The sequence below is a fragment of the Kitasatospora sp. NPDC058162 genome, assembly GCF_042884005.1.
Taxonomy (GTDB): Bacteria; Actinomycetota; Actinomycetes; order Streptomycetales; family Streptomycetaceae; genus Kitasatospora.
This window is the reverse complement of the sequence record NZ_JBHVUS010000026.1, coordinates 1-115,343: the sequence shown is the minus strand read 5'-3', so window position 1 is coordinate 115,343 and position 115,343 is coordinate 1. Positions and strand designations below refer to the sequence as shown.

Annotated in this window: 93 protein-coding genes; 25 read left to right on the top strand and 68 right to left on the bottom strand. The window is 73.5% G+C overall.

The genetic code is table 11. The features are described from left to right. Window positions 1-203: 203 nt before the first annotated feature. Both ACFVXG_RS33400 and ACFVXG_RS33395 read right to left on the bottom strand, forming a co-directional pair. Entirely contained in the window at window positions 204-1,508 is a 1,305-nt protein-coding gene (locus tag ACFVXG_RS33400; RefSeq protein WP_350507834.1) for a HAMP domain-containing sensor histidine kinase, read from the bottom strand. 158 nt (window positions 1,509-1,666) lie between these two features. Then, window positions 1,667-2,320 (bottom strand): response regulator transcription factor, encoded by a 654-nt coding sequence (locus ACFVXG_RS33395; RefSeq protein ID WP_063349384.1) that lies wholly within the window; start codon window positions 2,318-2,320, stop codon window positions 1,667-1,669. A 446-nt stretch (window positions 2,321-2,766) separates the two neighbouring features. On the opposite strand from ACFVXG_RS33395, the gene ACFVXG_RS33390 reads away from it, so the two are divergent. Further along, complete coding sequence (locus ACFVXG_RS33390; protein ID WP_030285471.1) at window positions 2,767-2,952, top strand: hypothetical protein; 186 nt, start codon at window positions 2,767-2,769, stop codon at window positions 2,950-2,952. A 139-nt stretch (window positions 2,953-3,091) separates the two neighbouring features. Here ACFVXG_RS33390 and ACFVXG_RS33385 read toward each other — a convergent pair whose 3' ends face one another. Together ACFVXG_RS33385 and ACFVXG_RS33380 are read right to left on the bottom strand one after the other, a co-directional pair. Further along, complete coding sequence (locus ACFVXG_RS33385; RefSeq protein WP_387932940.1) at window positions 3,092-3,910, bottom strand: inositol monophosphatase family protein; 819 nt, start codon at window positions 3,908-3,910, stop codon at window positions 3,092-3,094. Window positions 3,911-3,933: 23 nt separating this feature from the next. Continuing rightward, window positions 3,934-5,076: a ferrochelatase gene (locus ACFVXG_RS33380; protein WP_387932938.1), complete on the bottom strand. Its 1,143-nt coding sequence runs from the start codon at window positions 5,074-5,076 to the stop codon at window positions 3,934-3,936. Between the two features lie 131 nt (window positions 5,077-5,207). Here ACFVXG_RS33380 and ACFVXG_RS33375 point away from each other — a divergent pair, with 131 nt between their 5' ends. Then, window positions 5,208-6,476: an MFS transporter gene (locus ACFVXG_RS33375; protein ID WP_387932936.1), complete on the top strand. Its 1,269-nt coding sequence runs from the start codon at window positions 5,208-5,210 to the stop codon at window positions 6,474-6,476. 122 nt (window positions 6,477-6,598) lie between these two features. Continuing rightward, window positions 6,599-7,921 carry a D-arabinono-1,4-lactone oxidase gene (locus ACFVXG_RS33370; RefSeq protein WP_387932934.1) on the top strand — a complete coding sequence of 441 codons (1,323 nt, stop codon included), beginning with the start codon at window positions 6,599-6,601 and terminating at the stop codon, window positions 7,919-7,921. Window positions 7,922-7,931: 10 nt separating this feature from the next. Here ACFVXG_RS33370 and ACFVXG_RS33365 read toward each other — a convergent pair whose 3' ends face one another. Next, window positions 7,932-8,783, bottom strand: a complete 852-nt coding sequence (locus ACFVXG_RS33365) for a hypothetical protein (protein WP_387932932.1) — start codon at window positions 8,781-8,783, stop codon at window positions 7,932-7,934. Window positions 8,784-9,300: 517 nt separating this feature from the next. Here ACFVXG_RS33365 and sepH point away from each other — a divergent pair. After that, on the top strand, window positions 9,301-10,380 hold the full coding sequence (gene sepH / locus ACFVXG_RS33360) for a septation protein SepH (RefSeq protein ID WP_350507828.1): 1,080 nt from the start codon (window positions 9,301-9,303) through the stop codon (window positions 10,378-10,380). Between the two features lie 62 nt (window positions 10,381-10,442). On the opposite strand, the gene ACFVXG_RS33355 is transcribed toward sepH, so the two are convergent. Beyond that, window positions 10,443-11,318, bottom strand: a complete 876-nt coding sequence (locus ACFVXG_RS33355) for a sulfurtransferase (protein WP_387932930.1) — start codon at window positions 11,316-11,318, stop codon at window positions 10,443-10,445. A 177-nt stretch (window positions 11,319-11,495) separates the two neighbouring features. Here ACFVXG_RS33355 and ACFVXG_RS33350 point away from each other — a divergent pair, with 177 nt between their 5' ends. Beyond that, window positions 11,496-12,239: a VOC family protein gene (locus ACFVXG_RS33350; RefSeq protein WP_387932955.1), complete on the top strand. Its 744-nt coding sequence runs from the start codon at window positions 11,496-11,498 to the stop codon at window positions 12,237-12,239. A 20-nt stretch (window positions 12,240-12,259) separates the two neighbouring features. On the opposite strand, the gene ACFVXG_RS33345 is transcribed toward ACFVXG_RS33350, so the two are convergent. The 4 genes from ACFVXG_RS33345 to ACFVXG_RS33330 form a co-directional block, all read right to left on the bottom strand. Continuing rightward, the gene (locus tag ACFVXG_RS33345; RefSeq protein ID WP_387932928.1) at window positions 12,260-12,916 is read right to left on the bottom strand and encodes a thymidine kinase; all 657 of its coding nucleotides are present in this window, start codon (window positions 12,914-12,916) and stop codon (window positions 12,260-12,262) included. A 61-nt stretch (window positions 12,917-12,977) separates the two neighbouring features. Beyond that, the gene (locus ACFVXG_RS33340; protein WP_387932926.1) at window positions 12,978-14,165 is read right to left on the bottom strand and encodes an alkaline phosphatase family protein; all 1,188 of its coding nucleotides are present in this window, start codon (window positions 14,163-14,165) and stop codon (window positions 12,978-12,980) included. Between the two features lie 123 nt (window positions 14,166-14,288). Further along, entirely contained in the window at window positions 14,289-14,888 is a 600-nt protein-coding gene (locus tag ACFVXG_RS33335) for a DUF5998 family protein (protein WP_350507824.1), read from the bottom strand. Between the two features lie 92 nt (window positions 14,889-14,980). Next, window positions 14,981-17,827 carry a GNAT family N-acetyltransferase gene (locus ACFVXG_RS33330; RefSeq protein ID WP_387932924.1) on the bottom strand — a complete coding sequence of 949 codons (2,847 nt, stop codon included), beginning with the start codon at window positions 17,825-17,827 and terminating at the stop codon, window positions 14,981-14,983. Between the two features lie 226 nt (window positions 17,828-18,053). On the opposite strand from ACFVXG_RS33330, the gene ACFVXG_RS33325 reads away from it, so the two are divergent. Continuing rightward, complete coding sequence (locus tag ACFVXG_RS33325) at window positions 18,054-18,335, top strand: HPr family phosphocarrier protein (protein ID WP_350507822.1); 282 nt, start codon at window positions 18,054-18,056, stop codon at window positions 18,333-18,335. 52 nt (window positions 18,336-18,387) lie between these two features. Here ACFVXG_RS33325 and ACFVXG_RS33320 read toward each other — a convergent pair whose 3' ends face one another. The 3 genes from ACFVXG_RS33320 to ACFVXG_RS33310 form a co-directional block, all read right to left on the bottom strand. Continuing rightward, complete coding sequence (locus tag ACFVXG_RS33320) at window positions 18,388-19,581, bottom strand: RtcB family protein (protein ID WP_387932921.1); 1,194 nt, start codon at window positions 19,579-19,581, stop codon at window positions 18,388-18,390. A gap of 325 nt (window positions 19,582-19,906) precedes the next feature. Beyond that, complete coding sequence (locus ACFVXG_RS33315; RefSeq protein WP_387932919.1) at window positions 19,907-21,295, bottom strand: M16 family metallopeptidase; 1,389 nt, start codon at window positions 21,293-21,295, stop codon at window positions 19,907-19,909. After that, window positions 21,292-22,638, bottom strand: a complete 1,347-nt coding sequence (locus tag ACFVXG_RS33310) for a M16 family metallopeptidase (RefSeq protein WP_387932917.1) — start codon at window positions 22,636-22,638, stop codon at window positions 21,292-21,294. Before ACFVXG_RS33310 ends, ACFVXG_RS33315 begins: the two co-directional genes overlap by 4 nt. Window positions 22,639-22,954: 316 nt before the next feature. Between ACFVXG_RS33310 and ACFVXG_RS33305 the strand changes: the two genes are divergently transcribed. Beyond that, window positions 22,955-25,405 carry a DNA topoisomerase (ATP-hydrolyzing) subunit A gene (locus ACFVXG_RS33305; RefSeq protein ID WP_387932915.1) on the top strand — a complete coding sequence of 817 codons (2,451 nt, stop codon included), beginning with the start codon at window positions 22,955-22,957 and terminating at the stop codon, window positions 25,403-25,405. Between the two features lie 159 nt (window positions 25,406-25,564). Continuing rightward, entirely contained in the window at window positions 25,565-26,467 is a 903-nt protein-coding gene (locus ACFVXG_RS33300) for a sucrase ferredoxin (protein WP_387932913.1), read from the top strand. Window positions 26,468-26,557: 90 nt separating this feature from the next. Here ACFVXG_RS33300 and ACFVXG_RS33295 read toward each other — a convergent pair whose 3' ends face one another. From ACFVXG_RS33295 to ACFVXG_RS33285, 3 genes are read right to left on the bottom strand one after another with little or no spacing between them, the layout of a single operon-like run. After that, window positions 26,558-27,628, bottom strand: coding sequence for an ABC transporter substrate-binding protein (locus ACFVXG_RS33295; protein ID WP_387932911.1), 1,071 nt, complete (start codon window positions 27,626-27,628; stop codon window positions 26,558-26,560). Between the two features lie 38 nt (window positions 27,629-27,666). Next, window positions 27,667-28,548, bottom strand: a complete 882-nt coding sequence (locus ACFVXG_RS33290; protein WP_387932909.1) for an ABC transporter permease — start codon at window positions 28,546-28,548, stop codon at window positions 27,667-27,669. Continuing rightward, on the bottom strand, window positions 28,538-29,362 hold the full coding sequence (locus tag ACFVXG_RS33285; RefSeq protein ID WP_387932907.1) for an ABC transporter ATP-binding protein: 825 nt from the start codon (window positions 29,360-29,362) through the stop codon (window positions 28,538-28,540). Before ACFVXG_RS33285 ends, ACFVXG_RS33290 begins: the two co-directional genes overlap by 11 nt. A gap of 283 nt (window positions 29,363-29,645) precedes the next feature. Here ACFVXG_RS33285 and ACFVXG_RS33280 point away from each other — a divergent pair, with 283 nt between their 5' ends. Beyond that, the gene (locus ACFVXG_RS33280; protein WP_387932905.1) at window positions 29,646-31,238 is read left to right on the top strand and encodes an ATP-binding protein; all 1,593 of its coding nucleotides are present in this window, start codon (window positions 29,646-29,648) and stop codon (window positions 31,236-31,238) included. After that, the gene (locus tag ACFVXG_RS33275) at window positions 31,238-31,924 is read left to right on the top strand and encodes a response regulator (RefSeq protein ID WP_350507811.1); all 687 of its coding nucleotides are present in this window, start codon (window positions 31,238-31,240) and stop codon (window positions 31,922-31,924) included. The genes ACFVXG_RS33280 and ACFVXG_RS33275 overlap by 1 nt, the downstream gene beginning before the upstream one ends. A gap of 64 nt (window positions 31,925-31,988) precedes the next feature. Here ACFVXG_RS33275 and ACFVXG_RS33270 read toward each other — a convergent pair whose 3' ends face one another. The 6 genes from ACFVXG_RS33270 to ACFVXG_RS33245 form a co-directional block, all read right to left on the bottom strand. After that, the gene (locus tag ACFVXG_RS33270; protein WP_387932953.1) at window positions 31,989-33,683 is read right to left on the bottom strand and encodes a cation acetate symporter; all 1,695 of its coding nucleotides are present in this window, start codon (window positions 33,681-33,683) and stop codon (window positions 31,989-31,991) included. A 5-nt stretch (window positions 33,684-33,688) separates the two neighbouring features. Further along, on the bottom strand, window positions 33,689-34,318 hold the full coding sequence (locus ACFVXG_RS33265) for a DUF485 domain-containing protein (protein ID WP_387932902.1): 630 nt from the start codon (window positions 34,316-34,318) through the stop codon (window positions 33,689-33,691). A gap of 127 nt (window positions 34,319-34,445) precedes the next feature. Then, window positions 34,446-35,159: a response regulator gene (locus ACFVXG_RS33260; protein WP_387932901.1), complete on the bottom strand. Its 714-nt coding sequence runs from the start codon at window positions 35,157-35,159 to the stop codon at window positions 34,446-34,448. Continuing rightward, window positions 35,156-36,316, bottom strand: coding sequence for a sensor histidine kinase (locus ACFVXG_RS33255; RefSeq protein ID WP_387932899.1), 1,161 nt, complete (start codon window positions 36,314-36,316; stop codon window positions 35,156-35,158). The genes ACFVXG_RS33260 and ACFVXG_RS33255 overlap by 4 nt, the downstream gene beginning before the upstream one ends. A 30-nt stretch (window positions 36,317-36,346) precedes the next feature. Continuing rightward, window positions 36,347-36,832 carry a DUF1453 domain-containing protein gene (locus tag ACFVXG_RS33250; RefSeq protein WP_387932897.1) on the bottom strand — a complete coding sequence of 162 codons (486 nt, stop codon included), beginning with the start codon at window positions 36,830-36,832 and terminating at the stop codon, window positions 36,347-36,349. A 155-nt stretch (window positions 36,833-36,987) separates the two neighbouring features. Then, complete coding sequence (locus ACFVXG_RS33245; RefSeq protein WP_387932895.1) at window positions 36,988-39,099, bottom strand: type IIA DNA topoisomerase subunit B; 2,112 nt, start codon at window positions 39,097-39,099, stop codon at window positions 36,988-36,990. A 538-nt stretch (window positions 39,100-39,637) separates the two neighbouring features. On the opposite strand from ACFVXG_RS33245, the gene ACFVXG_RS33240 reads away from it, so the two are divergent. Then, complete coding sequence (locus tag ACFVXG_RS33240; RefSeq protein WP_375889296.1) at window positions 39,638-39,871, top strand: hypothetical protein; 234 nt, start codon at window positions 39,638-39,640, stop codon at window positions 39,869-39,871. Between the two features lie 270 nt (window positions 39,872-40,141). On the opposite strand, the gene ACFVXG_RS33235 is transcribed toward ACFVXG_RS33240, so the two are convergent. From ACFVXG_RS33235 to ACFVXG_RS33200, 8 genes are all read right to left on the bottom strand, one after another. Continuing rightward, a complete protein-coding gene (locus ACFVXG_RS33235) occupies window positions 40,142-41,044 on the bottom strand; it encodes a S1 family peptidase (protein ID WP_387932894.1) in 903 nt (300 codons plus the stop codon). Between the two features lie 221 nt (window positions 41,045-41,265). Beyond that, complete coding sequence (locus ACFVXG_RS33230) at window positions 41,266-42,909, bottom strand: RNA polymerase sigma factor (protein WP_387932892.1); 1,644 nt, start codon at window positions 42,907-42,909, stop codon at window positions 41,266-41,268. Window positions 42,910-43,511: 602 nt separating this feature from the next. After that, a complete protein-coding gene (locus tag ACFVXG_RS33225) occupies window positions 43,512-44,444 on the bottom strand; it encodes a FadR/GntR family transcriptional regulator (protein ID WP_387932890.1) in 933 nt (310 codons plus the stop codon). Window positions 44,445-44,607: 163 nt separating this feature from the next. Next, entirely contained in the window at window positions 44,608-45,513 is a 906-nt protein-coding gene (locus ACFVXG_RS33220) for a hypothetical protein (RefSeq protein WP_387932888.1), read from the bottom strand. Window positions 45,514-45,516: 3 nt separating this feature from the next. Next, entirely contained in the window at window positions 45,517-46,995 is a 1,479-nt protein-coding gene (locus tag ACFVXG_RS33215) for an ATP-binding cassette domain-containing protein (protein WP_387932887.1), read from the bottom strand. Between the two features lie 267 nt (window positions 46,996-47,262). Continuing rightward, window positions 47,263-47,550: a hypothetical protein gene (locus tag ACFVXG_RS33210; protein ID WP_387932886.1), complete on the bottom strand. Its 288-nt coding sequence runs from the start codon at window positions 47,548-47,550 to the stop codon at window positions 47,263-47,265. Window positions 47,551-47,661: 111 nt separating this feature from the next. After that, window positions 47,662-48,420, bottom strand: coding sequence for an NUDIX domain-containing protein (locus ACFVXG_RS33205; protein WP_350507799.1), 759 nt, complete (start codon window positions 48,418-48,420; stop codon window positions 47,662-47,664). A 199-nt stretch (window positions 48,421-48,619) separates the two neighbouring features. Then, a complete protein-coding gene (locus tag ACFVXG_RS33200) occupies window positions 48,620-50,743 on the bottom strand; it encodes a glycogen debranching N-terminal domain-containing protein (protein ID WP_387932951.1) in 2,124 nt (707 codons plus the stop codon). A gap of 717 nt (window positions 50,744-51,460) precedes the next feature. Here ACFVXG_RS33200 and ACFVXG_RS33195 point away from each other — a divergent pair. Then, complete coding sequence (locus ACFVXG_RS33195) at window positions 51,461-52,774, top strand: alpha/beta fold hydrolase (RefSeq protein WP_387932885.1); 1,314 nt, start codon at window positions 51,461-51,463, stop codon at window positions 52,772-52,774. A gap of 31 nt (window positions 52,775-52,805) precedes the next feature. Here ACFVXG_RS33195 and ACFVXG_RS33190 read toward each other — a convergent pair whose 3' ends face one another. Continuing rightward, window positions 52,806-54,329, bottom strand: coding sequence for a DUF4192 domain-containing protein (locus ACFVXG_RS33190; RefSeq protein WP_387932883.1), 1,524 nt, complete (start codon window positions 54,327-54,329; stop codon window positions 52,806-52,808). Window positions 54,330-54,558: 229 nt separating this feature from the next. Between ACFVXG_RS33190 and ACFVXG_RS33185 the strand changes: the two genes are divergently transcribed. Next, complete coding sequence (locus ACFVXG_RS33185) at window positions 54,559-56,754, top strand: RecQ family ATP-dependent DNA helicase (RefSeq protein WP_387932881.1); 2,196 nt, start codon at window positions 54,559-54,561, stop codon at window positions 56,752-56,754. A gap of 429 nt (window positions 56,755-57,183) precedes the next feature. Then, a complete protein-coding gene (locus ACFVXG_RS33180; RefSeq protein ID WP_387932949.1) occupies window positions 57,184-57,840 on the top strand; it encodes a hypothetical protein in 657 nt (218 codons plus the stop codon). A gap of 169 nt (window positions 57,841-58,009) precedes the next feature. Here the strand turns inward: ACFVXG_RS33180 and ACFVXG_RS33175 are convergent, their stop codons facing one another. The 3 genes from ACFVXG_RS33175 to ACFVXG_RS33165 all read right to left on the bottom strand — a co-directional run bounded on the left by ACFVXG_RS33175 (window position 58,010) and on the right by ACFVXG_RS33165 (window position 60,463). Then, window positions 58,010-58,687 carry a hypothetical protein gene (locus ACFVXG_RS33175; protein ID WP_387932879.1) on the bottom strand — a complete coding sequence of 226 codons (678 nt, stop codon included), beginning with the start codon at window positions 58,685-58,687 and terminating at the stop codon, window positions 58,010-58,012. Window positions 58,688-58,787: 100 nt separating this feature from the next. After that, complete coding sequence (locus ACFVXG_RS33170; RefSeq protein WP_387932878.1) at window positions 58,788-59,486, bottom strand: ribonuclease HII; 699 nt, start codon at window positions 59,484-59,486, stop codon at window positions 58,788-58,790. A gap of 200 nt (window positions 59,487-59,686) precedes the next feature. Further along, window positions 59,687-60,463, bottom strand: a complete 777-nt coding sequence (locus ACFVXG_RS33165; protein ID WP_387932876.1) for a TetR-like C-terminal domain-containing protein — start codon at window positions 60,461-60,463, stop codon at window positions 59,687-59,689. 256 nt (window positions 60,464-60,719) lie between these two features. Here ACFVXG_RS33165 and ACFVXG_RS33160 point away from each other — a divergent pair, with 256 nt between their 5' ends. Beyond that, window positions 60,720-62,270 carry an MFS transporter gene (locus ACFVXG_RS33160; RefSeq protein ID WP_387932875.1) on the top strand — a complete coding sequence of 517 codons (1,551 nt, stop codon included), beginning with the start codon at window positions 60,720-60,722 and terminating at the stop codon, window positions 62,268-62,270. 113 nt (window positions 62,271-62,383) lie between these two features. Here the strand turns inward: ACFVXG_RS33160 and ACFVXG_RS33155 are convergent, their stop codons facing one another. The 15 genes from ACFVXG_RS33155 to nrdR form a co-directional block, all read right to left on the bottom strand. Beyond that, window positions 62,384-64,096, bottom strand: a complete 1,713-nt coding sequence (locus ACFVXG_RS33155) for a DUF4153 domain-containing protein (protein WP_387932873.1) — start codon at window positions 64,094-64,096, stop codon at window positions 62,384-62,386. A 210-nt stretch (window positions 64,097-64,306) separates the two neighbouring features. Further along, complete coding sequence (locus tag ACFVXG_RS33150) at window positions 64,307-65,251, bottom strand: carbohydrate ABC transporter permease (RefSeq protein WP_350507790.1); 945 nt, start codon at window positions 65,249-65,251, stop codon at window positions 64,307-64,309. Beyond that, on the bottom strand, window positions 65,248-66,270 hold the full coding sequence (locus ACFVXG_RS33145; RefSeq protein WP_387932871.1) for a carbohydrate ABC transporter permease: 1,023 nt from the start codon (window positions 66,268-66,270) through the stop codon (window positions 65,248-65,250). The genes ACFVXG_RS33150 and ACFVXG_RS33145 overlap by 4 nt, the downstream gene beginning before the upstream one ends. A 158-nt stretch (window positions 66,271-66,428) precedes the next feature. Next, window positions 66,429-67,811, bottom strand: a complete 1,383-nt coding sequence (locus tag ACFVXG_RS33140; protein ID WP_387932869.1) for an ABC transporter substrate-binding protein — start codon at window positions 67,809-67,811, stop codon at window positions 66,429-66,431. Window positions 67,812-68,113: 302 nt separating this feature from the next. Beyond that, window positions 68,114-69,328 carry a cytochrome P450 gene (locus ACFVXG_RS33135; protein WP_387932867.1) on the bottom strand — a complete coding sequence of 405 codons (1,215 nt, stop codon included), beginning with the start codon at window positions 69,326-69,328 and terminating at the stop codon, window positions 68,114-68,116. Window positions 69,329-69,483: 155 nt separating this feature from the next. Next, complete coding sequence (locus ACFVXG_RS33130) at window positions 69,484-70,722, bottom strand: cytochrome P450 (protein WP_387932865.1); 1,239 nt, start codon at window positions 70,720-70,722, stop codon at window positions 69,484-69,486. Continuing rightward, complete coding sequence (locus ACFVXG_RS33125; protein ID WP_387932863.1) at window positions 70,719-71,501, bottom strand: ATP/GTP-binding protein; 783 nt, start codon at window positions 71,499-71,501, stop codon at window positions 70,719-70,721. Before ACFVXG_RS33125 ends, ACFVXG_RS33130 begins: the two co-directional genes overlap by 4 nt. Beyond that, complete coding sequence (locus ACFVXG_RS33120; RefSeq protein ID WP_387932861.1) at window positions 71,482-71,850, bottom strand: DUF742 domain-containing protein; 369 nt, start codon at window positions 71,848-71,850, stop codon at window positions 71,482-71,484. The genes ACFVXG_RS33125 and ACFVXG_RS33120 overlap by 20 nt, the downstream gene beginning before the upstream one ends. Beyond that, entirely contained in the window at window positions 71,847-72,293 is a 447-nt protein-coding gene (locus ACFVXG_RS33115; RefSeq protein WP_350507783.1) for a roadblock/LC7 domain-containing protein, read from the bottom strand. Before ACFVXG_RS33115 ends, ACFVXG_RS33120 begins: the two co-directional genes overlap by 4 nt. Beyond that, window positions 72,293-74,056, bottom strand: a complete 1,764-nt coding sequence (locus ACFVXG_RS33110) for a sensor histidine kinase (protein WP_387932860.1) — start codon at window positions 74,054-74,056, stop codon at window positions 72,293-72,295. The genes ACFVXG_RS33115 and ACFVXG_RS33110 overlap by 1 nt, the downstream gene beginning before the upstream one ends. A gap of 261 nt (window positions 74,057-74,317) precedes the next feature. Then, window positions 74,318-74,881, bottom strand: coding sequence for a Clp protease N-terminal domain-containing protein (locus ACFVXG_RS33105; protein WP_387932858.1), 564 nt, complete (start codon window positions 74,879-74,881; stop codon window positions 74,318-74,320). A 1-nt stretch (window position 74,882) separates the two neighbouring features. Next, window positions 74,883-75,119, bottom strand: coding sequence for an RNA polymerase subunit sigma-70 (locus ACFVXG_RS33100; protein ID WP_387932856.1), 237 nt, complete (start codon window positions 75,117-75,119; stop codon window positions 74,883-74,885). A 74-nt stretch (window positions 75,120-75,193) separates the two neighbouring features. Then, entirely contained in the window at window positions 75,194-75,955 is a 762-nt protein-coding gene (locus ACFVXG_RS33095) for an SDR family oxidoreductase (RefSeq protein WP_387932854.1), read from the bottom strand. Between the two features lie 180 nt (window positions 75,956-76,135). Next, on the bottom strand, window positions 76,136-79,009 hold the full coding sequence (locus ACFVXG_RS33090) for a vitamin B12-dependent ribonucleotide reductase (protein WP_387932853.1): 2,874 nt from the start codon (window positions 79,007-79,009) through the stop codon (window positions 76,136-76,138). 237 nt (window positions 79,010-79,246) lie between these two features. Then, a complete protein-coding gene (gene nrdR, locus ACFVXG_RS33085) occupies window positions 79,247-79,744 on the bottom strand; it encodes a transcriptional regulator NrdR (RefSeq protein WP_387932851.1) in 498 nt (165 codons plus the stop codon). A gap of 529 nt (window positions 79,745-80,273) precedes the next feature. Here nrdR and lexA point away from each other — a divergent pair. Beyond that, complete coding sequence (gene lexA, locus ACFVXG_RS33080) at window positions 80,274-80,969, top strand: transcriptional repressor LexA (protein WP_350507843.1); 696 nt, start codon at window positions 80,274-80,276, stop codon at window positions 80,967-80,969. A gap of 102 nt (window positions 80,970-81,071) precedes the next feature. Here lexA and ACFVXG_RS33075 read toward each other — a convergent pair whose 3' ends face one another. Genes ACFVXG_RS33075 through ACFVXG_RS33055 form a run of 5 tightly spaced genes read right to left on the bottom strand, consistent with a single transcriptional unit; the run spans window position 81,072 to window position 88,859 of the window. Further along, entirely contained in the window at window positions 81,072-83,186 is a 2,115-nt protein-coding gene (locus ACFVXG_RS33075; RefSeq protein WP_387932849.1) for an ATP-dependent DNA helicase, read from the bottom strand. Between the two features lie 12 nt (window positions 83,187-83,198). Continuing rightward, window positions 83,199-85,034: an IucA/IucC family protein gene (locus tag ACFVXG_RS33070; protein ID WP_387932847.1), complete on the bottom strand. Its 1,836-nt coding sequence runs from the start codon at window positions 85,032-85,034 to the stop codon at window positions 83,199-83,201. Then, a complete protein-coding gene (locus ACFVXG_RS33065; protein ID WP_387932845.1) occupies window positions 85,012-86,436 on the bottom strand; it encodes a lysine N(6)-hydroxylase/L-ornithine N(5)-oxygenase family protein in 1,425 nt (474 codons plus the stop codon). Before ACFVXG_RS33065 ends, ACFVXG_RS33070 begins: the two co-directional genes overlap by 23 nt. 9 nt (window positions 86,437-86,445) lie before the next feature. Continuing rightward, the gene (locus tag ACFVXG_RS33060; protein ID WP_387932843.1) at window positions 86,446-87,033 is read right to left on the bottom strand and encodes a GNAT family N-acetyltransferase; all 588 of its coding nucleotides are present in this window, start codon (window positions 87,031-87,033) and stop codon (window positions 86,446-86,448) included. Beyond that, complete coding sequence (locus ACFVXG_RS33055; RefSeq protein ID WP_387932841.1) at window positions 87,030-88,859, bottom strand: IucA/IucC family protein; 1,830 nt, start codon at window positions 88,857-88,859, stop codon at window positions 87,030-87,032. The genes ACFVXG_RS33060 and ACFVXG_RS33055 overlap by 4 nt, the downstream gene beginning before the upstream one ends. Before the next feature lie 360 nt (window positions 88,860-89,219). On the opposite strand from ACFVXG_RS33055, the gene ACFVXG_RS33050 reads away from it, so the two are divergent. Beyond that, complete coding sequence (locus ACFVXG_RS33050; protein WP_387932840.1) at window positions 89,220-90,392, top strand: trypsin-like serine peptidase; 1,173 nt, start codon at window positions 89,220-89,222, stop codon at window positions 90,390-90,392. A gap of 28 nt (window positions 90,393-90,420) precedes the next feature. Beyond that, window positions 90,421-91,590, top strand: coding sequence for a trypsin-like serine peptidase (locus ACFVXG_RS33045; RefSeq protein ID WP_387932838.1), 1,170 nt, complete (start codon window positions 90,421-90,423; stop codon window positions 91,588-91,590). Window positions 91,591-91,631: 41 nt separating this feature from the next. Here the strand turns inward: ACFVXG_RS33045 and hflX are convergent, their stop codons facing one another. The 5 genes from hflX to miaA all read right to left on the bottom strand — a co-directional run bounded on the left by hflX (window position 91,632) and on the right by miaA (window position 98,298). Then, on the bottom strand, window positions 91,632-93,134 hold the full coding sequence (gene hflX / locus ACFVXG_RS33040) for a GTPase HflX (protein WP_387932836.1): 1,503 nt from the start codon (window positions 93,132-93,134) through the stop codon (window positions 91,632-91,634). After that, window positions 93,131-95,473 (bottom strand): RelA/SpoT family protein, encoded by a 2,343-nt coding sequence (locus tag ACFVXG_RS33035; protein ID WP_387932834.1) that lies wholly within the window; start codon window positions 95,471-95,473, stop codon window positions 93,131-93,133. The genes hflX and ACFVXG_RS33035 overlap by 4 nt, the downstream gene beginning before the upstream one ends. Window positions 95,474-95,661: 188 nt before the next feature. Then, window positions 95,662-96,573: a diaminopimelate epimerase gene (gene dapF / locus ACFVXG_RS33030; RefSeq protein WP_387932832.1), complete on the bottom strand. Its 912-nt coding sequence runs from the start codon at window positions 96,571-96,573 to the stop codon at window positions 95,662-95,664. Between the two features lie 47 nt (window positions 96,574-96,620). Continuing rightward, window positions 96,621-97,133, bottom strand: coding sequence for a hypothetical protein (locus tag ACFVXG_RS33025; RefSeq protein ID WP_387932830.1), 513 nt, complete (start codon window positions 97,131-97,133; stop codon window positions 96,621-96,623). Between the two features lie 229 nt (window positions 97,134-97,362). Beyond that, window positions 97,363-98,298 (bottom strand): tRNA (adenosine(37)-N6)-dimethylallyltransferase MiaA, encoded by a 936-nt coding sequence (gene miaA / locus ACFVXG_RS33020; RefSeq protein ID WP_387932829.1) that lies wholly within the window; start codon window positions 98,296-98,298, stop codon window positions 97,363-97,365. A 177-nt stretch (window positions 98,299-98,475) separates the two neighbouring features. Between miaA and ACFVXG_RS33015 the strand changes: the two genes are divergently transcribed. Beyond that, entirely contained in the window at window positions 98,476-98,721 is a 246-nt protein-coding gene (locus tag ACFVXG_RS33015) for an antitoxin (protein WP_387932827.1), read from the top strand. A gap of 6 nt (window positions 98,722-98,727) precedes the next feature. On the opposite strand, the gene ACFVXG_RS33010 is transcribed toward ACFVXG_RS33015, so the two are convergent. After that, a complete protein-coding gene (locus tag ACFVXG_RS33010) occupies window positions 98,728-99,426 on the bottom strand; it encodes a class III extradiol dioxygenase subunit B-like domain-containing protein (RefSeq protein ID WP_387932825.1) in 699 nt (232 codons plus the stop codon). Between the two features lie 115 nt (window positions 99,427-99,541). Then, entirely contained in the window at window positions 99,542-101,044 is a 1,503-nt protein-coding gene (gene miaB / locus ACFVXG_RS33005) for a tRNA (N6-isopentenyl adenosine(37)-C2)-methylthiotransferase MiaB (RefSeq protein WP_387932824.1), read from the bottom strand. A gap of 129 nt (window positions 101,045-101,173) precedes the next feature. On the opposite strand from miaB, the gene ACFVXG_RS33000 reads away from it, so the two are divergent. Beyond that, window positions 101,174-102,193, top strand: a complete 1,020-nt coding sequence (locus ACFVXG_RS33000; RefSeq protein ID WP_387932823.1) for a TAXI family TRAP transporter solute-binding subunit — start codon at window positions 101,174-101,176, stop codon at window positions 102,191-102,193. Between the two features lie 3 nt (window positions 102,194-102,196). Here ACFVXG_RS33000 and ACFVXG_RS32995 read toward each other — a convergent pair whose 3' ends face one another. Further along, window positions 102,197-103,627, bottom strand: a complete 1,431-nt coding sequence (locus ACFVXG_RS32995) for a sensor histidine kinase (protein ID WP_387932821.1) — start codon at window positions 103,625-103,627, stop codon at window positions 102,197-102,199. A gap of 6 nt (window positions 103,628-103,633) precedes the next feature. After that, complete coding sequence (locus tag ACFVXG_RS32990) at window positions 103,634-104,392, bottom strand: response regulator transcription factor (protein WP_387932819.1); 759 nt, start codon at window positions 104,390-104,392, stop codon at window positions 103,634-103,636. Between the two features lie 402 nt (window positions 104,393-104,794). On the opposite strand from ACFVXG_RS32990, the gene ACFVXG_RS32985 reads away from it, so the two are divergent. The 5 genes from ACFVXG_RS32985 (at window position 104,795) to ACFVXG_RS32965 (ending at window position 110,020) form a co-directional block, all read left to right on the top strand. Further along, window positions 104,795-105,568 carry an amino acid ABC transporter ATP-binding protein gene (locus tag ACFVXG_RS32985; RefSeq protein ID WP_387932817.1) on the top strand — a complete coding sequence of 258 codons (774 nt, stop codon included), beginning with the start codon at window positions 104,795-104,797 and terminating at the stop codon, window positions 105,566-105,568. Window positions 105,569-105,718: 150 nt separating this feature from the next. Further along, window positions 105,719-106,627, top strand: coding sequence for a glutamate ABC transporter substrate-binding protein (locus ACFVXG_RS32980; RefSeq protein ID WP_387932816.1), 909 nt, complete (start codon window positions 105,719-105,721; stop codon window positions 106,625-106,627). 47 nt (window positions 106,628-106,674) lie between these two features. After that, complete coding sequence (locus tag ACFVXG_RS32975; RefSeq protein ID WP_350507760.1) at window positions 106,675-107,325, top strand: amino acid ABC transporter permease; 651 nt, start codon at window positions 106,675-106,677, stop codon at window positions 107,323-107,325. After that, window positions 107,322-108,170 (top strand): amino acid ABC transporter permease, encoded by an 849-nt coding sequence (locus tag ACFVXG_RS32970; RefSeq protein WP_387932814.1) that lies wholly within the window; start codon window positions 107,322-107,324, stop codon window positions 108,168-108,170. Before ACFVXG_RS32975 ends, ACFVXG_RS32970 begins: the two co-directional genes overlap by 4 nt. Window positions 108,171-108,292: 122 nt before the next feature. Further along, window positions 108,293-110,020 carry an FAD-dependent monooxygenase gene (locus ACFVXG_RS32965; RefSeq protein ID WP_387932812.1) on the top strand — a complete coding sequence of 576 codons (1,728 nt, stop codon included), beginning with the start codon at window positions 108,293-108,295 and terminating at the stop codon, window positions 110,018-110,020. 10 nt (window positions 110,021-110,030) lie between these two features. Here the strand turns inward: ACFVXG_RS32965 and rny are convergent, their stop codons facing one another. From rny to ACFVXG_RS32940, 5 genes are all read right to left on the bottom strand, one after another. Further along, window positions 110,031-111,428 carry a ribonuclease Y gene (gene rny / locus ACFVXG_RS32960; RefSeq protein ID WP_387932811.1) on the bottom strand — a complete coding sequence of 466 codons (1,398 nt, stop codon included), beginning with the start codon at window positions 111,426-111,428 and terminating at the stop codon, window positions 110,031-110,033. 65 nt (window positions 111,429-111,493) lie between these two features. Continuing rightward, complete coding sequence (gene recX / locus ACFVXG_RS32955) at window positions 111,494-112,321, bottom strand: recombination regulator RecX (RefSeq protein ID WP_387932809.1); 828 nt, start codon at window positions 112,319-112,321, stop codon at window positions 111,494-111,496. Between the two features lie 7 nt (window positions 112,322-112,328). Continuing rightward, window positions 112,329-113,447, bottom strand: coding sequence for a recombinase RecA (gene recA, locus ACFVXG_RS32950; RefSeq protein WP_387932807.1), 1,119 nt, complete (start codon window positions 113,445-113,447; stop codon window positions 112,329-112,331). A 272-nt stretch (window positions 113,448-113,719) separates the two neighbouring features. Then, complete coding sequence (locus ACFVXG_RS32945; RefSeq protein ID WP_387932805.1) at window positions 113,720-114,925, bottom strand: AI-2E family transporter; 1,206 nt, start codon at window positions 114,923-114,925, stop codon at window positions 113,720-113,722. 36 nt (window positions 114,926-114,961) lie between these two features. Continuing rightward, window positions 114,962-115,156, bottom strand: a complete 195-nt coding sequence (locus tag ACFVXG_RS32940) for a DUF3046 domain-containing protein (protein WP_350507756.1) — start codon at window positions 115,154-115,156, stop codon at window positions 114,962-114,964. Between the last annotated feature and the right edge of the window lie 187 nt (window positions 115,157-115,343).

The following is a 115,343-nucleotide window of genomic DNA, read 5'->3' as shown; positions in this document are numbered from 1 at the left end:
CGGTTGCGTAGGTTACGACACCGTAAGTTGCTCGGGGCGGAAAAGACAAGCCGCCCCCGCCAGGCCTTATGTCGTCTTGACGGGCCTGGCGGGGGCGGCTGGAAACGGTCGCCCACGGAACGTGGCAGCACCGGGGGCCGGCACGGCGGGAACGGCGTCGCGCCGTGGGGCGCGGTGGCGGCGAGGAGGGGCCTGGAGGGTCGCTAGGGCGAGGGAATCCGCACCCGCATGGTGAGGCCGCCCCCGGCGCGCGGGGTGGCCTCGATGGTGCCGCCGTGGGCGCGCACCACCGAGCGGACGATGGACAGGCCCAGACCGACCCCCTTGTCGCTGCGGGTGCGGTCGGCGCCCTTGATCCGGCGGAACGGCTCGAAGATGTGCTCCAGCTCGTACCCGGGCACCACCGGGCCGGTGTTGGAGACCACCAGCTCGCCGCCGCCCGGCACGGTCGCGGTGGCCAGCTCGACCCAGCCGCCGGGGGTGTTGTAGCGGACGGCGTTCTGCAGCAGGTTGAGCGCCAGCCGCTCCAGCAGCACGCCGTTGCCCGCGACCACCGCCGGGTCGAGCTTGGACCGCAGCTCGACCTCCCGCTTGTCGGCCTCGCCCCGGGTCTGCTCCAGCGCCCGGGTGGCCACCTCGGACAGCTCCACGGCGCGGCGGTCGGTCAGCTCGTTCTCGCTGCGGGCCAGCAGCAGCAGGCCCTCCACCAGCTGCTCGCTGCGCTCGTTGGTGGCCAGCAGGGTCTTGCCGAGCTGCTGGAGGTCGGGCGAGGCGGCCGGGTCGGAGAGCTGGACCTCCAGCAGGGTGCGGTTGATCGCCAGCGGGGTGCGCAGCTCGTGCGAGGCGTTGGCGACGAAGCGGCGCTGGGAGTCGAAGGAGCGGTCCAGCCGGTCCAGCATGTCGTCGAAGGTGTCGGCGAGCTCCTTGAGCTCGTCGTCCGGGCCGTCCAGCTCGATCCGGCGGTGCAGGTCGGAGGAGGCGACGTCACGGGCGGTGCGGGTGATCCGGCCGAGCGGGCGCAGCACCCGGCCGGCCATCGCGTAGCCGGCCGCGAAGGCGATCACGGCGAGGCAGACGAGCACCGTGAGCAGCTTGCGCAGCAGGGTGTTGAGCGCCTGGCCGGCCTGGAAGGAGCGCTGGTCGTTCAGCCACTGGTCGAGCGCGGACTGGGTGGTGATGACCTGGCCGTCCGCCGTCCGCACGGGGATGCCGTTGAGCACCAGGTGGGGCTGGCCGACCTGCTGGAGCGCCTGCTGGACGAAGAAGTACATCACCAGCAGCAGCACCACGCCGGCCATCAGGAACACCCCGCCGTACAGCAGGGTGAGCCGCATCCGGATGGTCGGGCGGAACGGCAGCCAGGCGAGCAGGCCGTCGCCGGGGACGTAGGTCTCGGGCTGGCCCGGGCGGGTCGGGCGCGGCGGGTGCACGGGCTTGGGCGGTACGGCTCGCGGGCCGCCGGCGGGCGCGCCGGAGGGCCCGCCGGCCGGGGGCGGCGGGGTGGTCATGATCGTCCTCTCGGGCGTCCGCCGGGGGCGGGCGCTGGGTACGGCGGGGGGATCCTCGGGGGCGGGGCCCCGGGGACGGAGTCCGGAGGTCGGTGCTCCGGGGGGACGGACTCCGGGGGGTCAGGTTCCGGGGTTCGGGTTCCGGGGTCGGATTCCGGTCAGATCCGGTAGCCGGAACCGGGCACGGTGACGATCACCGGCGGGTCGCCGAGCTTGCGGCGCAGCGTCATCACGGTGACCCGCACGACGTTGGTGAACGGGTCGGTGTGCTCGTCCCAGGCCTTCTCCAGGAGCTGCTCGGCGGAGACGACCGCGCCGCCCGCCCGCATCAGCACCTCCAGGACGGCGAACTCCTTGGGGGCGAGCTGGACGGTGCGCCCCTCGCGGATCACCTCGCGCCGGCCGGGGTCGAGCGAGATGCCGGCCCGCTCCAGCACCGGGGGCAGCGGGACGGTCGCGCGGCGACCCAACGCCCGCACCCGGGCGACGAGTTCGCTGAAGGCGAACGGCTTCGGAAGGTAGTCGTCGGCGCCGATCTCCAGGCCCTCGACCCGGTCGCTGATGTCGCCGGAGGCGGTCAGCATGATCACCCTGGTGGCCAGGCCCTGCTCGACCACCTTGCGGCAGACGTCGTCGCCGTGGACCAGCGGGAGGTCGCGGTCCAGGACCACCACGTCGTAGTCGTTGACCGCGATGCGCTGGAGCGCGGCCTCCCCGTCGTACACCACGTCGACGGCCATCGCCTCGCGGCGCAGGCCGGTCGCGACAGCCTCGGCGAGCAGCTGCTCGTCCTCGACGACGAGAACCCGCACGGTCGTTGTCCCTTCTCCAGGCCGGCCCCGGAAAGCGGACGCACGGCTCCGACGGTGCCTCCATCCTGCCTGGTCCTGCGGTAAAGCAGCGATAAGCTGCCCCTCGGGCAGGAAGCCCGGACCTCGTGACGGTGACCGTTCGTACCGGGAACGCTCCGCTTGGACTGTGACACGGGCAACTTTCTTCCGCCGGGAGGTTTCCCGGCCCCCGGGGCGGGGAGGACAGCTGCACACCCGCGATCTGGCTGATGGCCGATCGCACCCACCCGCCGTGCGTTCATCCGCGCCGGCCCTGGGGCTGGGACGTCACCGGGAGCGGCCGAAGGGCCGTCTCCGCGCCCGACCGGAGATCCACCACCTGTCGGACCGGGCGCATTCACCGGCTGGACCCTCCTCGGGGCGGAGAACGTACGACCGTGCACGTCCGACACAGTAAGGGGGCCCGTATGGACGCCTTCAAGGCCGGAATCCTGCAGCGCATAGCCAACGCCGAGCAGGACCTGCACCGCGCGATCGAGGCCGGGGACGAGTTCCTCGCCGAGGTGGAGCAGTCCGAGCTGGACGACCTCCGTCGTCTCGCCGCCGAGCACGGTGTGGACACCGTGCTGGACCGCCACCGCACCGCCGCCTGACCCGACACGCCGGTCCTCCGGCACCAGCGGCCCTGCGGGGGCCGTGCGAAACCCCAAGCCCTGGCATCCCCCGTGTGCCAGGGCTCTTCGCATGTCCGGAGGGTTCTCGCCGGGGGCCCTCCGGATTCGCGGGGCCGGGTCAGTCCGCCCAGGCGCGCAGCTCGGCCAGCCGCTCCTGCAGCGGCTGGTACACGCCCGGGGCGGCGGCCACCGTCAGCTCGCCGTCCGGGCCGTGCCCGGGGCGGCCGCCGACCAGGGCGCCGGCCTCGGTGGCGATCAGGCAGCCGGCCGCCCGGTCCCAGGGGGCGAGGCCGCGCTCGTAGTAGCCGTCCAGCCGCCCGGCGGCCACGTCGCACAGGTCGACCGCGGCCGCCCCGCCCCGGCGGACGTCCCGCACCTCGGGCATCAGGGCCAGCAGCACCTCGGCCTGGCGCACCCGCACCGGCTGGACGTAGTTGAACCCGGTGGCGATCAGCGCCTGGCCCCAGGGCGGGGCCGGGCGGGCCGAGATCGGCCGGCCGTCGAGGTGGGCGCCGCGGCCCAGCACGGCGTGGAACAGCTCGCCGCGGGCCGGTGCGTACACCACCCCGACGGCGGCCCGGCCGTCCACCTCGGCGGCCACGCTGACCGCCCAGGAGGGCAGGCCGTACAGGTAGTTGACCGTGCCGTCGAGCGGGTCGACGACCCAGCGCACCCCGCTGGTGCCGGGCCGCTCGGTGCCCTCCTCACCGAGGTAGCCGTCCTGGGGGCGGCGGTCGGCGATCAGCTCCACGACGAGCTTCTCCGAGGCGAGGTCCATCTCGGTGACCACGTCGACCGGACTGCTCTTGGTGCCGGCCACGCCGAGGTCGGCGGGGCGGCCGTCGCGCAGCAGGGCGCCGGCCTGCCGGGCCGCGTCCAGGGCGACGTCGAGCAGGTCGTCGAGGAGCCGGTCGTCGGGCTGGGCGGGGGTGGGCACGGGGTTCTCCTCCGGAAGGGGGTTCAGCGCTCGGCGGCGGCCGGGCGCGGGGTGCGCGGGTTGGGGCAGCAGGCCACCGCGCAGAGGTCGTGGCTGGGGCCGAGGGCGCCGAGGGCGCAGCGGGTCACGGGCTCGCCGCGCTCGGTGGCGGCCCGCTCCAGGACGAGCTCGCGCACGGCGGCGGTGAACCGCGGGTCGGCGCCGACGGTGGCCGCGCGGGAGACCGGCAGGCCCAGTTCGGCGGCCTTGGCCACGGCCTCGGTGTCGAGGTCGTACTTGACCTCCATGTGGTCGGACACGAAGCCGATCGGGACCATCACCACGGCCGGCGCGCCGTCGGCGTGCTGGGCCTCCAGGTGGTCGCAGATGTCCGGTTCCAGCCACGGGGTGTGCGGGGCGCCGCTGCGGCTCTGGAACACCAGCCGCCACGGCCGGTCGGCCACGCCGGTGCGCTCGGCGACGGCCGCGGCGATCAGCCGGGCCACGTCCAGGTGCTGGGCGACGTAGGCGCCGCCGGGGGTGCCGCGGGCCGGGTCCTCCGGGGCGCCGGAGGTCTCGGCCATCGCGTCCGGGATGGAGTGGGTGGTGAAGGCCAGCCGGGCACCGGGGCGGGCGGCCTCGGGCAGCTCGGCCAGCGCGGCCAGGGTCGCGTCGATCATCGGCTCGACGAAGCCGGGGTGGTTGTAGAAGTGCCGCAGCTTGTCGACGGTGAGCGCCGGACGCCCCTCCTCGGCCAGCGTGGCCAGCGCGTCGGCCAGGTTCTCCCGGTACTGGCGGCAGCCCGAGTAGCCGGCGTAGGCGCTGGTGGCGAGCACGGCGATCCGGCGGTGGCCGGCGTCGGCCATCTCGCGCAGGGTGTCCACCAGGTACGGGGCCCAGTTGCGGTTGCCCCAGTGGACCGGCAGGTCCAGCCCGTGCTCGGCGAAGTCCTTGCGCAGGGCGGTGAGCAGCTCGCGGTTCTGCCCGTTGATCGGACTGACCCCGCCGAACATGAAGTAGTGCTTGCCCACCTCCTTGAGCCGCTCCCGGGGGATGCCGCGGCCCCGGGTGACGTTCTCCAGGAACGGGACGACGTCCTCGGGGGCCTCGGGCCCGCCGAAGGACAGGAGCAGCAGGGCGTCGTACGGGGCGGCGCCGGAGGGGGAGGGTTTGCGCGCGTCGGACATGGCACCGATCCTGCCACTGAGGGGCCGGACACCGGCGCCGGGGCTGCGCGGGCGTCCGGGAAATACCGTTTGCCAACCTACGTAAGCTGTCTGAGCCCGCGTCGTTCCTTACTCCCCTGCCCGGAGCTCCCGTGCTGTCCAGCTACCGCCGAATATTCGCCGCGCCCGGCACCGTGGCCTTCTCCTCCACCGGGTTCGTCTCCCGACTGCCGATCTCGATGACCGGCATCGGCATCGTGACCATGCTGTCCCAGCTGCGCGGCTCGTACGGCGTGGCCGGCCTGGTCTCGGCGGCCCTGGCGGTCTCCGCTGCCGTCCTGGGCCCCCAGGTCTCCCGACTGGTGGACCGGCACGGCCAGGCGAGGATCATCGTCCCGGCCATGGCCCTCACCATCGGCTCGGTCGTCGGCCTGCTGCTCTGCGCCCGGCTGGACGCCCCGGACTGGACGCTGTTCCTCTTCGCCGCCGGCATGGGCGTCATGCCGAGCACCGGCGCCATGGTCCGCGCCCGCTGGGCGCACCTCTACCGCGAGGACGCCGACCGGCTGCACACCGCCTACTCCTTCGAGGCGGTGGTCGACGAGGTCTGCTTCATCGTCGGCCCGATCCTCTCCATCGGCCTGGCCACCTCGGTCTTCCCGGAGGCCGGCGTGCTGCTCGCCGGGATCTTCCTGACCGTCGGCGTGCTGCTGTTCGCCGGCCAGCGCTCCACCGAGCCCCCGGTCCACGAGGCCGCCGGGCACCAGGGCGGCTCGGTGATCCGCAACCGCGGCCTCCAGGTGCTGATCCTCACCTTCGTCGCCACCGGCGCGATCTTCGGCTCGGTCGAGGTGGTCACCGTCGCCTACTCCGAGGCCCAGGGGCACAAGTCGGTCTCCAGCGTGATCCTCGCCCTGTGGGCGCTCGGCTCCTGCCTGGCCGGGGTGGTGTTCGGCGCCGTCAAGCTCACCGGCTCCATGGCGAAACGATTCTTCCTCGGCGTGCTGTTCATGGCGCTCAGCATGGTGCCGATCCTGCTGGTCGCCCACGCCGTGCACGGCATCGGCGGGCTCGTCGCGGTCGGCGCCGCACTGCTCGTCGCCGGCATCGCCATCTCCCCCACCCTGATCACCGCGATGGCCCTGGTCGAGCGGCTCGTCCCGGCCGCCCAGCTCACCGAGGGCATGACCTGGACCACCACCGGCCTCGCCCTCGGGGTCGCGGTCGGCTCCTCCGCCGCGGGCTGGGTGATCGACGCCTCCGGCGCCGCCGCCGGCTACTGGGTCCCGCTGACCGCCGGCGTGCTCGGAGCACTCGCCGCCCTCGCCGGGCTCGGCCGACTGCGCGCCGGACTCGCCGCCGGAAACCCTGCCGACCAGGCCGGCGGAACGTCCGGCCGACCCGTAGACGTCGAACGGTGAACTGACTAATCTCGCCCTACCCGCGGCCCTACCCGTGGGTAGGGCCTGCCCCCGGGATCCTCCGGGCCAGGCCGCCCCGGACCGCGCCGACCCGTTCGGCCACGGAGCAGGAGGCAGCGCAGATGCCCCAGGCCAGCACCGCGACCCGCACCCGGTGGACCAACTGGGCCGGCAACCAGAGCGCCGACCCGGCCCGGACCGCCACCCCGGGCACCGCGGAGGAACTGGCCAGGGAGCTCGCGCGCGCCGCCGAACAGGGCCGCAGCGTCAAGGCCGTCGGCTCCGGCCACTCCTTCACCGCGATCGCCTCGCCCGGCGACGGCCTGCTGGTCCGGCCCCACGCGCTCACCGCCGTCCGCGGGATCGACCGCGAGGCCGGCACCGTCACCGTCGAATCCGGCCTCCCGCTCAGCCGCCTCAACCGGCTCCTCGCCGGCGAGGGCCTCTCCCTCACCAACATGGGCGACATCGAGGTCCAGACCGTCGCCGGCGCCACCAGCACCGGGACCCACGGCACCGGCCGCGACTCCGGCTCGCTCGCCGCCCAGATCCGCGCCCTGGAGATCGTGCTCGCCGACGGCAGCGTCCGGCACTGCTCCCCCACCGAGAACCCCCGGCTCTTCCAGGGCGCCCGGCTCGGCCTCGGCGCCCTCGGCGTGATCACCGCCCTCACCTTCGGCGTCGAACCGGCCTTCCTGCTCACCGCCCACGAGCAGCCGATGGCCTTCGACGAGGTGCTGGAACGCCTCGACGACCTCACCGCCGTCAACGAGCACTTCGAGTTCTACTGGTTCCCGCACACCGACCGCTGCGCCACCAAGCGCAACAACCGCAGCCAGGGGCCGGCCGCCCCGCTGCCCCGGTTCAAGGGGTGGCTGGAGGACGACTTCCTCTCCAACACCGTCTGGGAGGGCGCCTGCCGGGTCGGCCGCCGCTTCCCCGGCTCCATCCCCTCGATCGCCTCGATCGCCAGCCGCGCCTGGTCCGACCGCAGCTACACCGACACCGCGTACAAGGTGTTCACCAGCCCGCGCAAGGTCCGCTTCCTGGAGATGGAGTACGCCGTCCCGCGGGCCGCCGTCGCCGAGGTGCTGCGCGAGCTGAAGGCCCTGGTCGAACGCTCCGACTGGAAGGTCAGCTTCCCGGTCGAGGTGCGCTTCGCCCCCGCCGACGACCTCTGGCTCTCCACCGCCTCCGGCCGGGACAGCGCCTACATCGCCGTCCACCTCTACCGGGGCACCCGCGACCAGGGCTACTTCACCGGCGTGGAACAGCTGATGACCGCCCATCAGGGCCGCCCGCACTGGGGCAAGCTGCACACCCGCGACGCCGAGTACCTGGCCGGCGTCTACCCGCACTTCGGGGACTTCACGGCGCTGCGCGACGAGGTCGACCCCCAGCGCCTGTTCGGCAACGACTACCTGCGGCGGGTGCTGGGGGCCTGACCGGGGGGCCTCAGGGAGTACTGGTGGCGGGCGGGGGCGGCGCCACCGTCCCGTTCGCCGGGGCGTTGCTCGGCACCGGCGGCTGCGGCGTGGCCTCACCGGTGGGCCGGCCCGAACCGCCCGCCGACGGCGAGGCGCCGGCCGACGGGCTCGCACTCGGACCCGCCGAGGGCGAGGCGCTCCCGCTCGCACCGCCGCTCGGGGTGGCGGTCGGCTCCCGGCTCGGCGGCGTCGTCGCCGGGGCCGAGGCCCCGCCGGACGGCGTGTCCTGCGAGCCGCGCCCGGTGGACGGGCGCTGCGAGGGGACGTCCGGCGGCGCCGGGTCCTTGCGCGTCACCGTGCCGCCGAAGGACGTCCCGCTACCGGACTCGCCCCGCACCGTCGCCGAGAGCGGCTGCTGAGTGGCCACTTCGAACGCCACGATCGGCGTCATCGCCAGGACGAAGACCAGCCCGGAGACCGCCGCGTAGCCCTTCCAGCCCAGCCGCCGGCGCGCCCGCACCACCTGCGGCTCGTTCCACTCCGAGGTGATCGCCGGCGGCCCGGCCGGCTCCCCCGCCGGGCCCTCCCGCTCCGCCGGCACCTGGCGCAGCCCGTTCACCGTCTGGTTCGGCCCGCGGTCCACCGCGTCGCGCAGCTGCTCACCGGTCCGCCGGAACACGTGCTGGAACACCGCGCCGCCGGTGGTGGCCCCGATGCTGACCACCGCCGCGCCCATGATCGTTCCGTACACGCCGAGTTCGGAGGCGAGCAGCGCGCCCACCACCGCGGCCAACGCGCTCGCCGCGACCTGAGCCATGCTCAGATCGATCCGCTTGCGCTCCTCCTTGCCGCCCTCCTCGGCGGGACTCCGCTCCGGCATCAACATCCCTCGGTCCGTACGACTCCGACTCGAACAAGTCTCTCCATCTTGCCCAAAGAAGGACACAAGGGACGAAAATGCGGTTCTCCGCGCCCGGATTGTGTGAAGATGATCACCGTTCATCCGGCGACGGTCCGCCGCCAGGGGCGCGCGCTCTTGAGATTCCCGTGAATCGCGGGAGACTTGAGCGGCGAGCCGCCCCTCCGGATGCCACGAATGGAGTACTGTTCGTAAAGCCCGAGCCTTGGGTCGACTTGTCGACTGTGCCTTCACCGGCAGCTTGACGAAGAGCCACTGAACGGGCACGCACGGCGACGCCGGTCCCGGATCGTCGCGAACACTCCGCGTGCGAGGACGGCCGGGACACCCAGGCGCGACGTCGACGGATGACGTGGCAAAAAGGCAACCGTGCCACAGCGGCGCAGCCGGGCGTAAGCCCGACACGCCGGGGAACTCAGCAAGGTTGTGGCCAGTCGCGAGTGGGCAGGCCACACTCAGTACGGGAGCAGCGACGCAGGTGACGTCGGCAGGCACCACCCGGGAGGTAACCGTGCCCGAACTGCGGGTTGTGGCCGTCAGCAACGACGGCACACGGCTGGTGCTCAAGGCTGCCGACAGCACGGAGTACACCCTCCCCATCGACGAGCGGCTACGCGCCGCCATCCGCGGCGACCGGCCGCGCCTCGGCCAGATCGAGATCGAGGTCGAGAGCCACCTCCGCCCCCGGGACATCCAGGCCCGGATACGAGCCGGAGCCTCCGCCGAGGAGGTCGCCCAGGCCGCCGGCATCTCCGTCGACCGCGTCCGCCGCTTCGAAGGGCCGGTCCTCGCCGAACGCGCCTTCATGGCCGAGCGCGCCCGCAAGACCGCCATCCGCCGCAACGGCGAGTCCCCCGGACCGCAGCTCGGCGAGGCCGTCGCCGAACGGCTCGCCCTGCGCGGCGCCGAGAAGGACACCGAACGCTGGGACTCCTGGCGGCGCGACGACGGCACGTGGGAGGTCATCCTCTACTACCGTGCCGACGGCGAGGGCCGCAGCGCGTCCTGGACGTACGACCCGCCCCGGCGCCTGGTCCAGCCCAACGACGACGAGGCCCGCGCGCTGATCGGCGAGAGCGTCGAGCGCGAGGAGGACTCGGTCTTCCCGTTCATCCCGCGGATCGCCCGGCTCCCCCAGGACCGGCCGCCCCGCCCGATGATCGACCGGCCTTCCGCCGACCGCATCATGTCGGCCCGCGAGGTCCGCGAGTCGCGCGAGGCCACCGCCGAGTCCCGGGACTCGCTGACCAGCCTGCTCGACGTGGTCCCGGCCTTCCGCGGCGACCTCGCCGTCGGCGGCCCCGCCCCGATCGAACCGGTGCCCGCCGAGGTCGCCGAGGAGAACGAGGAGCCGGCCGCGGCCGCCGCACCGGCGGTCGGCGCGGGCTCTGCCTACGCCGACATCCTGATGCCGCGCGCCGTCGCCCCGCACCGCGAACGCCTGGTCGGCACCACCGACCGGCAGGCCGAGGCGGACGGCGTCCGGCCCGGCCGCCGGGCCACCGTGCCCAGCTGGGACGAGATCGTCTTCGGCAGCCGGCGTAAGAAGCAGGAGTAGTACCGACGCCGGAGGGGCGGGAGGCCTGGCCTCCCGCCCCTCCGGCGTGTCCGGGCCGGGACTCAGCCCGGCTGGTCGGTCACCGCCACCGGGCGGCCCGCGTCGCTCGACCACTCGCTCCACGAACCCGGGTACAGCACGGCGTCCAGACCGGCCGCCTCCATCGCCAGGATCTGGTGCGCCGCCGTCACCCCCGAACCGCAGTACACCGCGGCCTTCCGCTCCCCCACGCCGAACGCCCGGAAGCGGTCCAGCAGTTCGGCCGCCGGGCGGAACCGCCCGTCCGGGCCCACGTTCTCCGAGGTCGGCGCCGACACCGCGCCCGGGATGTGCCCGGCCCGCGGGTCCACCGGCTCGGTCTCACCCCGGTAGCGCTCGCCGGAACGGGCGTCCAGCAGCAGGCCGCTGCGCGCCCAGGCCGCCGCGCCGTCCGCGTCCACCGTCGGCAACTGCCCCGGGACGGGCTTGAAGTCGCCCTCCGCCGGCTCCGGCAGCTCGGCCGTCACCGGCAGCCCGGCCGACCGCCAGGCCGCGAAGCCGCCGTCCAGTACCCGGACGTCGCGGTGCCCGGCCCAGCGCAGCAGCCACCAGGCCCGGGCCGCCGCCATCGACGCCGCGCCGTCGTACACCACGACCGGGCGCCCGGAGCTCACCCCGAACCCGCGCATCGCCGCACCGAACTCCTCCGGATCCGGCAGCGGGTGGCGCCCGCCCCGGCCCGGGGCGCCGGGCGGGGCCGCGAGGTCCCGGTCCAGCTCGACGAAGTGCGCACCGGGCAGGTGTCCGGCCCGGTACTCCTCGGCCGCGGTCGGGCCGCCCGGCGCGGCACCGACCAGCTGGTAGCGCACGTCCAGCAGCACCGGCGGCCGCGCGGAGGCGAGCGCCTCCCGCAGCTCGGCCGCGGAGATCAGCGGGGAACCGTCGTTGAAGGTGGTCATGCCGGCCATTGTCGCGCAGCGCGCGCCCCGGGTGCCCGAACCACCGCTCTTTGTGCGCTCTTTGCCGGACTTTCCGCGCGGGTCGAGGGTTGGGCGCGCGCCAGAGTGGAAGCATCACCCTCGCGCGCCCGGATTTCCGTGCGCCAACCACCCGTGAGGAGGCCCGCATTGCCCGCGGTGGAACTCCGACTGGCCCAGGGCACGCCCTGCTGGGTCAGCCTGCTGACCGACGACCTGACCGGCGCCCAGGCCTTCTACGGCGAGCTGCTCGGCTGGACGTACTCCCCCGGGCCGGGCCAACTCGGCGCCTACGTCCGGGCCGAGCTCGACGGCGCCCCCGTCGCCGGCCTCGGCGTCTCCACCGCCACCGGCTTCCCGGTGCAGTGGACCACCTACTTCGCCGTGGACGACGCCGACCGCACCGCCCAACTGGTGCGCGAGTGCGGCGGCACCGTCGCGGTCGGGCCGCTGCAGGCCGAGGCCGCCGGGCGGATGGCCATCGCCTCCGACGTCTCCGGCGCCGTCTTCGGCCTCTGGCAGGGCGAGGAGCACATCGGCCGGGAGGCCGGGACGGAACCCGGCGGCCCCGCCTGGGCCGAACTGCTCACCCCCGACGCCGACGGCGCCGCCGTCTTCTACGGCGCGGTGCTCGACCGTCCGGTCCGGCCCGCCGTCGGCGAGACCGCGCTGCTGGTGCACGGGCGCCCGGTCGCCGGCATCCGCCACCACGCCGACCTGCGCGGCCACCCGCCGCGCTGGCGCACCCACTTCGCCGTCCGGGACGCCGCGCTGACCGCCCGTCACACCGTCGAACTCGGCGGCCGCGTCCTGGTCGAACCGCACGACACCGCCCGCGGCCGGGCCGCCCGGCTGGCCGACCCGCAGGGCGGGCACTTCTCGGTACTCGAAACCGCGGGCTGACGCGCCCAGGCCGGAATGCCTTACGCCTGCTGCTCCTCGAAGGGCAGCACGTCCGGGGAGAGCACCGAGGCGCGCGCGGTCGCGGCGGTCATCCGGCGGCGGTGGTGGCGGCGGCACAGCACCTCGTAGCCGATCTCGTCCTCGCTCACCGAGATGTCGCCGATCACCACCTGGGCGCCCTCGACGACCATCACCCCGCCGACCGTACGGGCGTTGTGGGTCGCCCGCGCACCGCACCAGCACAGCGCCTCGACCTGGAGCACCTCCACCCGGTCGGCCAGCTCGATCAGCCGCTGCGAACCGGGGAACAGCCGGGTGCGGAAGTCGGTGGTGATGCCGAAGGTGTAGACGTCGATGTCCAGTTCGTCGACCACCCGGGCCAGCTGGTCCACCTGCTCGGCGGCGAAGAACTGGGCCTCGTCGCAGATCAGGTAGTCCACCCGGCCGCCCGCCGAGAGCCGCTGCACCACGTGCGCGAGGAAGTCGAAGTCGTCCGTCACCTCGACCGCGTCGGCGCGCAGGCCCAGCCGGCTGGAGATGGTGGCGGCGCCGGCCCGGTCGTTGCGGGTCAGGATGACGCCCTGCCGGCCGCGCGCGGCGTGGTTGTGGTCCATCTGCAGCGCCAGCGTCGACTTGCCGCAGTCCATCGTGCCCGAGAAGAACACCAGTTCAGCCATGGGTGGAGCAAGGGCCTTTCACATCAAGGGGGTTCGGGCGCAGGGAAGTCAAGGCTCCGACTCAGCCCCGGACTTCGAGGAGCGGCACGAACTGCTCGACCGGGGTCATCGAGCCGTGCAGACCGATCATCGCGGACTCGCCGGGCTCGTTGCGGGAGGCGATGATGGCGATGTCGTCGCGCGCCGCGGCGACCACGTCGCCGATCCGCCGGTACACCCGCTCGTCGACGGTCGGGCCGAACCAGCCCGCCGCGATCGCCTCGTCCCGGGTGGCCACCCACATCCGGTCGCCAAGCACCTCGCTCCAGACCGTGTGCACGTCGGCCGCTGCACCCGGCACCGCGTACACGTGCCGGGCCCGGCCCTCGCCGCCGAGCAGGGCGACGCCTGCGCCGAGCTCCCAGTCCTCGTCGAAGTCGATCCGGTCCTCGGGGGCGATGTCGATCATGCCGTGGTCCGCCGTCACGTACATCGCCGAACGCGGCGGCAGCTGCTCGGCCAGCCGACGGGCCAGCCGGTCCACCGCGTCCAGCGTCATCCGCCACTCGTCGGAGTCCACCCCGAAGCGGTGGCCGGCGCCGTCCAGCTCGCTGACGTAGGTGTACACCAGCGCCCGGTCGTGCTCGGCCAGCCAGGAGGCGGCCAGGTCCATCCGCTCCTCGCCGGTGGTGCGGCCCAGGAAGGTGCCGCCGGACAGCGCCACCCTGGTCAGCGGGGTCTGGGCGAACAGCGGGGAGGACACCTGGGCGGTCGCCACCCCGGCCCGGTGGGTCTGCTCGAACACCGTCGGGTACGGCTGCCAGACGTGCGGGTCGGTGTGCGGCTGCCAGCGCAGCTGGTTCATCAGGTAGTCGGTGCCCGGCACCGCCACCGTGTACCCGGCCAGGCCGTGCAGGCCCGGCGGCGTACCCGTGCCGACCGAGGCCAGCGAGGTCGCGGTGGTCGACGGGAAGCCCGCGGTCAGCGGACGGCCGGAGCCGCCCATCGAGCTCCCGGCCAGCGAGGACAGGAACGGCGCGTACTCGGGGTGGCGCAGCAGCAGCTCCCAGCCGAGGCCGTCCACCAGGAACACCACCGCCCGGTCGGCCGGGGCGATCGGCAGCGTCGCGGTGAACCCCGGGACGCCCAGCCCCGCCGCCACCGAGGGCAGCAGGTCGCAGAGCGAGCCGCTGCCGTACGGGGGCGCGGGAGCGGCGGCCGGGTCGAGGATCTCGAAGGCGTCGTAGCCGTCGGAGGGTGCGAAGGACATGGAACCGGATTCGTAGCGGGCGGGACCGCGGGCAGGAGCGCGATCGGGAACGGCGGGGGCTCGGACGGGACCGCGGTCGGGAACGACGGCGCTCAGCCGGGAGCGACGGGCTCGGCCGGGGCCTCAGACCCGGGGAGCGTTGTCGATCGTCGCGTCGGACAGCGCCCGGGCGAACACCAGCGCCTGGGCCACCGTCTCCGGGCCGTCGCCGGCCTCGCTCACCCGCAGCGAGAGGTCGTCGGCCGTCGCCGAGCCGGTGTAGCCGTGGTCGGCCTCGCAGTTCGGGTCCGAGCAGCCGGCCGGCTCCAGGTCCAGGCGCTGCACCGCGCCCCAGCCGATGGTCAGCACGACCTCGCGCGGCAGCGTCCCCGGCGTGTACGTCTCCGGGTTCGCCACCATCCGGCTCAGCACGACCGAGCCGATCCGGTCCAGCCGGACGCTCTCCGTCGAGGTCGTGGCGAACGGCACCGCGGGGCTGCCCGCGTCGCCGGACTGCTCGTCGGTGTGGCTCACCACGAAGCGGGTCGGGGTCAGCACCAGCACCGTCACGTGCCGGCGCACCTCGTTGGAGTCGAAGGTCGTCTCCTGGTGCACCAAGTAGGAGCTGATCGGCTCCGGGCCCACCGCGGCCTCCACCGCCTCGGACACCAGGGCCGGGTAGTAGCCGCTGCGCTCGATCGCCGAGCGCAGGTCCTGAGTGGTGGTGGTACCGGTCTTCGCCATAACTCCATCCTGGCATGGTCCGCCGACGAAGCGGGCGGCGCGGCGCCGAGCTTCGGACATCAGCGCCCACGGGCAGGCGCAACCAAGGAAGGTTACAGCGTGCTCATCGCGCGCGGGCCCAGATCGCTGCGGACGGGCAGCGGTGCGACCCGCACCCGCGCCCCCAGGATCGCCAGTCCGTGCGGGGCGACGACCACCGGTTCGAGGTCCACCGAGGCGATCTCCGGTACGTCGTCCACCAACTGCGACACCCGCAGCAGCAGCTCCTCCAGCGCGGCGGTGTCCACCGCCTCGGCACCGCGCCAGCCGAACAGCAGCGGCGCCGCCCGCACCTCGCGGATCAGCCCGGCGACGTCCTGGTCGGTGGCCGGGACGAGGCGGTGGGCCACGTCGCCCAGCAGTTCGGCGGGGGCGCCGGCCAGGCCGAAGGAGAGGATCGCGCCGACGGCCGGGTCGACCGTGGCGCCGATCACGGTGTCCACGCCGCGCGGGGCCAGCCGCTGCACCACCAGCTGGGCCTCGGCCGCGCCGCCGAGCAGGGCGTCCAGCTCGCGGTGGGCGCGGCGCAGGCCCGCCTCGCCGGTCAGGTCCAGCCGGACGCTGCCCAGGTCGGGGCGGTGGCGCAGGTGCGGGGCGGTCGCCTTCAGGGCCACCGGGTAGCCGAGCTGCCCGGCGGCCCGGACGGCCTCCTGCTCGTCCGGGGCTGGCAGCGTGGGCGAGACGTCGATGCCGTAGCGGGCCAGCAGCAGCCGGGCCTCGGCGTCGGACAGGGTGATCCGGGCGCCACCGGGCTGGGTGCGCGCGGCTACCGCGGCACGGGTGCTCAGCGCCGTGTCCACCAGGGCGCGGGCGCCGGGCTCGTCGATCCGGTCCAGGTCGGGGACGCGCGCCGTCTCCTCCGCCTCGGCGGTGCGGCGGCGCCACTGGGCGTAGTGCACGGCGTGCGCGAGGGCGCGCACGGCCCGCTCGGGCGCCGCGTAGGCCGGGATGCCGCCGGGGCGCAGCCGGGTCGGCAGGTCGGTCAGGGCCAGGTGGGCCAGCACCAGGGGCTTGCCCAACTCCCGCGCCCGCTCGCCCGCTTCGAGCAGGGCGGTGGCGATCTCCGGGTCGTCCGAGCCCATCTCGGGATCGTCCGGGCCGGTCAGCCGGCCGCCCATGAAGGCGTGCGCGGAGGTGCCGATCGGGGGGATCGCGACGGCGATCACCGCGTCCACGGCCGGATCGCTGAGCGCGACGTCCAGCGCGATCCGGAAGTTCTCGCCGGTCGCGGCCGTGGTGAGGTCGACCGGCGTGCGCGGCCGCAGCCCGGCGCTCAGGCAGGTGTCGTAGGTGAGCAGGCCCAACGAGTCGGAGTTGCCGACCACGGCGACCCGGTCGCCGGGCGGCAGCGGCTGCTGGGCGAGCAGCTCACCGGTGTCGAACAGTTCGGTGATGGTCGCCACCCTGGTGACCCCGGCCTGTTCGAACAGCGCGTCCACGGTGGCGTCGTGCAGGCCGGTGGCGGTGGCCGGGACGGCGTGGCCGGGCGGCAGGCTGCCGGTGTGGCGGGCCCCCTTGACCACGACCACCGGCTTGGCGGTGGCCAGCCGGCGCGCGATCCGGGTGAACTTGCGGGGGTTGCCGAAGGACTCCAGGTAGAGCAGCACCACCTCGGTGGCGTCGTCCTCGGCCCAGTACTGGAGGAAGTCGTTGCCGGAGACGTCCGAGCGGTTGCCGACCGAGGCGAAGGAGGAGACCCCGAGGCCCCGCCGGTGGGCGGACTCCAGCAGGGCCACGCCGATCGCCCCGGACTGGCAGAAGATCCCGAAGCCGCCGCGATCGGGCAGGTGCGGGGCGAGCGAGGCGTTCAGCGGGCGGTCGGGGTCGGTGTTGATCAGGCCGAAGGCGTTCGGGCCGACCACCCGCATGCCCGCCGCGCGGGCCTGGCGCACCAGGGCGCGCTGACGGTCCCGGCCCTCCGGGCCGGTCTCCGCGTAACCGGCGGTGACCACCACCAGGCCCTGCACGCCGTGGGCGCCGCACTCGGCGACGGCCGCCGGGACGACGCTCTCGGGGACGGCGATCACCGCGAGGTCCACCGGCCCGGGAATGTCCAGAATCGAACGGTGCACCGGGACGCCGTCCAGTTCGGTGCCGGGCGGAGCACTGCGGTTCACCGCGTAGACGGTGCGCGGGGCGCCCTTGGACTCGTACCGGCTCGCGAACTCGGTGTCGAAGCTGCCGAGCAGGTCGCGCAACAGGGCCCGGCCGACGGTCTGCGGATTGCGGGAGACCCCGATCACGGCCACCGAGCGCGGGGTCAGCAGCCGCTGCACCGAGCGGGCCTCGGCACGGTGCTCGCGGGCGCGCATCACGGCGAGCGAGCGGTCGGTCTGTTCGAGGTCGAACTCCAGGTGCACCACGCCGTCGGCGAAGCTGCGGTGCTGGGTGTAGCCGGCGTCGGTGAAGACCTTCACCATCTTGCGGTTCTCCGGCAGCACCTCGGCCTGGAAGCGGCGGATACCCCGCTCCTGGGCCACCGCCGCGATGTGCTCCAGCAGCGCGGAGGCCACGCCGCGGCCCTGGTGGGCGTCCTGGACCAGGAAGGCGACCTCGGCGTCCGTGCCGTCGTCGGAGGGGCGGCCCTCGGCGTCGATCCGGTCGTAGCGGACGGTCGCGATGAAGTGGTCGCGGACCACCACGGCGAGGCCGACCCGGTTCACGAAGTCGTGGTGGGTGAAGCGGCGGACGTCCTTGTCGGAGAGCCGCGGGTAGGGGGCGAAGAAGCGGAAGTACTTGGACTGGTCCGAGACCTGTTCGTAGAACTCCACCAGGCGCCCGGCGTCGCCCGGGGTGATCGGCCGGATCCGGGCCGTGCCGCCGTCGCGCAGCAGGACGTCGGCTTCCCAGTGCTGCGGATAGTCGGGTTGCTCGGGGTTCGCCACCGCGGGGTCTTCCACATTCGTCAGGTTATCCGGCGGCGAGCCGAATGGCGCCGGGTGCGTGCCCACGGCAGGGTGGACAGGGCCGCTGGCCGGGCCTTATGCCCCGAAAAGAAACAATCACAAGTCCCGAACGCGACGCCTCGCAGGGGTTGTCTGCGTGCAACACTGGTCTAGACAACACGGTCGTTTCCCCCGCTCCCCGAGCACGGCCGTGACCAGCTTCACCGGAAAGGCACGTCTCATGGCCGAGCGCCGCGTCACCATCGGTTGGGCCGAGGGCCTGCACGCCCGTCCCGCCTCCGTCTTCGTCCGGGCCGTCACGGCCACCGGCGTGCCGATCACCATCGCCAAGCCGGGCGGCAACCCCGTCAACGCCGCCTCCATGCTCGGCCTCCTCGCCCTGGGCGCCCAGGGCGGCGACGAGGTCATCCTGGCCTCCGACGCCCCCGGCGCCGACGAGGCCCTCGACCGCCTCGCCAAGCTCGTCGCCGAAGGCCTCGACGAGCTCCCGGCCGCGGCCTGAGCCGCGACGTGACCGAGGCCCCCGGGATCACCCCGGGGGCCTCTTCCGTTCATCAGCCCTTGACGCAGATCACCTGCTTGAGGTGCGCGACCACCTCGACCAAGTCCTTCTGCTGTTCGATGACCTTGTCGATGGACTTGTAGGCGCCCGGGATCTCGTCCACCACGCCGCTGTCCTTGCGGCACTCCACGCCCTTGGTCTGCTCGGCCAAGTCCCGCGTGGTGAACCGCTTCTTCGCGGCGGTGCGGCTCATCTTGCGGCCGGCGCCGTGCGAGGCGGAGTTGAACGACGCCTTGTTGCCCAGGCCGCGGACGATGTACGAACCGGTGCCCATCGAGCCCGGGATGATCCCGTAGTCGCCGGAGCCGGCCCGGATCGCGCCCTTACGGGTCACCAGCAGGTCGACGCCGTCGTACCGCTCCTCCGACACGTAGTTGTGGTGGCAGCTGATCACCTCGTCGAAGGTGACCTTCGCCTTCGTGAACTCACCCCGGACGACGTCCTGGAAGAGCGCCATCATCATCGCGCGGTTGTGCTTCGCGTACTCCTGCGCCCAGAAGAGGTCCTGACGGTAGTCGGCCATCTCCGGGGTCTTCGCGAGGAAGACCGCCAGATCCCGGTCGACCAGGCCCTGGTTGTGCGACAGCGAGCGGGCGACGCCCATGTGGTGCTCCGCCAGCTCCTTGCCGATGTTGCGGGAGCCGGAGTGCAGCATCAGCCAGACCGCATCAGTCGTATCGACACACAGTTCTATGAAGTGATTTCCTCCGCCGAGCGTCGCCATCTGCTGCATCGCCCGCTCGCGGCGCCACTTGACGTCCTCCGCGATGTCGTCGAAGCGGTGCCAGAAGTCGTCCCAGCCCTCCGTGCGGAAGCCGCGCAGCTTGGCCGGGTCGACCGGGTCGGTGTGCAGGCCGCGGCCGACCGGGATGGCCTGCTCGATCTTGGAGCGCAGGTCGGAGAGGTCGTCCGGAAGGTCCTTGGCGGTGAGGGAGGTCTTCACCGCGCTCATCCCGCAGCCGATGTCGACGCCGACCGCCGCCGGGCAGACCGCGTCCTTCATCGCGATGACGGAGCCGACCGTCGCACCCTTGCCCAGGTGGACGTCCGGCATCACGGCGAGGCCGTGCAGCCACGGCAGGGAGCTGATGTTGCGCAGCTGCTGGAGGGCCGCGCCCTCGACCGTCGCCGGGTCGGTCCACATCCGGATCGGGACGCGGATGCCGGGTACTTCGGTGTACGACATGGGTGAACGACCTCCAGAGGTCGGGTAGTTCGGGGAAGGAGCTGCCGCGCGAAAGAGAATCCCGGTGCGGCTCGGGGAAGTTCGGGGGGCGACCGCGCTCAGGCAGCCGTGGCGAGGCATGGGAGATACGGCCTCGGGGAGCGTCGTCGTATGGCTTGCTCGACCCGCATGGTGACCGCCTCCCTTCGCTGCTCGCAGTTCGCACGTGTTGTGCGTCGGGGAACATCTATCCACGGAACGGGCCGGGCCCGCAACGGATTTACGAACGCGTCCGGCCCGGCGGAGCGAAGGTGCTCCACCGGGCCGGAGGGGATGCCGGAAGGCGTCAGCTGACGACGGTGACCTCGCCGATCCCCAGCGCCCGCACGTCCGCCTCGATCGCGGCGGCGTCGCCGACCAGCACGGTGACCAGGCGCTCCGGCGGGAAGGCCGCGACCACGGCCTCGGTGGCCGCCGCGGTGGAGAGTTCGGCCAGCTGCCGGTAGACCTCGGCCTGGTAGTCGTCGGCGAGGTACTGCTCGACCTGGTCGGCCAGGGTGCCGGCGACCGAGCCCGCGGTCTCGTACTTCAGCGGCGCGACGCCGACCAGGAACTGCACGGCCTCGTCGCGCTCGGCGTCGGTGAGGCCCTCGGCGGCGAGGGTGCGCAGGATGGTCCAGGTGTCGGCGAGCGCGGGGGCGGTGGAGGCGGTGTCCACCGAGCCGCTGATGGCGATCAGCGAGCGCCCGCTGCCGTCGGCGGCGGAGCGCAGCGGCTGGGCGAAGGCGCGGACGCCGTAGGTGTAGCCCTTCTCCTCGCGCAGGACGCGGTCGAGGCGGGAGGTGAGGGTGCCGCCGAGGCAGTAGGTGCCGAGGATCTGGGCGGCCCAGACCGGGTCGTGGCGGTCGGGGCCGATCCGGCCGATCAGCAGCTGGGTCTGGACGGAGCCGGGGCGGTCGACGATGAGGACGCGGCCGCGGTCGTCGCCGGTGACGGGGGCGTGGGCGGAGGGCTCGGCGGTGGTGCCGGTCCAGGTGCCGAGGGTGCTCTCCAGCAGGGCGGGCAGGTCGACGCCGGTGAGGTCGCCGACCACCACGACGGTGGTGGTGGCGGGGCGCACGTGGGCGTCGTAGAAGGCCTTGACGGCGGCGCGGTCGATCGACTTGACGGTGTCGGCGGTGCCGCTGCGGGGCCGGGAGAGGCGGTCCGCGGCCTCGAAGAGCTCGGCGTAGAGGGCCTTGGCGGCGCGCCGGGCGGGGTTGGCCTGCTCGTGGACGATCTCGTCGAGGCGGTTGGCGACCAGGCGCTCGATCTCCTCCGCCGGGAGGGCGGGGGCGCGCAGGGCGTCGGAGAGCAGGGTGAGGCCGCGCTGGAGCCGGGAGGCGGGGACTTCGAGGGCGACCCGGATGCAGGGGTGGTCGGCGTGGGCGTCGAGGGTGGCCCCGGCGCGCTCCAGCTCGCCGGCGAACTCCTCGGCGGTGAGGGTGTCGGTGCCCTCGTTGAGGGCGCGGGCGAGGATGGCGGCGACGCCGTCGAGGCCCTCGGGCTCGGCCGCGAGCGGGGCGTCGAGGAGGACCTCGACGGCGACCAGCTGCTGGCCGGGCCGGTGGCAGTGCAGCACGGTGATGCCGTTGCCGAGGGCGGCCCGCTCGGGGGCGGGGAAGGCCCAGGGGCTGGGGGTGCCGGGCTGGGGCTGGGGGTGGAAGGTCATCGCGGGGACGTAGTCGGTGCTCATACGGCGGCACCCTCCTCTTCGGAAGCGGCGTCGGAAGCGTCGTCGGCGGCGGTCGCGGTCGGCTCGTACACGAGGACGGCCCGGTTGTCGGGGTGGAGCCGGGCCTTGGCGACGGCCTGGACCTCCTCGGCGGTGACGTCGAGGACCTTGGGGAGGGCGTCGTTCAGCAGCTTGGGGTCGCCGAACAGGACGGCGTAGCGGCAGAGTTCGTCGGCGCGGCCGGCGACAGTGGTGAGCCGGTCGAGCCACTCGCGCTCGATCTGGGCCTGGGCGCGCTCGAGTTCCTCGGGGGTGGGGCCCTCGGCGGCGAAGCGGGCGAGCTCCTCGTCGACGGCGGCGTCGATCTGCGCGATGGTGGCGTCGCCGGAGGTCTTGACGTCGAGCCAGCCGAGGCTGGGGGCGCCGGCGAGGCGCAGCAGGCCGAAGCCGGCGGCGACGGCGGTGCGGTCGCGGCGGACGAGCCGGTTGTAGAGCCGGCTGGACTCGCCGCTGCCGAGGATGGTGAGCGCGAGGTCGGCGGCGTCGGCCTCCCGGGTGCCGTCGTGCGGCAGGCGGTAGGCGGCCATCAGGGCGCGGGAGGGGACGTCCTCGGCGAGTTCCTGGCGCAGCTCGCGGCCGATGGTGTCGGGGAGTTCGCCGGAGCGCGGGGGCTGCTTGCCGTCGTGCGCGGGGATGGAGCCGAAGTACTTCTCGACCCAGGCGATGGTCTGCTCGGGGTCGATGTCGCCGACCACGGAGAGCACCGCGTTGTTGGGCGCGTAGTAGGTGCGGAAGAACGTCCGGGCGTCCTCGAGGGTGGCGGCGTCGAGGTCGGCCATGGAGCCGATCGGGGTGTGGTGGTACGGGTGCCCGTCGGGGTACGAGAGCGCGGTGAGCTTCTCGAAGGCGGTGCCGTACGGGACGTTGTCGTAGCGCTGGCGGCGTTCGTTCTTGACGACGGCGCGCTGGTTCTCCATGGACGCGTCGTCGAGGGCGGCGAGCAGCGAGCCCATGCGGTCGGCCTCCAGCCAGAGGGCGAGCTCCAGCTGGTGGGCGGGCATGGTCTCGTAGTAGTTGGTGCGCTCGAAGCTGGTGGTGCCGTTGAGCGAGCCGCCGGCGCCCTGGACGAGCTCGAAGTGGCCGTTGTTGGAGACGTTGGCGGAGCCCTGGAACATCAGGTGCTCGAAGAGGTGGGCGAGGCCGGTGCGGCCCTTGACCTCGTGGCGGGAGCCCACGTCGTACCAGAGGCAGACCGCGGCGACCGGGGTGAGGCGGTCCTCGGAGAGGACGACACGCAGGCCGTTGGCCAGGCGGTGCTCGGTGATGGCGATGCCTCGGCTGGAGGCGGGGGCCGGGTTGGCCATGCGCTCGGGTCCTTCCCGTCGTCGATGTCGGGGTTCGTGTGGCGTCCCCCATTGTGGTGCAACGCGTGGGGGGCGTGTTTGTGTCCGCGCGGAAGCGGCGTTCGCCAGGGGCGGAAGAGGGCCGCTGACCGGGAGTGTCGGCGCGAGGGTCCACAATGGGGGCGCCGTGCCCTGTCGGTCGCGCCCGGTTGACGGGTCGCGGCGGCAGGACGGTGAATCAGGGAGCCGGGGCGGCGAAGCCCGTCCGGTGACCGACCCGGCCGGCCCACGACCGACCGACGACACAGCCAGCGACACGTAAGGGAGCCCCGCCGCGATGGCCCGCCGCAGTTCGCAGACCCCGCCGCCCGGAGACTTCGAGGAGCGGATCCTCGACGTCGACGTCGTGGACGAGATGCAGGGCTCCTTCCTGGAGTACGCCTACTCGGTGATCTACTCGCGTGCGCTGCCCGACGCGCGGGACGGTCTGAAGCCGGTGCACCGCCGGATCCTGTACCAGGCCAACGAGATGGGCCTGCGTCCGGACCGCGCGCACGTGAAGTGCGCGCGCGTGGTGGGCGAGGTGATGGGCCGGCTGCACCCGCACGGCGACCAGTCGATCTACGACTCGGTGGTGCGCATGGCGCAGCCGTTCTCGATGCGGCTGCCGCTGATCGACGGGCACGGCAACTTCGGTTCGCTGGGCAACGACGACCCGCCGGCCGCGATGCGGTACACCGAGTCGCGGCTGACGGCCGCCTCGATGGCGATGGTGGAGTCGATCCACGAGGACACCGTCGACTTCGGGCCGAACTACGACGGCAGCGAGCAGGAGCCGATGGCGCTGCCGGCCGCGTTCCCGAACCTGCTGGTGAACGGCGCGACGGGCATCGCGGTGGGCATGGCGACGAACATGCCACCGCACAACCTGTCCGAGGTGGTGGCCGCGGCCCGGCACCTGATCAAGCACCCGACCGCGGACCTGGACACGCTGATGCGGTTCGTGCCCGGTCCGGACCTGCCGACGGGCGGGCGGATCGTGGGCCTGTCGGGCATCCGGGACGCGTACGAGTCGGGCCGCGGCACCTTCAAGATCCGGGCCACCACGACGATCGAGAACGTCACGGCGCGCCGCAAGGGCATCGTGGTGACCGAGCTGCCGTACAACGTCGGCCCGGAGAAGGTCATCTCGAAGATCAAGGACCTGGTCAACGCGAAGAAGCTGCAGGGCATCGCGGACGTCAAGGACCTGACCGACCGCGAGCACGGGCTGCGGCTGGTGATCGAGGTGAAGAACGGCTTCGTGCCGGAGGCGCTGCTGGAGCAGCTCTACAAGTTGACGCCGTTGGAGGAGACCTTCGGCATCAACAACGTGGCGCTGGTGGACGGGCAGCCGCTGACGCTGGGCCTCAAGGAGCTGCTGGAGGTCTACGTCGACCACCGGTTCACCGTGGTGCGCCGGCGCAGCGACTTCCGCCGCCGCAAGCGGGAGGAGCGGCTGCACCTGGTCGAGGGCCTGCTGGTGGCCCTGGTCGACATCGACGAGGTCATCGCGATCATCCGGTCGAGTGACAACGCCCAGCAGGCGAAGGAGCGCCTGATGGAGCGCTTCTCGCTGTCGGAGACGCAGACCGGCTACATCCTGGACACCCCGCTGCGCCGGCTGACCAGGTTCGACCGGGTGGAGCTGGAGCAGGAGAAGGCGAAGCTGACCGCGGAGATCGCGGAGCTGACCGAGATCCTGGACTCGGACAGCAGGCTGCGCAGTGTGGTGTCCTCCGAACTGGGCGCGGTGTCCAAGCAGTTCGGGACGGAGCGGCGCACGGTGCTGCTGGAGGCGGGGGCGGCTCCGTCGGCGGCGCTGGCGGTGCCGCTGGAGGTGGCGGACGACCCGTGCCGGGTGCTGCTGTCCTCGACCGGGCTGCTGGCGCGGACGGCGGACGGCGAGCCGTTCGAGCTGTCGGAGAAGCGGGCGAAGCACGACGTGATCGTGTCGGCGGTGCCGGCCACGGCGCGGGCGGACGTGGGTGTGGTGACGTCCGCGGGCCGGGTGCTGCGGCTGCCGGTGATCGACCTGCCGGCGCTGCCGCCGATGCCCTCGCCGACGCTGGCGGGCGGGGCCGCGGTGGAGGAGTTCCTGCGGCTGGAGGCCGGGGAGCGGGTGCTGGCGCTGACCACGCTGGACGAGTCCTCGCCGGGGCTGGCGCTGGGCACGGTGCAGGGTGTGGTGAAGCGGGTGGTGCCGGAGTGGCCGGCGAACAAGGACGAGTTCGAGGTGATCGCCCTCAAGGACGGCGACGCGCTGGTGGGCGCGGTCGAACTGCGCACCGGCGAGGAGGACTTGGTCTTCATCACCTCGGACGCCCAGCTGCTGCGCTACCCGGCGGGTCAGGTCCGGCCGCAGGGCCGTCCGGCGGGCGGCATGGCGGGCGTCAAGCTGTCGGACGGCGCCCGGGTGCTGTCGTTCACGGCGGTGGACCCGGCCGTGGACGCGGTGGTGGTCTCGGTGGCGGGTGCCTCGGGCACGCTGTCCGGTGACGAGCAGTCGTCGTGGAAGGTCACCCCGTTCGAGCAGTACCCGCGCAAGGGCCGGGCGACCGGCGGTGTCCGCTGCCAGCGCTTCCTGCGCGGCGAGGACGGCCTGGCGTTCGCCTGGGCGGGTGCCGCCCCGGCCCGGGCCGCCGGTGCCAAGGGCGCGCCGGTCGACCTGCCGGAGCGCGATCCCCGCCGGGACGGCTCGGGCACGCCGGTGACGGCGCCGATCGAGGTGGTGGCCGGTCCGGCGTGAGCTCGGACCGGTCCTGAGGCCGGGTAACGGGGGGCGGGGTGCCTACGGGTGCCCCGCCCCCCGGCGTGTCCGGGACCGGCGCGCCCTGGGCCCCTGCCCCGGCGAGGCACCCTTCCGGACCCCTGGGCGGGCCGGACCGCTGAGGGTAGCCTTGCCCGGGTGAGCACTTGTGCGACCCTCTCGCGTGAACTTTCGGAGCCGCTGACCGCCACGGCGGCGGTGGCGACCACCTGGCTGCTGCTGGAACAGAGCGGCCCGTGGGGTGCGAAAGCACTGGGTGAGAGCCACCTGGACCAAGCAGTCGGGCGCGCGCTGGAGGCCGCCGCGGCGGGCACCGGCGTACGGGTGGCCCTGATCCGGCGGCCGGGCCGGCACGCGGACTGCCTGCCGACGGCGCGACACGAGGTGGTCGTGGCGCACACGGTGCCGGGCCGCGGCTGGGTCCGCCGGGCGCAGGTGACGGACCCGGCGGAGCTGCTGGAGCTGGACTTCGCCGCGCTGGGCGCCGGTGACCACGGGGGTTTCGGGGCGGAGCACGTCGGCGGCCCGCTGGCGCTGGTGTGCACCAACGGCCGCCGGGACCGCTGCTGCGCACTGCTGGGCCGTCCGCTGGCCGCGGAGCTGGCGGCGGCCGGGCACAGCGAGGTGTGGGAGGTCACCCACCTGGGCGGGCACCGCTTCGCCCCCACGATGCTGGTGCTGCCGTACGGCTACGCGTACGGGCGACTGACGCCGGAGAGCGCCAAGGAGGTGCTGGCGGCGACGGCGGCCGGGCACATGGTGCCGGAGTGGTCCCGCGGCTGCTCGGGCTGGGAGCGGCCGGGCCAGGCGGCCGAGCACGCGGTGCGGCTGGCGATCGGCGAGACCGCGGTGGACGCGCTGACCCTGGCGCAGCGGCCGGACGGCCCGGGCCGCTGGCTGGTGGCGGTGATCCACCGGGACGGGCGGGCCTGGGAGGTGGACGTGATCGAGTCGGTGAGCGAGCCGGCCCGTCCGGAGAGCTGCGGCAAGGCGGCGGGGACGCCGTCCCGGATGGACGTGCTCTCCGTACGGGGGATCTGAACGGTACGGGAATCCGAGCGGTACGGGGATCCGAACACCGCGGCGGCCCCGCGCCCGTGGGGGTGAGCGCGGGACCGCGGCGGCGGAGCGTCAGCCGGCGGCCTGGCCGACGAACTCCGTGGTGTAGGTCTTGGACAGGTCGATCGTCCCCTCCTTGCCCTTGACGTCGGGGTGGAAGGCGGCGAGCACCGCGAGCACCGTCCCGGGCCCGTCGGCGGGCATCACCCCGTCGGTGGTGAACATCGGCAGGGTGGACTTGATCGCCGCCGCGTACTGCTCGGCGCCGCCCTGCGCGTAGTCGGCGGGCATCTTCGCGGCGATCTCCTCGGGGCTGTGGGTGGACATCCACTTGAGGGTCTTGACGAAGGCGTTGGTGAGCTTCTGGGTGGTGTCCTTGTTCTTCTCGACCCACTCGGTGTTCATGTACAGCGAGGACGACGGGTAGAGCCCGCCGAGCGCCTGGCGCGAGCCCTCGGGGGTGCGCATGTCGTAGAGGATCTTGCCGAGGCCCTTGTCGAGGACGGTGGCGACGGTCGGGTCGGTGGTCATCCCGGCGTCGATGCTGCCCTGCTGGAGGGCGGCGATGAAGGTCTGGCCGGCGCCGACCGCGATCGGGCTGAACTCGCTGACGGAGGCGCCGTTCTTGACCGCGAGGTACTTGGTGAGGAAGTCGGTGGAGGAGCCGATGCTGGTGACGCCGAGCTTCCTGCCCTTGAAGTCGGCGCCGGACTTGATGGCGTCGGCCTGCTTGGTGGAGACCAGTTCGACCTCGCCGGGGGCCTGGGCGAACTGGACCACGGACTCGACGTGCTTGCCCTTGGCCTGGAGGTCGATGGTGTGGTCGTAGAAGCCGACGGCGCCCTGGACGTCGCCGGCCAGCAGCGCGGTGGTGGCGTTGACGCCGGCCGGCTCGGTGAGCAGTTCGACGTTGACGCCGGCCTCGGCGAAGTAGCCGAGCCGCTGGGTGAGCATCGCGGGCAGGTAGATGACCTTGTCCAGGCCGCCGACCATGATCTTGACCTTGGGGCCGTCGACCTGCTGCCCGGCCGGCGCGGCGCCGTGGGTCGAGGTGGCGGCGTCGTTGGCGCAGGCGGCGAGCGGGAGGAGCAGGGCGGCGGCGAGGACGACCGTAAGGACTCTGCTCGTCGGGTTCGGGCGCATCGTGGGGGAACCTCTCGGTACGTACGGGCGGGGGGAGTTCAGCGGCCGTCGCCCGCGTCGGCGGGCTTCCAGCGGAAGAGTCTCTTCTCGGCGAAGGTCAGCAGCCCCTCGGTGAGCAGCGCGACGACGGCGAGGATGGTCATGGCGGCGTACACCCCGGCCGCGTTGAAGGTGCCCTGGGCGGCGGCGACCAGCAGGCCGAGGCCCTTGGTGGCGCCGATGTACTCGCCGACGATCGCGCCGATCAGCGCGAAGCCGAAGCTGACGTGCAGGCTGGTGAAGATCCAGGTGGTGGCGGCGGGGATGACCACCTGAAGGGTGACCCTGCGGTTGTCGGCGCCCAGGATGCGGGCGTTGGCGACCAGGTTGCGGTCCACCTCGCGGGCGCCCTGGAAGGCGTTGAAGAACACCGGGAAGAACACCAGCACCACCGCGGAGGCGACCTTGGAGGCCGGGCCGAGGCCGAACCAGATCAGGAAGATCGGGGCGAGCACGATCCGCGGGATCGCGTTGAGCACCTTGATGTACGGCCCGAACACATCGGCCAGGAAGCGGATCCGGCCGAGCGCGATGCCCAGCAGCACACCGCCGACCACGCCGATCACCCAGCCGGTGAGGGCCTCGTACAGGGTGTAGCCGATCTGCTCGCCGAGCGAGCCCTGGGCGGTGCCGTGGGTGGTCCACTGCCAGATCTGGTCCCAGATCCTCGACGGCTGCGAGAAGTTGAACGGGTCGATGACCTCGGTGCGGGCGCACACCTCCCAGAGGCCGAGGAAGGCGACCAGCACCCCGATCCGGGCCGCGTAGACGGTCAACTTCCGGTTGCGGGACGCCCGTTCGCGGGCCTCGGTCCTGCTGGTGACGGCCGGGGGCTTCCCGGCGGCGGTCGAAGCGGTCTCGGACGCGGTCTCAAGCGGCACGACCCGCTCCTCTCTCCCGGGTGATGCGCACCTCTTCGCCGAGCGAGGCCCAGATCTCGCGGTACAGCTCGACGAACCTCGGTTCCAGCCGGACGGCCTCCACGGTGCGCGGTCGTGGCAGGTCGACGGTGAAGACCTCCTTGACGGTGGCCGGCCCGGCCGTCATCACGACGACCCGGTCGGCGAGCGCGATGGCCTCGTCCAGGTCGTGGGTGACGAACACGACCGAGGCTGCGTTTCTGGAAGAACCCGTCCCCGCCCACAGCTCCAGCAGCTGGTCGGACATCAGGGCGCGGGTCTGCACGTCCAGCGCCGAGAACGGCTCGTCCATCAGCAGGATGGTCGGGTCGTTGACGAAGGTCTGGGCGAGTGCGACGCGCTTGCGCATGCCGCCGGACAGCTGGTGCGGGTAGCGGTCCTCGAAGGCGGCCAGGCCGACCCGGGCCAGCCAGTCCCGGGCCCGCTCCCTGGCCTCGGCGGCGGGCACGCCGCGGAAGCGCGGCCCGGCCATCACGTTGGACAGCACGGTCCGCCAGGGGAAGACGGCGTCCTGCTGGAAGACGAACCCGACCTTGGGGTCGATCCCGCGCACGGGCTCGCCGTACACCCGGACCTCGCCCTCGGTGGGCTCCTCCAGACCGCTGACCAGGGTCAGCGTGGTGGACTTGCCGCAGCCGGTGGGGCCGACGACGGCGACGAACTCGCCCTGGGCGACGGTCAGATCGAGATCGCGGACGGCGGTGTGCAGCGCACCGGAGGGGGTGCGGAAGCGTTTCGTCGCGCCGGTCAGCTCGATCGCCGGGGTATCGGTCATTCATTCCTCCCGGGTCAGTGCTTGCCCCGGAAAGGTAGGAGCGGTCCGGGCCCCGGCGGGAGCCTTCTCCGCGTAGTGCGACTTCTCCGCATTGAGGGGTGTTCTGCTCCTTTTGCTTCCGCTACAACTGCGGGGACGCGGGCTGACAGAAACACATCGGAAACATAGGGTGTGCCGACCCCACCCCTACCGGACCCCGCCCCCACCGGACCCCACCCCCACCGGACCCCATCCCTGCCGACCCCCACCTGCCGGACCCCGCCCCCGCCGAGAGGAGGCCCGGATGAAGCTCCCCCACTGGCCCCGCCGGGTCTTCGCCCAGCTCCTGCTGAGCCAGACCGTCGTCACCGTCGGCGTCACCGCCGTGACCGCCGGGCTGTTCCTGGCCCCGGTCAGCAACGAACTGGACCACGACGCGATGCAGCGCGCGCTGTCCATCGCCCAGGCCACCGCCACCGACGAGACCATCGCCCGGGCCGCCGACGCCCGGGACGTCGTCACCGCGCAGCGCAACGCCGAGCAGATCCGGCTCGCCACCGGCGCCAGCTTCGTCGTGGTCACCGACCTGGACGGCATCCGCCTCTCGCACACCGACCCGGGCCGGATCGGCCACCGGGTCAGCACCGACCCCGAGCCCGCGCTCAGCGGCCGCAGCGTCACCGCGATCCAGCAGGGCACCCTGGGCCGCACCGCCCGCGGCAAGGTGCCGCTGCGGATGGCGGACGGCCGGATCGTCGGCGAGGTGTCGGTCGGGATCAGCGACGACTCGATCCGCCGCCGCCTGCTGAAGATGCTCACCGGCATCCTGCTGTGCGCCGCGGCCGGTCTGGCCGCGGGCACCCTCGCCACCCTGGTGCTGGCCCGCCGGCTCAAGCGCCGCACCCACAACATCGCGCTGGCCGACATCTCCGCGCTGCTGGTCGAGCGGGAGGCCATGCTGCACGGCATCCGCGAGGGCATGGTGGCGCTGGACGAGCGGGGCAGGATCCGGCTGGCCAACGACGAGGCCGTGCGGCTGCTCGGCCTGCCCGAGGACTGCACCGGCCGCCCGATCACCGCGGTGCTGCCGCCGGGCCGGCTGGCCGACGTGCTGACCGGGCGGATCACCGGCGCCGACCTGCCGGCCGTCCGGGACGACCGGGTGCTGGTGGTCAACCGGACGGCCACCTCCGAAGGCGCCGTGGTGACGCTGCGCGACCGCACCGAGCTGGAGTCGCTGGTCCGCGAACTGGACACCACCCGCAGCCTGACCGAGGCGCTGCGCGCCCAGGACCACGAGCACGCCAACCGGATGCACACCCTGCTCGGCCTGCTCGAACTGGGCCGCCACGAGCAGGCGGTGGCCTTCATCTCGGAGCAGTCCGGTTCGCACGCCGTGGTCGCCGCCCGGATCGCCGAGCAGGTGCAGGACCCGCACGTGGCGGCGCTGCTGGCGGGCAAGACGGCGGTGGCCGGCGAGCGCGGGGTGCGGCTGGTGCTGGCCCCGGCGGCGCACCTGCCGGACGCGGTGGTGGACGCCCGGGCGCTGGTCACGGTGCTCGGCAACCTGATCGACAACGCGGTGGACGCCCTGGTGCCGGGCGGGGGCGGGCGGCTGGAGGTGACGCTGGCGGCGGCCGGTTCCACCCTGCTGCTCCAGGTCGCGGACAGCGGCCCGGGCGTCCCGGAGGACCTGCGCGAGCAGGTCTTCGAGGAGGGGTGGACCAGCAAGGACGCGCCCGCGCACCGTCCGCGCGGGCTGGGCCTGGCGATGGTGCGGCGGCTGGTCGAACGGACCGGCGGCCGGATCGTGCTCGACACCGGCCCGCTCGGCGGCGCCCGCTTCACCGTCGAGCTGCCCGAGGCCCTGCTCACCACTCAGCTCGTGGAGGCGTGATGATCGACGTACTCGTGGTGGACGACGACTTCCGGGTCGCGGACGTGCACGCCGCGTACGTGGCCAAGGTGCCGGGCTTCCGGGTCACCGGCACCGCCCACTCGGCCGGGGAGGCCCTGGCCGCGCTGGAACGCCGCCCGGTGGACCTCCTGCTGCTGGACCACCACCTGCCGGACGAGACCGGCCTGGCCCTGGTCCGCCGGCTACGGGAGCGCCAGGTGACCTGCGACGTGATGATGGTGACCGCCGCCCGGGACGTCTCCACCGTGCACGCCGCGATGCAGCACGGCGCCCTGCAGTACCTGGTCAAGCCGTTCACCTTCGGCGGGCTCCGGGACAAGCTGGTCTGCTACGCCCAGCTGCGCCACGCGCTGGCCGCACCGGCCCGGGAGGCCGGCCAGGACGAGGTGGACCGGCTGTTCGCCACCCTGCGCAGCGCCGCCGCACCCGCCGGGACGCTGCCGAAGGGCCACTCCGCGCCCACCACCGACCTGGTCCTGGGCGTGCTGCGCCGGGCGGGCCGGCCGCTGTCCGCCCAGGAGGTCGCCGACGCCACCGGGCTCAGCCGCTCGACGGCCCAGCGCTACCTCAAGCAGCTGGAACGCGACAGCCGGCTGCGGCTGACCCTGCGCTACGGCGACACCGGCCGCCCCGAGCACCGCTACGGGCTGGCCGCCCGGGCCTGACCGCCCGCGGACAGGCCCGGGCCGCGGACAGGCCCGGGCCGCGGACAGGCCCGGGCCCCGGCGGCTAGGCCGCGCCCGCACCCGTGAGGGCGCGCACCTCCAGCTCGGCGAAGCGGTCCGCGTCGGCCGGCTCGGGAGAGGTGAGCGTCCCGATCCAGCCGGCCAGGAAGCCGAGCGGGATGGAGACGATCCCGGGGTTCTCCAGCGGGAACCAGTGGAAGTCGACGCCGGGGAACAGCGCCACCTTGGTGCCGGAGACCACCGGCGAGAAGAACACCAGCACGATCGCCGGGACCAGCCCGCCGTACACCGACCAGACCGCGCCCCGGGCGGTGAACCGCGACCAGAACAGGCTGTACAGCAGCACCGGCAGGTTGGACGAGGCCGCCACCGCGAAGGCCAGGCCGACCAGGAAGGCGACGTTCAGCTGCTGGGCGTACAGGCTGATCACGATCGCCGCCGCGCCGATCCCGGCGGCGGCGAACCGGGCCACCACCACCTCCTGCTGCTCGCTCGGCTTCTCGACGGTCTCCTCCTCCGCGTAGCCGCGGTGGGTCCCCGCCGCGGCGACGCGGCGCGGACGGCCCCGCCAGGCACCGGCCCAGATGTCGTGGGCGAAGGCGGCGGAGGAGGCCAGGGTCAGCCCGGCGACCACGGCGAGGATGGTGGCGAAGGCGATCGCCGAGATCAGCGCGAACAGCACCACCCCGCCGGTGCTGCCGTTGCCGCCGCCGAGCACCAGGGCGAGCAGCGGGACGGCGGTGTTCCCGGCCGAGTTGGCGTGCCGCACCTCGGCGGAGCCGACCAGCGCGGTGGCGCCCAGGCCGAGCGCGATGGCCATCAGGTAGAAGCCGCCGACCAGGCCGATCGCCCACATCGTGGAGCGGCGGGCGGCCCGCGCGGTGGGCACCGTGTAGAAGCGGGACAGGATGTGCGGCAGGCCGGCGGTGCCGAGCACCAGGGCCAGGCCGAGGCTGAAGAAGTCCAGCCGACTGGTGAAGGTGGCACCGTACTTGAGCCCGGGTTCGAGGTAGCGCTGTCCGGCGCCGCTGTGCCGGGCGGCCTGGCGCATCAGCTCGAACAGGTCGCCGTGGAAGCGGACCAGCAGCAGCACGGTGAGCAGCACCGAACCGGCGATCAGCAGCACCGCCTTGACGATCTGGATCCAGGTGGTGGCCCGCATCCCGCCGATCGTGACGTAGACGATCATCAGGGCGCCGACCGCGATGATGGTCCAGGTCCGGGCCTGGGCGCTGTTGGTGCCGAGCAGCAGGGCGACCAGCGAGCCGGCGCCGACCATCTGGGCGACCAGGTAGAGCAGGGTGACCACGACGCTGGCGCCGCCGGCCGCCGCCCGGACCTTGCGGCGGCGCAGCCGCAGCGCGAGCACGTCGGCGAGGGTGTACCGCCCGGCGTTGCGGACGAGTTCGGCGACCAGCATCAGCACGACGAGCCAGGCGACCAGGAAGCCGATGCTGTAGAGCACGCCGTCGTAGCCGTACAGGGCGATCAGCCCGGCGACGCCGAGGAAGGAGGCGGCGGAGAGGTAGTCGCCGGAGAGGGCGAAGCCGTTCTGCAGCGGGGTGAAGTCGCGCCCGCCGGTGTAGAACTCCTCGGCGGCGCTGCCCTGGCGGCCGACCCAGAGGGTGATCCCCAGGGTGACCAGGACGATCACGGCGAACAGCACGATCGCCAGGCCGTGGTGCTGGCCGGTGGGGGCGACGGGGGGCGGGGTGGCGGTGGTCAGCACGCCGGTCACGGCCGTCACCGCAGCTGGTCCTGGGTGTCCCAGCGCAGGCCCAGGGCGGCGCGGTCGCGCTTGGTCCGGGCGTTGCGGGCATAGAGCCAGGTGAGCAGGAAGGTGGAGGCGAACTGCAGCAGGCCGAGCACCCAGGCCACGTTGAGCGGGCCGGCCACCGGGCTGCGCATCACGCCGGGCGCGGCGGCCTCGGCGGCGACGTACATCAGGTACCAGCCGAGGAAGGCGCCGCTGACCGGGAAGACGAAGGAGCGGTAGCTGCGGCGGATGTCCTGGAAGGCCGCGCTGGCCTGGACGCTCCGGTAGACCTCGGTGCTGTCGGTGGTGCTCACCGGCGGGGCCGGCTCCCGCGGCGCGACGATCGGGGCGGGCGGCGCCGCGGCGGCCGGTACCCGCGGCGGCACCGCGGGCGGCCCGACCGGAGCGGCCGGCCGTGCGGCGGGGGCGAGCGGCGCGGCCGCCGGCTCGGGAGCGGCGGCCGACCGGGCGGCGGCCGGACGGGTGGGCACCGGCTGGGCCGGTACGGCCGTTCGGCGGGGGGCGGCAGCAGGCTCGGACGCTGCGGCGGTGGCCGGAGCGGCCCACCAGTCGAATCGCTGTCCCTGGCCGGGACTGCTGGTCTGCTGCTGTGGCACTGCTGCTCCTGGGCCGGGGCGGGCGTTCTGACCCGAACCATCATGGAGGCCGCCGGACACCGTCCCTGACCATCGCAGATACGTTCACTCAATGAGGTGATCGATCATCTGACGGACGCTCATCCGACTACTGCTGCGTACCGGTGATTCCGTGCCGAAAGGCGTACGCGACCGCCTGCGCGCGGTCCCGCACCGCGGTCTTGGCGAACAGGTTGTTGATGTGCGTCTTCACGGTGGCCTGGCTGACGAACAGCCGTTGGGCGATCTCCGCGTTGGAGAGCCCCTCGGCGATCAGCGCGAGCACCTCGGCCTCCCGCACCGTCAACCCGTCCGGCAGCTCCCCGCCCCTGGCGGCCGGCCGCTCGGGGCTCGACGCGCTCGGTGCGCTCGGCGCCGCGGACTTCGCCGGACCCTCCGAAAGCCTTTCCAGCAAGCGGAGTTGGACCTGTGGGGAGAGCCCGGCCGCACCCGCGCGGACGTCCGCGATGGCCTTGGCGATCTCCTCGCCGCCGGCGTCCTTGGTGAGGTAGCCGCGCGCTCCGGCCTGCAGCGCCGGGAACAGCGATTCGTCGTCGGCGTAGGTGGTGAGCACCACGACCTCGGTCCCCGGGTGCGCGGCCCGGATCCGCCGGGTGGCCTCGACGCCGTCCACCCGCGGCATCCGCAGATCCATCAGCACCACGTCCGGGTGGTGGCGCTCCACCAGGGTGACGGCCTCCTCCCCGTCCGCCGCCGCGCCGACCACCTCGATGCCGGGCAGCAGCCCCAGCAGCATCACGATGCCCTCGCGCACCACCGTCTGGTCGTCCGCCACCAGCACCCTGGTGACCGTTTCGTTCATGCCGGCACCCGCAGCAACACCCGCCACCCTCCGTCCTCCGGGCCCGCCAGCAGGGTGCCGCCGAGCAGTTCCGCGCGTTCGCGCATCCCCAGCAGACCGTACCCGCTGCCGCTGTCGGCCAGTTCACCGGAGGACTCCCCTCTCGGCGCCCTGGTGTTGCGCACCTCCAGCTCCACCGCGTCGTCCAGGTACCGCAGTTCGACCGAGCAGCGGGCACCCGGCGCGTGCTTGCGGACGTTGGTCACCGCCTCCTGAGCCGTGCGCCGCACCGCCAACCCTGCCTCGGCGGCCAGCGGCCGGGGCGTGCCGGTCACGGTGAGCCGGGCCCGCTCCCGCCCGGCCAGTTCCACCAGGAACTCCCCGACCGGCGTGAACTCCCCGCGCAGCGCGGACAGCGCCTGCCGGGTCTCGACCAGCCCGTCCTGCGCCATCCGCCGCGCGGCGACGACCCGTTCGCGGACCTGCGCGCGGTCCGTCCCGGCGTCCAGCATCAGCCGGGCCGCCTCCAGGTGGACCAGCTGCGCGGACAGGCTGTGAGCCAGCACGTCGTGGATCTCCCGGGCGATCCTGGCCCGTTCGGCCAGCGCCGCGTTCTCCGCCTCGGCGGCCCGGACGGCACGCTCCTGGACCAGCAGCCGACGGGCGGTGCCGCGCGCCTCGATGTCCATCCGCAGCAGGACGCCGACCAGCACGGACCCTCCGATGGTGGCGGCGACGCTGAGCCAACTCGCCGGGGAGGCCGCCGTGTACGAGCCCAGCGCGGCCGCCGCGGCGAGCAGCGCGGGCGCGGGCGGCAGCCGGATCAGCGCGGTGACGGCCAGCCCGATCCAGAGGAAGTCGGCCAGCGTGTAGGCCAGTCCCCAGTTGGCCAGCCAGCCGGCGCCGATCAGGGCCGCGGTCAGCAGGTAGGAGGCCGCCGGGTGCTGTTCCCGGCTGACCCGCAGGTACACCGCGCAGAGCCCGAAGGCCGCGGCCAGCCCCGCGACCGCGGCCGCTGCCGCCCAGCCCGCGTACTTGCCGCCGGAGAAGGTCCCCCAGCCGATGACGACCAGCAGGACGGCCCGGCCGAACACGGTGAGGACCCGCCGCGGTCGGCTCTCGGCCTCGCGCTCCAGCCCCTCCCGGGACTGCCAGCGGGTCCAGTACCACCCGGGCAAAACTGCCTCCTCGGTGCTCACGGCGGCGGATCAGTGCAGTACGGCGGTCGCCCGCGCGGGCTCCAGCGTCCGGGCCCTCCAGTTGACCACGAGCGAGCGGACCAGCAGCAGGACCGCCATGCCGAGCATCAGCGAGCTGCCCGCCTGGTGGACGCCCAGGGCCGAGCCGGCCGCGTACAGGCCGATCCGGACGGCGAGCATGCCGCCCCAGGCGGCCAGGGTGGCCTTGGTGCCCTTGACCATGACGTTGCCGTCGGCGGCCCGCCAGATCCGGACGGTCCAGCCCCAGACCGTCCCCATCGCGAGGGTGGTGACCAGCCCGGCGGCGAGCAGGGTGGCCGACAGCGCGGTGTGCTGGTGGTCGATGATCTGCGGGTCGCGCAGCGCGAGCACGCCCAGGATCAGCGGGAGCAGCCAGAAGCGGCGTTCGGTGTCCAGGCGCTGGACGCGCATCTGGCGTCCGACCACCAGGACCACCACCGCGACGATCACGAGGAGGTTGGCGAGGGATCCCATCGGATTCTCCGTCTCGAGGAGAGGCTTGTTGCTGACCTCTCCGACGCTACGGATCCCGCGCTCCCCGCTGATCGGAGCCGGGGTGGACCCCGGGTGGAACCGGCGGCGCGGGGGCCCTCCACCCGTGGGTGGAGGGCCCCCGTCGTCCGGCCGGGTCAGGCGTCGATGCGGGAGCGGTCCAGGGTGGCCGCCGAGTCCACGATGAACTCCTTGCGCGGGGCGACGTCGTTGCCCATCAGCAGGTCGAAGATCCGCTCGGCCTGCTCGAGGTCGCCCAGGTTGATCCGGCGCAGGGTGCGGTGGCGCGGGTCCATGGTGGTCTCGGCCAGCTGGTCGGCGTCCATCTCGCCCAGGCCCTTGTACCGCTGCACCGGCTCCTTCCAGCGCTGCCCCTTGCGCTGGAACTCCAGCAGGGTGGAGCGCAGCTCGGCGTCGGAGTAGGTGTAGTGGTACTTCTCCTGGCCGCGCTTGGGGTTGGTGAGCTCGATCCGGTGCAGCGGCGGGACGGCGGCGAAGACCCGGCCCTGCTCGACCATCGGCCGCATGTACCGGTGGAAGAGGGTCAGCAGCAGGGTGCGGATGTGCGAGCCGTCGACGTCGGCGTCGGCCATGAAGATCACCCGGCCGTAGCGGGCCTGGTCGATGTCGAAGGTGCGGCCCGAGCCGGCCCCTATCACCTGGATGATCGCGGCGCACTCGGCGTTCTTGAGCATGTCGCTCACCGAGGCCTTCTGCACGTTGAGGATCTTGCCGCGGATCGGCAGCAGCGCCTGGAACTCGGAGTTGCGGGCGAGCTTGGCGGTGCCGAGCGCGGAGTCCCCCTCGACGATGAACAGTTCGCTGCGCTCGACGTCGTCGCTGCGGCAGTCGGCAAGCTTGGCGGGCAGCGAGCTGGTCTCCAGCGCGGTCTTGCGGCGCTGGGCCTCCTTGTGCTGCCGGGCGGCGACCCGGGTGCGGGCGGCGGCCACGACCTTCTCCAGCACGGACCGGGCCTGCTGCTTCTGGTCCTTCTTGGCCGAGGTGAGGAAGGCCTTGAGCTCCTTGGCGACGACGGCCGCGACGATCCGGTTGGCCGCCGAGGTGCCGAGCACCTCCTTGGTCTGGCCCTCGAACTGCGGCTCGGCGAGCCGGACGGTGACCACGGCGGTGAGGCCCTCGGTGGCGTCGTCCTTGGTGATGTCGTCCTCGGCGACGCGCAGCAGCTTGCTGGCGCGCAGCACCTCGTTGACGGTCTTGGCCAGCGAGCGCTCGAAGCCGGTGACGTGGGTGCCGCCCTTGGGGGTGGCGATGATGTTGACGAAGGAGCGCAGGGTGGTGTCGTACCCGGTGCCCCAGCGCAGCGCGATGTCCACCCCGAGGTGGCGGGTGACCTCGGTGGGGGTCATGTGGCCGAGCTCGTCCAGGACCGGCACGGTCTCCTTGAAGGTGCCCTCGCCCTGCAGCCGCACCACGTCGCTGACCGGCTTGTCGGGGGCCAGGAACTCGCAGAACTCGGCGATGCCGCCGTCGTAGTGGAAGACCGACTCCTCGACCTTCTCGCTCTCGGTGAGCCGCTCGTCACGCACGACGATGGTCAGGCCGGGGACGAGGAAGGCCGTCTGCCGGGCGCGGTTGTGCAGGTGCTCCAGGGAGAGCTTGGCGTCCTTGAGGAAGATCTGCCGGTCGGCCCAGTAGCGGATCCGGGTGCCGGTGCGGGTCTTCGGCACCTTGCGGGTCCGGGTCGTGCCGTTGGCGGGCTCGAAGGGCGCGTCCGGGCTGGCCTCGGTGAAGATGCCGGGGGTGCCGCGGCGGAAGCTGATCGCGTGGGTGTGGCCGCTGCGGTCGACCTCGACGTCCAGGCGGGCGGAGAGCGCGTTGACGACCGAGGCGCCGACGCCGTGCAGACCGCCGGAGGCCGCGTACGAGCCGCCGCCGAACTTGCCGCCCGCGTGCAGCTTGGTCATCACGACCTCGACGCCGGACAGCCCCGTCTTGGGCTCGACGTCGACCGGGATGCCGCGGCCGTTGTCGCGGACCTCCACCGAGGAGTCCGGGTGCAGCAGGACCTCGATGCGGTCGCAGTAGCCGCCCAGCGCCTCGTCGACCGAGTTGTCGATGATCTCCCAGAGGCAGTGCATCAGGCCCCGGCTGTCGGTCGAGCCGATGTACATGCCGGGGCGCTTGCGGACGGCCTCCAGGCCCTCCAGGACGAGCAGGTGCCGCGCGGTGTAGTTGGAACCGTCGTCGCCGGCCAGCAGCGCGGACGGCACGGTCGTTTCGGCACTCACGCGGCACTCTCCTCGGTGAAGTTCTGTCTCATCGGTCACATCCGGACGCATCCGGACCAACCGCCAGTGCAGCACGCCGCACCGACAGTCGTCGCTCTGTGTGCTCGCGACCCTGCGACGGGTGCACAGCACGACGGGCCGGCCCCGCGCAGCTTGTACGCGCTGCGCGAACAAGCACCGCGCCCGGGTGTGGGCCCCGGGGGCGCCATCTCCTCCCGGTACCACCGGTCCTGGCGGATCGTGGGGTCCGGCGCAGGCTCCGGAACTGCCGTTATGCAGGCTACCGGGGCCCGGGACGGGGCTTATGCTCCAACCCGGCAGAGGATTATGCTACGCGGACCTCGACCCCGGTCCCGATCGGACGTTCGAGGCCCGGGCGGATCCCGGGATTCGGTACGCATGAACCACCGACGCCCGGGGCACCTCCTCATCAACACAGCAGAATCCTCAGAGAAGAAAAGCCACGAGCGGGAACGTTTTCGGCCTGGTTGGATGTTGACCCTGGTACGACAGCTCGTCGAGCTAGAGAAGAGGCGACGTGACTACTGTTCTGACACCTGCGAGCCCGCTCACCGCGGCTGACCGCTGCGACCGCTGCGGCGCCCAGGCCTACCTGCGCGTCGTACTCGCCAGCGGCGGAGAGCTGCTCTTCTGCGCCCACCACGGCCGGAAGTTCGAGCCGGAGCTCAAGAAGATCGCCGTGGAGATACAGGACGAGAGCGGCCGTCTCACCACCAGCACCACCGCGACGGCCGCCGAAGAAGAGCGCTGATCCCAGGCGCCACCACCAGCAGCCAGCGTCGAGCTGTGTCCGGCCGCGCACCGCGCGCGACCGGGGAGCCGGGTGATCGACCCCTTCGGGGGCCGATCACCCGGCTTCGCTGTTCTCCTGGCCGTTCTCCCGCGTTCGCCCCCGCGCGGGCCGTCCACAGCGGCCTCCTGACGGTCTCGCGGCGGGCCGGAGCCGAAACGGCGTCAGAACGTCAGCGCGCCATCACCCGCGGCGACGCCCGGAGCACCGAGCGCTCACCACACGGAGCGCTCAGAGCGCCGAGCGCACCGCGTCCGTGACCGAGGACACCCGGGTGTACACCCCCGGGTGCGCCGCCTCGGCGCAGCCCGTCCCCCAGGACACCAGCCCGACCAGTCGGCCGGCCACGATCAGCGGTCCGCCGCTGTCGCCCTGGCAGGCGTCCTTGCCGCCCTTCTCCGCGCCCGCGCAGACCATCCCGCGGGCCTCGAACTTGCCGTCCGGCCCGCCCGGGTAGGCGTGCGCACAGGTCTGGTCCGCGACGATCGGCACGTCCACCCGGCGCAGCACCGGCGAGTAGTCGCCCCGCCCGCTGGTGTCGCCCCAGCCGTAGACCTGCGCGGCGGTCCCGGCCGCGTACGGCCCGCTCTCGCCCTGGCCGACCAGCTCGACCACCGGCCGGGGGCCCTGCGACTCGTCCAGGGTGAGCACCGCAACGTCGTTCATGTTCGCGGCGTAGTTGTAGTCGGGGTGGATCCAGACCCGCTGGACCGGCACCTCATGGCCGGCCGAGCCGCGCATGTCGTCCCGGCCGACGATCACCTTGAGGCCCGGCCGGTCCACCCGCCCCTTGGACTCGTCGTAGAAGCAGTGCGCGGCCGTCACCACCTTGGTCGGGGTGACCAGGGCACCCCCGCAGAACTGGCCGGAGCGCCCGCTGCCGAACTGCGGGCGGCTGGCCACCGCCACGATCCACGGGTGGTCGGCGGTGCTCACGGTGCCGCCCCCGACGACCCGGCGCTGCGCGTCGGCGGGGCCGGCCGCTCCGAGCGCCACCAGCGGCACGGGGGCGGCCGCGAGCAGCGCCAGCAGGGCGCCCCGCCGCCGCAGGCGGCGGCCCGTCCGGGCGGCGGCCGGGTCGCCCCGGCGGGGGTCGGGGGTCGGCAGGTCGGCTCGGTCCGGGTCGGTCAGCACCGTGACTCCACAAGGCTCGGCAGCAGGCAACCGGCACAGCGTAGGTGACCGGCTACACTGCGCGACCGCTTCCCGGCATGCCGCCACCCGGACGAGCGACAAGCGCCACCCGGACGCTGACAGAGCGCCCCCGAACGGCCCGAAGGCCCGGAACCGTGGGGTTCCGGGCCTTCGTCTCGCGCTGTCGCAGGTCGGGACGGGCCGACCGGTCGATCCGTCGATCAGTCCAGGTAGTCGCGCAGCACCTGGGAGCGGGACGGGTGGCGCAGCTTCGACATGGTCTTCGACTCGATCTGGCGGATGCGCTCACGGGTGACCCCGTAAACCTTGCCGATCTCGTCGAGCGTCTTCGGCTGGCCGTCGGTCAGGCCGAAGCGCATCGAGACCACGCCGGCCTCGCGCTCGGACAGGGTGTCCAGCACCGAGTGCAGCTGCTCCTGGAGCAGGGTGAAGGAGACCGCGTCGGCCGGGACGACCGCCTCGGAGTCCTCGATCAGGTCACCGAACTCGCTGTCGCCGTCCTCGCCCAGCGGGGTGTGCAGCGAGATCGGCTCGCGGCCGTACTTCTGGACCTCGATGACCTTCTCGGGGGTCATGTCGAGTTCCTTGGCCAGCTCCTCCGGGGTGGGCTCGCGGCCCAGGTCCTGGAGCATCTGGCGCTGGACACGGGCCAGCTTGTTGATGACCTCGACCATGTGCACCGGGATGCGGATGGTGCGGGCCTGGTCGGCCATGGCGCGGGTGATCGCCTGGCGGATCCACCAGGTGGCGTAGGTCGAGAACTTGTAGCCCTTGGTGTAGTCGAACTTCTCGACCGCACGGATCAGACCGAGGTTGCCCTCCTGGATCAGGTCCAGGAACAGCATGCCGCGACCGGTGTAGCGCTTGGCCAGCGAGACCACCAGGCGGAGGTTGGCCTCCAGCAGGTGGTTCTTGGCCCGGCGGCCGTCCTCGGCGATGATCTCCAGCTCGCGCTTGAGCTTGGGGGCGAGCTTGTCGGCGGCCGAGAGCTTGTCCTCGGCGAACAGGCCGGCCTCGATGCGCTTGGCGAGCTCGACCTCCTGCTCGGCGTTGAGCAGCGGGACCTTGCCGATCTGCTTCAGGTAGTCCTTGACCGGGTCGGCGGTGGCACCGGCGACGGCGACCTGCTGGGCCGGCGCGTCGTCCTCGTCGTCGTCGGAGAGCACGAAGCCCTGCGACTCCTCCTCGGGCTCCGCCTCCTCGCCCGCCTTGTCGCCGGGCAGCGCGACGTCCTCGAGCAGCTCCTCCTCGCCGATGAGCTCCTCGTCACCCTTGCCGGTCTTGGCGCCGGCGGTCTTCTTGGCAGCGGTCTTCTTGGCCGGGGCGGCGGTCTTCTTGGCCGCGGCCTTCTTGGCCGGCGCGGCCTTCTTCGCCGCAACGGCCTTCGCCTCGGCGCCGACGGTGGTCGACTCCAGGACGGTGATGTCGGCGGACACGGTGGGGGCGGGCGCCGCGGCAGCGGCGACGGCCGGAGCCGCGACGGGAGCGCCGGGGGCGATCCGCACGGGCGGCTTGGTCGGGGCCGACGGAGCGGCCGGGGTCCGGGTGGTGACAGCCTTGGTGGCGGTGCGCTTGGTGGGGCTCTTGGCAGCAACGCTCTTGCGCTTGGCGCCGGCCGGTTCGGCCGCGCTGACCATGAGGTCCACCCCCTCCTCAATCAGCACCTGGTTGAGGCTGCGCATGACGTTCTTCCACTTGGTGACCGGGATCTGGTCCGCCTCGAACGCCTGGCGCACGTCGTCACCGGCGATCTGCCCCTGGGCCTTGCCCCGCTCGATGAGCGCCAGCAGAGCCGCGGACTCGGCGATCTCGGGGGGAAGCGAACGGGATGTGCTGGCCGACACGAACAACCTCTCGGACGATGAGTGGACTCGAACCCGTACCGGCCGCCCGAGCGGGCGGGGAAGGAGATCGCGCGTCGGACGCGCGGTGTCGATTCCGACCGACTCGGGCTTGAGGACTGGGTTTGCAGGACGGCAGCAGCGCCGCGGACCAACACAGCATTCTGACATGTTGGAGTATTCCGGAGCTGCTCCCGCTCAGGACACATCGCTGCTACTCGTCAAGTGTTACGCATGGCCTTCGTGTCGCGGGTCACACCGCACGGCGCCCGCGGCCCGGGGCCGACATCCATCATCGCGCACTCGCGCCGAAGCTGGTTGTCATGGGCGGGACATGAACCTGGCGGGGGCTCCGCAGGGGAGCTCGCGGGAGCTTCCCGCGGGCTTCGGCGCGCTTCGCGTGTGGGTCGCGCGGGCTTCGGCGGGCTTCAGTGCGTTCGGCGCGTGGGTCGCGCGGGCCTCGGCGCGCTCGGCATGGGCGTCGCGTGGGCGTCGAGGGGTGCCGCGTCCGCACGAAGGCCCCCCGGCTGCGCCGCGCGGTGCGGCCGGAGGGCCCTGGCGGAGCGGACCGAGCAGTGCGGGCCCGCTCGCGGAGAACAGCCCGCTCAGTGCTCCCGGGGGGCGGGGACGGAGGGCTCCATCTCGGGGTGGACGGTGAGCAGCGCGCGCATCGCGGCCTCGCCCGCGGTGCCGTCGCCGGTGCCCAGCGCGTCCACCAGCCGGGCGTGCAGGCTGACCGAGGACTCGGAGGGCCGCTCGCAGGCGATCGACGGACCGCCCGAGACCTGCAGCGCGCAGGAGACGATCCCGGACAGGTGCTCCAGCATCCGGTTGCCGGCCATCTGCAGGAGCAGGCCGTGCAGCTCGGCGTCGGCCCGGGTGTAGGTGGACAGGTCGGCCTGGGCGGCGGCGTGGCCCATGATCTCGACCAGCTCGACCAGGCGCTGCTGGACGTCCTCCCGGCCGTGGCCGGCCGCGAGCCGGGCGGCCAGCGGCTCGATCGCCCAGCGCAGCTCGAACAGCTCCCGGCGCTGCTCGTCCCGCTGCGGACCGAAGGCCCGCCACTCGATGATGTCCGGGTCCAGCAGGTTCCAGTCGCCGACCGGGCGGACCCGGGTGCCGACGTTCGGGCGGGCGCTGACCAGGCCCTTGGCCTCCAGCACGCGCAGCGACTCGCGGACGACGGTCCGGGACACCTCGAACCGCTGGCCGATCTCCTCCGGCACGAGCGGACGGTCGGCGCCGAGGTCGCCGGAGACGATCATCTGGCCGAGCTGCTGGACCAGCTGGCCGTGCAGACCGCGGCCGCGGCTGCTGGTGGTCTTGCGGCCGACCCGGGCGATGTCGGACTCGGCGCCCTCCCAGCGGGGCGCCGGCGGCGTCGGCCGGTCGGCGTACGAGAAGCGGTCCAGATCGCCGGGGCCGTGGATCGGCCCGTCGGCGGAACGGGCGGGGGTCATGGTGGGGTGCGCAAGGGTACTCACGCCTCCTTTGTCGGCGATCGGCAGGCGCAGCTTGAGAATTCTCGTGAAAAGCACACGAAAGGGTGATCGGCCGTGACTGGATAATTGACTTCTTATCAGGAAGAACCGCGCATTAAGGTCACTGCTGGTCGATCTTGGTGCTTCGGGACAGCACAGCGCCCGGGCGGCGGATCCCCGGGGCGGACGGCCGCCGCCCCCGGGACGGGCGGTGGTGGGGCTACAGCGAACGACGGCGGGCCTGGACGAGCAGGGCTGCCAGCAGCAGGGCCGCCGCGGGGGCCGCGACCGCCGCGAGCAGCGCCGGATCCGTCAGCGCCGCACTCCCGGCCGCCGCCTCGTGCGCTCCGCCGTACACCCAGCCGTAGGCCCACTCGATCCCGGACTGGAAGGGCAGCAGCTCCGCCGCCCTGGTCGGCCACGGGCGGCCGGTGCGGCGCAGCAGCAGGGCGACACCGGACTCCAGCAGCGGCGGCAGCGCGCACAGCAGCAGCACCCCGGCGGCGGCGCTGCGGGTCAGCGAGGCGGTCAGCACACCCGTCCAGGCGGCCACCACGGTCAGCAGGACGAAGGCCAGCAGCGCGGCCGGCACCCCGTGCCCGGCCACCGGCGCCAGCGGGGCGAACGGGCCAGGCAGGCCGGCCGACCCGCTCGGCCCGACGGCGCCCAGCGCCGCGGACACCCCGTCGGACAGCGCAGCCGGATCCGTCCGGGCCGCCACCGTCACGCCGTCCGGAAGCGCGAGGTGCACGGCCACCAGGTCGATCAGCAGGGTGGCCAGTGCCAGCAGCGCCGCCACCGGACCGACCACCACGAGCTTCGCCAGCAGCAGCCGCACCCGGCGCCCGTAGGCCACCTGCGAGGCCGCCAGCCCCGGGTGGCGCACCTCGTGCCCGTACGAGAGCGCGCCCAGCACGCCTGCGCCGAGCGCCGCGAAGGGCAGCGGGATCAGCGGGACGGCGGCGGTCAGCAGCCGCACCCCGGCCGGGCCGGCCAGCGGGCCGGGCGGGGCCTGGCTCGCCAGGACGGCGGCCACGACCGCGTCGCAGAGCAGGACGGCGGCGAGCAGCAACCAGGTGGAACGCAGGCCGCGCAGGCGGCGCAGCTCGTAGGCCAGGACACGCACGGTTCACTCGCTCCGGTGGTCGTCGGGGGTGGCGGGGGCGTTGCCGGTGGTGACCCGGCCGAGGCGGACGGTGTCGTCGGTGAGCAGGTCGGCGGCGCTCTCCCGGCGGCGCGCGGGCTCGGTCCCGGGGGTGGGTTCCGGGCTGGGCGCGGGTTGCGGGTGGGGCGCGGGCGCGGCCTCGGTGCGGGCCCGCTCGACGGGGAGGGGCGCGGCGGCCGGGGTGGGCTGGTCGCGGAAGAGCCGGTCGACGGCGACGGTGGGGGCGGGGGTCGGGGCAGGGGCGAGGGCGGGAGCGAGGGCGGGGGCGGTCTTCCGGGTGGTGGCGGCGAGGACGGGCAGGGCGGCCGTCACGGCGGCGACGGGGAGCGCACGGGTGCTCCGGACGGTGTCCTCGCGGGAGCGGCCCTCCGTGGCGGGCTCCGGGACGGTGGCCCCCGGGAGCGCGGGCTCGGCGGCGGTGGGCTGCCGGAGCGGATCGGGGCTCGCGTCCGGGTCGGACTCCCGGTCGGATTCGGGGCCGGACACGGGCTGCGCGGCCTCCGGTTCCGGTTGGACCAGGAGGTGGCCGGAACGTCCGGAGGCGACCGGCAGGGCGGCCCGGGGTGCCGGCTGCTCGACCACCCGGTCGGCCAGCTCGTGCAGCAGGATCCCGTGGCGGTAGGCGAGTTCACCGATCTCGGTGCGGTCGATGCCCGCCACCGCGATCCCCGCGCCGCCGTCCCGACGGACCTCGGCGCCCTGGCTGACCAGCAGGTCCGCCAGCCGCGCCATCTGCGGCCCCCGGACGGCCACTTCGGGGCTGAGCCTGGTCCGGCAGAACTCCGCGACCGGCTGGTCGGCCACCATCCGGCCGCGGTCCAGGGTGACCACCCGGTCTCCGAGCTGGGCGGCCTCCTGCGGGGTCCGGGTGGTCACCAGCACCGTTCCGCCCGCGAAGGCGAAGGAGCGCAGGAAGGAGTGGAACCACTCGACGTTGCGCAGGGACAGGCCCTCGGTCGGCGCGTCCAGCAGCAGGGTGCCGGGGTCCGCGAGCAACGCGGCGGCCAACGAGAGCCGGCGGTGCATCCCGGGCGAGAAGGTGCGCAGCCGCTGCCCGGCGACGGCGGCCAGCCGGGTCTGCTCCAGCAGCTCGTCGGCCCGCCGGGCCGGGACGCCGACGGCCGCGGCCAGCATCCGCAGGTGGCCGCGGGCCTTGCGGCCCGGGTTCCCGGACAGCGCCGCGGCGCCCTCCCCCGGCCCCGGCAGCAGCACGCCGACCTCGCGCTCGGGGCGACGGATCCGGCGGTAGGTGCGGCCGTCGAAGAGCGTGATGCCCTGGCCGCGTTCGAGTTCGAGCATCAGCCGCAGCGCCGTGGACTTGCCCGCCCCCTCGTCGCCGAGCAGCACGGTCACCATCCCGGGCCGGGCGTCGAAGGTCAGATCGAGCACCGCGGGCGGGGCGCCCTTGCGGTGGACCTTGGTCAGTCCGGTGATCTGGATCATCGCTGGCTGCTCCCATGCCCTCGGCCGACCTGCTCGACGCCAGCACATTAGGGGTCAGCACCGCCGATTCCGGGCATTACCGAACCGCCACGGGCCCACCGCCCGCCCACCTCACCCGATCAGGGGACAATCCGATCCTCCGCTTCACAGGGGGAGGCGGCTACGACGGGCCGCCCGCGCCAGCCGTTCCCGGGCCGGGAGCAGGGGGCGGGGGCCCGGGGATGGTCGTGTGGACTGCGGGTCCGACAAGGGTCCGCGGGGCGCGCTCTACGGCGTCACGAAGACCTTGGCACCGGGCGGGAGCGGCTGGCCGACGCACTCGCCCCGGTACTCGTCGACGGCGGCCCGGCCCTGGACGGCGGTCTCTGCCAACTGCTCCTTCTCCGCGCTCAGCCGCTCCTCCATGGAGGCGATCGTCTGCGGGTCACCGTGCGCGGCCTTCAGCGCGGCCAGCTCCTTCTCGGTCTGCTCGGCGACCGCGGTGAGGTTCTCGAAGTCCGCGACGAAGGTCTCGATGATGCCTCGCTGCCGGGCACAGTCGTCGGTGACAGCCATCGCAGGGCTCCCGTGGTTCGCAGGCCTCCGGTCCGGTGACCGAAGCGTCCACCGCCACTGTGCCCCGGTGCCACCGGTCCGGCCCCTGGGCCGGGGCCGTTCGGCGGGGGCTCAGGAGTCGGGGCGCAGCATCGGCGGGTTGAGGACGGTCGCGCCGCCGGCGGTGAAGAGCTGCGCCGGGCGACCGCCCTGCCGGGTGGTCGTGCCGCCGGAGGGGAGCAGGAAGCCGGGCGTGCCGGTGACCTTGCGGTGGAAGTTGCGCGGGTCCAGGGCGACGCCCCAGACGGCCTCGTAGACGCGGCGCAGCTCGCCCACGGTGAACTCGGTCGGGCAGAAGGCGGTGGCCAGGGAGGAGTACTCGATCTTGGACCGGGCGCGTTCCACACCGTCGGCGAGGATCAGCCCGTGGTCGAAGGCCAGCGGGACCCCGTCGGCCGGGTTCTCGCCGAGGAGCTCGCTCACCGGGGCCCAGCGGGCGCTGCTGGCGTCGCCGCCGGCCCGGGGGGTCGGCAGGTCGGGAGCGAGCACCAGGTAGGCGACGCTGACCACGCGCATCCGGGGGTCGCGCTGCGGGTGGCCGTAGGTGGCGAGCTGCTCCAGGTGGGCACCGGCCGCGCCGGGCCCGACCGCCTCGTGGCCGGGGGCGGAGTGGGCGCGCAGGCCGGTCTCCTCGGCCAGCTCGCGGGAGGCCGCCTCGGCCAGGCCCTCGTCCGGGCGGACGAAGCCACCGGGCAGCGCCCAGTACCCCTGGTAGGGCGGCTCACCCCGTCTGACCAGCAGGGCGCAGAGCGAGTGGTCGCGCACCGTCAGCACCACCAGGTCAACCGTGACAGCGAACGGGGGGAAGGCCGACGGATCGTAGCGCGACATGGCGACGATCATAGTCGTCTCTCTGACGATAAGCACAGGCCCGTGCGAGGAGCGCACAGCGCCGGTGACCGCGGCCGCCCGGCACGGTTCGCGCACGGGCGGCCGGGACCGCGGTGGCTGCCGTACCCGCTGATCAGGCGGCCGCGGCCGGGCCCGGTGTCAGCAGGCAGTGTCAGCCGTCGGTGTCGACAGGCCCGTGTCAGCGGGCGACCAGCTGCAGGTCCGCGGAAGCCTCCTCGACCATCGCCACGCCGATCCGGCTCACCCGCACCGAGAAGGGCTCCCCCGCCACCCGCAGGCCGGTCAGTTCGAGTTCTCCGAGCGGGGCGGTGCTGGCTGGGCGGACCAGGACGCGGCCGCCCGGGACGTCCGGCCGGACTCCGGCGAGCGCGAACACGGCGTGGACGGCTCCGGCCGCGGAGACCGCCGCCGGGCGGCAGGCGGCCGGGTGCGGCACCGGTGGGCAGCCGGGGGTGCGCTGCTCACCCGCGTACATCTCCGGCAGCCGCCCCTCGAAGTGGGCGGACGCGGCGAGCAGACCCTCCAGCAGGGTGCCGGCCTCGTTCTCGTGGCCGGCCTCGGCGAGTCCGGCGATCGCCAGCGCGGTCTCGTGGATCCGCACCGCGCCGCCGCGGTGGCCCAGCGGGTTGAAGCGCGGGGACTTGGCGCTGAGCGTTCGCAGGCCCCAGCCGCTGTCGAGCTCGGGCGCGACCAGGCGCTGGGCGAGCAGCCGGGTGTGCTCGCGGTCCAGCAGGCTCTCGTGCCGACCGCCGTCGACGGCGAGCCCGGTGTCGAGCAGGTGCACCAGGGAGGAGGCGACGGCCGGCAGCGGCTGGCCGCCCGGGGCCAGTCCGGCGGCGGGGCGTCCGCCGGAGAGGTCGTCGATCCAGAACCGCTCGCGGAAGCGCCCGCGCAGCCCGGCGGCCCAGTTCCGCCAGTCCCCGGCGCCCGGCCGGCCGAAGGCCTCCAGGAGCTCGGCGCCGTGTAGGGCGGCGCGGTGGGCCTGCGCCTGGACCTCGGCGCGGGCGGCGACCGGCTGGGCGGCGCGGTCCTCCACCGGGCGGCTCAGGTCGGTGACGAAGCCGTCGACCAGGCCCGCGCGCAGGGCGGCCAGGGCCCGCTCGGCGGCCGGGAGCAGCTCGACGACCTCCGCCCGGGGCAGGCCCCAGCGCCAGGCCTCGGCCAGCACGGTGACGAACAGCAGGGTGGCCTCGGTGGCCGTGCAGGTCGGCGGCAGCTCGGGGCCGCCGTGCCGCAGCGCGCCGGGCAGCAGGCCCTCGGTGCGGCCGGGGGCGGGGGCGAGCTGCTGCCGGCGGGCCAGCGCGCGCAGGGTGCCGGCCGCGAGCCGGGTGCCGAGCGGGAGGGTCAGCCGGGCGGCCCAGAGCGCGTCGGCCGGGGCGAGACCGAAGCGCCAGGGCGCGCCGGAGGCCGGGTAGAGGTCGGTCGGGCGGTCCGGGTCGGCGAACAGCAGCCCGCCGAGGGCGTCCAGGGAGCGGTCAACCAGCAGGGCCGCGCGCGGGTCGTCGCTGCGCACCTCCGGTTCGGCCCAGGGCAGCGGGACACCGGTGCCGCGCCCGCCCGGCGGGCGCGGGCCGCCGGGGACGCTCTCCAACTCGGCGCGCAGCTCGACCGACCAGCGGGCACCGGGCTGGACCTCCAAGTCCCAGCGGAGCACCCCGGCCCCGGCGAGGACGGCGTGCGGGGAGGGCTTGGCGCTGACCACGGCGCTGTGCACCGGGCCGGACCAGCGCAGCCCGGCGGACTGCACCTGGCCGGGCAGGTCGGGCGGGCGGTGCCCGGCGGCGATCTCGGCGACCGGGCCGAGGTCGGTCCCGAGGGCGATCTCCAGCGGCAGCCGGGCGGGCCGGGCGCCGGTGTTGCGCACGGTGACGGTCTCCACGCCGTCGGCGTGGCGCAGCCGCTCGACGGTGAGCGCCGGATCCGGGTCCGGGTCGCCGGGGAGGCGGACGGCGCCGAGGAAGCGGGCCTGGGCGGTGCTGGTCAGGGTGCCCTGGAGCGGCAGCGGCTCCATGCCGCCCAGCCGCAGCTCCATCCGGGCCAGCACCCGAACCCCGTTGCGGTAGAAGCCGTGCAGGCCGTGGCCGCGCAGCTGGCCGTCCGGGCCGGAGGCGGCCATCGCGGGGGCGTTGACGCAGAGCAGCGCGTGGTGGACGGCCGGGGGCTGCGGGCGCGACGGGGTCGCGGGCCGTCCGAGGCCGACGGGTGCACCTGCGGGCCCGGCCGCCGGGAGCGGGTCGGGACGGCCGACCGGTCTGGGCGCGCCGACCACGCTCTCGGCCGGAATGGCCTGTAGTGGCCTCATGGCGGTCACCGGACTCTCCTCCCCTCGGCGGTCCGGTGGCCGGTCAGGCCGGTGGGCCGCGAGCATGCTCGGTCGCGTGCTGTTGGTGCCCGGCCGACGAGGTCGCTCCCGTCGGCGGGTGTGCCGTGTCTGGCCGTACCCGGCGGTGGGCCGTGCCATGCGGTACGCGGTACCGGGCCGGTACCGGCGCTCCGCGCCTTCCGCGTCGGGCACCTCATCGTGCCCGGCACGTCCTCAGGTCCGGCGCCCCGGCCTGCCGGTGACGCCCCGCCCGTGACGCCCCGCCCCGCGCCCCGTGACCGCCGGGTCGGCGGTCGCACCCGGCCGGTCCGCACCATCGGACGGCTTTCCGGGACCGGGCCGCGTCCGGACGCCGTCCGGGCGCAGGGCCCCTGGGGTGAACGCCACGCACCGCCGCCAGGTCACGCCCGCCGGGGCCGCCGCTGGTCACACCCGGTCCGTCGGGCGGTCCGCGCCACCTCTGCCGGGCCGTCACGGGAGGCCTCGCCAGGGGTCTGCGGCGCCTGTGGCCCGAGCCGGGCTCCGGCGCCCGGACCGGGGGCCGGGTCGCGGCCGGCTGCGCAGTCCGGTGGGTGGCGGTGGTCGAACCGGTGCTCGACCGCGGTCAGGATACGGTGCGGGGGTCGCGGCGCCCGTACCCGGTGACCCCGCGAACCGCGACGCAATCGCTGTGACCAGCAGAGACCGAGGAGTTGCATGTCCACCGTCAGCCGGCTGCCCGGGATTGTCACGACCGACCACGTCTTCCAGGTCCCGCTCGACCACGCCTCCCCGGAGGGCGAGCAGATCGAGGTCTACGCCCGCGAGGTGGTGGCCTCCGGCCGCGAGCGGGACGACCTGCCCTGGCTGCTGTTCCTCCAGGGCGGGCCCGGCGGCAAGGCCGCCCGCCCGCTCGGCCGGGACGCCTGGCTGGAGCGCGCCCTGGACGACTACCGCGTGCTGCTGCTCGACCAGCGCGGCACCGGGCGGTCCACCCCCGCGACCCGGCAGACCCTCGCCCGCCGCGGCGGCCCGCAGGAGCAGGCGGACTACCTCGCCCACTTCCGCGCGGACGCGATCGTCCGGGACGCCGAGCTGATCCGCCACCGGCTGCTCGGCGCCGACCGGCGCTGGAGCGTGCTCGGCCAGAGCTTCGGCGGCTTCTGTGCCCTCACCTACCTCTCCTTCGCTCCCGAAGGCCTGACGGAGGCCTTCATCACCGGCGGCCTCTCGGGCCTCGGCAGCTCGGCGGACGACGTCTACCGCGCCGCCTACCCGCGCGTCGTCCGCAAGAACGAGGACCACTACGCCCGCTTCCCGCAGGACGTCGAGGCCGTGCGGCGGATCGCCGCCCACCTCGCCGACTCCCCCGCCACGCTGCCCGACGGCGGGCTGCTCACCGTCGAGGCCTTCCAGGTGCTCGGGATGATGCTCGGCGGCGGCAGCGGCTCCGGGGCCCTGCACTACCTCCTGGAGGAGGCCTGGGTGGAGGGCCCGGCCGGGGCCGAGCTCTCCGACACCTTCCTGGCCGGCGTCCAGGCCAGGCTCTCCTTCGCCGAGGGCCCGCTGTACGCGGTGCTGCACGAGTCGATCTACGGCCAGCGCTCGGTGGACCAGGGCGGCACCGCCTGGTCTGCCGAGCGGGTCCGCAAGGAGTTCCCGCAGTTCGACGCCCGGGCGGCGCTGGAGACCGGCGCCCCGGTGCTGTTCACCGGGGAGATGATCTACCCCTGGATGTTCGACACCGACCCGGCGCTGCGCCCGTTGAAGGAGACCGCGGACCTGCTCGCCGCCCGCACCGACTGGCCCGACCTCTACGACCCGGCGCGGCTGGCCGCCAACACCGTGCCGGTCGTGGCGGCGGTGTACCACGACGACATGTACGTGGACACCGCCGACTCGTTGGAGACCGCCCGCGCGGTGCGCGGCCTGCGGACCTGGATCACCAACGAGTGGGAGCACGACGGCCTGCGGGTGAGCGGCGGGAAGGTGCTGGACCGACTGATCAAGATGGCCCACGGCGAGGCGTAGCCCCCTCCCGATCGGTGGGGCGGCGAGTGGCTCAGTGCGCACGGTGTGCTCCTCTCGCCGCCTGCCGGGCGCCCCGGCACCGGTGCAGGCCCGTGCCGGCCCGGACGGCGGCCGAGGCGCAGGCGCCCACCCGGCCGAGCCGCACGCCCCGGGTGGGCCGCGCCCCGGGCCCCGAGCCGCACCCGGGGGCCGGGAGCAGGGCGACCGAGCCCCGGGCGCTGCCGGACGGCCCCGGCTCACCGGAGCGGTCTCGGCCGTCCGGGCCCCGATCGGCCGGAGCCGGGGTCGCGGCCGAGGCCGTGGACCCGCCCTTGCGTCGACCGCCCCGGCGTCGGCGGCGTGCACCTCCCGTCGAGCCGGAGCGGTGCCCGGCCCCACCGCCCGGGGCCTGGTCCGGCCCCGGCGGTGCCCCCGGCCCGTCGTCGGCCGCGGGCCCGGACTCGGCCCCGCTCCGCGGCGCGACCGCTCGCTGCTCGCGCCGCCGCCGCTGGGCCTCGACGGCGGAGAGCAACGCCTCCGGTGTCATGCCGTCGTTCATGGACTCGTACAGCAGCTCGGCCAGCAGGTAGCCCGGCGAGAGCCGCAGGACGTGGCCGAGCACCACCCGGGCGGTGGCCATGTCCCCGGCGACCCAGGAGGCCCAGGCCAGCAGGGTGAGCGGGGCCACCGCACAGCCCTCGTACGGCGGGACGGCCCGCCGGGCGAGGAAGCGCCAGAGCCGCTCGGCGGGGGCGAGTTCGTCCGGCCGGACGAACTCGACGCCGCGGTCTCGGGTGAGGCGGTCCCGCAGGGCGAACAGCAGCCGGGCCGTCCGCTCCTCGTCGAGCTCCCGGGCACCTGCCGCGAACTCGGCGAAGGCCTGCTCCAGCAGTTCGAGGCCCTGCTCCCGGGAGACGGACCCCGCGAGGGGCTCGGCCCGGGCCAGCGCCTCGCGCTGGGCGGCGTCCTCCGGCGGGCCGACCGGGGCCAGCCCGGCGACGATCGCCTTCCGGCTGCCGCGCGGCACCAGGCCCGCCACCGTCGCGGCCGCGGCCGCCGGGCCCGGATCGGGACCGCGCCGCACCGGATTGCCGGCCGGATCGCAGCAGCCCTCGCGGCGGCAGAGGAAGGACCACCAACGGCCGTCCGAGACGCACAGCGACTCCTTGACGACCACCCCCCTGCGTCCGAAGGCCGCGCGCAGCTGGTCGGCCAGCGGCCGCAGCTCCTCCGCCGGGGGCGGGGCGTGCGCCCCGGCCGGATCCTGGCAGAGGTAGAGGAGCACTTCGAGCGGCCGACCGCCGTGCCGCTCGGAGAGGGCGACCAGCAGGGCGGCCGTCTCGTCCGCCGCGGCCGGCCAGTCCGCGGGCGAGGCCGGGAGGTCCGCCCGGATGACCCCGCCCTGCTGGAGGTCGGGGCCCTGGAGACCCACCGCGACGATGCTGTCGTCCGGGTAGAACCCCAGGAGGTAGGGCAACAGTTCGGCCATGTCGGCCGGACCGCGCATGACGACGGGCCGCTGCTCGGAAGCCGGGCCCAGGGACAGGATGACGTGTTCGTTGTTCATCGCGTTCATGGCCGTTAGCGTGGGCGCAATCCGACAACGACCCCGGAACTTTCTTTTTTCCTGTGGATAACTCGGCCCCCGATTTTTCCTTCACTCGACCGGAGCACACAAAACCCACTCCGGAGAGTGGATTTTGGCGACCGTTCAGCGGATCAGCGGATGAAATACACCCCGCCTTCCACTCCGCCCTCCCCTCCGCATTCGCCCCTTGTCGGCGGCATGGGGTTACATCGACGCCATGCAGCAGCCCGACATCCACACCACCGCCACCGCCGACCGCGCCGAGGTCCGGGCGCGGGCCGAGGCCGTCCTGCGCGAGCTGGCCGGCCCCGCCGCCAGCCTGCGCGAGGACCAGTGGACGGCGATCGAGGCCCTCGTGGTCGACCACCGCCGCGCACTGGTCGTCCAGCGCACCGGCTGGGGGAAGTCCGCGGTCTACTTCATCTCCACCGCCCTGCTCCGCGCCCGCGGCGCCGGACCGACGGTGATCGTCTCCCCCCTGCTCGCCCTGATGCGCAACCAGGTCGAGTCGGCGGCCCGGGCCGGGATCCACGCCCGCACCATCAACTCCGCCAACACCGAGGAGTGGGACGAGGTCCAGGCCGAGGTCGCCGCCGGGAAGGTCGACGTCCTGCTGGTCAGCCCCGAGCGGCTGAACAACCCGGACTTCCGCGACCAGGTGCTGCCGAAGCTCGCCGCCTCCACCGGCCTCCTGGTCGTCGACGAAGCCCACTGCATCTCCGACTGGGGCCACGACTTCCGCCCCGACTACCGCCGGCTGCGCACCATGCTGGCCGACCTGCCGCCCGGCGTCCCGGTGCTGGCCACCACCGCCACCGCCAACGCCCGGGTCACCGCGGACGTCGCCGAGCAGCTCGGCACCGGCAGCACCGACGAGCACGCGCTGGTGCTGCGCGGCCCGCTCGACCGGGAGAGCCTCACCCTGGGCGTGCTCGCCCTGCCCGACCCGGCGCACCGGCTCGCCTGGCTGGCCGACCACCTCGAGCGGCTCCCCGGCTCCGGCATCGTCTACACCCTGACGGTGGCCGCCGCCGAGGAGGTCACGGCCTTCCTGCGCGAGCGCGGCTTCCCGGTGGCCTCCTACTCCGGCCGCACCGAGGACGCCGAGCGCCGCACCGCCGAGGCCGACCTGCTGGCCAACCGGGTCAAGGCGCTGGTCGCCACCTCCGCGCTCGGCATGGGCTTCGACAAGCCCGACCTCGGCTTCGTCGTCCACCTGGGCTCGCCCAGCTCGCCGATCGCCTACTACCAGCAGGTCGGCCGGGCCGGCCGCGGGGTGGACCGGGCCGAGGTGCTGCTGCTGCCCGGGCGCGAGGACGAGGCGATCTGGCGCTACTTCGCCTCGCTCGCCTTCCCTCCGGAGGAGCAGGTGCGGCGCACCATCGACGCGCTCGCCGAGGCCGGCCGCCCGCTCTCCACCGCCGCCCTGGAGCCCCGGGTGGACCTGCGCCGCGCCCGGCTGGAGACCATGCTCAAGGTGCTGGACGTGGACGGCGCCGTCCGCCGGGTCAAGGGCGGCTGGACGGCCACCGGGCAGAGCTGGGCGTACGACACCGCCCGCTACGCCAAGGTCGCCGCCTCCCGGGAGGCGGAGCAGCGGGCGATGCGCGACTATGCGGCGACCACCGGCTGCCGGATGGAGTTCCTGCGCCGCCAGCTGGACGACGAGCAGGCCGTGCCGTGCGGGCGGTGCGACAACTGCGCCGGGCCGCTGCACACCCCGGAGGTCTCCGCGGAGGCGCTGGCCGCGGCCCGGGCCGCGCTCGGCCGCCCCGGCGTGAGCTTCGAGCCGCGCCGCCTCTGGCCGACCGGGATGGACGCGCTCGGGGTGCCGCTGAAGGGCCGGATCCCGGCGGGCGAGCAGGCGGAGACCGGCCGGGCGCTCGGCCGACTGTCCGACATCGGCTGGGGCAACCGGCTGCGCGCCCTGCTCGCCGACCAGGCGCCGGACGTGCCGGTGCCCGGCGAGGCGGTGGACGCGCTGGTGGCGGTGCTGGCCGACTGGGCCCGCGGCCCCGGCGGCTGGGCCGGGCCCGCGACGACGGAGGGCACCCGGCTGGAGCGGCCGGTCGGCGTGGTGACCATGGCCTCCTCGACCCGGCCCCAGCTGGTCGGCAGCCTCGGCGCGCGGATCGCCGAGATCGGGCGAATGCCGCTGCTCGGCCGGATCGAGTACGCCGGCGGCCTGCCGCCGCACGGGGCCCGCAGCAACAGCGCCCAGCGGCTGCACTCGCTGGCCGGGTCGCTGGTCCTGCCGCCGGAGCTGGAACAGGCGGTGGCGGCCGCGGGCGGGCCGGTGCTGCTGGTGGACGACCTCGTGGACTCGGGGTGGACGGTCACCGTGGCCGCCCGACTGCTGCGCCGCGCAGGAGCCGACGCGGTGCTGCCGCTGGTCCTGGCGGTGCAGGGCTGAGTCGGCGGCGGGCGGCCGCCGCTCCCAGAGCCGCCTTCACTCGAATGGCCTAACGGAAAGGAGCCGACAGGGCGATTTCGATCACACCGGAGATCCGACCCGAGAAAGGAGTGCCCACCATGCCGACGACGGTTCGACATGCCCTTCGCGCGGCGTGGATCACGGCCGGGCACCACCCGAACCGGGCTCGGGTCGGCGTGGAACATATCCGGCAGAACATGGGCTATCGGGTGGCGTTCATCATTTCATCATTGCCGCTCTGGCCCCGTTGCCCTGAGAATTGGGAGGTACCCGAAACCCGGTCCGCTGGATCCGCCCTTCGGCGTACCCAGGCACCCGCCTGCCCACGGGCCAGGAAGGAGGATCGTGATCAACGGTATCGGCCGAGGTCAGCATCCCCTCTCCGGAGGTCCGGCGCCCAGACGGTCGCTGGACCTGGAGACCTGGACCGCCTCGGGGATCCCGTTGCTGCGCGATCCGCGCGACTTCGTCCTGGAGCTGCACCAGCGCCACCTGCCCCAGCCGGGCACCGTCGTGGTGGCGGTGTTGGACGCGGTCCACCACCTCGCCGCCTCGGCCTCGTTCACGCCCTGGCCACACGACACCGACGGCTGGCAGCACCGGAACGCGCTGCTGACGCACCTGCGCCGGATCATCCCGCACGACCTGCGCCGGCCTGAGCCGACCCGGACGGCCCTGTTGCTGCGCTGCCGCGACGGCGCACCGGGCTGGACGGAACAGGACGGCGCCTGGATGTGGGCGCTGCGGGACGCGGCCGGGCTGCACGGGCTGCGCTGCGGCTCGTACATCGGGCTCACCCCGGCGGGTTGGCAGATCCTCGGGGACGGGCGGGGCGGACGCAATCCGCACGCGGGTTCGTGGGCGGACGGGCCGGTGCACACCGTGACGGAGCTGCCGCCACGGTCGGTGCTCGACGACACCCCGCGCAGCCAGCGGGCCCGGCAGCTGGCCGCCGAGGCGGCCAAGCGGGTCGACGCCCCGCCGCGCTCCCCGCAGTCCGAACCGCCGTGGATCCCGGCGCGGGTCACGACCGTCGAGCCCGGCCGCCGTACCGGTACTCGCTGAGCGGCTGCGGCCGCCGCGTACCGGCAGGCACCTGAGCGGCTGCGGCCGCCGTACCCGGGAGGCTCCGACGAGCAGCGGGGCGGCCACCGGGCGCCGGCAGCGGGACGGACTCCGGGCCCGGCACCGTACGGCACCGGGCCCGGAGTGAGGACGACGGGCGGAGCTCCGGTCAGGCCTTGACCGGGCGCCCCGGTGCGGCTCCGGCCGCCCCCGTGGCAACCGGGCCGGCCTCTCCGCAGACCAGCAGCAGGCTGTTCGCGCGGCCGAGCGCCTCGGTGTACGCCTCGGCGGCCCGGGCGGGCGAGCCGCCGTTGACCACCAGGACGACCACCTCGCGGCGGACCGGCCGGGCCAGCGCGGCGTCCGCGTAGAACACGTCACCGCCCTCGGCGAGTTGCGCCCAGTAGCGCTCCTCGCCGAAGGACAGCTCGTGCTGCTGCCAGGGGTGGGCGTCGCCGACGGTCAGCACCAGGATCTCGCCCGGGTCGCGGCCCGAGTCCAGGAGCTGGTCAACCGCTTCGTCGGCGCGGTCGAGCGCCTGCGCCGGGGTGGCGGCGATGCGCTGGACCTCGACCTGCGGCGTGGCGGGGGCCGGGCGGCGAGGCGCCGGACCGGGCTTGGGGATCAGGCGCGGCGGTCCCGAACGGTCGGCACGCGGCGGTGCCGGCCGCGGGGGCGCCGGGCGGGGACCGGGCACCGGGAGGGGCGCGGCGGTGGTGGGTGCGGTGGCGGGTGCACCGCCGGTGGCGGGCACGTGGAGGGCTTGTGCGTCCGACTCGCGGGGGAAGGGAACGCCGGGGCCCGGGAGGCTCTCGTGAATCTCCGACTCCTCGGGGAAGACAGGCATACCCGGATATCTATCAAATGCCGGTCGAACGCGCACGGGCGCCCCACCCATTGGGCACCGGACATCCGCCGCCCCCACCCCGGCAATTCCAGACGGACCGTCAGAAACCGAGCGTCAACTGTTCGTCGGCGGATCCCTGACCGGCCCCGACGACGTCCCGACCGCGCTTCAGATGACGCCACTTGGGCAGTGCGTCCAAGTACGCCCAGGAGAGCCGGTGGTGCTCGGTGGGGCCGAACTCCTCCAGCGCGGCGCGGTGTACCGGGGAGGGATAGCCGGCGTTGTCCGCGAAGCCGTATTCCGGGCAGGACTCGCCGAGTTCGGCCATCAGCCCGTCGCGGTGGACCTTCGCGAGCACCGAGGCGGCGGAGACGCAGATGCAGGACTGGTCGCCCTTGATCACCGTGCGCACCCGCCAGGGGCCGCCGAGGTAGTCGTGCTTGCCGTCCAGGATCACCGCGTCGGGTTCGACCGGCAGCGCCTCCAGCGCGCGGACGGCGGCCAGCCGCAGCGCGGCCGTCATGCCGAGGTCGTCGCACTCCTGCGGCGAGGCGTGACCGAGCGCGTACGCGGTGACCCAGTCGGCGAGCACCGGTGCGAGGGCCTCGCGGCGCAGCTCGGTGAGCAGCTTGGAGTCGGTGAGCCCCTCCGGCGGCTTGCGCAGGCCGGTGACGGCCGCGCCGACGGTGACCGGTCCGGCCCAGGCGCCGCGCCCCACCTCGTCCAGCCCGACCACGACCTTGGCGCCGGCCCGGCGGAGCGAGCGTTCGACGGAGTGGGTCGGCGGGACGATGGGCATGACGGACTCCGTTCGGCAAAGCGGCCCGGCCGAACGGGGCGACCCCGCCGGACAGGCGGCCCCCTGCGGTGGGGCGGTCTCCAGCCTAAGCCCGCTCACGGACGCGCCGGGACCGCCGGGGGTCCCGCCCCGGGGCACCGGCAGGACCGCCCAGGGCCGCACCGGGGCCACCCCGCCCGCCCCGTCCAGCCCGGGGCCGGCTACGGCCGCCGGACCATCGGGACCAGTACGTCGTCCACCAGCCGGACCGCGAAGTCGGGGGCCAGGTCGGACTCGGAGACCTTCATCTGGAACATCAGCATCGCCGGGACGACGTCGGCGACCAGCGGGCTGACCGCGTCGGGGCGGACGTCACCGCGCTCGACGCCGCGGCGGAGGATCTCCAGGATGGTGTCCTTGGTCGGCCCGATCACCCGCTGCACGATGAAGTCCTTGAACACCTCGGCCTGTTGCTGGGAGAGCTCGGCCATCAGTGCGTGCAGGGCGGCACCCGCCGGGGAGCAGATCGCATCCGTGAACAGCTCGATGAGCTGCAGCAACTCGGCCCGGGCGGACCCGAGATCGGGGATGCCGTAGGGGCGTGGCAGAGTGGCGTCCAGGGCGTCGATGACGAGTTCGACCTTCGACGTCCAACGCCGGTAGAGCGCGGCCTTCCCGGTCCGCGCCGCAGCGGCGACGCCTTCCATCGTCAGTCGCGCGTAACCGCCGGAGGTGAGCTGGTCGAGCGCGGCCTCGAAGATCGCGTTCTCCAGCTCCTTCCCCCGACGCCGCACCGGCCGTGCCAGCGCCTCCCGGGCGGCCCGAATCGGACAGCGGGGCTCGGCCTCCTCCTCCGAAGCCGACGCCGACGAAGCCGACACCGGCACCGGCACCGGCACCGGCACCGGCGGGAGCGCGCCGGACGCCTCCGGCACCGCGGGGTCCCCGGATCCCGCCGGCGCCCGGTCCGCCGACGGGCGCCGCATCAAACGGTCCATTGCCACCATCCTTAAGGAACGCTTGCGTTCACTATCAACCCCAGGCTATCGTCCAGATTAGTGAACGGCACCGTTCCTTCCTAGCCCGCGCCGACGCGCAGCGGCCCGTCCGCGCCGGCGGATCCGCCGCAATCCCGGGCACCCGGGGCACCTGGCGCCGGACCCTTCACGCACCCGCCGCAAGCACCGCACCATCGCACCACCGCACCCACCCGCACCCACCGCACCGCGCACGTAGCCAGCAGGGGGCACATTCGTGGCTATCTCCGACACGCTCAGCAAGAACTCACCGCCGAAGTCCGGCCAGGGCCGGGGGAAGAACATCACCCTGGCCGTCATCGCGGCCACCCAGCTCATGGTGGTGCTCGACGCGACCATCGTGAACATCGCGCTCCCCGGCATCAAGGACGCGCTGAACTTCTCGACCACCGACCTGTCCTGGGTCATCAACGCCTACACGCTGACCTTCGGCGGACTGCTGCTGCTCGGTGGTCGCGCGGGTGACATCCTCGGCCGCCGCCGGGTGTTCATCTTCGGCACGCTGCTGTTCGGCCTGGCCTCGCTGCTGGGCGGCTTCGCCCAGGACAGCACGCTGCTGCTGGCCGCCCGCGCGCTCCAGGGCATCGGTGGCGCGATCTGTTCACCGACCGCCTTCGCCCTGATCGCCACCAACTTCGAGGAGGGGCCGGAACGCAACAAGGCGTTCGGCGTCTTCTCTGCGGTGGCCGGTTCGGGCGCCGCGATCGGCCTGCTGGCCGGCGGCCTGCTCACCGAGTACCTGGACTGGCGCTGGGTGTTCTTCGTCAACGTGCCGATCGCCGTCCTGATCGCGATCGCCGCGCCGCGCTACATCGCCGAGTCCGAGCGCCACCCGGGCCGCTTCGACCTGCCCGGCGCCTTCACCTCGACGCTCGGCCTGGTCGGCCTGGTCTACGGCTTCATCCGGGCCGCCTCGGACGGCTGGTCGGACCCCGTGACGCTCGGTTCCTTCGCCGCCGGCGCGCTCCTGCTGGCCGCGTTCATCGTGATCGAGCGGCGCACCGACCAGCCGATCACCCCGCTGCACCTGTTCGCCGACCGCAACCGCACCGGCGGCCTGGTGATGATGCTCTGCCTGGCCGCGGCCATGTTCGGCATCTTCTTCTACGTCGTCCTGTTCGTGCAGGGGCCGCTCGGGTACAGCCCGCTCAAGGCCGGTGTCTCGTTCCTGCCGATCAGCGTGTCGATCATCATCGCCGCGCAGGTCGCCTCGGCCCTCCAGGCCAAGTACGGCCCGAAGCCGTTCATGGCGGGCGGCGCGCTGCTGGTCACCGTCGGCCTCACCTGGCTGACGCAGATCCACAAGGACAGCGGCTACGTGGACGGCGTGCTGGCCCCGACGGTGATCTTCGGCCTCGGCATGGGCCTGATCTTCGTCCCGGTGATGCTGCTCTCGGTCGCGGGCGTTCCCGGCGAGGAGACCGGCGCCGCCTCCGGCCTGCTCAACTCGATGCAGCAGATCGGCGGTTCGCTCGGTCTCTCGATCCTGACCACGGTCTTCGCGCACTACGCCGTGCCCGAGTTCAAGGCTCAGCTGCCCGGGTTCCAGCAGACCGCCTCAAAGGAGCAGCTCGCCTACCTGATGGAGAAGCACGACTTCCCGCCGGGTTCCGACGCCGCCAACTCGGTGCTCGCCCAGGGGATCTCGCACGGCTTCATCGTCGGCGCGGTGCTCGCCGGGGTCGCGCTGCTGGTCGCGGTCTTCGTCGTCAAGGCGAAGGCGAGCGACCTGCCGAGCGGCGACAGCGCCGCCGTCGCGATGCACTGATCCGCACCGGACCCCTGCGGGCCACCGGAATCGCCACGGGCCGGCCGGGAGCAACACGCTCCCGGTCGGCCCGGCGGCGTTCCGAGCCCGCGCGGCCGCCGCTACCAGCCCCGTCAGGGCTCCAGCCCGGCCCACTCGCAGGGCCCCCGCCCCGACAGCGGCCTCTCCACCAGCGGCCGCTCCGCCAGGACCTGCCGGGCCCCGGCGACCGAGCCGCCGGCCGCGTACCAGGGCCGGGTGTCCTGGTCCAGGTCGCGCCGGATCAGCTGCAGCGCGCAGGAGCGCTGCGGCTCGAGCAGCCGGTCCAGGGCGGGCACCGCGTCCGCCGAGAGGCCTCGGACGTTGCGCAGGTCGATCTGGCCCGACCGCTCGTACCGGGCGACGTTCTGCTCCGCGACGATCGCGTCCGGTCCCATCAGGCCGTACACCGCGACGGTGAGCATGCCGCTGAGGACGACGGCGCGGGGCAGCCAACCGCTGCCGCGGGTGAGCCCGGCGGTGATCAGCAACAGGAAGACGGCGCCCAGCCAGATCTCGACCACCAGCACCCAGAGCCGCAGCCTGGTGAGCCCGGAGGCGTCCACGTAGAACCACATCCGGCCGAGGGCCGAGGCGACCACGACCAGCGCGAGCAGGCAGAGCAGTCCGAGCAGGATCCGGGCCAGCCGACGGTCGGCCGGCGTGGTGCGCGGGGCCCAGCGCTTGGCGACGGCCACCACGACCAGGGTCAGCACGGTGATCACGCTCAGCTGCCAGAAGCCCTGCCGGGCGTACTCGGAGCGGCTCATCCCGGTGTTGGCCAGTACGGCGTCCGCGCCGCCGAGCACCACGACCGCCCTGATCACCGCGAAGGCGCCGAACATCAGGTTGAGCGCGACCAGGGGCAGCGCCCATTCCAGCCGCCGCCGTTCGCGGCCCGGGCGGACCACCATCCGGTCCCAGCGGCGCGGGCCGGCCGCGATGTGGGCGAAGCCGAGCGCGGTGAGCGTCCCGAGGGCGAACAGCGTCCCGCGCACCGGCAGTTGGTGGACGTCGAAGCTGGGGATCAGGCCGGTCAGCAGGTCCGCCATGGCGGCGTCGGCACCGGCGAACAGCAGGCCGAAGACGGTCAGCAGGACGGCGGCGACCGCGAGCGCCTTGAGCACCGGGACGATCCGCCCGACGCCGGGCAGCGGCCGGCCCTCCAGGCCGTCCCAGACCCAGCCCACACCCGGGATCAGCTGCCAGAGCACGGCGGGCAGGGCGAACAGCACCCCCGGCCAGCGGCGGCCGCCGTGCAGGGCGAGCGAGGCCAGCCCGACCGCGCAGCCGGAGGCGAGCAGCGCGGGCCAACCCGCGTCCCAGCGGGCCGGGACGGCGAGCAGGGCGAGGGCCAGCAGGCTCCAGACGAGCGTCCAGGGCCGGATCCGGCGGCCTGCCGTACGGGCGACCAGGCCGGCGACGACGGCCGTGGCGGCGCCCCAGATCAGCAGGTTGGCGCCCACTCCGTCGTACAGCAGCCAGGCCGTCAGCAGGCCGGTGAGCAGGGCGGACAGCAGGACCTTGGGGGTGGCGGCAGCCTGCCGATCGGGGTCGGTGCCGCGCAGCCGGTCCCCGCGGGAGGGCGCGGGCGCGCCGGGCGAGCGGTCCGGGCCGGCGGGTCGGTACATGTCGAACGGCGAGGCCGGAACGGACTGCGCATCCGGGTCGGCCTGCGCGTCCCAGTCGGTTTGCGCGTCCGGGTCGGCTTGCGCGTCCGCATCCACCGACTGACCGTGGTCGACCGACAGGTCGTGGTCGGCGGCGGGCAGTGGATCGGTCGGGGCAGGCGTGGACGGGCCTGACATGGGTCCCCCTCGGTGGTCGGCGGGCATGCGGGAAACCGTCCTCCGGACGGTCCGCGGGCGGGCGTTCTCGACGCCCCTGCCGTCGCCGACTGTAGACGATTCTGAACAAGTTCAAAAGTTGGTTCTGAACGCGTTCAGAAGACCCGGGGCCACTGGCGGGGAGATCCCGCGGCCCGCTGACACCGCAGCTCACCACCGGAGCCGCCCGCCCTACCCCTTGACCGACCCCGCCAGCAGTCCGCGGACGAAGTACCGCTGGAGGCCGAAGAAGACGATCAACGGCACGATGATCGACAGGAACGCCCCCGCCGTGAGCAGCTCCCAGCGCCCGCCGAGCGACCCGGACAGCTGCGCCAGCCGGACCGTCATCGGCGCCACCTCCGGCGTTCCCCCGGCGAAGGTGAGCGCGACCAGCAGGTCGTTCCAGACCCAGAGGAACTGGAAGATCGCGAACGAGGCCAGGGCCGGGGCGCACAGCGGCAGCACGATCGAACGGAAGATCTTGAAGTGCGAGGCGCCGTCCACCACCGCCGCCTCCATCAGGTCGCGCGGCAGCTGGGCGATGAAGTTGTGCAGCAGGAACACCGCCAGCGGCATCGCGAACATGGTGTGCGCCAGCCAGACCGGCGCGTAGCTGCCCTTGAGGTCCACCGCCGGGATCAGCGTCAGCGACCCCAGGTGCGCACCGCTGGAGAACAGCCGCAGCAGTGGGATCAGCGCCATCTGGAGCGGCACCACCTGGAGCGCGAACACCGTGAAGAAGACCGCGTCGCTCCCCCGGAACCGCACCCAGGCCAGCGCGTAGGCCGCCATCGCCGCGAGCACCAGCGGGAAGAGGGTGGCCGGGATGCTGATCGCCAGCGAGTTCACCAGGAAGGGCAGCAGACCGGTGGAGCTGCCGGAGCCGCCCTCGAACAGCACCGCGTGGTAGTTGCCGAGGCCGAAGTCCGGGTGGAGCAGGGCGTTCCACCAGCCGTCCTTCGTCACGTCCTGCTTGGGACGCAGCGAGGTGACCAGCAGGCCGAGGGTCGGGATCGTCCAGAGCACCGTCACCCCGATCACGAACACCGAGGCCAAGGGACTGCTGAAGGCCTTCCGCACGGGGTTCCCCACGACCGGACGGCGGCTGACGGCTTTCGCCTCAGGAGTGCTCACCGCACCTCACGCTCCCTCCGCAGCTGGACGATGTTGTAGGCCACCAGCGGCAGCACCGCGAGGAACAGCAGGACGGCGAGGGCGCCGCCCCGCCCGTCGTCGAACTGCGCGAAGGACTGCGAGTACATCTCGTTGGCCAGCACCTGGGTGCCGAAGTTGCCGCCGGTCATGGTGCGGACGATGTCGAAGGCCTTCAGCGTGATGATCATGACGGTGGTCAGGACGACCATCACCGTGGTGCGGATCATCGGCACGGTGACGTGCCAGAACAGCCGCACCCCGGTCGCGCCGTCCAGCCGGGCGGCCTCCAGCACCTCGTCCGGGATCGCCTTGATCGCCGCCGAGAGCACCACCATCGCGAACCCGGTCTGTACCCAGACCATCACCGCCATCAGCAGGAAGGTGTTCAGCGGCTGGCTGAGCAGCCAGTTCGGCGGGTCCGACCAGCCCACCGCGTGGGCGAGTTGGCTGAGCAGGCCGATCTGCGGCTGGTCCTTGCCGCGGGCCTCGTAGACGAACTTGAAGATGATCGAGGCGCCCACCAGCGAGATCGCCATCGGCATGAAGATCAGCGACTTGTACACCGACTGGCCGCGCATCCGGTCCACCAGCAGCGCCAGCAGCAGGCCGAGGCCGGTCGCCACCAGCGGCGCGACCACCAGCCACAGCAGGGTGTTGAACAGCACCTTCCGCACCGAGTCGGTGGTGAACGCCCAGCCGAAGTTCTCGCCGCCGACGAAAGCCTTGCCCTCACTGTCGTGCAGGCTCAGGTAGACCGTGCGGATCAGCGGCGCCACCAGGCCGACCGCCAGCAGCAGCACCGCCGGGCCGAGGAAGACCAGGACGGCCAGCGGGCGGGCCAGCCGGCCCCGGGCGCGCCCGGCGACCAGGAAGACCACCAGCAGGATGCCGAGGAAGCCCGCGATCGCGCCGAAGCTGTTGCCGAACTTGATCGCCGCGTCGCCCCAGGCGCCGACGGCCAGCGAGTCGGCGCCCGGCGGGGAGCCGGATACGGGCATGGCTGCACATCCCTTCGGTTCGTCCAGCAGGAAGGGGAAGCGGGTGAGGGAGAGGGAGCAGGAGCGGGAGGGAGGGAAGGAGGAAGAGGGGCGGGCGGTGCGGGTGGGTGGCCCCGCACCGCCCTCGGCGGGTGGTCCCGGACGCCCGGACGGGCGGGCTACTTCGGCCAGGCGGCGTCGATGTCGGCGGCGACCTTCTGGATCGACTGCCCCTCGGCGAACCAGGCGGTCAGCGACTTCCACTCCTGCCCGGAGCCGACGGCCGCCGGCATCATGTCGGAGGCGTCGAAGCGGAAGGTCGCGCTCGGGTCGGTCAGCGCCTCCGCGGAGAGCTTGTCGATCGGGTCGGTGTACAGGCTCTTGTCCACGCCCTGGTTGGCCGAGACCCAGCCGGTCGCGGTCCTCACCCGGCTGCTCGCCCAGTCCGAGCTGGACAGGTAGTTCTGCACCGCCTGCGCCTCGGGCTTGGCGGAGAAGGCGGCCAGGAACTCCCCGCCGCCCTCGACCGGGTTGGGGATCGCCGGGTTGACGGCGGGCAGGTGGAAGGCGAAGACGTCGCCGTCCGGGGCGACCTTGGTCCCCTTGGGCCACTGCGCCTCGTAGAAGGAGGCCTGCTGGAGCATCGCGCACTTGCCGGTGAGGATCGGCGCACCCGCGTCCTGGAAGGTGGTGGTGGCGATCGACTTGACGTCGCCGTAACCGCCGTTGACCCAGGCCGGGTTCTGCATCCAGCCGGCGACGGTCTTCATGGCCGTGGTGATCTTCTCGTCGGAGAACTTCACCTGGTGGCCGACCCACTGGTCGTACACGTCACCGCCGTACGTACCCAGCACCACCTCCTCCAGCCAGTCGGTGGCCGGCCAGCCGGTGGCCGTGCCGGAGGCGATGCCGCCGCACCAGGGCTTGGGGCCGCCCGCCTTGGCGATCCGGTCGCTGAGCGCCATGAGGTCCGCCCAGGTCTTCGGCACCTCGTAGCCGGCCGCCGTGAAGGCCTTCGGCGAGTACCAGACCAGGGACTTCATGTTGGCGCTCATCGGGGCCGCGTAGAAGGTGCCGTCGACCGAGCCGTAGGTCTTCCAGACCGGGCTCCACTTGTCCTGGTTGGCGACGGTCTGGGCGGGCGGCTTGACCACCTTGCCGCTCTTCACCATCTGCGCCAGCAGGCCCGGCTGCGGGATGATCGCGAAATCCGGGGCGTTGCCGCCGGCCACCCGGACCGGCAGCTGGGACTCGAAGTCGTTGGACCCCTCGTAGCTGATCTTGATCCCGGTGCACGAGCTGAACTCGGCCCAGGACTTCTCCAGGTTGTCCGACTCCGGACTGAGGATCGAGGCGAACATCGTCACCGTGGTGCCCGGATGTCCCGCGTACGGCTGGTACTTGGCACAGTCGCCGGTCAGCGTCCGGGCCGCCCCGCCGCCACCCGAACCACCGGAGCTGTTCGAGCAGGCCGCGGTCAGGACCAGGGCCGCCAGCAGGGCGGGTACGGCCACCAGTGGACGGCGGTAACTCGCGGACGGCGCGTTCGGATTGAGGGTCAATGCGGTCCTCCTCGCCAGGGCGTGCTGCCTAGGGTGGGCTGAACGACATTGCGCTGTACCGGAGATGGGCGTGCAGGGATCGCTGGGCGAGCGGGCGGCCGAACCGATCCGACGACGTTAACGCAGCCTTCCGCCGCCGCCAAGGTCATTGGTCGACCTTCCCCCACACCGGTGCCCGGACCGTGACCTCCGAAACCGCCGACCGCGCGCAGCGGACGCCACCGCCCCGCCCGGAGACCGGGCGGGGCGGGCTTTTCCGACGCACCGTCCGACGCATCGTCTGGTCGAGGTCCGGCCGGACGTCACCAGAGCCGGACGGGCAGCTCCAGCAGGCTGTTCACCACCAGCGACGGGCTCGGCCGCAGCTCGCCGTCCGGGACCGCGAGCGACAGCCCGGGGAAGCGCTCGAACAGCGCCGGCAGCGCGACCGCCGCCTCCAGCCGGGCCAGCGGCGAGCCCGGGCAGACGTGCGGGCCGTGGCCGAAGGACAGGTGCCGGGTCGGGTCCCGGGTGATGTCGAACAGCTCCGCCGTCACCCCGTGCTGCAGCGGGTCCCGGCCGATCGCGTTGTACGAGACCAGCACCGGGTCGCCCGCCGGGATCACCACCTCACCGACCTCGATGGACTCGGCGGCGAAGCGGAACAGGAAGTTGCTGGTCGGCGGCGTCCAGCGGAGCGACTCCTCGACCACCGCGTCCCAGGACACCTCACCCGCGCGCACCAGCTCCAGCTGGTCCGGGTGCGCCAGCAGCGCCCGCACCGCGTTGCCGATCAGGTTGACGGTGGTCTCGTGGCCGGCCGCGATGATCACCCGCAGGGTGGCCGCCGCCTCCGCGTCGGTGAGCGCCCCGCCCTCGGTGTCCGCCGCCAGCAGCACGCTCGCCAGGTCCTCGCCCGGCTCCGAACGGCGCTGCGCGACCAGGCCGTTGACGAAGGCGTTCAGTCCGGCGACGGTAGCCTGGATGCCCTCCGGGTCGGGCTTGACGCCGAAGAACCGCTCGTACAGGTCGCGCAGCAGGGCGTGGTCCGACTCCGGGACGCCCAGCAGCGAGCAGATCACCGTCATCGGCAGCGGGAAGGCGAAGGACGACTTGAGGTCGACCAGCGGCTCCCCGGCCGCCAGGGCGTCCAGCAGCGCGTGGGTGATCTCCTCCACTCGCGGGCGCATCAGCTCGACCCGGCGTGGGGTGAAGGCCTGGGCGACCAGCGCCCGCAGCCGGCGGTGCTCGGGGCCGTCCGTGGTCACCATGCTCGGGCCGGGCACCGCCAGGCCGATCAGCGGCCAGGTCTTCGGCACCTCGCCGCGCTGGTAGGCGGCCCAGTGCCGGGCGTCCTTCACCAGCCGGGCGTCGGTGAGCAGGTCACGCGCGGCCGCGTGCCGGGTCACCGCCCACCCGGCGACCCCGCCGGGCAGCACCACCGGCACCGCCGGACCGGCGGCCCGCAGCAGGGCACCCTCGGCGGCGTTGTCGCGGGCCAGCGGGTCGAGGGCGATCGGGGCCGGGGCAGCGGTCATCGGCGGCAACTCTCCTTGACGTAGTGACGTAGAGGATCTTCGAACGGTTGTGCACGTCCTGTGGATCCTGGCTGGCCCGACCAAGATCCGCAAGGCTCCCGCCGCACCCGGCAGGGCACCGGCGGCATCCGGGAGCTTCCCGTACCCGGAAGCGCCTAGTAGCCCGGGCTGAACGAGACCGGCAGCGCGACCAGCCCGCGCACCCAGGCCGAGGGCCGCCACACCAGCGCGTGCTCGGCCACCGCCAGCCGCAGGTCCGGCAGCCGGTCCAGCAGCACCTCGATCGCGGTGGTGGCGATCACCTCGGCCGCCTCCTGCGCCGGGAACGGGCAGCCGTGCTCGCCGTACGAGTAGCTCATGTGCGCCCGGTTCCCCTCGGCCGGACGGCCGTCGGGCTGACGCACCGACGGGTCCGCGTTGGCCCCGGCGAAGCCCAGCAGCAGCATGTCGCCCTCGGCGATCCGCTGGCCGCCGAGCTGGGTGTCCCGCACCGCCCAGCGGCCGGCGAAGATCTGGGTCGGGGTGTCCTCCCAGAGCGCCTCGTTGAGCGCCTGGCTGATGCTGCGCCGGCCACCGGCCAGCGAGGCCGCGAAGCGCTCGTCGGTGAGCATCAGCCGCAGCGCGTTGGAGATCCAGTACGAACTGGGCTGGTGACCGGCGATCAGCAGCACCCGCAGGTCGCGCATCACCTCGTCGTGGGTCAGCGCCGCCGGGTGCTCCAGCATCCGCGAGGCCACGTCCGCACCCGGGTGCTCGGCCTTCTCCTCCACCAGCGCGAGCATCAGTTCCAGCAGCCGCTGGGCGCCCGCCGGGGCATCCGCGCCGCCGTCCAGCATGGCCAGCAGCGCCGTGATCAGCTGCGGCGCCTGCTCCTCGTCCAGGCCGAGGACCCGGCACAGCACCAGCAGCGGCATCCGGTGCGCGTACTCGGCGACCAGGTCGGCCTCGCCGCGCCCGGCGAACTCGTCGATCAGCCCGTCGGCGATCTCCTCGGCGTGCTTGCGCAGCTCGTACGGGTCGATCCCGGCCAGCGCGTCGGTGACCGCCCGGGACCGGCGGACGTGCTCCTCGCCCTCGGCGTACAGGATCGACGGCACCGGGGCCATCATCGGCTTCAGCGGCCAGTCCGCGGGCAGCGTCTCCCACGCGTTCCAGCGGCTGGAGTCCCGGCCGAAGAGCTGCGGCTGGCCGGTGACCTGCTGCAGCTCCCGGTAGCCGATGACCAGCCAGGCGGGCACGCCGCCGGCCAGCTCGACCGGGGCGACCGGGCCGTGCGCGGCGCGCAGTTCGCGGTAGAGCTGGGCCGGGTCGGTCTGGAAGCGCGGCCCGTACAGCGGCGTGGCGGCGGCGTGCGCCGGGCAGCCCGGGGGCGGGGTGACGGCGGGCTCGGTCACGGGGTGCTCTCCTCGTAGATCGCGTCGGGGGCTCCGGGGACGGCGGCCGCAGCGGGCCCGACCGGCGTACCGAATTCGCCGGCCGCGGCGGGCCCGACCGGCGTACCGGGTTCGGCCAGGGCGGCCAGCGCGGCCGCGTCGGCCCCGGCGAGGGCCGCCAGGTGGTGGACCAGCTCGATCAGCACCCGCTTGCCGGACTCCCGGTCACGGGCGTCGCAGTCCACCAGCGGGACCTCCGGCGGCAGGTCCAGCGCCTCCCGGACCTGCTCCAGGGTGTGGCCGGGCTCGCCGAAGTTGTTGCGGGCCACGATGAACGGGGTGCCGTGGTGCTCCAGCCGGTCGATCGCGTACCAGGAGTCCTCCAGCCGCCGGGTGTCCACCAGCACGACCGCGCCCAGGGCGCCGCTGAACAGCCGGTCCCACAGGAACCAGAAGCGCTCCTGCCCGGGCGCGCCGAACAGGTACAGCACCTGCCGCTCGGACAGGGTGATCCGGCCGAAGTCGAAGGCGACCGTGGTGGAGCGCTTGCCCCAGCTGCCGGCCGGGTCGATGCCTTCCCCCGCCCGGGTCATCACCTCCTCGGTGTTCAGCGGGCGGATCTCGCTGACCGAGCCGACCAGGGTGGTCTTGCCCACCCCGAACCCGCCGACCACGACGATCTTCAGCGCGTTGTCGGCGGTCGCCCGCAGCGGGGTGCGGCCCGCGGGCCGGACGTCCTGGAGGGCGGTGGAGGCGGAGAGGTCGGAGCGGTCGGAGAGGTCAGAGCCGTTGGAGGCCATGCAGCACCTGCTTCAACGTGTCGAGATCGGGCAGCCGGGCCTTGTTCGGCGCGAACCTGGGGTGCCGGGCAGTGACCGCGCCGGACTCCAGCAGGTCGCCGAGCAGGATCTTCACCACCGAGATCGGCAGCGACAGCTCCGCCGCCACCTCCACCACGGCGGTCGGGGCCTCGCACATCCGCAGGATCCGGACGTGCTCCGACTGCATCCCCGGCGCCGGCTGCCGCTCCGCGACGATCAGGGTGACCAGGTCGAAGGCGTTCTCCGGAGCGCGGCTGCGGCCCCCGGTGATGGTGTAGAGGCGGTCCGGGTCGTCGTCCCGGCCCGGCAGCACGGGCCCGGCGTTCATATCCCGGCGCTCTCGCGCTCGGCGGCGCCGCCGGACTCCGCGTCCGCCTCCCGGGCGGGCGCGCTGAGGTGGATGCCGATCTGCTCGATCAGGCCGTGCATGTTGTGGCCGACCACGCCCACGTCCGCGTCGTCGTCCGTGACCACCGCGAGGTGCGCGCCCTCGCCGGCCGCCACGATGCACAGGATGCCGCCGTGGAACTCGGTCATCGACTGCCGCACGCCGCCGCTGCCGTCCCCGAACTCGATCGAGGCGCCGTGCGCCAGGCTCTGCAGCCCGGAGGCGATCGCGGACAGCTGGTCGGCCTGGTCGGCGCTCAGCCCGGCGGTGTGGCAGAGCTTGAGGCCGTCGGCGGACAGCACCAGGGCGTGCCGGGTGCCGGGGGTCGCCGCCAGCAGGTTTTCCAACAGCCAGTCGAGGTCGCGGTCGGGGGCGCTGCTCATCAGGAGTCCTTCTCGGTGACGGGGGAAGCGTCGGGCGTGGTCTCGGGGTCCGTGGTCGGCGCGGCCCCGGGGGCGGGCAGCGCGGGCTGGGCGGCCCGGCGGAAGGCCCCGAACCGGGCGGCGGCACCCGCCGCGTCGGTCCGTACGGGCTTCGCGGCCGGAGCCGCCGCCGGGGTGGTGGTGGCCAGCGTCTGGCCGCGACGGCGCTGCGGCAGGCCGCTGTCGGTCATCCGGGCGGGCCCGGACGGGGTCTGGGTGGGGACCGCGGGTACGGGGAGGGCTGCAGCAGCCGGCGCGGCGGTCACCACAGCAGCGCTCGGCACCGCGGGCGCGCCGGGCGCGGGCGGCAGGAAGGCGGGCGCCGGGCGGGCGGGGGTGAGCGCGGGGCGCACGGACTCCACCACGGGCGCGGCAGTCGTCACGGGCGCGACGGCCGGGACGGGCGCCGGAACCGGGTGGGTGACCACCTGCTGCGGGATCAGCATCACCACCCCGGTGCCGCCGCGCGCCGACGGCCGGAAGGAGATCTGCAGCCCGTGCTTGCGCGCCAGCACGCCGACCACCGCGAGACCCAGCCGGGTGCCGGCGGAGAGGGTGGCGAGGTCCAGCGGCTCGGCGGAGACGGCGCGTTCCGCCCGGCGCAGCCAACTGTCGCTCAGGCCCAGCCCGCTGTCCTCGACGGTGACCGCCAGGCCGGCCGGCACCTCCTCGACGTAGACGTGCACCTCGGCCGGCGGGGCGGAGAAGTTGGTGGCGTTGTCCAGCAGTTCGGCCAGCGCGTGCATCACGCCCTCGGCCGCGAAGCCGGCCACCGCGGCGGTGCTGGCGTTGTGCAGCCGCACCCGCTGGTAGGCGCCGATCCGGCCGAGCGCGCCGCGCAGCACCGACTCCACCGCGATCGGCTTGGCCCAGCGGCGGCCGGAGCGGGCGCCGGTGAGCACCGCGATGCTGTCCGCCATCCGGCCCGCCTGGGCGGTCGAGTGGTCCAGCCGCAGCAGGTCGCCGAGGACCTCCTCGTCGTGCCGGTGCTGCATCTCGCGCAGTTCGGCGTGCATGCTCGTGGCCAGCGCCTGGACCCGCCCGGCGGCGGTGGCGCAGACCGCGAGCGCGGCGGCCCGCAGCCGCTCGCCGCGGCCGACCTCCTCGCCGACGGCGCGCAGCAGCGCGTACTGGGGGTGCTTGCGATGGGCGGCCAGCGCGCTGTCCACGGACGCGCCCCCGCGCAGCTTCTTCACCACCTCGGGCAGCACGCCCTCGGGGATCCGCTCCAGCTCGGCCCGCTCGGCGGCGGCCCGCTCCCGCTCCGCCCCGGCAGCGGCCCGCTCGGTGTCGACTTCGGCCCGCAGCCGGGCCAGTTCGGCGTGCGCGGCGGTGACGTCCGCCTCGACCCGGGCCAGCTCGGCGCGGGCGGCGTCCCGCTCGGCGAGTGCGGCGGCGGCCCGGTCCTGGGCGGCCGTCTCGGCCTGCCGGGCGGTGCCGGCGGCGACCAGCACGGCCCGGGTCTCCTCGTGCTGGGCGGCCAGGTCCTCGGCCAGTCGGCGGGCGCGCTCGGCGCCGCCCGCGGCGAGGCCGACCGCGATCAGCCAGAGCACCGCGACGGCGCCCACCGCGAGCGCGGTGAGCGCCTGGTGCGCGCCCAGGGCCCGGGCGATGCCGACCGGCGCGGCGACCAGCGCCAGCAGGACGGCGGCCGCGGTCAGGGCGACGGTGCGCGGCGCGGGGCGGCGGCGCGGCCGACCGTCGGGGCTGGTGGCTTCTCTCATCGGTGCGGTCCTCGGCAACGTCGGCGGGCGGCGGCGCGGGCGGCGGGTCGGCGACGGTTGCGGCCGCCGACAGCTGGTCGGGCGCATACCAGACCGCCCGGTGGCGTCGTGAAACGCCTCCGGGCGGCTGATCGGTTCACGCTTTCGGCCGATCATATCGATTCAGACATTGGCCTCAACCCGCTAGTTGACGGTCAATCTCCTTCATTCACGTCGAGGACACCGCACGGCGACACCTTCCACCCCTTCCAGGCACCGCACTCAGACCAGTCCGGCCTCCACCGCCTGCCGCACGGCCGCCGTGTCCAGCCCGTGGTCGACGACCACCAGCACCCCGAGCCCCTCCCCCTCGCGGAGCACCCCGAGCAGCAGGTGCGCCACTCCGATCTCCTTCGACTTCAACCGCAGCGCCTCCCGCAGCGACAGCTCCAGCGCCTTCTTCGCCGGGCGCGAGAACGGGATGTGCCCGGTCGCGAGACCCCCGGCGCGGAATCGGCCCCAGCGCTTGCGCGCCTCCTCCGGCGGGGCGTCCAGCGCCCCCTCCCCGAAGGCCGCCTCGACCGCCTCCCGCACCGCGTCCAGGTCGACCCCGATCGAGGCCAGCACCTGCCGGTCCCCCTTCCCCCGCAGGCGGCGCACCGCCTGCCGCACCGCTTCCTGGTCCAGCCCGGCCTCCGCCAGCACGGCGGCGCCCGGCTCCTCCGCGCGCTCCAGGATCCCCAGCAGGAGGTGCTCCGTCCCGACCCGGTCGTCCCGCAGCTGCCTCGCCTCCTCCTGCGCGATGACCACGGCCCGCCGGGCCCCCTGAGTGAACCGTTCGAACATCTCAGCCTCCGTCCTCGCCCTTGCCGGGCCCCCGTCGTGCGTGCTTCTTGTGCACCGCCTGCCTGGTCACCCCGAGGCAGACCGCGATGTCCTGCCAGGACCAGCCCTGCGCCCGGGCGTTGCCCACCTGGAGGTCCTCCAGGCGGTCCGCCAGATCACGCAGGGCGCGGACCGCCCGGAGCCCCACGGCGGGGTCACGACTGCTCGCGGCGGCCGCGAGCTCTCCGCTCTCGCTCATGACGTCAACTCTGGTTGACACTCCTGGGAATGTCAACCCCGGTTGACAGCTCCGGTCGGCCGCCGCCCCGGGACTCAGCCGAACCGCCGCGCCAACGCCTCCTCGAAGGTCCCCCGCCCCACCGCCCGCTCCGGCGTGGTGAGCCCGCCCGCCCGCAACGCCCGCCCCACCGCCCCCGGGATCCGCAACGGCAGCACCGGCCGCCGCCGACCCGCCGCCCGCAGGTACGCCTCCGCCAGCTCCCGGTACGACCACACCCGAGGCCCGCCCACCTCCGGCGCGAACCCGGCCGGCTCCCGCCCCACCAGCGCCACCACCCGCTCCGCCACCTCCCGGACCTCCACCGGCTGGACCTCGGCACCGCTCACCACCGGGAACACCGGCAGCCTCGCGCTCAGGTCGAAGGCCTTGAACAGCAGGTCGTGGAACTGCGTCGCCCGCAGCACCGTCCACCCCAGCCCCGACTCCCGCACCACCCGTTCACAGCCGAGCTTCGCCCGGTAGTACGCGAGCGGCACCCGGTCGATCCCCACGATCGACACGTACACCAGGTGCCGCACCCCGGCCCGCCGGGCCTCCGCCACCAGACGCCCGACCGCCGCCACGTCCTTCTTCCCCTGCGTGGTCGCGCAGTCCAGCACCGTCTCCACCCCGGCCACCGCCGCCGCGATCCCCGCCCCGCCCACCAGGTCCCCGACCACCCACTCGACCCCGTCCCCCGCCTCCCGCGCCCGCCGGCTCAACCCCCGCACCGCCACCCCGCGCGCCACCAGCAGCCGCACCACCTCCCGCCCCAACGTCCCCGTCGCCCCGGTCACCAGCACCGTCCCCGTCACCACACCACTCCTCTCACCGAGCACCGTCACCCCCTACAGACCGACCACCACCCCCGTCCGTGACATCGGCCCCCGGGACGCCGCTCCCGGACAACGAGAAAACGAGAAGAGGCGGGGCGAGGACGTGAAGTCCTCGCCCCGCCTCAGCGGTGGCTCACCCGCGCGGGGTCAGTCCGGCGGTCAGCTGCAGCCGCTGGTGGAGCCGCAGCCCTCGCAGAGGTAGCAGCTGCCGGCGCGGCGCATCTTGGTGCCGCAGGAGAAGCAGAGCGGCGCGTCGGCGTTGAGGCCGAGCTGGATCTCCATCAGCTCCGTGGAGTTGTGGGCCTGCTTCGGGGCCGCCTTGGGCGCCTCGACGGCCGGGGCCGGCTTGGCCGCGGCGACCGGGGCGGACTGGGCGAGGGACTCGGTGTCGAGCTCCTCGGCCTCCAGCGGCTCGTAGGAGCCGGTCTCCAGGTGGCGGGTGCGCTCCTCGACGGAGTGGATGCCGAGCGCCGAGCGGGTCTCGAACGGCAGGAAGTCCAGCGCCAGGCGGCGGAAGATGTAGTCGACGATCGACTGGGCCATCCGCACGTCCGGGTCGTCGGTCAGACCGGCCGGCTCGAAGCGCATGTTGGTGAACTTCGAGACGTAGGTCTCCAGCGGCACGCCGTACTGGAGGCCGACCGAGACGGCGATGGAGAAGGCGTCCATCATGCCCGCGAGGGTCGAGCCCTGCTTGGACATCTTCAGGAAGACCTCGCCGAGGCCGTCGTCCGGGTAGGAGTTGGCGGTCATGTAGCCCTCGGCGCCACCGACCGTGAAGGAGGTGGTGATGCCCGGGCGGCCCTTGGGCAGGCGCTTGCGGACGGGGCGGTACTCGACGACCTTCTCGACCACGGCGGCGGGGGTCTCCTCGGCCTTGGCCTCGGATTCCTTCTTCTTGGCGGAAAGCGGCTGGCCGACCTTGCAGTTGTCGCGGTAGATGGCCAATGCCTTCACACCGAGCTTCCAGGCCTGGAAGTAGATCTCCTCGATCTCTTCCACCGTGGCGCTCTCGGGCATGTTCACGGTCTTGGAGATGGCGCCGGAGATCCACGGCTGGATCGCCGACATCATCCGCACGTGGCCCATCGGGGAGATGGAGCGCTCGCCCATCGCGCAGTCGAACACCTCGTAGTGCTCGGCCTTGAGGCCGGGCGCGTCCACCACGTTGCCGTGCTCGGCGATGTGGGCGACGACCGCCTCGATCTGCTCGTCCTGGTACCCGAGGCGCTTGAGGGCGCGCGGGACGGTGCCGTTGACGATCTGCATCGAGCCGCCGCCGACGAGCTTCTTGAACTTGACCAGGGCGAGGTCGGGCTCGACGCCGGTGGTGTCGCAGTCCATCATCAGGCCGATGGTGCCGGTCGGGGCGAGGACCGAGGCCTGGGCGTTGCGGAAGCCGTTCTGGGCGCCGACGCGCAGCACGTCCTGCCAGGACTTGTTGGCCGCGAGCCAGACCGGGGCGTCCAGGTCGTCGAAGGAGACGGCGTCCAGCGAGGCGTCGGCGTGCTGCTTCATGACCTGCTGGTGGGCGGTCGCGTTGCGCGCGTAGCCGTCGTACGGGCCGACGACGCCGGCGAGTTCGGCGCCGCGGCGGTAGGCGGTGCCGGTCATCAGCGAGGTGATGGCGCCGGCCAGGGCGCGGCCGCCCTCGCTGTCGTAGGCGTGGCCGGTGGCCATCAGCAGGGCGCCGAGGTTGGCGTAGCCGATGCCGAGCTGGCGGTAGGCGCGGGTGGTCTCGCCGATCTTCTCGGTGGGGAAGTCGGCGAAGCAGATGGAGATGTCCATCGCGGTGATGACCAGCTCGACGACCTTGGCGAACTTCTCGGCGTCGAACGTGTCGTCGTCGCGCAGGAACTTCATCAGGTTCAGCGAGGCGAGGTTGCAGCTGGAGTTGTCCAGGTGCATGTACTCCGAGCACGGGTTGGAGGCGTTGATGCGTCCGGACTCGGGGCAGGTGTGCCAGTGGTTGATGGTGGAGTCGTACTGGATGCCGGGGTCGGCGCAGGCCCAGGCGGCCTCGGCCATCTTGCGGAACAGCTTCTTGGCGTCGACGGTCTCGATGACCTCGCCGGTCATCCGGGCGCGCAGGCCGAATTCGGTGCCGTTCTCGACGGCGGTCATGAATTCGTCGTTGACGCGGACCGAGTTGTTGGCGTTCTGGTACTGGACGGACGCGATGTCGTCGCCGCCGAGGTCCATGTCGAAGCCCGCGTCGCGCAGGGCGCGGATCTTCTCCTCCTCCTTCACCTTGGTCTCGATGAAGGCCTCGACGTCCGGGTGGTCGACGTCGAGGACGACCATCTTGGCCGCGCGGCGGGTGGCGCCGCCGGACTTGATGGTGCCGGCGGAGGCGTCGGCGCCGCGCATGAAGGAGACCGGGCCGGAGGCGTTGCCGCCGGAGGAGAGCAGCTCCTTGGAGGAGCGGATCCGGGAGAGGTTGAGGCCGGCGCCGGAGCCGCCCTTGAAGATCATGCCCTCTTCCTTGTACCAGTCGAGGATCGACTCCATGGAGTCGTCGACGGACAGGATGAAGCAGGCGCTGACCTGCTGGGGCTGCTTGGTGCCGACGTTGAACCAGACCGGCGAGTTGAAGCTGAACACCTGGTGGAGGAGGGCGTGGGTCAGCTCGTGCTCGAAGATCTCGGCGTCGTCCGCGGTGGCGAAGTAGCCGTGCTTCTCGCCGGCCGCGCGGTAGGTGAGCACCACGCGGTCGATGATCTGCTTGAGGCTCCACTCGCGCTGGGGGGTGCCGACGGCGCCGCGGAAGTACTTGGACGTGACGATGTTGACGGCGTTGACCGACCAGAAGTCGGGGAACTCGACGCCGCGCTGCTCGAAGTTGATGGAGCCGTCGCGCCAGTTGGTCATGACGACGTCGCGCCGCTCCCAGCGGACCTCGTCGTACGGGTGCACGCCAGGGGTGGTGTAGATGCGTTCCATCCGGAGACCGCCCTTCGGGGCCTTGGCGCCCTTGGTCGCGGCCTTCTCGGACTTCGACCCGCGCGCGGAACCGCTCGTGGTGTCTGTCACTTCTCGCTCCTCCTCCTGGGCAAACGCCCGAAGTGCCCCGAAAAATCCGGGCACCGCTGGTTCGTTCTTCCGGTGTGCGGGCAGACGGGACCCCGTCCGCTTGCGCACGGTTTGTAGTGTTCTGTGCCCCGTTTTCGGGCACGCGTGGGCCCACGCTGGGCCGGTGTGGTGCTGCCGGCCCGCTGGGGGCCGCATGGTGTTTGGCTCTGGCGGGCCCGCGGGGGCCCGGCGCGCCGCCTAGGGCGCGGCGGCGGGAACCGGCACGCAGGTGCCGTCCGCCTCGGGGGCGGGCCGCTCGCCGCGGATCTCCGCGATGGCGGCCTCGAAGTCCTCGAGTCCGTCGTACGCCTGGTACACGCTGGCGAAGCGCAGGTAGGCGACCACGTCCAGGTCCCGCAGCGGGCCGAGTATGGCCAGCCCGACGTCGTGGGTGGTCAGCTCGGCGCTGCCGCTGGCCCGCACGCACTCCTCGACCCGCTGCCCGAGCTGGGCGAGGGCGTCCTCGGTGACCGGGCGGCCCTGGCAGGCCTTGCGGACGCCGGTGATGACCTTCTGGCGGGAGAAGGGTTCGGTGACCCCGCTGCGCTTGATGACCATGAGCGCGGCCGTCTCCACGGTGGTGAAACGGCGGCCGCAGTCCGGGCACTGTCGACGACGGCGAATGCAGCTGCCGTCCTCGGTGGTCCGGCTGTCGACAACGCGGCTGTCGGAGTGCCGGCAGAAGGGGCAGTGCACCTGGGGATCCCTCCCTGGCAGGACGTGCGGACCGGTCGAGTCTATGCGATGTGCCCCCGGCCTCGGCAAGCTGATCATGCGACCTGACCACTAGTACTGGGCACGGAGAGGACTCTAGCCACTACATCTAGGTCTCGGGGGGAAGTGACACCCCTGGCGTGTCGGCGCCGATTAGACTTCCGGAGTCGGCATCCGGTCGAACATTTACTCGATGTACAACAAAGCCTTGATCGAGTCAGTCAACTCCCGAATAATTCACTCGAACGTGTGTTTGGCGCAACCTTTCGATAGGAGGCGCGTTGGGCTGGAAAAGGGGAGAGGACAGCCGTCGAGAGGGGCCGCCGTGAACACCATCGAAACCAACACCATCCCGGTGCAGGAACACTCCCAGTTCAAGGTGGGGCAGCGCACCACGAATCAGCAGAGCGTGGACATCAGCATGGACCGTAGCGAAGACCACCGCCTCTCCGGCCCGGCCGTTTCCACCACGGGCCGCGTCCCCGACCAGCCGATCGAGCACTCCCCCACCATGGACGACACCCATCCCTCCCCCGCCCGTTCGATGCCCGGCCGCCCCCCCGGCATCCGGACCGACGAGGCGGGCCTCACCGAGCGCCAGCGCCGGGTGATCGAGGTCATCCGCGACTCCGTCCAGCGGCGCGGCTACCCGCCGTCCATGCGCGAGATCGGCCAGGCCGTCGGCCTGTCCAGCACCTCCTCGGTCGCCCACCAGCTGATGGCCCTGGAGCGCAAGGGCTTCCTGCGCCGCGACCCGCACCGCCCGCGCGCCTACGAGGTCCGCGGCGTCGAGGTGGCCCGCCCCAACACCGCCGAGACGGCCGGGCGGCCCTCCACCTCCTACGTGCCGCTGGTCGGCCGGATCGCGGCCGGCGGGCCGATCCTGGCCGAGCAGACGGTCGAGGACGTCTTCCCGCTGCCCCGCCAGCTGGTCGGTGAGGGCGAGCTGTTCGCCCTCACCGTGCGCGGCGACTCGATGATCGAGGCCGCCATCTGCGACGGCGACTGGGTCACCGTGCGCCGTCAGCCGGTCGCCGAGAACGGCGACATCGTGGCCGCCATGATCGACGGCGAGGCCACCGTCAAGCGGCTCAAGCGCGAGGACGGCCGGATCTGGCTGATGCCGCACAACCCGGCGTACGAGCCGATCAACGGCGACAACGCCACCATCCTGGGCAAGGTGGTCGCCGTCCTGCGCCGCCTCTGACGGCGCCGCCCGGCCGCCGCGGCGAGCGGCTGCCACTACAACGGGAAGGGGCTCCACCGCGTCAGCGGGGAGCCCCTCCGTCGTCCTTCGGCGAAACGGCCCTCAGCCCCGCTTCACCACCGGCCGCACCGGCGCCGCCGAGGCGTCGATCGCCGCCAGCGAGCGGCGCACCTGGTTGCGGTCCGTGGTGTACCAGAACTCCGGCATCGAGGACCGGAAGAAGCCCCCGTACCGCTTGGTCTCCACCCGGGGGTCGAGCACCGCGACCACGCCCCGGTCGTCCGCCGCGCGCACCAGCCGGCCCGCGCCCTGTGCCATCAGCAGCGCCGCGTGGGTCGCCGCGACCGCCATGAAGCCGTTCCCGCCGTGCTGTTCGACGTCCTTCTGGCGGGCGCTCATCAGCGGGTCGTCCGGCCGCGGGAAGGGGATGCGGTCCATCACGACCAGCTGGCAGGCCGAGCCGGGCACGTCGACGCCCTGCCAGAGCGAGAGCGTGCCGAACAGGCAGGTGGTGGCGTCCGAGGCGAACTCGCGGATCAACTCGCCGAGGGTGTCCTCCCCCTGGAGCAGGATCCGGTGGTCGAGCCGCTCCCGCATCGCCTCGGCGGCCGTCTGGGCGCCGCGCATCGAGGAGAACAGGCCCAGCGTGCGCCCGCCGGCCGCGTCGATCAGCTCGGCCAACTCGTCGAGCATGTCCGGCCGTTCGGGGGCGCGCCCGGGGTCGGCGAGGTGCTTGGCGACGTACAGGATGCCCTGCTTGGGGTACTTGAACGGCGAGCCCACGTCGATGCCCCGCCAGTGCGGGACGGCGTCCTCCCCGAACCCGGAGCCGGCCTCGGGGTTGTCACCCGGCGTGCGCTGGTCCGGCAGTCGGGTCTCCTTGGGCAGGCCGAGCGAGCCGGCCACGCCGTTGAAGTCCCCGCCGAGCTTGAGCGTGGCCGAGGTGAGGACGACCGAGCGCTCCTTGTACAGCCCCTCGCGCAGCAGCCCGGACACGCTCAGCGGGGCGACCCGCAGCGAGGCGGTGCCCAGCCCGTAGCGGTCGCTGCGCTCGATCCAGACCACGTCGTACTCGGAGCCCTCCAGCAGCCGGTCGGCCGTCTCGTGCAGCGTCTCGGCCGAGGCCATCGCCTGCTTGCGGACGGCGTCCTCGTCGCTGAGGCCCTTGTCCCTGGTCTCGCCCAGCGAGGTGATCACCTGGCGGGAGGCGTCCCGGATCGCGGTGACCGCGTAGGCCAGGTACTCGGGCAGCTCCTCGACCCGGCCGGGCTGGGCGGTCTCCATCAGCCCGTGGTAGTTCTCGGCGGCGGCCTGGAGGGCGTCCACGGCCTTCTCGTTGGCCAGCCGGGCGGCCCGCTTCACCGCCCGGTTGACGGCGCCGACGGTCAGCTCGGCGGTGGCCGCGCCGGTGACCCGGTTGACCAGCTCGTGCGCCTCGTCGACGATCAGCAGCCCGTGCTCGGGCAGCACCGGCGCGCCCTCGATCGCGTCGATCGCGAGCATCGCGTGGTTGGTGACCACGACGTCCGCGAGCTTGGCGCGCTCCCGGGCCTTCTCCGCGAAGCACTCCTGCCCGTACGCGCAGCGGGTCGCGCCCAGGCACTCCTTGGAGGTGACCGACAGCTGCGCCCAGGCCTTGTCCGAGACGCCGGGGCTCATGTCGTCCCGGTCGCCGGTCTCGGTCTCGTCGGCCCAGTCGCGCAGCCGCAGCACGTCCTGGCCGAGCTTGCCGGTGGGGCCGCCGAGCGCGTCGACCGGGTCGAAGAGGCCCTCGCCCTCGTCGCTCGGGGTGCCCTCGTTGGCCCGGTGCAGGCACAGGTAGTTGGAGCGGCCCTTGAGCATCGCGTACAGCGGGCGGCGGCGCAGCACCGGGTGCAGCGCCTCGACCGTGCGCGGCAAGTCCCGCTCCACCAGCTGGCGTTGGAGGGCCAGGGTGGCGGTGGCGACCACCACCCGGTCGCCATGCGCGAGGGCCGGCACCAGGTAGGCGAGGGACTTGCCGGTGCCGGTGCCGGCCTGGACGAGCAGGTGCTCGGAGTGGTCGACGGCGTCGGCGACGGCCTCGGCCATCCGCATCTGGCCGGGGCGCTCCACACCGCCGACGGCCTCGACCGCGGCGTGCAACAGCTCGGGGATCCGCGAGCGCGGAACGGCGACGGCTTCCTCGGCCTCGTCGCCGAGGTCCGTCGCGGGCTGGGATTCGGAGTCGTTCGTCATGGCCCTTCCACCCTACGGGGCGGGGGCGACAATCCGGTCCCGTTGTCCGGGGAGGAGCCCGGGCGGGCGCACGTCCACGCCGACCAGGGCGTTCGGCACGGTGCCGTGCCGGACGGCGTGCGGGCGGTGCGGGCGGTCCTGGTAGCCGTCCATGAGCAGCCGGTTGCGGTTGAGGCAGAGCCGGTCGATCCGGGGCCGGAACAGGTCGAACAGGTCGAAGCGCTCGCGCAGCTCGGGGAAGCGGGCCTGGTAGCGGTGGACCTCCTCGCGCAGCAGCGCCCAGAACGCGGTCTCGGCGAGGCCGGCCTGCGCCTCCAGCAGCGGGGCGAGGTAGCGGAAGACGCCGATGAACAGCCCGGAGTGGATGAACTGGCAGAGCCCCTGGGGGTCGTCCCGCAGCAGCACGTCGGCGACCTCCGCGGGCAGTCCGCGCAGTTCGGGGAGGTCCTGGTCGCTGAGGTTGACGTCGTCGACGAAGTCCTTGACGGCGAGCCGCACCGGCACGTCGGCGGCGTCGAAGACCACGATGGCGTTCTCGCCGTGCGGGGAGAAGACCAGCCCGTAGCGGTAGAGGAAGTGCAGCAGCGGCGGCAGCATCGCGGCGAACAGCTGGCCGGTCCACTCGACGGGGGTGAGGCCGGAGCGGGCGATCAGTTCGACCGCGAGGGCCCGCCCGTCGGAGCCGGTCTGCAGCAGGGCGGCGAGGGTGCGGGCGCGTTCGTCCCCGGCCAGGAAGGGGCCGAGCGGTTCGCGCCAGATCGCGCCGAGCAGCTCCTTGTACTGGTACGGCGAGTCGGGCATCTCCCGGTAGAGCGGGTGGTCGACGGTGACGGAGGCGATCTCGCCGAGCAGGATCACCCGGCATTCGTCCCGCAGGTACGGGTCGGCGTCGCGCAGCCCGTGCAGCCAGGCGGTGACGGCGGGCGCGGCGAGGGTGCGTTCGACCGGCAGTCCGCGCCAGACCAGGGTGTTCAGGATGGACAGCGGCAGCTTGACGGTGCAGCGCTCGGGGTGGGCGGTGTTGAAGAAGGAGCGGATGGACTGCTGGGGCAGTCGTGGGTCGCCGTCCGAGGCCAGCGGGACGATCTCGCCGGTGGCGATCCAGGGCGCGAACAGCGGCAGGACCGCATCGTCCCACTGCCAGGGGTGGACGGGCAGCAGCAGGTAGTCGTCGGCGTCGGCGCCGAGCGGGGCGCGCAGCGCGTCCACGTCGTCCAGCTCGCGGGCGTACAGCTGCTCGGGGTGGTCCAGGCCGGGCACGCCGCGGTACTCGGCGAGCCGGCGGTGGACGGCGATCCAGGGCAGCGGGCGGGGGCTGCGGGCCTCCGGGGCCCAGCGGGCGGCGTCGGTGCCGGAGAAGCCGATCCGGCCCTTGCTGGGGACGATCCACGGGTGGCCGCTCTGCCGGCCCTCCAGCGCGGGGTGGTCGAGCTCGGCGAGTTCGGCGGCGGTGAGCGCGGTGGCGAGCTGGCGGGCGTCGGCGGTCAGCGTGGCGGAGAGCTCGCGGACCAGGTGGGCGGTGGTCTCGCCGCGCATCCCGAGGGTCTGCGCGGCGTACGGGAGGAAGCGCAGCGGGTCGAGGCCGTCCGGGCGGGAGCAGCGGATCGACTCGGGGTCGACCTGCCAGCCGTCGTAGGCGCCGCGACGGGCGGAGTAGCGGTACTCGGCCTCGGGGAGCTTCAGCAGGTACTCGCCGTCGAGGGCGCCCGGGGTGGGCCGGAGCAGGTCCTCGTAGGCGAATTCGCCGAGCATCTTGGCCAGCAGGGCGCGGCCGGCCCGCTGCCAGTGCCCGGCGGTGAGGTGCGGGGGCAGGTAGAGCGGCGGTTCAGCGGCCGACGGTTGCGGCACGGGTCAGCTCCTGGGGGCGGGGGACGACGGGGGTCTGCGCGTTCGGTGCGGCAGCGGCAGCGGCCGCGGGTGTGGCGGCAGCGGCGGGCGGCGCGAAGCCGGTCCAGGCGGTGCGGTCGGGCAGCCGGTGGACGATCCGGCCGGTGACGGCGTTGAGGATGACGGCGGCCCGGTGGGCGCCGAGGCCGAGGTCGGGGGTGCCGACGCCGTGGGTGTGGAGTTCGGCGTTCTGGACGTAGAGGCCGCCGGTGAGCTCGGGCCGGGTGGCGACCCGGTGGTCGAGGTCGACCCGGTAGCGCCCGCTCTCGTCCCAGTCGATCAGGTGGGCGAGCGGTTCGAGCGCGGCCGGGCGGGCGGCGCGGTAGCCGGTGGCGAGCACCACGGCGTCGGTGCGCAGCACGTGCTCGGCGCCGGAGTCGGTGTGCCGGCAGTGCAGTTCGAGGCCGCCGCAGGGGCCGGGGCGGGCCTCGGTGACGGCGGTGCCGGGGGTGATCTCGACCGGGGCGGTGTCGATCGGGCGGCCGATGGTGCGCTCGTAGAGGTGGTCGTGGATCTCGGCGAGGGTTTCCGCGCTGGCGGCCTTGTGCAGCTGCCACTGGGCGCTGACCAGGGCGTCCCGGACGGGGCCGGGCAGGCCGTGGAAGTAGCGGGTGTAGTCGGGGGTGAAGTGTTCCAGGCCGAGCTTGGAGTACTCCATGGGGGCGAGCGCCCGGGTGCGGGTGAGCCAGCGCAGCCGGACGCCGTCGTCCTGGTGGCGGCGGAGCAGGTCGAGGAAGACCTCGGCGCCGGACTGTCCGCTGCCGATCACGGTGATGTCCCGGGCGCCGGCGAGGTCGGCGCGACGGTCCAGGTACTCGGCGGAGTGGAAGGCCCGCGGGTGGTCCGCCAGGGCGGCGAAGGTCTCGGGCAGCACGGGCCGGGTGCCGACGCCGAGCGCGAGGTTGCGGGCCCGGGCGGTGCTGCGCCGGCCGGTCGCGGTGTCGGTCAGCTCGACCAGGAACAGCGGGCCGTCCCGGTGCAGGGCGGTGACCTCGGTGCCGAAGCGGCAGTTGGGCAGCCGGTCGGCGGCCCAGCGGCAGTAGTGGTCGTACTCGCGGCGGGGCAGCTGGAAGCGTTCGGCGAAGTAGAACGGGAACAGCCGGTCCTGGGCGCGCAGGTAGTTGAGGAAGGACCACGGGTTGGTCGGGTCGACCAGCGAGACCAGGTCGGCGAGGAAGGGCACCTGCATCCGGGCGCCGTCCACCAGCATCCCGTGGTGCCAGCGGAATTCGGGGCGCTGGTCGCAGAAGAGCGTGCGCAGGCCGGGTACGGGCTCGGCGAGGGCGGCGAGCGAGAGGTTGAACGGGCCGATGCCGACGCCGAGCAGGTCGTAGGGGGGATCGTGCGGTGTCGAGGTGTCCACAGGGGTGTCCTAGGCGGGGATCGGCGCATCGCGGTCGCGGACCATCAGGGCGGCGCGCTTGTCGGGCAGGTCGAGTTCGGCGGCGGCCCGGAATCCGGCCCGTTCGAAGGCCCGGACCGAGCGCCGGTTGCGGAGGTCCGGTTCGGCCACCACCCGTTGGCACGCGGGTCGGTGCCGGAGGACGAGTTCGGCGACGGCGGCGAGCAGTTGGGCGCCGAGGCCGTGGCCGCGGCTGGCGGCCGGGCCGAGCAGCAGGTGCACGCCGGTGTCGTGCGGGCGGGCCGGGTAGTGCCCGGCGAGCGGGTCGAGGTCGGCCCGGTAGACCTCCCAGTAGCTCATCGGCTCGCCGTCGAGCAGGCCGAGGCAGGGCAGGCTGCTTCCGTCGCCGTCGAGTTGGGCCCGGACGTGCCGTTCGGTGACGGCGGGCGGTCCGGCGAGTTCCCAGAAGGCGGCGACCTCGGGGTCGTTCATCCAGCCGGTGAGCAGTTCCAGGTGCGCGGGCAGCCGGACCGGGTCGAGTCGGAACCGGCCGGCCGGGGTGGGGACTTCGCCCCACCCGGGCAGCTCGTCCGTCATCGGGCGCCCGTCGTCCGTCATCGGGCGCCCGTCACCGGGTTGGGGATGTCGACGTACACGGACTGGGTGGCGACCGGGCCGACCAGTTCGTCGAGGCCGTTGATCCGGGTGAGCAGGTTGGCCTTGCAGGGCAGGGTGGGCGCGTCCAGCAGCAGGGCGGGCAGGGCCGAGCCGGTGGCGGTCGCGCGCGGGCCGGCCAGGAAGCGGCGCAGCCCGGCCAGCAGCACCGTTTCGTCGGCGAGGCCCTGGGAGCCGAGGGCGCCGATCAGCCCGAGCACGTGGTTGATGCCGAGGTAGTAGGCGAAGTGGTGGTCGATGACGGCGTCCGGCAGGAAGGTGTCGCTCTGCGCGCCGAGTCCGGGCAGTCGGGCGGTGAGCCGCTCGGCGGCGCTCTCCCGGTAGTAGTAGCCCTGGTTGTCGCGGTAGCGGCCGCCGCTGGGCCAGCCCTCGGCGTCCAGCAGGACGATGCTGTTCTGCTGGTGGGCCTCCAGGGCGATGCCGCCGCGGCCGTCCAGCCAGAGGACGGGCAGCACGACGGCGTCCAGGTAGCGCAGGAACCATTCAGCGGCCACGGTGCGCAGCGGGCGGCCGGTGCGGGCGGCGAGCGCGCGCAGGGTGTCGCCGAGGGCGGAGGGCACGGTGCTGCCGGTGCCGCGCGGCTGTTCGGCGACGAACCCGGCCACGCACAGGGCGCGTTCGGCCGGCCCGAAGGGCTGGGCGCGCAGCACGGTGTCCAGGCCGCCGGGGTCGCCGAGGTCGGGGTGGTCGACGCCGATCCAGGCCGGGTCGCGGACGATGTCGAAGCCGGGGTGGGCGGCCCGCCATTCGGCGGCGAGGCCGCTCTCCAGCAGCCGGTGCACCTCCAGGCCGCGGTGGAGCTCCTTGCGCAGGTTCTCCCGGCGGGAGTTGGTGATCCGCAGGCCGAGCGAGAGCTTGAGCATCCACGGGGTGCCGGGCCGGTAGACGGTGCGCACCGAGGAGGTGGGGTACCAGGGCTCGCCGGCCGGGCCGAGGTCGTGCAGCAGCCCGTCGGCGAGCAGCGCGGCGACGGCCGGGCGGTGGGCGAGTTCGCGGGCCTGCCAGGGGTGCAGCGGCAGGGCGGCGGTGCCGGGCGGCAGGGGGGTGCGGTCGCCGAGCAGGTCGGCGGTGATCCGGTCGGCGCTGCGGGCGACGGCGGAGCCGGCCGCGAGCAGGCTGCGGTCGACGGCGTACCAGTGCAGGGGGAAGGAGCCGTGGAGTTCGGGCGAGTAGGCGGCGCTCTGGGCCGGGCCGAGGCCGTCGCGGCTCTTCGGGGTGGGGTGCAGGGGGTGGCCGAGCAGCAGGGCCTGTTCGGCGGCGAGGAAGCGGGAGCGCTCCGGCCCGCCGGGTTCGGCGGCGGTGCGGCGGTGGGCGAGGATCTCGGCGGTGCGCACGACCGAGTCGGCGACCCGGGCGGCGAGGTCGGCGACCTGTCCGGGGTCGGGCCGTTCGGCGGCCGCGGCGGCGAGCAGGGCGGCGGCGGTGACGGCGTCCACCGGGGCCTGGGCCCCCTCCCCCACGACAGCGCCCTCCCCGACCGAGAGGGTGGCCCGGCCGAAGCGGTGCCAGCCGCCGGGCGACCAGTAGCGGACCGGGGCGGTGAGCCGGGCGGCGCCGCCGAGGACGTCGACCCGCAGCCGGCCGTCCGGTCCGGGGCGCGCCCCGGTCTCCCGGGTCCAGCAGCGCAACAGGGCTTCCAGGGCGGCCTGTTCGGCGGCGACGGCGGGGTCGTGGTGCAGCAGCGGGTCGGGCCCGGGCTGGTGCTCCTCGCGCGGCGGCTCCGCGGTCGGCGGCGGTACGGGCGGGGCTCCGGTGAGGGCGGTGCTCAAGGCTGCTCCTTGGTGCGCGTGGGGGTGCGGACGCGCGCGGGTGGTGGAGGGGTTCGGCGGGCGCTCGCACCGTCGCGTCAGGTAAGGGTTACCTATCCCTGACGGGTGATCACAAGGACGGCTCACTCGTCCGGGTGAAGATCGGGGATAGTGCGCCACCGGGCGGGACGGCCCTGCTGTGCCAACCAGGGGGCCGGTTCCGCGTCACGGATCGGTGACCTCCGCCCGGCCCCGGAACCCGGGGGGCGGCCGCCGCCGTCCTGTACGGCGATGGAAGACTCCAGGACGGCGCGCAGCCGCACCGAAGCCCGACCCGACACAGCCCGAACAGCCCGACCGAACGCAGGGGGAAGCGCACCGATGCCACCGATCCACCGGTCAGCCCTGGCCGCCGCCCTGGCCGCGGGAACGCTGCTGGCCGTCAGCGCCTGCGGACCGGACGGCCCGGCGGGCGGCGACAAGACCGCCGCCGCGCCGCCGCCCGCCACGGCCGCGAGCACCGCCCCCGGCGGCGCCATCGGCGGGATCACCCTGCCGTCCGGCCTGCCGACCAGCCTGCTGGAGGGCCTGCCGAAGAGCTGGGACGACCTGAAGAAGTGGAAGTTCGACGACTGGGACAAGTGGGCGTCCAAGCACGTCTTCAACAACCCGGTGGTGAAGGACTTCTGGAACCCGGACAAGATGGGCGACGCCAAGCCCGCCGACCCGGCGCCGCCGACCGCCAAGCCGGCCACCGCCGACGGCGTGACGGACCCCGAGCCGCCGGTGGTCAAGGCCGTCCAGGTGCCCCGCCCGTACCTCAAGCAGCCCTCCGGGAAGGTGTTCTTCTCCGCCCAGGGCGGCCGGGGCAACTGCTCGGCGACGGTGATCGCCGACCCCCAGCACCCGGGCAAGAGCAACCTGGTCTGGACGGCCGCCCACTGCGTGCACGAGGGCAAGGGCGGCGACTTCTACAAGGACCTGGTCTTCGTCCCCGCCTACAACAACTCGGGTGCCTCCAGCGGCGGCAAGAAGGCCCCGCTGTCCGAGCTGGCCCCGCTGGGCACCTGGTGGGCCGACCAGGTCGTGACCTCCCCGCAGTGGATGGTCGAGGGCGGCCCGACCGGGGACGCCGCCAACCAGTACGACTTCGCCGTGATGCGCGTGCACAACCAGAGCGACACCGGCAAGTCCCTTGAGGAGACGGTCGGTTCGGCCGTCCCGGTGTGGTTCGACGCGCCCCGCGACCAGCTCAAGGTCTCGGCCGCCGGCTACCCGCTGGTCAAGCCGTTCGACGGCCAGGAGCTGTACAAGTGCGACGGCGGCAAGCCCGTCCGGCTGTCCTTCGACGCCCAGCGCCCGTCCATGCTGACCATCGGCTGCAACATGACCCAGGGCGCCAGCGGCGGCGGCTGGTTCGCCACCATGCCGGACGGGAAGACCGCCCTGGTCAGCAACACCTCGATCGGCACCCAGGGGCACACCTCGCTGAGCGGCCCGTACCTGGAGACGGTCGCCAAGCAGGCCCTGGACTGGATCTCCAGGAAGCAGTGACCGGTACCACCACGGGGGACTCCTCAGCTTGCGCACCGTCAGCACCACCAGCACCACAAGCAGCACCAGCACCACCCGCGTCCGGGGACGGCGGGCCGCCACGGCCGGCGCCGCGCTGCTCGCCGCCCTGACGCTCACCGCGGCCGCCTGCGGACCGGACGGCCCCGCCGCCCCGGCCGCCCCGCCGACGGCACTGCCCAAGGCCGCGCCGACCAGCCTGGGCGACCTGAGCGGCTGGAAGCTGGAGGACTGGGCCCGGTACGTCGCCGAGAGCGGCTTCACCAACCAGGTGCCCCCCGGCTACTGGACGACCGCCCGGACGGAGGCCGCCAAGGCCCGGCCCACCCCCGAGTACGCGCTGACCGCCGCCGGGCCGGCCGGCGTCGAGCGGGACGCCCCGCCGGCCGCCGTCCAGGCCCGGCCGCAGCCGCACCCGTACGGCCCGGACTCCGCCCTGGTCGGCAAGCTGCTGATGACCACGCCGCAGGGCGACGCCGTCTGCTCCGGCACGGTGGTCGCCGACCCGCTCAACCCGGGGAGGAGCAACCTGGTCTACACCGCCGCGCACTGCCTGCACGACGGCAAGGGCGGCGCCTGGGTGAAGAACCTGGTCTTCGTGCCGGCCTTCAACCGGGACGGCCAGGCGGCCCGCGGCAAGCCGTACGGCGACCAGCAGGCCGCCCCGTACGGCCGCTGGACGGCGGTGCGCGCCATGGTGTCGCCGACCTGGCTCCAGGAGAGCGGCGTGGGCGCCCACGACCAGTACGACTACGGGATCGTCCGGGTGCGCGGCGAGTCGGCCTCCGGCCCGTCCCTGGAGGAGGCGGTCGGCGGTTCGGTGCCGGTCTGGTTCAACGCCCCGCGCGAGCAGATCACCTCGGCCGCGGTCTTCGGCTACCCGGTCGAGCGGCCCTTCGACGGCATGGAGCTGCAGCGCTGCGACTCCCCCGCCGCGCCGGGCCGGCTGTCCTTCGACCGGTCCCGCCCGCCGATGTACGTGATCGGCTGCACCATGACCGGCGGCGCGGGCGGCGGCGGCTGGTTCATCACCAAGGACGGCAAGCCCAACCTGGTCAGCGTCAGCTCGCTCGGCAACCCCGGCTCGGTCAAGCAGGGCCCGGCGGGCTACCGGGCCGGGCCGTCGCTGCAGGACCAGGCGAAGCAGGCCTTCGACTATTTCGCCAAGAACGTGAAGTAGCCCCCGGACGCGGACGTCCGGGGGCTGCCTCGACGGGCGGATCAGCCGTGCAGGGCCACCGTGAAGTACTCCAGCTCGGCGGCCAGCTCGGCCGGCACCTTGGCGTGCAGCAGCGTGCCGTCGGCGGTGTGCTCGGTGGCGATCAGCTCGCCCTCCTTGTGCACCCGGGAGACCAGGGCGCCCTGGGTGTAGGGCACCAGGGCCCGCACCTCGACGGCCGGGCGCGGCAGCTCGTCGTCGATGAGCTTGAGCAGCTCCTCGATGCCGGCCCCGCTGCGGGCCGACACCACGATGGCGTGCGGCTCGCGGCGCAGCAGGCGCTGCAGCACGTGCGGGTCGGCGGCGTCCGCCTTGTTGATCACCACGATCTCCGGCACGTTCTGCGCGTCGACCGAGACGATGACCTCGCGGACGGCGGCCAGCTGCGTCTCCGGCTCGGGGTGCGAGCCGTCGACCACGTGCAGGATGAGGTCCGCGTCGGCGACCTCCTCCATGGTCGAGCGGAAGGCCTCGACCAGGTGGTGCGGCAGGTGCCGGACGAAGCCGACGGTGTCGGCCAGGGTGTAGAGCCGGCCGCTCGGGGTCTCGGCCCGGCGCACGGTCGGGTCCAGGGTGGCGAACAGCGAGTTCTCCACCAGCACGCCCGCACCGGTGAGCCGGTTGAGCAGCGAGGACTTGCCGGCGTTGGTGTACCCGGCGATGGCCACGGACGGCACCTGGTGGCGCTTGCGCTCCTGGCGCTTGGTGTCGCGGCCCTTCTTCATGTCGGCGATCTCCCTGCGGAGCTTCGCCATCTTCTCGCGGATCCGACGCCGGTCGGTCTCGATCTTGGTCTCACCGGGACCACGGGTGGCCATGCCGCCGCCCGAGGAGCCGGAGCCACCGCCACCCATCTGCCGGGACAGCGACTGACCCCAGCCGCGCAGGCGCGGCAGCATGTACTGCATCTGCGCGAGCGAGACCTGCGCCTTGCCCTCCCGGGACTTGGCGTGCTGGGCGAAGATGTCCAGGATCAGGGCCGTCCGGTCGACGACCTTGACCTTGACCACGTCCTCCAGCTGGATCAGCTGGCCGGGGGTGAGCTCACCGTCGCAGACCACGGTGTCGGCGCCGGTGGAGGCGACGATGTCGCGCAGCTCCTTCGCCTTGCCGGAGCCGATGTAGGTGGCCGCGTCGGGCTTGTCACGGCGCTGGATGACGCCGTCCAGCACCTCGGAACCGGCCGTCTCGGCGAGTGCGGCGAGCTCGGCCATCGAGTTCTCCGCCTCCTCCAGGGTGCCGTCGGTCCAGACACCGACGAGCACCACGCGCTCCAGGCGGAGCTGGCGGTACTCGACCTCGGTGACGTCCTGGAGTTCGGTGGAGAGGCCGGCGACACGGCGCAGGGCGGCACGCTCGCTGCGGTCGTACTGGTCGCCGTCGTAGCTGTGGCCGAGGTCCTCGTCGATGGCCGCGAGGTCCTCGTCCATGAGGGCTTCCGCTCGCAGACCGTCGAGGCGGCGCGGGGCGTCGGCGTGGTCGCGGGCTTCGAACGTGGAGGTCATTCTGTCCTTTGGTCGCTGGATGGCTTCGGCGTGGTCCCTTGGATCCCACCGGGGCTCCTGTGCCCTGAGAACGCCGTGGACCGGCCGTGAATTCCCCACGATGGTCGCACGCCCGGTGCGGGCCGGTCACCCCCATTTCCGCCGGAGTGCCGGGTCTGCGTCCCCTCCGGGGCGTGCGGGCGGCTCACGTCGTACACCCCGGAGACCTTGAGCATCGCCCGCATCAGGGCGGGCAGCGCGCCCGGCTCGGGCAGCTCCACGGTGTAGGTGTGCCGGACCCGCAGCTCCTGCGGCGGCTCGACCTCGGCGGAGACGATGCCGACGCCCCCGGCGGAGATCGCCGCGGTGAGGTCGGCGAGCAGCCGGGGCCGGTTCAGCGCCTCGGCCCGCAGGGTCACCCGGTGGCCGGCCGCCGGGGCGTCCTCGGGCTGCCAGCGGACCTCCAGTTCGGCCCGCCCGTCGGCGCGCAGCCGCTGCCCGGCGGGGCAGGCGGCGCGGTGCACGGCCACCGCGCCGCCGCGGATCGGGTAGCCGGCCACCGCGTCCGGGGGGACGGGCGTGCAGCAGCGGGCCAGCCGCACCGTCGCCCCGGGCCGGCCGGCCACCGCGACCGGGGCGGAGCGCCGCTCGCCCGCCCGGTGCGCGGGCGGGGCGGGCTGGGCCCCGGCCGGGCCGGTGCGCACCACCGGCAGCCGGGCCGGGTGGTCGGCCAGCCAGCGTTCGATGGCCAGCCGGGCGCCGGGGGTGCGGGCGTGCGCCAGCCACTCCGGGGACGGGCCGGAGGGCTGCGCCGCGCCGCCGGCCGGGAGGCTCTCGGTGAGCACCGCCAGGACGTCCCCGTCCTGCAGCACGGTGGACAGCGCGGTGAGCCGGCCGTTGACCCGGGCGCCGATACATCGGTGGCCGGTCTCCTCGCCGAGCAGGTAGGCGGCGTCCACGCAGCTGGCCCCGGCCCTCAGCTGAAGCGTTTCACCGCTCTCCGTCACCACGGTGATCTCGCGGTCCCCGGCCAGGTCGGCGGTGAGCGCGGACCAGAAGGCGTCCGGGTCGGGGGTCTCCTGCTGCCACTCCAGCAGCCGGCTGAGCCAGCCGGGCCGGGCCGGGTCGGTGCGGTCCAGCTCGTCGGCGTCCTGGGCCGGACCGGCCGGGGTCGGGTCGCCGAGCGCGACCACCCCGGTCTCGGCCACCTCGTGCATCCGCCTGGTCCGCACCAGCACCTCGACCACCGCGCCGCCGTCCAGCGCGACGGCGGTGTGCAGCGACTGGTAGAGGTTGAACTTGGGGGCGGCGACGAAGTCCTTGAACTCCCCGGGCAGCGGCGTCCAGCAGGTGTGCAGTTCGCCGAGCACCGCGTAGCAGTCGGCGTTCTCCTCGACCACCACCAGCAGCCGCCCGAAGTCGGCGGGCTGCGGCTCCTGCGGCCGGCCGTCCCGTCCGGGCGCGGCGGCCCGCTTGAGCAGCACCCGGTGCAGCGAGACGCAGTGCCGGGGCCGCACCGTCACCTCGGCGGCGACCCCGGTCTCGGCGAGCTGGCGGGCCAGCCGCCGGGCGAAGGGCTCCAGCAGGGCGTCCGGTTCGCCCTCGTGACCGGCCATCAGGCCGCGGGTGCGGGCGTGCTCCTCGGGGTGCAGGGTGGCGAAGACGATGTCCTCCAGCTCCGCCTTGAGCACCTGGATGCCGAGCCGCTCGGCCAGCGGGATCAGCACGTCCCGGGTGACCTTGGCGATCCGCACCTGGCTGGCCGGTTTCATGTGCCGGATGGTGCGCATGTTGTGCAGCCGGTCGGCGAGCTTGATCACCATCACCCGGACGTCGTCCCCGGTGGCGACCAGCATCTTGCGGAAGGTCTCGGCCTCGGCGGCGGCGCCGAAGTCGACCTTCTCCAGTTTGGTCACCCCGTCGACCAGGTAGGCGACTTCGGGCCCGAAGCCGGCGCTCACCTGATCCAGCGTCAACTCGGTGTCCTCGACGGTGTCGTGGAGCAGCGAGGCGACCAAGGTGGTCGTCCCGGCGCCGAGTTGGGCCAGGATCATGGTGACGGCCAGCGGGTGGGTGATGTACGGCTCGCCGCTCTTGCGCTTCTGGCCGCGGTGGCTGGCCTCGGCGAGCCGGTACGCCCGGGCCAGCAGGGCGAGGTCCGCCTGCGGGTGGTGCCGCCGGTGCACCTGGACCAGCGGCTCCAGGGCGTCCGGCACCGGCGGCCGGCCGGTGGCCAGCAGGGCGGCCCGGCCGGCCCGGCCGATGGCGGCCCGGCCGAGCTCCCCGAGGGGCCTCCTGGCCCCGGCCTGCCGTGCGGTCGTCGGCTGCCCCGTCAGGGGCTGCCCGGCTTCGATGGTCATCGGCACCTCCGGCAACGTCGCCGGGCGCGGCCCCTCGTGGGGGATCCTGCCACCCCTCCCAGGGGCGATCGACCCGGTGGTCCATGCTACCGAGCACAGCACGTTCCGCGACGCCATGATTCCCGTCCGCGATCGGTATCACCCGATCGGGGGGATTCGTCACCGTACGAATTGGGCAAACCGGGCCGTCACCGCCGGGTCAGCGACTCCCACCAGCGCGCGTCGAACCGCCCCTCGGCCACGATCACCGCCGGACCGGTCATCTCCACCCGGCCGTCCGGGTGCTCGGTGATGACCAGCCGGCCGCCCAGCACGTCCACGGTGTACGCGACCGCCTCGCCGGTGACCGCCGGGTCCACGCCGTCCCGGCGGATGGCCGCCACCGCGACGGCGCAGGCGCCGGTGCCGCACGACAGGGTCTCGCCCGAGCCGCGCTCGTGCACCCGCATCGCGACGTGCCGCGGGCCGCGGTCCACCACGAACTCGACGTTGACGCCCTCCGGGTAGACGCCCTCCGGGCTGGTGAGCGGAGCGCTGCGCAACTCCCCGGCGTGGTCCAGGCTCTCGACGAAGGCCACCGCGTGCGGGTTGCCCATGTTGACGTTCAGGGCGGGCCAGCGCCGCTCGCCGACCGCGACCTCGATGCCGTCCGGCCCGGGCAGCTTCGCCCGGCCCATGCCGATGGTGACCTCGCCCGGCGTGCCGTCCTCGGCGTCCTCGCCGACCGTCGCGGTGAGCACCCCGGAGCGGGTGGCGATCGCCAGCTCACCGGACTTCGCCAGGCCGGACTCGACCAGGAAGCGGGCGAAGACCCGCAGGCCGTTGCCGCACATCTCGGCGATGCTGCCGTCGGAGTTGCGGTAGTCCATGAACCACTCGGCCCGGTCGGCCTGGTCCGCGGCGGCCGGGTCGGCGGCCGCGCGCACCACGCGCAGCAGCCCGTCCCCGCCGATGCCCGCCCGACGGTCGCACAGCGCGGCGACGGCCTCCGGGCCGATCTCCAGCACGCCGTCCGGGTCCGGCACGATCACGAAGTCGTTCTGGGTGCCGTGCCCCTTGAAGAAGGGGAGACCGGCCTGCGGGGAAGAGGATGCGCTCACCCCACCGATGGTACTGAGCGCGCAGGCCCGGGACGCCGGGGCCCGGCTCAGCGCAGGTAAGCGACCCGCCACACCGCGAGCGCGCAGGCCGCCAGCGCGATCAGGGTGTAGACCGCGATGGCCCGCCAGCCGGCCCGCTGCGCGGAGCCCCGGCGCGGCAGCCCCGGCCACTTGTAGCCGGCGTGCCGGGCCGCCATCGCGCCCCAGCCGAACGAGGCGGCGGTGAACAGCAGCCCCAGCATCCCGACCATGGTGGCCCGCGGCCCGGCCGAGCCGAAGGCGAGCGGGAAGGCGAACATCAGCGAGCCGAGGGTGCCGAGCAGGGCGATCGGCAGGGTCTGCCACCAGCGGAGCCGGCGCAGCGGCCGGATCTCCCGCTCGTGCACCGCGGCGTTCGGCGGGGTGCGGGTGTCCAGCGCGGGCACCGCGGCCGCGTACGAGGTCGGCGCCTCCAGCCCGGTCAGCACGGGGAGGTCCCCCCTCGTCGACTCGTCGAACTCCTCGGCCGGTGCGGTGACACTTCCGCCCTGACCGGGTTCGGGGCCGGTACCCGTCGACACACGGCCTCCCCTGACAGTTCGACACGAGCGGACTCGCGGCCGGGCACGGCCGACCCGCGCGGGCCGACCCTTACGGCATCGATGATGGCATGTCCAGGGGGGACGTTCGGGGCCTGACCGGGGTCCTCGGGTGATCCGTGGCCATCACGTGATCGGGCCGTGACCCCCGGTTCGTCCTGCACGGCCGCCTGCGCGCGCAGGTGCACCGCCGAATTGGCCGGAACGAACCCTATGCGGCCGGAACTCCCTGACGACCGATCAGTTCCAGGGACCGTTCCAGCAGCTCGACCGGGTCGGTGCCGGCCGGCCGGGAGAGCCAGTGGATGCGGTCGTCCCGGCGGAACCAGGACTCCTGGCGGCGGGCGAAGCGCTTGGTGGCCCGCACCGTCTCGGCCCGCGCCTCGTCCTCGGTGCAGTCGCCCGCGAAGTGGTCGAGCACCTGCTGGTAGCCGAGCGCCCGCGAGGCGGTCCGGCCCTCCCGCAGCCCGGCCCGCTCCAGCTCGCGCACCTCGTCCAGCAGCCCGGCCTCCCACATCCGGTCGACCCGCAGCGTGATCCGCTCGTCCAGCTCGGGGCGCGTCACCGCGACGCCGATCTGCACGGCCTCGTACACCGCGGTGTTGCTCGGCAGGTTGGCGGTGAACGGCTGCCCGGTGATCTCGATGACCTCCAGGGCGCGGACGATCCGCCGCCCGTTGCCGGTCAGGATCGCCTCGGCGGCCGCCGGGTCCAGCCCGGCCAGCCGCCGGTGCAGCGCGTACGGGCCGTCCTGCTCCAGTTCGGCCTCCAGCCGGGCGCGGACCTGCGGGTCCGTGCCGGGGAACTCCATCTCGTCGATCGCCGCCCGGACGTACAGCCCGGAGCCGCCGACCAGGACGGGGGTGCGCCCGGCGGCGAGCAGCCGGTCGATCTCGGCCCGGGCCAGCCGCTGGTACTCGGCGACGCTGGCGGCCTCGGTGACGTCCCAGACGTCCAGCAGGTGGTGCGGCACTCCCCCGCGCTCGGCCACGGTCAGCTTCGCGGTGCCGATGTCCATGCCCCGGTACAGCTGCATCGAGTCGGTGTTGATCACCTCGCCGTCGAGGCTGCGGGCGATGGCGACGGCCAGGTCGGACTTTCCGGCGGCGGTCGCGCCGACGATGCTGATCACACGGGAGCTGCTCACCGCTCCAGTCTCCCAAACCGCCGCCGCACCCGGGGCCGGGCTGCCGCCCGGCGCCGACTGCGCGAGGATGTGACTGTTTCCCGGACCGCCTCCGGCCTGCTCCGCCCCCGGTCGTCTTTGCGAACTCTTGACCGGCCCCGTGCGTTGTGCAGGAGACAGGGAACGAAGGAGATCACCATGGGCCTGATGGACAACCTCAAGGGCAAGGCCGAGGAGCTCAAGGAGAAGGCCAGCGAGCTCGCCGGCAAGCACAGCGACCAGATCGACCACATGGTCGACAAGGCCGGCGGCGCGATCGACAAGGCGACCAAGGGCAAGTACAGCGACAAGATCGAGCACGGCGCCGACAAGGCCAAGGGCGCGGTGGGCGACTTCGCCCACAAGCCGAAGCCGGGCGACGAGGGACAGCCCCCGCAGTCCTGACCGGCGCTACGACCAGGACGCCACGAAGTACCCGACCCCGTACGGCGCGTCCTGGTAGCCCAGCCGCGCGGTGAGGCCGGCGCCCTCGGCGGCGCCGGCCAGCACCTGCCAGGGCGCCCGGCCCTCGGCCTTGAGCTCGGCGGCCAGCGCCGGGTCCAGGGCGGCCAGCGCGGGCAGGTCGGCCGAGCCCAGGGCGGCGGCCGTCGCGGCGTCGAAGCCCTCGGCCCGCTCGTCCAGGTAGCCGGGGGCCTTCACCGAGCGGCAGGCGCTGCCGTCGCCGACCACCAGCAGGGCGACCCGGTCGGCCAGGCCGGCCAGGCCCTGGCCGAGGCCGAGCATCCGGTCGGCGGGGGCGTCGGCGGGCACCGCGCAGGCGTGCGTCGGCAGGGTCACCCCGGCGCGCTCCAGCAGCCAGGCGCCGACGGTCAGCGAGGGCGCCAGCTCCGGCCCCTCGACCCGCCCGCCGGGCAGCTTGGCGACCAGCGGCACCCCGTAGCGCCGGAAGGACCCGGCGCCGCCCTCGGTCCACACCTCGGCCTCCGGCCCGGCGCCGACCACCACGACCAGCTGCGGCCCGGCCGCGACCAGCGCCGTCAGCGCCTCGTCGCAGGCGGCGCGCAGCCCGTCCAGCTCGGGCGCGGCCCCGGCGGCGACCTCGGGGACGAGCAGCGGCGGACAGGGGCACACGGCGGCGGCTACCAGCATGTGGATCACTCTAGGGCCTGTCCCGGCAGGATTCGCCGGACAGGCCCTGCCCGGGAAGCCGAACGGCCCGGCGGGAGTCGATACTCCCGCCGGGCCGAACGTACGAGGCCGGGTGTCAGTCCCCGCAGCAGGCGCCGCCCGCCGGGGCGGCCAGCGGCAGCTCGGCCGGGGCGCCGATCTTCGGCAGGCCCAGCAGCACGCCGGCCGGCTTGTCGGCGGGCTTGGCCTGGCGCTTCTCCCAGGCGTCGCCGGCCCGGGTGCGGCGCACCGCGAGGGTCGGGCCCTCGGCCAGCAGGTGGTGCGGGGCGGCGTAGGTGATCTCGACGGTCACCACGTCGCCGGGGCGCACCGGCTGGTCCGGCTTGGTGAAGTGCACGAGCCGGTTGTCGGGCGCGCGGCCGGACAGCCGCTGGGTCTTGTCGTCCTTCTTGCCCTCGCCCTCGGCAACCAGGATCTCCAGGGTGCGGCCGACCTGCTTCTTGTTCTCGTCCCAGGAGATCTCCTCCTGGAGGGCGATCAGCCGGTCGTAGCGGGCCTGGACGACCTCCTTCGGCACCTGGTCCGCCATCTCCGCGGCGGGGGTGCCGGGGCGCTTGGAGTACTGGAAGGTGAAGGCGTTGGTGAAGCGGGCCTCGCGGACGGTGTGCATCGTCTCCTCGAAGTCCTCCTCGGTCTCGCCGGGGAAGCCCACGATGATGTCGGTGGAGATGGCCGCGTCGGGCATCGCCTCGCGGACCTTGCGGATGATCCCGAGGAAACGGTCCTGCCGGTACGAGCGGCGCATCGCCTTGAGGACGCGGTCCGAGCCGGACTGCAGCGGCATGTGCAGCTGGTGCATCACGCTCGGGGTCTCGGCCATCGCGGCGATCACGTCGTCGGTGAAGTCGCGCGGGTGCGGCGAGGTGAAGCGGATCCGCTCCAGGCCCTCGATCTGCCCGGCGGCACGCAGCAGCTTGGAGAAGGCCTCGCGGTCGCCCAGGTCGGAGCCGTAGGCGTTGACGTTCTGGCCGAGCAGGGTCACCTCGATGACGCCCTCGTCGACCAGCGCCTCGATCTCGGCGAGGACGTCGCCGGGGCGGCGGTCCTCCTCCTTGCCGCGCAGCGCCGGGACGATGCAGAAGGTGCAGGTGTTGTTGCAGCCGACCGAGATCGCGACCCAGGCCGCGTACGCCGACTCGCGGCGGGTGGGCAGCGTGGAGGGGAAGGTCTCCAGCGACTCCAGGATCTCGACCTGGGCCTTGCGCTCGACCGCGGCCCGCTCCAGCAGGGCCGGCAGGTGCCCGATGTTGTGGGTGCCGAACACCACGTCGACCCAGGGGGCGCGCTTGACGATGGACTCGCGGTCCTTCTGGGCCAGGCAGCCGCCGACGGCGATCTGCATGCCCTGGTGGCGGCTCTTGACCGGCGCGAGCTGCCCGAGGTTGCCGTACAGCTTGTTGTCGGCGTTCTCGCGCACCGCGCAGGTGTTGAACACGACCAGGTCCGGATCGCCCTCCGGCCCGGCCTTGACGTACCCCGCGTCCTCCAGCAGGCCGGACAGCCGCTCGGAGTCGTGGACGTTCATCTGGCAGCCGTGCGTGACGACCTTGTAGCTCTTCAATCCGCTCTCACCGCTCACCAGACCAGGGTACGGGCAGCCGCGGCCCGGCTTTCCCCCGATCTCCGCGGATCTTCGCGGAGCCGGTTCCGGAGCTTTCCCCCGGCCGTTCCCCTCCCGTTCGGCCCGAGCGCCTGGCACTATCCCTGCATGACCCCCACCGATCCGTCACGACTCGGCGCCGCCGTCCGCCGCGCGGCCCGCAGCCCGCTGTGGCGGACGGTGCTGGTGCTGGTGCTGCTGGTGGCCGGGTTCGGCGGCTGGTGGCTGTCGGCGGGCCGCTCGCCGGGGTACCCGCGCGGCGAGACCCGCTTCGCGACCGGCGTCCCGCGCGGGGTCTACGACCGGTACGGGCAGCTGCTGCAGAGCCACGTGTCGCAGACCATGCCGGGGGTGCGGCTGGCCCTGGACAGCTCCGAGGGCTCGGTGGACAACCTCCGCCGGGTGATCAACGGCCAGGACACCTTCGCCATCGCCACCGCCGACGCGGTCGCCGCCTTCCAGGAGCCCGGCAAGGACAAGCTCCGGGCGATCGCCCGGCTGTACGACGACTACCTGCAGCTGATCGTCCCGGCCGACTCCCCGGTGCACCGCACCGCCGACCTCAAGGGCCTGCGGGTGGGCACCGGCCTGCCGCAGTCCGGGGTGAACCTGGTGACCAGGCGGCTGCTGACCGCGGCCGGGCTGGACCCGGACCACGACATCACCCCGGTCCCCGGCGGCGTCAGCGACGGCTCGGACGAGCTGCGCGACCACAAGATCGACGCCTTCTTCTGGTCCGGCGGCCTGCCGACCAGCGCGCTCACCGACCTCTCCGACCACATGCGGATCCGGATCGTCCCGCTGGGCGACCTGTCCGAGGCGCTGAACAAAGCCGAGGGCGACGGCCTGGCCGCCTACCGGGCGGCCACCATGCCCAAGGGCACCTACCCGAACGCCGAGCCCCAGGACGCCGTGGCCACCATGGCCGTGCCCAACCTGCTGGTCACCCGGGACGACGTGGACCCGGGGCTGGTCGAGGGGATGACCCGGGCGGTGATCGACAGCCGGGACCAGATCGGCGCCCAGGTGCACGCCGCCCAGCTGGTCGACCTGCGCACCGCCGTCTACACCGACCCGCTCCCGCTGCACACGGGCGCGGCGCGCTACTACCGCTCGGTGAAACCCTGAGAACTACGGCCGTTCCGGCCGGGGCACCGCCAGGGTCACCGCGAGCCCGGTCGGCTTGACCGGGGCGAAGCCGAGCGAGCCGCCGCCGGCCGCCAGCAGGGTGCGGGCGATGGACAGGCCGAGCCCGGAGCCGTCCACGTTCTGGTGCCGCGCGCTGCGCCAGAACCGGTCCCCGGCCCGGGACAGCTCGTCCTCGGTCAGCCCCGGCCCGGCGTCGCTGACGGTCACCGCGACCTCGTCCCGGCGCACCACGACCCGCAGCCGCACCTGGCTGCCGGTCGGGCCGAACTTGAGCGCGTTGTCCAGGACGGCGTCCAGCGCGGAGCCGAAGCCGATCGGGTCGGCCATCCCGATGGCCAGCGCCGGGCCGTCCCAGCGCAGCTCGATCCCGCGCTGCTCGGCGACCGGCCGCCAGCCGTCCACCCGGGCCAGGGTCAGCTGGGCGAGGTCGGTCTGCTCGGGTTCGGGGCGGGCGTGCTCGGCGGTGGCCAGTCCGAGCAGGTCGTCCAGCACCCGGGCCAGCCGGGAGCCCTCCTCCCGGACCCCGCTGAGCTCCTCCTCGTGCCCCTCGGGCAGTTCCAGGCCGAGCACCTCGACCCGCAGCAGCAGGGCCGAGAGGGGGTTGCGCAGCTGGTGCGAGGCGTCCGCGACGAAGGCCTTCTGCTGGTCCATGGCGAGCACCACGTGGTCCGCCATCTCGTTGAACGAGCGCGCCAGCCGCTGGAGTTCGGGCGGTCCGCCGCCGGGGGCGACCCGGGCGGCCATCTGGCCGGTGGCGATGTCGTGGGTGGCCCGGTCGAGGGTGCGGACGGGGCGCAGCACCCACTCGGTGAGCCGGACGGCCAGCAGCACGGCGACGGCCATCGCGGCCGCCTCGCCGCCGGCCAGCACCAGCCACTTGTGCAGCACCCGGTCCCGCAGCGCCCCGGTCGGGGACTCGCTCAGCACCACCGCGACCACGTCGCCGTCGCGCACCACGGGGGCGGCGACGGTGATCGTCCGGTCCCCGGTCCACGGCCAGACCTGCGGCGGGTTGTGGCTGCGTCGCCCGTCCAGCGCCTCCTGGAAGGCCTGGGCGCCCCAGCCGACGGCGGGCACCCGCCAGTCGTCGGGGGCGACCGCTATCGGCATGCCGTCGCGCTGGAAGATGCCCAGCCGGACGCCGTACAGGTCGAAGTAGCGCTGGACCTCGGTCTTGATCGCGTGGCGCCGGCTGAGGTCGCCGGGGGCGGGCTCGGGGTCGCCCTTGCGGGCGGAGTCCAGCGTGGCGCCGGAGGTGGGCAGGTCCTGGGCGAAGCGGGCGGCGTCGTCGAGCCGGTCGACGACCACCCTGCTCTGCTCGGCCGCCGCGAACGCCGCCGCGAGCGGCAGCCCCAGGGCGGCCAGGACACAGAGCATGAGGGCGATCAGGATGCCGAGCAGGCGGGTGCGCACGTGCGGTCAGTGCTCCGCGGGGGAGGACGGGGCCTGGTCGGCGGCGGTGGCGGCCGGGGAGTCGGGGATCAGCCGGTAGCCGACCCCGCGCACGGCCTCGACCAGGCCGGGCAGCGCCAGCTTGTTGCGCAGCGAGCCGATGTGCACCTCCAGGGTGCGGCCGTTGCCCTCCCAGCCGCTGCGCCAGACCTCGCTGAAGATCTGCTCGCGCCGGTAGACCACGCCGGGGCTCTGGGCGAGCAGCGCCAGCAGGTCGAACTCCTTGCGGGTGAGCGGCACGTCGCGGCCGTCCACGCTGACCCGGCGGCGCTCCCGGTCGATCCGGATGCCCCGGGACTCCAGCGGGCCGCGCTGCTGCGGCACGGTGTCGGGCGCGGGCACCGCCACCGAGGACGGCTGGGCGCCGCGGCGGGCGACGGCGTGGATGCGGGCGAGCAGCTCGCCCATGTCGTACGGCTTGGTGACGTAGTCGTCGGCGCCCAGGTTGAGGCCGTGGATCCGGGAGCGGATGTCGGCACGGGCGGTCACCATGATCACCGGCACGCCGCTGCCGGCCCGGATCCGGCTGCACACCTCGAAGCCGTCGCGGTCGGGCAGCCCGAGGTCGAGCAGCACGACGCGGTACGGGTCGTTGCCGTCCGGCACCAGGGCGTCCAGCGCCTCGTGCCCGCTGCGGGCGTGCCGCACCTGGAAGCCGTGCCGGCCGAGCACCGCGACCAGTGCCGCGGCCACGCGTTCGTCGTCCTCGACGAGCAGCAGTCGCATCCCGTTCTCCTCCTTTCCCCCTTGTGATCACCGGGCCGATCGGTCGGGGCCCGGTCCTGCGCAGTATGGGCCAGCGGGCGGCCCGGCGCCAGGTTCGGCCGCGGACCGGCCTCGTGGGGGACGGCGGGCACCGGCGCGGATTCCCGCTGTGACATGCCCCGTCGGCGCACTCGCGAACAGTACGTACGCATGGCGTGGCCGTTTTGTGATCCTCAAGTTCCGCTCAGATCGGCTGACGGGGCGCCGTCAGCACTCCTAAGGTCGCCCCACCGGGGGCTGCGGCTCCGCCGGTCGCGGCTCCCGGATTCTTACCAGCATTGCCGCTCAAGGGAGTTGGAACTTCCGGGGCAGGCACGAATCAACCCAGTTCGACACAGTTCGACACATGAGGAAGCAGGCGCGATGACTGAGAGCCCGGTCGAGGACTCCACCCCCGCAGCCGCCCCACTGGTCGTGTTGAACAAGGTCAACAAGCACTACGGCGCGCTGCACGTGCTGCAGGACATCGACCTCGAGATCCGGCAGGGCGAGGTCGTGGTGCTGATCGGCCCGTCCGGGTCGGGCAAGTCCACGCTCTGCCGGACGATCAACCGGCTGGAGACCATCGACTCCGGGGAGATCACCCTTTCCGGCCGCCCGCTGCCCGCCGAGGGCCGGGAGCTGGCCCGGCTGCGCGCCGAGGTCGGCATGGTCTTCCAGGGGTTCAACCTGTTCGCCCACAAGACCGTGCTGGAGAACGTGGTCCTCGCGCAGGTCAAGGTCCGCAAGGTACTCCGTTCGCACGCCACCAAGACCGCCCGCGAGCTGTTGGACCGGGTCGGCGTCGGGGCCCAGGCGGACAAGTACCCGGCCCAGCTCTCCGGTGGCCAGCAGCAGCGCGTGGCGATCGCCCGGGCGCTGGCGATGAAGCCGAAGGTGATGCTCTTCGACGAGCCGACCTCCGCGCTCGACCCGGAGATGGTCAACGAGGTGCTGGAGGTCATGCGCCAACTGGCCGCCGACGGCATGACGATGGTCGTGGTCACCCACGAGATGGGCTTCGCCCGCTCCGCCGCCAACCGGGTGCTGTTCATGGCCGACGGGAAGATCGTCGAGCAGAACACCCCGGAGGCCTTCTTCACGGCGCCGCGCTCCGACCGCGCCAAGGACTTCCTCTCGAAGATCCTGCACCACTGAGCCCCGGGCCCGGTCGGCACCGATCGGGCGCGACTCCGAGACCACGCGGGACCGCCGCCGGCCAGGGCGCCGGCCGACCCCGCCCGTGCCCAACTTCCAGACGCCAGAGCCCGGTCGAAGCCGTGGCCCAGCCCCAGGAGACCAACCCTCATGAGGACTTCCCGCACCCTCGCCGTGGCGCTCTGTGCCGTCGCGCTCACCGCCACCGCCGCCTGCGGCAAGGACGGCAAGCCCGCCGACTCCTCCAACGCGGCGAGCGCCAGCAACGCCCCGGCGCTGCCGACCTACACGGTCAAGACCGACGTCAAGATCGACTCCGCGGTGCTGGCCGAGGCCAAGAAGCGCGGTCAGCTGATCATCGGTGCCAAGGCCGACCAGCCGAACCTCGGCTGGGAGGACGTCGCCAGCGGCGACCGCAGCGGCTTCGACATCGAGATCGCCAAGATGGTCGCCGCCGACCTCGGCTTCACCCCGCAGCAGATCAAGTGGCAGACCCTGGTCTCCTCGCAGCGCGAGCCGGCCATCGCCAAGGGCCAGATCGACTTCTACGTCGGCACCTACAGCATCAACGACGAGCGCAAGAAGACGGTCTCCTTCGCCGGCCCGTACTACATCGCCGGCCAGGACTTCCTGGTGAAGAAGGACAACAGCTCGATCACCGGCCCGGAGAGCATCAGCGGCAAGAACGTCTGCACCGCCACCGGCTCGACCTCGATCCAGAACATCAAGCAGTACAACCCGAAGATCACCCAGTTCGACACCTACTCGGCCTGCGTCGAGAAGCTGCTCTCCGGCGAGGTCGACGCGGTCACCACCGACGACGCGATCCTCAACGGCTACGCCTCCAAGTACGCCGGCAAGCTCAGGGTCGTCGGCAAGCCGTTCACCAAGGAGAACTACGGCGTCGGCCTGAACAAGGACGACAAGGCGCTGCGGGACGCGATCAGCGACGCCCTCAAGGCCCACGAGGACAACGGCGACTGGAAGAAGGCCTACGACGCCACCCTCGGTGCGTCCGGCTCGGCCGCCCCGGCGATCCCGACCCTCGACCGCTACTGATCCGCACACTGTCCGCCCCTGACCATCTGTGAGAGGAGGGCCGCCGGATGGGGTTCCTGTTCGAGCAGGACAACTTCGCGTTGTTCCGCGACGGCTTCCTGCAGACGATCGAGCTGAGCGCGCTCAGCGCCCTGCTCGCCCTGCTGCTGGGCACCCTGCTGGCGGCCTTCCGGGTCTCCCCGGTCCCGGTCCTGCGTGCCTTCGGCACCACCTGGGTGACGCTGTTCCGCAACACGCCGCTGACCCTGCTGTTCTTCGCCGTCACCTTCGGCCTGCCGCCGCTGGGCGTGCACTTCAGCCACCTCGTCTTCGCGGTGCTGGCGCTCGGCGGGTACACCGCCTCGTTCGTCTGCGAGGTGATCCGCTCCGGCATCAACACGGTGCCGCTCGGCCAGGCGGAGGCCGCCCGCAGCCTCGGCATGAACTTCTTCCAGACCCTCACCCTGGTCGTCCTGCCGCAGGCCACCCGGACGGTGCTGGCCCCGATGAGCAGCGTGTTCATCGCGCTGCCGAGGAACTCGGCGATCGCCGGCGCGTTCAGCGTCGGCGAGCTGTACAGCGCCCAGCAGACCTTCTCCGAACGCGGCTACTCGATCTTCTCGATCTTCTTCTGGGTGGCCTGCGCCTACCTGCTGATCAGCGCGACGGTCGCCTCGTTCTTCCGCTTCCTGGAATCCCGACTGGCGGTGGCCCGATGAGCTTGTTCCAGCGCCAAGCCTCGGCGAGTGTCCTCTACGACACCCCCGGCCCCCGGGCCCGCGCCCGCTACCGCCTGTTCGGCGTCCTCGGGGCGATCGGCATCGCGGGCCTCCTCTGGTACGTCGTCGCCGCGCTCGCCGCCAACGGCCAGTTCGACGCCGACCTGTGGGACCCGTTCCAGTACACCTTCGTCCAGCAGATGATCGTGGACGGCCTGCTGGCCACCCTCAAGGCCTTCGGCCTGGCGGCCGCCTTCTCGCTCACCCTGGGCGCGCTGCTGGCCGCCGGACAGCTGTCCGACCACAAGCCGGTCCGCTGGACCTGCACCGCGATCGTCCAGTTCTTCCGGGCGATGCCGCTGCTGATCCTGATCGTCGCGCTCTACTACGCGTTCTTCGCCAAGGACCCGATGTGGGCGCTGGTGCTCGGCCTCACCCTCTACAACGGCGCGGTCCAGGCGGAGATCATCCGCAGCGGCGTCAACGCCGTGCCGCGCGGCCAGGGCGAGGCGGCGTACGCCCTCGGGATGCGCAAGACCCAGGTGATGTCCGCCATCCTGGTGCCGCAGGCCGTCCGCTCGATGCTGCCGACGATGATCGGCCAGCTGGTCGTCACCCTCAAGGACACCTCGCTGGGCTACATCATCACGTACAACGAACTGCTGTTCATGGGCAAGAAGATCGCCAGCCAGCCGCTGAACGCCGCGGGCTTCCCCTACATCCCCGTGGTCCTGGTGATCGCCCCGATCTACATCCTCCTGTGCCTCCTGTTGACCGCGCTCGCGCGGTGGATCGAAGCACGTGGCCGTCGCGGCGCGAACCGGCGCACTTCAGCTGCTGCTTGACGGACACCCAGACGAACTGTTGCATTGCTCTTCGTGACACCTCCCGGGAGCATCCACGCGGCATATGCGGCAGCGGTAACTGACGCCGGCCCATGGGCCGGTTCGTCCCCGGAGGTCCCCGCATGGATCCGGTGATCGTGGTCGGGGCCGGACCGGTCGGTCTGGCCCTGGCCCTCGCGCTGGCCCGGCACGAGGTGCCGACCGTCGTCCTGGACGAGGGCTCCGGGCTCTGCCCGGAGGGCCCCCGCAGCGTCGTCCTCGGCGCCGACTCCGCCGCCTTCCTCACCCGGATCGGCTACTCCCGGGCCGTCTCCGACTCGGCCCTGTGGGACTCCTTCGCCGTCTGGCGGCGGCGCCAGGAGGTGCTGCGGCTCGACCTCACCGACTCGCCCACCTTCCACCTCCCCCAGCACCGCCTCCAGCGCGGCCTGCGGGACGCCCTGACCGGCACCCCGCTGGTCCGGCTGGTCCCGCTGAACCGGGTCGTCGAACTCGAACAGGACCGCGACGGGGTCAGCGTCCGCACCCACGGCACCCAGGACGGCTCCAGCACCTGGTGGCGCGGCAGCCACCTGGTCGGCTGCGACGGCGCCCGCTCCGCCGTCCGCAAGCTCTTGAAGATCCGCTTCCCCGGCCGCCCCGCGGTCGACCGCAACGCCATCGCCACCGTCCGGGTCGACCTGCCCTTCGACGGCGCCCGACTGCACCGCGAGCCCCCGTGGCGCGGCGACCGCGAGGCCACCGCCCGTCCGCTGCCCGACGGCGTCTGGCGGATCGACTGGCGCCTGCCCCCCGGCCGCCCCGCCCCCACCGAACAGGTCGACCCGCACGCCACCTGGCCCGGCATCGTCACCGGCGACACCCTGCTCACCCGGGTCACCGCCACCCTCACCGGCTGGTGCGGCGAACTCCCCCGCTACGAGCTGCTCGCCGCCGCCGACCACACCGCCCAGCAGCGCCTCGCCGCCCGCTTCCGCAGCGGCCGCTGCTTCCTGGCCGGCGACGCCGCCCACCTGCACGGCGCCCTCGGCATGCAGAACCTCGCCGACGGGCTGCGCGACGCCGACAACCTCGCCTGGCGGCTCGCCCTCGCCTGGCACCTCCACTCCGGCGGCCCCCAGCCCGGCGGCTCGCTGCTGGACGGCTACGAGGCCGAGCGACGCGGCGCGGTCGGCGCCCGGCTGCGCGCCGTCGACCAGTCCATGCCGCTGCTGCGCCCGCTACGCGGCTGGCAGCAGACCCGCCGCTCGCTGCTGGTCGGCGGCTTCCGCAAGCACGCCCCGATGCTCGCCGACGGCCAGCTGGGCACCGGCCGCTTCGGCGGCGCGCCCGCCTACCCGGCGGCGCCCTCCGGCGTCCCCGGCCGGGTCCCGGTGCAGCGCGGCGCCCGCGGCACCACCTCGCTCAGCGAACTGCTGCCCGCCACCGCCCCCGGCGTGCTCGTCCCGGACCTCCCGGTACTCGCCGCCGACGGCACCCCGGACCACCTCCACGCCCGGCTCGGCGCCACCTTCCTGCTGCTGCTGGTCGCCCCCGGCACCGCCGTCTGGTCGGCCGAGCACTGGCTGAGCGCCGGCCTGATGCCCCGGCTCGCCGAGGTCGCCACCGCGCTGCCGGTGCCGGCCGAGGTGCTGGTGACCGAGGAGTACCCGGGCGCCGGGCCGCACACCGTCCTGCTGATCCGGCCGGACGGGCACCTGGTCGGCGTCACCCAGGGCGCCGCCGCCGAGGACCTCCTGGTCCTCGCCGACCGCGCCCGCGGCGGCCCGGCCCCGATCGAGGGCCCGCCCGAGCCGGAGGCAGCGCCGGAACCCGAACAGGTGGACTCCGCGACCCGGAGCGCGTCCTGAGCCAGAGGCCCTACCCCGCCACCGCCGTGGCCCGGCTCTCCCGCACCACCGTCACCCGGATCTGGCCCGGGTAGGTCAGCTCCGCCGACACCTGCCGGGCCACCTCCCGGGCGATCAGCTGCGCCCCGAGGTCGTCCACCGCGTCCGGCCGCACCATCACCCGCACCTCGCGCCCGGCCTGCATCGCGTACGCCTCGGCCACCCCGGCGTGCGCGCGGGCGATCTCCTCCAGCCGGGCCAGCCGCCGCACGTACAGCTCCAACGACTCCTTGCGCGCCCCCGGGCGCCCGCCCGAGCAGGCGTCCGCGGCCTGGGTCAGCACGGCGGTCACCGTACGGGGCTCCACCTCGCCGTGGTGCGCGGCGATCGCGTGCACCACCTCGGGGGACTCCCCGTGCCGCCGGGCGAAGTCCGCGCCGACCGCCGCGTGGCTGCCCTCGGCCTCGTGGGTGAGCGCCTTGCCGATGTCGTGCAGCAGCGCCGCCCGGCGCACCGGCTCCGGGTCCACCCCGAGCTCGGCGGCCATCATCCCGGCCAGGTGCGCGGACTCCAGCAGGTGCCCGAGCACGTTCTGCCCGTAGGAGGCGCGGTAGCGCAAGGAGCCCAGGGTACGGACGAGTTCGGGGTGCAGCCCGGCGATCCGGGCATCCAGCAGGGCGTCCTCGCCGGCCCGGACACAGCGCTGCTCGACCTCCGCCCGGCTGCGCTCGTGGACGTGCTCGATCCGGCTCGGCTGGATCCGGCCGTCCTCGACCAACTGCTCCAGGGTGAGCCGGGCGGCCTCCCGGCGGACCGGGTCGAAACAGGAGAGCTGCACCGAGGCGGGGGTGTCGTCGATGATCAGGTTGACGCCGGTGACCGCCTCGAAGGCGCGGATGTTGCGGCCCTCGCGGCCGATGATCCGGCCCTTCATCTCCTCGCCCGGCAAACGGAAGACGGTGACGGCGGTCTCCGCGGTCTGCTCCGAGGCCAGCCGCTGGATCGCCCCGGCGAGGATGTCCCGGGCCCGACGCTCGCCCTCCGCCTTCGCCCCGCGCTCGATCTCCCGGACCGTGACGGCCGCCTCCCGCCGGGCCGACTCCTCGGCCTCGCGCAGCAGTTGGGCGTGCGCCTGCTCGGCGGAGAGCCCGGCGGCGCGCTCCAGCGCCGCCGCCCGGCGAGCCGCGAGCGCCTCCACCTCACCCCGGGAGCGCTCCAACTCGGCCGAACGCGCGGCCAGTTCGTCCTCCCGCTGGCGCAGCCGGCGGAGCTCCCCGGCCAGGTCCTGCTCGCGCCGGGCGAGTTCGGCCCGCTGCCGGCCGGCCTGCGAGCGCCTGAACACCAGAACGACCAGCACCGCGATCACCAGCAGGACGGCGACGATCGGCACCAGGGAGCCACCGGTAGCGGTGCCCGCCGAGATCCTCATGCGTGCGAGGCTAGGTGCGGGTCACGAAAGGGTCAAGACTCGGCCTGCTCCGGACCAAGAAAGCACTACTCCCCCTCCTCCTCCAGCGCAGCGCGCACCACCCGGAAGGCCAACCCCTCGGAGTACCCCCGCCGGGCCAGCACCCCGACCAGCCGCCGGGTGCGGACCTGCGGATCCAGCCCCCGGGTGGACCGCAGCTTGCGCTCGACCAGCGCCCGGGCCGCGTCCTCCTCGTCGTCGTGGTCGACCTGGACGAGGGCCTGCTCGACCAGGTCGGCGGCGACACCCTTGGTGCGCAGCTCCTGGGCCAGCGCCCGCCGGGACAGACCCCGGACGGCGTGCCGGGACTCCACCCAGGCCGCGGCGAAGGCCGCGTCGTCGATCAGCCCGACCTCTTCCAACCGGGTGAGCACCTGCTCGGCGACGTCCTCCGGGATCTCCCGCTTCCGCAGCGCGTCGGCGAGCTGCTTCCGGCTCTTGGCCGCGCCGGTCAGCAACCGCAGACAGATATCCCTGGCCCGGCTCTCCGGATCGCCCTGCTCCTCGACCCGCTTCCGAGCCCCACGGCCGGCGCCCCCCTCCGCCGGCCGGCCCTCGTCACGCCGACCACGCCGCGCCCGGGCCGCCGGGGCGGCCACACCCCCGTGACCGGCCGCCCCGGGCCCACTCCGCCGCCCGTCGCCCGGCGCTTCCGCTCCCTCGGCCGCCAGCGCCGAGCGGCGCCGACGGCGGCCGGTGGGCAGCTCGGAGGCGGAGACCAGGCCGAGCGCCTCGACCGAAGCCTCCGCCGGCTCCGGCCCGAACTCCTCCGCGACCGCCGCGAACCAGTCCGGCGGCCCGTAGTCGTCGTCCTCCGGCCCGGCCGGACCACCGCCCACCATGTCGTACTGCATCAACGGCTCAGGCCTTGGCCGCCGCCGCCGTCTTCTTCGCCGCGGCCGTCTTGGCGGCGGTCGCGGTGATCGGCTTGGCAGCGCCGTCGGCCGCGGCGGCCTCCGGCTCACCCTCGGCCGGCTCCTCGGTCTTCGGACCGATGCCGAGCTTGCCCTTGATCTTCCGCTCGATCTCGTCGGCGAGCTGCGGGTTGTCCCGCAGGAAGTTACGGGCGTTCTCCTTGCCCTGGCCCAGCTGGTCGCCCTCGTACGTGTACCAGGCGCCGGACTTGCGGATGAAGCCGTGCTCGACGCCCATGTCGATCAGGCCGCCCTCGCGGCTGATGCCGATGCCGTACAGGATGTCGAACTCGGCCTGCTTGAACGGCGCGGCGACCTTGTTCTTGACGACCTTGACGCGGGTGCGGTTACCGACCGCCTCGGTGCCGTCCTTCAGGGTCTCGATCCGGCGGATGTCCAGTCGGACCGAGGCGTAGAACTTGAGCGCCCGGCCACCGGTCGTGGTCTCCGGCGAGCCGAACATGACGCCGATCTTCTCGCGCAGCTGGTTGATGAAGATCGCGGTGGTGTTCGACTGGTTCAGCGCACCGGCGATCTTGCGCAGCGCCTGGCTCATCAGACGGGCCTGCAGACCGACGTGCGAGTCACCCATCTCACCCTCGATCTCGGCGCGCGGGACGAGGGCCGCGACCGAGTCGATGATCACCAGGTCGATCGCGCCGGAGCGGATCAGCATGTCGGTGATCTCCAGGGCCTGCTCACCGGTGTCCGGCTGGCTGACCAGCAGGGCGTCGGTGTCCACGCCGAGCTTCTTGGCGTACTCGGGGTCGAGCGCGTGCTCCGCGTCGACGAAGGCGACCGTGCCGCCGGCCCGCTGGGCGTTGGCGGCCAGGTGCAGCGTCAGGGTGGTCTTACCGGAGGACTCGGGACCGTAGATCTCGACCACCCGGCCGCGCGGGATGCCGCCGACCCCGAGGGCGACGTCCAGAGCCGTCGACCCGGTGGAGATCACCTCGATCGGCTCGTTCGCCTTCTCGCCGAGGCGCATCACCGAGCCCTTGCCGAACTGCCGCTCGATCTGGGCGAGCGCGGCCTCGAGGGCCTTCTCCTTGTCCGTACCTGCCATGGCTTTTTCCCTCGGGTTCTGTGCTGTGCGCTTCATCGTCCTCGACGCTAGCGCGTCCCACTGACAAACGAGCCCCACCCGGCTCGCCCTGTGGAAAACTCCACGCCGGAGAGTACAAAAGAACATCTGTTCGATTCAACCCCCAGCACCCCCGAACACACCGCAGGGCGGGCAGCCGGATCAACCCCGACCACCCGCCCCGCCACCCCTCACTCCCCCCGCCCCTCACACCCCTCCGCGCGTCACACCCCTCCCACCCTCACTCCCCACCCTCACTCCCCATCCCCACCCACCATCCGCCGCAGCCGCCGCGCCGCCTCCCGCCGCAGCTCCCGCCGCGCCCGCCGCTGCTCACCCCGGTCGATCCGCGGATCGGTGGCCACCTCGTACCGCCGCACGTACGTCCCGACGAAGCCCTGCAGCGTCGCCGCCGCCGGGATCGCGATCAGCGCACCCACCGCCCCCAGCAGCGCCGCCCCCGCGATCACCGCGCCGAAGGCCACCGCCGGGTGCACGTCCACCGTCCGGGCGGTGATCCTCGGGTGCAGCACGTAGTTCTCCACCTGCTGGTAGACCACCGTGAAGACCAGCACCCACAGCGCGTCCACCGGCTGCACGGTGAGCGCCACCAGCACCGGCAGCGCACCCGCCAGGTACGTCCCGATGGTCGGCACGAACTGCGACATGACGCCGACCCAGATCGCCAGCGCCGCCGAGTACGGCAGGTCGATCAGCACGAACATCACCCAGTGCCCGGCCGCCGACACCACCGCGAGCACCGCCCGCGAGTACAGGTAGCCGCCGGTCTTGGCCAGCGCGATCTCCCAGGCCCGCAGCACCTCGCCCTGCTTGGCGGGCGGCAGCAGCGAACACACGGTCCGGCGGACCCGTGGTCCCTCGGCGGTGAAGTAGAACGTGAACAGCCCGACCGTGAAGGTCTGGAAGAGCCCACCGAGCACGGTGGACGAGACACCCCACACGTTGTCGGCCGCCTGCTGGGCGTAGTTCTCGATCGTGCCGGAGTCCTTGAGCAGCTTCTTCTGCAGCTCACCCAGCGAGAGGTCCTGATGGAAGGTCCGGTTGACCCACCCGATCAGGTTGTCCACCAGGTGCGGCAGGTCCCCCGCGATCTTCGCCACCTGATCCACCAACAAGGTCCCGAGCGCCGCCAGGAACCCGATCACCGCCACCCCGACCGCGACGAACACCAGGAAGGTGCCCACCCCCCGGCGCACCCCGCGCGCCGCCATCCGGTCCACGGCCGGCTCCAGCGCCAGCGACAGGAAGAAGGCCACCAACAACATCACGAACAGGTCGATCAACTGCCGGAACGCCCAGTCGGCGAGCTGGAACAACCCCACCAACACCAGGAACAGCACCATCGCCCGGGGCAACCAGGGCGGCATCCCACCCCACAGCGCCCCGCCGCCCGTCCGCTCCCCCTCGTCCCGGCTCTTCTGCTCTCCACTCGTAGTCACCCGGACAGTCTGTCCCACCCGCCCCACGACAACCGCTCAGCGCAACTGCGCGGAAACCCCCTGGGTCTCACACACCACCCGCCACACGTCCTTGGCCTCCCACCCCGCCTCCAACGCCTGGCGCACCGTCCGCCCACCCAACTCACTCATCACGTGATCGGACGCAAACGACTCCGCGTACCCCTCCCCGAAGTGCGCGTACATCCGTCGCCAGAACTCCGTCAGCCTCATGCCCCCCAGTATCCCGAACCCACCACTCCCACCCCCAAAACCCACCCCCCAAAACCCGCACCCACCCACCCACAGCAACCCCCCACCCACCTCCCCACCCGACCCAGGCGAGAGGGACGCGCTGCGGGAGGGGGCGGTGGAGGGGGTGGGTGCGGAGAGGGGCGTGACGGGTGATTTTCAGACCGCC

Excerpts from the sequence above, each read along its gene's own strand:
- ACFVXG_RS33400 (WP_350507834.1), bottom strand. The coding sequence starts at position 1,508 with ATGACCACCCCGCCGCCCCCGGCCGGCGGGCCCTCCGGCGCGCCCGCC.
- ACFVXG_RS33390 (WP_030285471.1), top strand. The coding sequence starts at position 2,767 with ATGGACGCCTTCAAGGCCGGAATCCTGCAGCGCATAGCCAACGCCGAG.
- ACFVXG_RS33380 (WP_387932938.1), bottom strand. The coding sequence starts at position 5,076 with ATGTCCGACGCGCGCAAACCCTCCCCCTCCGGCGCCGCCCCGTACGAC.
- ACFVXG_RS33370 (WP_387932934.1), top strand. The coding sequence starts at position 6,599 with ATGCCCCAGGCCAGCACCGCGACCCGCACCCGGTGGACCAACTGGGCC.
- ACFVXG_RS33365 (WP_387932932.1), bottom strand. The coding sequence starts at position 8,783 with ATGCCGGAGCGGAGTCCCGCCGAGGAGGGCGGCAAGGAGGAGCGCAAG.
- ACFVXG_RS33355 (WP_387932930.1), bottom strand. The coding sequence starts at position 11,318 with ATGACCACCTTCAACGACGGTTCCCCGCTGATCTCCGCGGCCGAGCTG.
- ACFVXG_RS33345 (WP_387932928.1), bottom strand. The coding sequence starts at position 12,916 with ATGGCTGAACTGGTGTTCTTCTCGGGCACGATGGACTGCGGCAAGTCG.
- ACFVXG_RS33340 (WP_387932926.1), bottom strand. The coding sequence starts at position 14,165 with ATGTCCTTCGCACCCTCCGACGGCTACGACGCCTTCGAGATCCTCGAC.
- ACFVXG_RS33335 (WP_350507824.1), bottom strand. The coding sequence starts at position 14,888 with ATGGCGAAGACCGGTACCACCACCACTCAGGACCTGCGCTCGGCGATC.
- ACFVXG_RS33325 (WP_350507822.1), top strand. The coding sequence starts at position 18,054 with ATGGCCGAGCGCCGCGTCACCATCGGTTGGGCCGAGGGCCTGCACGCC.
- ACFVXG_RS33320 (WP_387932921.1), bottom strand. The coding sequence starts at position 19,581 with ATGTCGTACACCGAAGTACCCGGCATCCGCGTCCCGATCCGGATGTGG.
- ACFVXG_RS33315 (WP_387932919.1), bottom strand. The coding sequence starts at position 21,295 with ATGAGCACCGACTACGTCCCCGCGATGACCTTCCACCCCCAGCCCCAG.
- ACFVXG_RS33310 (WP_387932917.1), bottom strand. The coding sequence starts at position 22,638 with ATGGCCAACCCGGCCCCCGCCTCCAGCCGAGGCATCGCCATCACCGAG.
- ACFVXG_RS33305 (WP_387932915.1), top strand. The coding sequence starts at position 22,955 with ATGGCCCGCCGCAGTTCGCAGACCCCGCCGCCCGGAGACTTCGAGGAG.
- ACFVXG_RS33295 (WP_387932911.1), bottom strand. The coding sequence starts at position 27,628 with ATGCGCCCGAACCCGACGAGCAGAGTCCTTACGGTCGTCCTCGCCGCC.
- ACFVXG_RS33285 (WP_387932907.1), bottom strand. The coding sequence starts at position 29,362 with ATGACCGATACCCCGGCGATCGAGCTGACCGGCGCGACGAAACGCTTC.
- ACFVXG_RS33280 (WP_387932905.1), top strand. The coding sequence starts at position 29,646 with ATGAAGCTCCCCCACTGGCCCCGCCGGGTCTTCGCCCAGCTCCTGCTG.
- ACFVXG_RS33275 (WP_350507811.1), top strand. The coding sequence starts at position 31,238 with ATGATCGACGTACTCGTGGTGGACGACGACTTCCGGGTCGCGGACGTG.
- ACFVXG_RS33260 (WP_387932901.1), bottom strand. The coding sequence starts at position 35,159 with ATGAACGAAACGGTCACCAGGGTGCTGGTGGCGGACGACCAGACGGTG.
- ACFVXG_RS33250 (WP_387932897.1), bottom strand. The coding sequence starts at position 36,832 with ATGGGATCCCTCGCCAACCTCCTCGTGATCGTCGCGGTGGTGGTCCTG.
- ACFVXG_RS33215 (WP_387932887.1), bottom strand. The coding sequence starts at position 46,995 with ATGATCCAGATCACCGGACTGACCAAGGTCCACCGCAAGGGCGCCCCG.
- ACFVXG_RS33210 (WP_387932886.1), bottom strand. The coding sequence starts at position 47,550 with ATGGCTGTCACCGACGACTGTGCCCGGCAGCGAGGCATCATCGAGACC.
- ACFVXG_RS33205 (WP_350507799.1), bottom strand. The coding sequence starts at position 48,420 with ATGTCGCGCTACGATCCGTCGGCCTTCCCCCCGTTCGCTGTCACGGTT.
- ACFVXG_RS33200 (WP_387932951.1), bottom strand. The coding sequence starts at position 50,743 with ATGAGGCCACTACAGGCCATTCCGGCCGAGAGCGTGGTCGGCGCGCCC.
- ACFVXG_RS33195 (WP_387932885.1), top strand. The coding sequence starts at position 51,461 with ATGTCCACCGTCAGCCGGCTGCCCGGGATTGTCACGACCGACCACGTC.
- ACFVXG_RS33190 (WP_387932883.1), bottom strand. The coding sequence starts at position 54,329 with ATGAACGCGATGAACAACGAACACGTCATCCTGTCCCTGGGCCCGGCT.
- ACFVXG_RS33185 (WP_387932881.1), top strand. The coding sequence starts at position 54,559 with ATGCAGCAGCCCGACATCCACACCACCGCCACCGCCGACCGCGCCGAG.
- ACFVXG_RS33175 (WP_387932879.1), bottom strand. The coding sequence starts at position 58,687 with ATGCCTGTCTTCCCCGAGGAGTCGGAGATTCACGAGAGCCTCCCGGGC.
- ACFVXG_RS33170 (WP_387932878.1), bottom strand. The coding sequence starts at position 59,486 with ATGCCCATCGTCCCGCCGACCCACTCCGTCGAACGCTCGCTCCGCCGG.
- ACFVXG_RS33165 (WP_387932876.1), bottom strand. The coding sequence starts at position 60,463 with ATGGACCGTTTGATGCGGCGCCCGTCGGCGGACCGGGCGCCGGCGGGA.
- ACFVXG_RS33155 (WP_387932873.1), bottom strand. The coding sequence starts at position 64,096 with ATGTCAGGCCCGTCCACGCCTGCCCCGACCGATCCACTGCCCGCCGCC.
- ACFVXG_RS33145 (WP_387932871.1), bottom strand. The coding sequence starts at position 66,270 with ATGCCCGTATCCGGCTCCCCGCCGGGCGCCGACTCGCTGGCCGTCGGC.
- ACFVXG_RS33135 (WP_387932867.1), bottom strand. The coding sequence starts at position 69,328 with ATGACCGCTGCCCCGGCCCCGATCGCCCTCGACCCGCTGGCCCGCGAC.
- ACFVXG_RS33125 (WP_387932863.1), bottom strand. The coding sequence starts at position 71,501 with ATGGCCTCCAACGGCTCTGACCTCTCCGACCGCTCCGACCTCTCCGCC.
- ACFVXG_RS33120 (WP_387932861.1), bottom strand. The coding sequence starts at position 71,850 with ATGAACGCCGGGCCCGTGCTGCCGGGCCGGGACGACGACCCGGACCGC.
- ACFVXG_RS33115 (WP_350507783.1), bottom strand. The coding sequence starts at position 72,293 with ATGAGCAGCGCCCCCGACCGCGACCTCGACTGGCTGTTGGAAAACCTG.
- ACFVXG_RS33110 (WP_387932860.1), bottom strand. The coding sequence starts at position 74,056 with ATGAGAGAAGCCACCAGCCCCGACGGTCGGCCGCGCCGCCGCCCCGCG.
- ACFVXG_RS33105 (WP_387932858.1), bottom strand. The coding sequence starts at position 74,881 with ATGTTCGAACGGTTCACTCAGGGGGCCCGGCGGGCCGTGGTCATCGCG.
- ACFVXG_RS33100 (WP_387932856.1), bottom strand. The coding sequence starts at position 75,119 with ATGAGCGAGAGCGGAGAGCTCGCGGCCGCCGCGAGCAGTCGTGACCCC.
- lexA (WP_350507843.1), top strand. The coding sequence starts at position 80,274 with ATGGACGACACCCATCCCTCCCCCGCCCGTTCGATGCCCGGCCGCCCC.
- ACFVXG_RS33075 (WP_387932849.1), bottom strand. The coding sequence starts at position 83,186 with ATGACGAACGACTCCGAATCCCAGCCCGCGACGGACCTCGGCGACGAG.
- ACFVXG_RS33060 (WP_387932843.1), bottom strand. The coding sequence starts at position 87,033 with ATGACGGACGACGGGCGCCCGATGACGGACGAGCTGCCCGGGTGGGGC.
- ACFVXG_RS33050 (WP_387932840.1), top strand. The coding sequence starts at position 89,220 with ATGCCACCGATCCACCGGTCAGCCCTGGCCGCCGCCCTGGCCGCGGGA.
- hflX (WP_387932836.1), bottom strand. The coding sequence starts at position 93,134 with ATGACCTCCACGTTCGAAGCCCGCGACCACGCCGACGCCCCGCGCCGC.
- ACFVXG_RS33035 (WP_387932834.1), bottom strand. The coding sequence starts at position 95,473 with ATGACCATCGAAGCCGGGCAGCCCCTGACGGGGCAGCCGACGACCGCA.
- ACFVXG_RS33015 (WP_387932827.1), top strand. The coding sequence starts at position 98,476 with ATGGGCCTGATGGACAACCTCAAGGGCAAGGCCGAGGAGCTCAAGGAG.
- ACFVXG_RS33010 (WP_387932825.1), bottom strand. The coding sequence starts at position 99,426 with ATGCTGGTAGCCGCCGCCGTGTGCCCCTGTCCGCCGCTGCTCGTCCCC.
- ACFVXG_RS33000 (WP_387932823.1), top strand. The coding sequence starts at position 101,174 with ATGACCCCCACCGATCCGTCACGACTCGGCGCCGCCGTCCGCCGCGCG.
- ACFVXG_RS32990 (WP_387932819.1), bottom strand. The coding sequence starts at position 104,392 with ATGCGACTGCTGCTCGTCGAGGACGACGAACGCGTGGCCGCGGCACTG.
- ACFVXG_RS32985 (WP_387932817.1), top strand. The coding sequence starts at position 104,795 with ATGACTGAGAGCCCGGTCGAGGACTCCACCCCCGCAGCCGCCCCACTG.
- ACFVXG_RS32980 (WP_387932816.1), top strand. The coding sequence starts at position 105,719 with ATGAGGACTTCCCGCACCCTCGCCGTGGCGCTCTGTGCCGTCGCGCTC.
- ACFVXG_RS32975 (WP_350507760.1), top strand. The coding sequence starts at position 106,675 with ATGGGGTTCCTGTTCGAGCAGGACAACTTCGCGTTGTTCCGCGACGGC.
- ACFVXG_RS32970 (WP_387932814.1), top strand. The coding sequence starts at position 107,322 with ATGAGCTTGTTCCAGCGCCAAGCCTCGGCGAGTGTCCTCTACGACACC.
- ACFVXG_RS32965 (WP_387932812.1), top strand. The coding sequence starts at position 108,293 with ATGGATCCGGTGATCGTGGTCGGGGCCGGACCGGTCGGTCTGGCCCTG.
- rny (WP_387932811.1), bottom strand. The coding sequence starts at position 111,428 with ATGAGGATCTCGGCGGGCACCGCTACCGGTGGCTCCCTGGTGCCGATC.
- recX (WP_387932809.1), bottom strand. The coding sequence starts at position 112,321 with ATGCAGTACGACATGGTGGGCGGTGGTCCGGCCGGGCCGGAGGACGAC.
- recA (WP_387932807.1), bottom strand. The coding sequence starts at position 113,447 with ATGGCAGGTACGGACAAGGAGAAGGCCCTCGAGGCCGCGCTCGCCCAG.
- ACFVXG_RS32940 (WP_350507756.1), bottom strand. The coding sequence starts at position 115,156 with ATGAGGCTGACGGAGTTCTGGCGACGGATGTACGCGCACTTCGGGGAG.